Raw genomic sequence first — 115,343 nt, forward strand, 5'->3', positions numbered from 1 at the left:
TATGAAACGGTTAGAGCAGCCGTAGCTGCCGCGAAAGGCGAACAAGTAGAGCCTGTAATCGACAGCGGATTCGTATGGTACGACAAAACGAATATCGACAACGAAGACGTCAAAGCCGTTCTCTATGAATAAACGAATATAACTAGCGAAATGCCGAAACAGCCAGCCGCAGCTCGGAGAGCGAGGGCTGGCTGTTTTGTTGTTTTTTTGGCAAGGCAAGGTAGGTATTTCCATTTGGATGTCGAACTTACATCTATGAACCCATCCTTGAGGAGGAATAATGACGATGGAAAACCAACCGATCTATAAGGATAACAATTTCACCATAACAAGGGAACTGTTCGTAAGCGGGAATACTCGGTTTGCCATCCAGCATTTATGTTCGATTAAGTTGACCAAGACGAAGAGGCAGATTCCCTATACGTTATTGGTCATTGAAATCCTCCTTATTGCAACCGGATTCATATGGGACTTCCGATTCCATTCCATCGTCACTTTAATAGGTTTTCTTGGGCTGATCGCTAACGTGTTGCTGTATATTTTCGTGAAACCGGTCCATAAGCTGGCGCTGTCGTTTTCCTCCGGAGAACGAGAGATTATCGGCGTGACGGATTATGCTTATCTTGAAGGGCTTGCCACTGCTTTCAGCCGTTCCATCGTGGAGACGAAGCAGCGGAATTTGATGATTAGTTAGGCATGTTTATTTGCTTCAAGCTCCTAGGACGGAGTTGATACATTCACATAGGCCAAAAAAGTGCCTTCATTGCGTCGAAGCGGCCGAGCTTGCCGAACGAAGGCCCAAAATAGTAAAAGCGAGAAATAGAATTAGGGGTTGGACAATAAGGTCTATTCTAGACTTTATTGTCCAACCCCTATATTTTACTTACTTCGATTCGCCGTTCAAGTAATTGAAGAAAGGTCCATCGACCCAGAAATCATAGTTGATTACCTTTACGGAAGGATCAAGCTTCTCGAACCCGGCGGCAACGGCCGCGGATTGCTCTTTGAGCGAGAAGGATTGAGCGTAATAGTGGCCTTTTTCGATTTTGTTGTTGGAAATTTTCTTATAGTTTTTGAGCTCCGTTATAGAGAAATACAGCGGTTGCCACCAAGAGCCGTAGATGAGGCCGGGCTGGTTCTCTTCGTTCTTCTTGGCGTATTTAAGCACGATCTGATCGAACCGGGCTTTGTCCGCCGCCGATGCGAATTCGAATGCCAGGTCGTATTCTTTGGCGTATTCGATATAGTTTCCGTTCTCGATCTGCACGACTTCGAACAAGTCGGATACGCCGGGATCCCCCCATTCCTTCAAATAAATGAAGGCGGACGTTTTGGGCTCGAATTGGATTTTGGCCCGAATCCCCTCGCTGCGAAGCAAACCGACAAGCTGGAGAGCATGCTTGAAGTCGGAGTGTCCGTATACGAGCGACAACGAATCTACGAAGTTAGCATCGAAACGGCTATCTTTCAGATTGTAACCCGTTACGAGATTTTGCTTCAGTGCTTCGTCCACGATATTCCTCAGCTCGGGAGCTTTGATAATGTCCGAAGTCCGATAAGCGTCGTATAATTTGGCGTAAATATCGGAGTCGGACGAATACCCGATATAATGCTTGTATTGACCATTAGCTTCAAGAACCTTACCGAGCAGGACGGTAGAGAGCGACGCGGAAGCTGCCGCGTTATTCCTAATGTCCCCGAAGTAATCGGAAGGGAGCAGTCCGGTATCGACCGCTGCTGCCAACGCCCGAGCTTCCTTGGAAGAGTAAACGTCGGATTTCCAGTTTAATTTCAGTTTGGCCAGCGATTTCTTCGTTTTGTCGGCAGGATATGTAGAGGCAAGTTCTTCAAGATCGGCCGCTGCCAAGGCGATCTGCACGGCTTCGATTGCTTTCAGGCGATCGTTTGGTTTGCTAGCAGCCGTCGCTTCGATTGCCGATGGAGCGAGAATCTTATTTACCGCCGCGGCGTATTGTCCTTTCGTAACCTTCTGTCCGATTACGATTTTGTATTTTTCTTTTAGGAAAACGCCGTATTCTTGAGCTAGAGAAGAGGAGGCGCTTAGGACGTTCGATGAAACGCTGGATGCTGCCGATGACCAGGACGGCGCCGCTGCGGCCGATGCCGATAATAGGATTGCGGATGCTAGAAACAGCTTGGAACCTAATCTGAGTTGTTTTTTCATCATCAAAAACCTCCAATTATAATAGGGTTACTCGGAAATGTTAGAGTTGATCATAACACCGGTTTTGGAATGCTGTCAATCCATTGACAACGCGAATCCGATTGTTATATCGTAAAACCAATCGGATAACTCAGATATCTACCGTACAACCGGAGATCATCGGCCTATGCGCTGATTTTCTCTGGTTTTTGTATTCGTCGGAGACGCCGTTTCATGTCCGGGAGGGCGGCAGATCTCGTGTATGTACAAGGGAGGGATAAAGGCTAGTTCATCACCGGCACGCTACTAATCTAAATTTGGAGGATGAAAGCATGAATCAGAGAACGCTTATCTTAACGCTGGGAGCATTGGCGGTAGCGATTAACGTCATTGCCGGCACGGTTATCGGGAATTTGAATATCCCGTTTTTATTTTTGGACGTCATCGGCACGATTTTCATCGCTGCGTTATACGGCCCATATTGGGGGGCTCTTGTCGGATTGTTGACGAATCTCGTACTCGGGGTTACTTCAAGCTATACGTCCATCCCGTTCGCGATCGTTAATATTCTCGTCGGTCTTATCGTAGGATTCGCTACCCTAAAGTTCGGATATACGATCAAGACGGCTCTTGTATCGGGTGTTCTGCTAGGAGTGATCTGCCCGGCGGTCGGTACGGTTATCGCGGTGGCGGTGTTCGGCGGCTTAACGGGCGGAGCGACGGATATTTTCGTGTTATGGCTCAAAAACGCCGGCTCCAGCGTATTCGCCTCCGCGTTCCTGCCGCGGCTATGGGGGAATCTAGCGGACAAAATCTTATCGGCCGTGCTGATCTACTATGTGTTGAAGGGGATTCCGCAATCGTTGCTGAAGCGCCCGGCCGTTCGCCAATCGGGGCAATCCAATGCGGCGTAGTAAACGAATTATCGTCGTTTCCCATTGCGTGCTGAACCAGAACGCCGTTGTCTCCGATGAGGCAAGAAGCCCCGGCGTCATGAAGGCGGCGGTGGATTGGGCGAACGAGCAGGAATTCGGCATATTCCAGTTGCCTTGTCCCGAATTTACTTTTCTAGGTCCCGATAGACCTCCAATGACCGTCGAGCAATACGATACGCCGGAGTTTAACGAGCATAATCGGAAAATTCTGCTGCCGTACCTAGAACAACTGAAGGTGTATCAGGACCACGGTTATGAAATCGTAGGAGGGATCGGGATATCGGATAGTCCGTCCTGCGATCCGGGCAAGGGCATCTTCATGCGCGACTTTCTGTCGTTCGCGGAGCAATCGGGCGTAAAGATCGATTACTTCTGGCAAATCCCGAATACGGCGGAGGGAACGTTCGACCCCGCCGACCCTAAGAGCGTGTTTGGAGCAGTACCGCAAGTCAGATAGAAAGCCGCTACTCTACGAAGAAGGTGCCGCTAACATGATAACGATCGAAAATGTTTCTTTTGCTTATCCAAGCATGGATATTGAGCCTCGTTACGCTTTGCGAAACGTTAATTTGGATATTCAAGAGAACGAGTTTATTGCTTTCCTCGGACCGAACGGTTCGGGGAAATCTTCTTTATCGAAGCTATTAAACGGAATCGAACAGCCCACCGAAGGCGCGATCGGCGTTGACGGGCTTTCGGTCGCCGAAGGGTCGTCGATTAGAGCCGTGCGCAAGAAGGTTCAGATCGTGTTTCAAAATCCGGAAAACCAGCAGGTCGGCGTCACGGTCGGAGAAGATATCGCTTTCGGATTGTCCAATATGGGTTGGGCGAGGGAAACCATGTCTTCCAGAATAAGCTGGGCGCTTAAGACGGTAGGTCTGGACGTAGACGAAGATCGCTTAGTGACTCAGCTGTCGGGAGGGGAGAAGCAGAAGCTGGCGCTTGCCGCCGTGCTCGCCATAGATCCGGAATATCTGATCTTGGACGAGGCCACCTCCATGCTGGATCCGACCGGAAGAAGGCAGTTTCTTTGCTCGCTAGCCGAAGCGCGCCGGACGAAGTCGTTCGCCGTTATTTACGTGACCCATCATATGGAAGAGGTGATGGACGCCGATCGTTGGGTATTGTTCTCCGGAGGCTCCATTCGAGCGGTGGGGCGACCGGACGAGCTGTGGAGGCAGCAAGATTTATTGCGGGATTGCGGACTAGAACTGCCCTATCGGCATCGTCTTACGTTGGAGCTGGAACGACGCGGGATCCCCGCGAACGCAATCGATAGTTTGCTGAATGGAGGGACCCGCGATGCGGATTGAATTAAACGGCATAAGGTTTAACCACGGCAAGCCAAAGCGCCGGGGAAAAACAAACCTTCTTCCCAACGTGCTGGAAAACGTCGGTTTCGCGATCGAACCCGGAGAGAAGGTAGCTATATGCGGGAAGTCGGGCAGCGGAAAGTCTACGCTTCTGCAATTGATGAAAGGCTTCATCCGCTCGACCGGAGGAACGTTAAAGCTGGACGGATACGATCCCCATCTGGATCGCAGACCGGAATTGTTCGACCGCATCGGCTACGTCTTCCAATACCCGGAGCACCAATTGTTCGCTCCTACGGTAGCCGAAGACGTCGGATTCGGGCTGCGGAATTCCAACCTGACTCCCGAAGAACGGGAGAATAAGATTAGGCGAGCGCTGGATGCCGTCGGGTTGCAGGAGAATCAATATGCGACCCGAAGTCCGCTCGAGTTAAGCGGCGGAGAGAAAAGGAGGGCCGCCATCGCGGGCGTTCTCGTGCTTGAACCGGAAGTAATCGTGCTCGACGAACCGACGGCGGGTTTGGATCTGCCTTCCCGCACGGCATTATTCGATCTGCTTCGAGAATTAAACGAGAGTAGGGGCACTACGGTCATTTGGGTTAGCCATCAATTGGATGAAATCCTTGAGCACGCTCCGCGTATGCTTGCGTTGCATCACGGCGTCATCGTGGCGGACGGAGCCCCGGCGGATCGGATCGCTGACCCGTCCGTTAGGTCGTTATTCGATTGGGAAGAACCGACCGCGCTTGCGATCGCCAGATGGTTTAAGGAGAGTCGCGGCATCGTTATCGCCGAACCTTGGAACGAGAAGAACGTCGCGGACGCTTATCAATTCATCATAGAGAGGGATTCCGAATGGCTTCAGGCAGCTACTTAATATTCGAGAAGAGAAATTCATGGATCGAAAGCTGGGATCCCCGGATTAAAATCGTCGCATTAGCCGTGTTTTCCTTAAGTATAATCATTCACCATTCGCCCGCGCTGAAGACGGTTCAATTGTTGGTCCTCGTCGCGTTGTGGGGGATCGCGAAGCTAAGATGGAGCACTTTCCTGTGGACTTTGCTTTCTTTAAGCTTGTTCTTCGCGTCAACGATGGTATTTCGGGCGGCGTTGAGCACGAAGCCGGAAGATACCTTAGTTCACTGGGGAGGGATGACGTTCTCGCGGGAGGGGATCGTATCGGGAATTCTGATGTGCGAGCAAATCTTCGGCATCGTCATCCTTTTGTCCTTGCTGGTGAGAACGACTTCCCCGGTCGTGCTGGCGGAAGGAATGGAGAAGCTTTGTTCTCCGCTTAAGAAATGGAAAGTTCCCGTTCACGATGCGGTGATGATGTTCTCGATCGCGCTAAGGTTCGTGCCTTTGCTGCTCGAAGAATTCGATACGGTACGGAAAGCTCAGATCGCGCGCGGCGGCGGATTTCACCGAAAAGGCGTCATGTCCCGGTTTAAAGGCGTATTGCCGATGCTTATTCCGCTATTCGTGCTCTCGATCCATCGGGCCAAAGATTTGGCGATCGCGATGGAATCCCGCGGATACCAAGGAGAAGAAGGACGTACCCCGATACGCGAGTATCGGATACGTCCTTCGGATGTATTGGTATTGACGATTAGCATCCTATTCTTGGTTAGCGTAGCTCTTGTCTAGCGTCAGCGATAATCTCGAACGATCTCAATCGAGCTTGGTGGTCAAAAATTTGCGATGCGATGATGAGCTCGTCCGCGCCAGTCTCGCGGACGACGGATTGCAATCTGTCTATCAATTGAGCTTTGTCCCCGACGACCGCATATCCGAATTGTCTCTGAAGAGCCGCTTCCTCTTGGGGAGACCATAGACCGTCCATGCTGTCTACGGGAGGCGGCAATTGTCCGAAACGTCCGCGAATCATGTTCAGGAAGGCTTGCTGCTGCGAAGTGGCAAGCCTTTTGGCTGCTTGCTCGGTATCCGCGGCGGTAACGTTAAGCCCGACCATGACATAGGGCTTAGCCAATGCGGCCGACGGACGGAAGTTGCCGCGGTAGATTTCCAATGCAGGAATTAAATAATCCGGCGCGAAATGGCTGGCGAACGCGAACGGAAGACCGAGCTGGCCGGCCAATTGAGCGCTGAAGCCGCTTGATCCGAGGAGCCAGATCGGGACATTCAAGCCTTCGCCGGGGATGGCGCGGACGATGTTGCCGGCGGTTCCTATCGACGGATCGAAGTAAGCGCGAAGCTCGCTAAGAAGCGCCGGGAAGTCTTCCCCTCCGGCTCCCAAGCCTCTGCGTAAAACGCGCGAAGCGGCTTGGTCGGAGCCGGGAGCTCTTCCAAGGCCTAGATCAATCCGATTAGGATACAGCGATTCAAGGGTACCGAATTGTTCCGCGATAACTAGCGGCGCGTGATTCGGGAGCATGATGCCGCCCGAACCGACGCGAATCGTCGACGTGCCGGCGGCGACATGCCCGATGACGACGGAAGTAGCCGAGCTGGCGATGCCGGGCATGCTGTGGTGCTCCGCGAGCCAGAAACGGCGATACCCCCATTGCTCCGCGTGCTGGGCGAGGTCAAGCGTGTTACGGAAAGACACGGCAGCCGTGCTCCCTTGAACGATAGAAGCCAGATCAAGAACGGAAAAAGCGACAGGTTGTGTTGTCAAAGCGGTTTGCCTCCTTAATGGGCAGGAGTTACTCGTCGTTCATGTTCTCGATTAATTGCTGAAGGCACCGGTTGAAGGAGGTTAGTTCTTCTAGCCGCAGACGATCCATAGAGGTCTGGCCGCTAAGCGATCCGCAGCTTTCCAGGTGCACCAAAGCTTGTTTTCCCTTATCGGTTAATCGCACGAGAGTGATTCGGCGGTCTTCCTGCGCTTCGTATGTCGTAACGTAGTCGTTTTGCTTCAGGCGCTCGATCATTCCGGTCATGTTTTGCTTCGTCACATGCGTATTCGTCCCTAATTGTTTCAAGGAAAGGTCTCCTTCGGAAAGGGACGACAGAATAAACCACTGATGGACGCTTGTGAGTCCGACCTGGGATACGAGCTTGCGACCGATGCGTTCAAGCAGGTTGGAGCATCGGAAAATATTCATAACAATGCTTCCGTGTAACGGATCGTCTTTGTCCAATGCGGTTGCTCCAAAAGTCAATTTGTTGACTATATCCTAAACAATTGATCGTGCGATGTCAAATCGATTGAAATCGGCTTCGTACCGACGATGCGTTATCCGCCGTGCGCCCGTTTGAACTGTTCCGGACTCATCCCTTCGGATTTCTTGAATACGTAACTGAAGTAACTCGGCGTATCGAATCCGACCCGCGCGGCGATTTCCTGCATTTTCAAGCCGGGCTCGCGGAACATCCATTCCTTGCTCTTATTGATTCTCTCGCGATTGACGTATTCCATGGGACGCATTCTTAGAGTGATCTTGAACAGGTGACAGAGATGCTGGGCGCTCACCCCGATGCATTGGGCCATCTCGTCGATCGCGATCGGGCGATGGCAATTGGCTTCGATGTATTGGGTCACCGGATGTAGCTTCATATAGTTATGGGCGGTTGAAGGCGAGTTCGTCCATACGTTTTTCATAAGATCCAGGAGAAAAGCGTATAAAAGCTTCGAACACTCCATTCCCATGAAAGGATGACCGGAGAGCGACATCGCGTATATCGTTTTCATGTGCGAAATCAAACTATCCGGAGAGGTAATCGTAAATACGCCCGAGCGCTCGATGCCGGCTTGCCGAAGCAGGGAGGGGATGAGGCTGCCGTTAAAAGAAATCCATTGAACATCCCAAGGCTCTGCCAAAGGCCGGTAATAGTGGGCTTCGTTCGCGAATAGGAAAAAGCCTTGACCCGGTTTAACGATATACCGTTGATCGCCGACGATCAGCTCGCCCGTGCCGGAGTGCGCTTGCAGCCATTGGTAATCGGGGAAGCCATCCGGTCTTCTCGTCCGTTCTTGATCCTCCCAATGCCCTACGCTCGTGAGATAAATCGGCAGCTCGGAGTCGCTTTCCGTCACAATGGGAAAAGAAGGAATAGTCATTTCGGTAATCACCTTCATATTTTGATATTTATGCGAAAATCTTTAGATTTTATTAGGATGATCGTGATCTTATAATACGAATATAGTTACATTATGATAGGGAGTGGGCGATTTGTCCAAGACAAAATGGAATTACTCCGCGCCGGCTAACGGTTACCCGGAGTGGAACAACAATCCAGAGATTTACGAGCTTAACCGCATGGAGGCCCATGCGACTCTCCTAACGCATGACTCGCTCGAAGAAGCGCTAAAGGGCGATCGTAAATTGTCCCGGCATTATATGTCCCTGAACGGGCTATGGAAATTCTCGTTCGCGGAAAATCCGGAAAAAAGGATTAAAAACTTCTACGAGCAAGGGTTCGATCATAGCCAATGGTCCGAGATCAAGGTTCCCGCCCATTGGCAATTGCAAGGCTACGATTATCCTCAGTATACGAACGTCCGATATCCATGGATCGACTCGGAACCGCTGAAGCCGCCGTTCGCGCCAACGAAATATAACCCCGTAGGTTCATATATTACAACGTTCGAAGTGCCGCAAGGCTGGCGGAACAGACCGGTATTCATCAGCTTCCAAGGCGTCGAATCGGCGTTCTATGTCTGGTTAAACGGCGAATTGGTCGGCTACAGCGAAGACACGTTTACGCCCGCCGAGTTCGACTTGACTCCGTATTTGGCCGAGGGCGAGAACAAGCTGGCGGTAGAAGTTTACCGCTGGTGCGATGCGAGCTGGCTCGAGGACCAGGATTTCTGGCGGATGAGCGGGATTTTCCGCGACGTGTATTTGTTTACGGCCCCGGAGACGCACATCTACGATTTTTTCGCGAATACCGATTTGGACGAACAATTCCGCGACGCGTTGCTAAGGATAGACGCCAAGATCCACAACTATTTCGGAAGAGACGTCGGCATCATGACCGTCCAAGCGGAGTTGTATGATCATCGGAACCGTCAGGTGCTGCAACAGCCTTTAAGGATCGAAGCGGCGGTCGGCGTGCAAGAAGCGATAGCCGTCCAAGGCTCCATCGCGGTAACGGATCCTTTGAAGTGGAGCGCGGAGCATCCGAATCTGTACACGCTAGTGCTTCGTCTTGCGAACGAGCAGGATCAGGCAGTTCAATTCGTCAGCTGCAAGGTCGGCTTCCGCGCATTCGAGATCAAAGAAGGACTCATGCGGATCAACGGACAGCGCATTGAATTCAAGGGCGTTAACCGGCACGAGTTCTCGAGCGTGACGGGCCGCGCTTTGGGCGAAGAGGACATGATCAGCGACATTAAGCTGATGAAATCTTACAACATAAATGCCGTTCGGACATCGCACTACCCGAATAACCCGAGATGGTACGAGTTGTGCGACGAATACGGCTTGTACGTGATCGACGAAACGAACCTGGAAACTCACGGTTCATGGGAGTATGGGCAACAGGAAGAACTAGACACCGTGCCGGGAAGCAAGCCGGAATGGCGCAACAACGTCATCGATCGGTGCAACTCCATGCTGCAGCGCGATAAGAACCATCCCTCTATCGTGATCTGGTCGCTTGGCAATGAAGCTTGGGGCGGCGATAATTTCGAGGATATGCATGACTATTTGCGCGCCAACGATCCATCCCGAGTCGTTCACTACGAAGGGGTGTTCCATTGCCGGAGGTCGGAGGCGGCTTCCGATATCGAGAGCCAGATGTACACGAAACCTCGGGATGTCGAGGAATACGCGCTTCGAAAGCCGGCTCCCTCCAAGCCGTTTATCCTTTGCGAATATAGCCATGCCATGGGGAATTCCTGCGGCGGATTGTCCGAATACACGGATCTATTCGAGAAATATCCGATCCTGCAAGGGGGGTTCATCTGGGATTGGATAGATCAGGCGATCTCCGTGACGGACGCGGAAGGGAATTCGCATTTGGCTTACGGAGGCGATTTCGGGGAGTCTCCTCATGACGGCAATTTCTGCGGCAACGGCCTTATTTTCGCGGATCGCACCGTAACGCCTAAGCTATACGAAGTGAAGAAGTGCTACCAGAACGTTAAGTTTACGGCGGAAAATTTGGCAGGAGGCCGCTTCGTTATCACCAACCGCAATTTGTTTACGGACTTGAACGCTTATGAGTTGGCTTGGTATGTGGAGGCAAACGGCATACTCGTGAACGAGGGGGATTTGATCGTTCAAGCGGCTCCTGGACAATCGGTCGTTGTAGATCTCCTGCACGCTTATCCGCGGGAAGCGGGCAACGGGGATGAATTCGTTCTTACCCTTAGCATGCGGTTGAAACAAGCGACGGCATGGGCGGAAGCCGGCCATGAGCTCGCGTTCGAGCAATTCGTACTGCCGATTCCTGTTCAGGGTGCCGCAGGAGAGCAACCGAACTATGCTGTCGTGCAGACGGTAAAGGAAAATAGACTGTGGATCGCTAGCGGGGATGGTTTCTCGGTTAGTTTCGATACTGCGGCCGGGAATCTTGTTTCTTATCGAATAAAAGGCACGGAGCTGCTTACGGAAGGGCTGTCGCCGAACTTCTGGCGCGCTTATACGGATAACGACAGAGGCAACGGGCATCACGAACGTTGCGCGATCTGGAGGGATGCGGGTGCGGACCGTAAGCTGTTGAAGTTCACGGCTGCAGCCGCACCGGCCGGGGCGGAAGTCGTCGTGGAATATGCGCTTCCGACGAACCCCGTCTCTTCGTGCGCGATTACGTATTCGATTCGCGGGAATGGCGAAATCGGAGTACGGCTTGAGCTGAATCCGGGCAAAGGGCTTCCGGAAATTCCGGAAATCGGAATGATGTTCGAGATGGATTCCTCGTTCGATACGGTCGCTTGGTACGGCAAAGGGCCGCACGAGAATTACTGGGATCGCAGCGCCGGAGCGCGGTTGGGTTTATTCTCGGGCAAGGTGAATGAACAAGCGGTTCCCTATCTGAGGCCGCAAGAGACGGGCAATAAGACGGAAGTGCGTTACGCCACGCTGACGAATGCTAACGGCGTGGGTATCAGGCTCGAAGGCGCGCCGGTATTCGAGCTTAACGCTCTCCCATATACGCCTCGCGAGTTGGAGCAATACGATCATCAACATTTGCTGCCGCCTCTGGACAAGACGGTCGTTCGCGTTAACTATAAGCAAATGGGAGTCGGCGGCGATGATAGCTGGGGCGCCCGCACGCATGCAGAGTATACGTTGTTCGCTAATCGGACTTATAGTTATGCTTTTGTGATGATGGGCATTGTCGGTTAAACTGATTAGAAGCGATGACCTGATACGACGTCAGGAGTAGGAGGATGACATGGGGATACATTTTAACGCGGAACATCGAGTGTTCCATTTGCAAGGACCGAATACGAGCTACGTTATCCAATTAAATAAGAACGGAGTCCCTATGCATGCGTATTGGGGGCGTAAAGTATCGGATGCGCCATGGGAAGGAATGCTCGACTTTCAAGAGCGCGCATCCTTCTCGCCAAATCCGTTTCCGGAGGATAGAACCGTGTCGTTCGACACGCTCCCTCAGGAATATCCGGCTTACGGAACGAGCGATTTTCGCCATCCGGCTTACCAGATTCAACTGGAGGACGGATCTACGATCACGGAGCTAGCCTACGTAGAGCACCGGATCGTGAACGGGAAGCCTAAGCTGAAGGGGTTGCCGTCTACGTACGCGGAAAAGGAAGAAGAAGCTCAAACGCTGGAGTTGGTGCTTCAGGACGAGAAAACCGGACTGCGCGTCTTGCTTGCCTACTCCGTGTTCGCGGAACATGATGCGATCGTAAGATCGGTCAAGCTATCGAACAAAGGAGAGTCTGCGCTGCGCTTGCTGCGGGTATTGAGCGGAAGCGTGGATTTCCGTCATGATAGGTTTCATTTCCTGCAATTGTCTGGTGCCTGGGCTCGAGAGAGAGACGTGTACAGGCGGCAAGTCGTTCCCGGTATCCAGTCCGTCGAGAGCCGCAGGGGTTCCAGCAGTCACCAACAAAATCCGTTCGTGGCGCTCGTTTCTCCGAACGCGAACGAAAACCATGGAGAGGCTTACGGGTTTAGCCTCGTCTATAGCGGGAGCTTCGTCGCCCAAGCGGAGGTCGATCAATTTAGGACGACGCGCGTGTCGGTCGGGATCAATCCGTTCGATTTCGAATGGCTGCTAGAAGCGGGCGAAGAGTTTCAAACTCCCGAGCTCGTCATGGTGTATTCGTGCGAAGGGCTAGGCGAAATGTCGAGAACGTATCACCGGCTATACCGCAGCCGTTTGTGCCGCGGCGCTCACCGGGATCGGACAAGACCGGTGCTCGTGAACAACTGGGAAGCGACGTACTTCCAATTCAACGCCGACAAGATCGAGAATATTGCCAAAGTCGGGCAGGAGCTGGGGATCGAGCTGTTCGTGCTCGATGACGGCTGGTTCGGTCATCGGGACAACGACGATTCCTCGCTTGGCGATTGGAAGGTCGATTATCGCAAGCTGCCGGGCGGCCTAGCGGATTTAGCGTCGCGCGTGAACCGTCTGGACATGCAATTCGGACTCTGGTTCGAGCCGGAAATGGTCTCCCCCGATAGCGACTTGTACCGCACGCATCCCGACTGGTGCCTACACGTGGAAGGCCGCCGAAGGACGGAAGCGCGGCAGCAATTGATTCTGGATCTGTCGCGCGATGACGTGTGCGACTACTTGATCGAGTCGGTAAGCTCCGTTCTGCGTTCCGCGCCCATTACGTACGTGAAATGGGATATGAACCGCAACATGACGGAAATCGGCTCCGCTTTATTGCCGCCGCAACGCCAGCGCGAAACCGCTCACCGTTACATGCTGGGGCTCTATCGCGTGTTGGAAACCATTACTTCCGAGTTTCCGGACGTCTTGTTCGAGAGCTGCTCCGGCGGAGGGGGCCGATTCGATCCGGGGATGCTGTACTACATGCCGCAAACGTGGACAAGCGACAACACGGATGCCGTAAGCCGTTTGAGGATTCAATACGGAACGAGCATGGTTTACCCGGTCAGCGCGATGGGCGCGCACGTGTCCGCGGTACCGAACCATCAGGTGAACCGGATGACTTCGCTCAAGACGCGCGGAGACGTCGCCATGTCGGGAAATTTCGGCTACGAGCTGGATTTGACCCAGATGTCCGACGAAGAGAAAGCGATTGTCAAAGATCAAGTAAGGCAATATAAGGACATTCGCCACTTGGTGCAGTTCGGCGACTTCTATCGGCTGAGAAGCCCGTTCGAAGGAAACGATACCTCGTGGATGATGGTTGCCGCGGATCGATCCGAAGCGTTCGCGGTGTATATCCGCGTCTTAGCCGAACCAAATGCGCCTCTGGATTGGCTGAAGTTCAAAGGATTGGATGCTTCCGCCCGGTACCGAGCAGACGGGAGCGACGCCATCTATGGCGGCGATCAGCTCATGTACGCCGGATTGCCGATCCCACGCCTTCACGGCGACTATCAGAGCCATGTGTGGCATTTCGTTCGAATTTAACGATAGTAAGATAAACCTCGATCTTCCGATCGAGGTTTTTTCTTACGGAAGCGTCCGTCTCGTTGTTCGACAAATCCAAACTAATGTATGCTTATATACTTATCCGCCGAATGACCTTGCATATTTCTCCCATTATATGAAAAGACTATCCTCTTGGAGGTGGTTACAATGGATCAACAAAGCGGCAAACAGCAGATCGTGGCGGTGCGCAAAAACGGCGACGGGGATATCGTGGAGCTTCAGCTATCGTCGGGGCAAGTGGTCGGATATAAAGAAGCGCAACAAATGGCCAAGAATGACCAACTTGAGAACGTGAACGTGTTTAAAGGACGCGACGGGGACGAGCACCTTCGTTCCGATCCGGACGGCCGAACGGATAACAACTTGGATAACTTGCCGACGTTCTGATTGGGGAGGAACCGCACATGGTGCGGTTCCTTCTTGCTTTAGGATGCGGATTTGCAAAAATGAACGGGAAAATGCGCGAGGCCCGCTCTATAGTCGCGAGATGCGACAATGAGCGGTGGCGGGGCGAGGGTCCGGGCATTATCGTCGCATAATGCGACAATGAGCGGGGCGGGGCGAGGAACCGGCTATCGTTGCATAATGCGACAATGAGCGGTGGCGGGGCGAGGAATCCGGCATTATCGTCGCATAATGCGACAATGAGCGGTAGCGGGGCGAGGAAACCGGCATTTTCGTCGCATAATGCGACAATGAGGGGAGCGACGGTAGCGCCGAACCTAACCTCTGCTCCTTCTGTCAACTCGTATGTACAACATGAATAATATAATCGAATTTTCAATACAACTACGAACCGGAACAATAAATAAATGGTTGTCATAAGCCATTTCGCGCTGTAGAATAATATTGTAATCATGTACGTACAAGTTTATATTAATTATTCGATACTTAGGAGGATTCCCTAATGTTGCAGTTGAAGCCTTATGTTTTCTGGTTTGTTACGGGCAGTCAGCATCTGTACGGTCCGGAGACGTTGGAAGAAGTCGCTTCCCACTCCGAGGAGATCGCGAGCAGCCTGACCGGCGACGCTAGCATTCCGTTCCCGATTGTATTCAAGCCGGTAGTCAAAACTCCCGAAGAAATTCGCCAAATCTGCATCGCCGCCAACTCCGACGATAGCTGCGCGGGAATCATCACTTGGATGCATACGTTCTCTCCGGCTAAGATGTGGATCGCGGGATTGTCCGAGCTTCGCAAGCCGCTTCTTCATCTTCATACGCAATACAATCGCGATATCCCTTGGGATTCGATCGATATGGATTTCATGAACACGAACCAAGCCGCTCACGGCGACCGGGAGTACGGCTTTATCGGGGCGCGCATGGGGATCGCCCGCAAAGTGGTCGTAGGCCACTGGCAGGATCCGCAAGTTCGCGCTCGCATCAGCGGTTGGGAACGCACGGCGGTGGCGTACGCGGAGAGCCGTCAATTAAAAGTCGCTAGATTCGGCGACAATATGCGCCAAGTTGCCGTAACCGAAGGCGATAAAGTAGAAGCGCAAATTAAATTCGGTTGGGCGGTGAACGGATACGGCGTGGGGGATTTGGTAGAGCGCGTCAACGCTGTATCCGAGTCTGCCGTTAACGAGCTGCTGGCCGAGTACGCGGACAAATACGTTATCGTAGAGGAAGGCCGTACGGCAGGCCCGATCCGCGACGCGATCGCTTATCAAGCGCGTCTTGAGATCGCCCTTAAATCTTTCTTGGAAGAAGGCGGATTTACGGCGTTTACGACAACGTTCGAGGATTTGCACGGCTTGGAGCAATTGCCTGGGTTGGCGGTTCAACGCCTGATGGAGCAAGGCTACGGATTCGCGGGCGAAGGAGATTGGAAAACCGCGGCGCTTACGCGGTTAGTCAAGATCATCGCCGGCGGAGTGGATACTTCCTTCATGGAAGACTACACTTACCATTTCGAGCCCGGCAACGAGCTCGTGCTGGGAGCCCATATGCTTGAGGTGTGCCCGACGCTCGCGGCATCGAAACCGCGTATCGAAGTGCATCCTCTCGGAATCGGAGGCAAAGCGGATCCTGCCCGTATCGTATTCGACGGCAAAGGCGGCTCCGCGATTAACGTGTCGGTTGTCGACATGGGTAACCGTTTCCGCATGATCGTGAACGAAGTGGAAGGCGTACAGGTCGACAAAGCGATGCCGAAACTTCCGGTCGCGCGCGTGTTGTGGAAGCCTCAGCCGTCGTTGCAGCTCGGAGCGGAGGCTTGGATCTTGGCCGGAGGAGCTCACCATACCGTGTATTCCTTCGCCGTTACGACGGAGCAAATGCTCGATTTCGCGGAAATCGCCGGAATCGAATGCGTCGTGATCGACAAGAACACGACCCCGGTTCAATTCCGCAACGAATTGCGCTGGAGCCAAGTTGCTTGGAAATAGGATGATTTCGCGAAATATCGCATACCGTTAACCGAACGCCCCGTGTATTCAACGCGGGGTGTTTTTATATTTTCGTTAAGTTCATGAAGTCGTAAAAATGAAATAAAAATGATAAGCAGGAGAATGGAGCATGGAATACGAATTATTGGATTGACATACAAATAATTCATTGTGGATGCGGGTCCACAAACTTTCTTACGACTTTTTTGAAAATGGGGTGAATCTTTTCATGAAATTCGCTATAATGAATGTAAGTTTTATGTAAATTGTGAGGTAAGTTTACAAATAGTTAACATTCCGTAGACAAAAAGCAACATCGACAGCATTAAGGCCCTATTCGTCGGGAGGTGATTTCGCATGCAGGCTTCGCCGGCTTTGGTTTCATCCGACGACCTGTACTTGTTCAATACCGGGCAGCTTTTTCGCGCCTATCGTACATTCGGGGCACATCCAATGGAATATAATGAACGGCAAGGCGTTCGTTTTGTTCTGTGGGCACCTAATGCTCGCCAAGTTGCCGTCGTTGGAGATTTTAACGGCTGGAACAGCTTCGAAGGAAATGTCAATTTAACGCAGGTTGGAACAACGGGCGTATGGGTTGGATTCGGCCCGGGCATCGTGGAAGGCGCCCGTTACAAGTACGAGATCGTAAACGCGGGAGGGGAACGGCAGCTGAAGTCCGATCCTTTCGGTTTTCAATGCGAATTGCGACCGAATACCGCATCCGTCGTCGCTTCTCTTCAACATCACGTTTGGCAGGACCAGGCATGGATCGAACACCGAAAAAAGCATCCGCCCTACCAACAACCGATGCTGATCTACGAGGTTCATCTCGCTTCGTGGCGAATGGACGCTCCCGAACAATTTCGCGACTATGAGCAACTGTCAAATGAGCTTGTCGATTACGTCAGCGCAATGGGGTATACCCATATTGAAGTATTGCCGCTAACCGAGCATCCTCTCGATCGTTCATGGGGCTATCAGGCTACGGGGTATTTTGCGGCAACTAGCCGGTATGGCCCATCCGAAGGATTAAAAAAACTCGTCGATTGCTGCCACCGGCGCGGAATCGGGGTGTTGCTGGATTGGGTCTGCGGACACTTCTGCAAGGATGACCACGGACTGCGGTTGTTCGACGGAACGCCTACCTACGAGCATTCGGATTACCGTCGCGCAGAGAAGCCGCTATGGGGAACGTTGGCGTTCGATTTCGGCAAGCCGCAGGTACAGAGCTTCTTGCTCTCCAACGCCTTGTTCTGGTTGGACGTCTACCATATCGACGGCTTGCGGGTAGATGCCGTCGCAAGCATGATCGAGCTTAATTTCGATAAACCGGAGTCGATGAGGACGGTGAACCGTTACGGCGGAACCGAAGACATCGAAGCGCTCCAATTTTTGCGCAAGCTGAACGAAACCGTCTTTCACTATTATCCCGAGAGTCTCATGATGGCAGAAGATTCTTCCTCTTATCCTGCAGTAACATCGCCCACTTATCTCGGGGGACTCGGATTCAACTACAAATGGAATATGGGCTGGATGAACGACATGCTCCGCTATATGGAGACGGATCCTTCCCACCGCTCAACCAAACACTCTCTCATCACGTTTTCCCTTCACTACGCCTTTTCCGAAAATTACGTATTGCCTTTATCGCACGACGAAGTCGTCCACGGCAAACGCTCCATGCTAAACAAGATGCCCGGCAATTATCATGAAAAATTCGCTAATCTTCGTTTGTTCTACGGCTATTGGATGACCCATCCCGGCAAAAAGCTGCTCTTCATGGGCGGGGAGTTCGGACAATTCGACGAATGGAAGGATTACTCCGGATTGGACTGGAGCTTGCTTCAGTACCCGATGCACGACAGCATGCATAAGTACGTCGGGGAATTAAACCAAATATACGTGGATAATCCGGCGCTTTGGGAGAGCGACCATCAACAGAGCGGCTTCGAATGGATCGACGTCAATAACGCCGCGCAATGCATACTCTCTTTTCAACGAAACGATAAACAGTTCGAATCTCCCATTGTTACGGTTTGCAATTTTTCCAGGGATGCGTACCCGGTATATCGGATCGGAGTCTCGCAGCCCGGCAAGTATCGATTACTGATAAATAGCGATAGATCGGAATATGGGGGCATAGGAACCGAACTGCCTTCCCAAGTGCTCGCGCAAAACATTCCCCGGCATGGCAAGCCTTACAGCATTGAAGTAGCGTTGCCCGCTTTATCCGTCCAGCTTTGGAAGTCAGAGACAGCTTGATCAGTCGCAAAGATCGTTTAGCTTGACGACATTGAAGCCGTTTTTACTCGGAGAGGAGTGAAGTTCATGCGCAAGAATGAATGCATTGCCATGCTGCTGGCCGGCGGAGAAGGACGCCGTTTGGGGGTATTGACTAAAGATTTAGCGAAACCCGCCGTTCATTTCGGAGGAAAATACCGCATTATCGACTTCACGTTGAGCAACTGCGTGCATTCCGGTATCGAGACCGTCGGAGTGCTCACGCAATACCAACCGCTTGAGCTGACCCAGCATCTGGGCATCGGAACGCCATGGGGATTGGACCGCCGGGAAGGCGGGATGCACGTGCTTCCCCCTTACGTCCGCCAGAAGGGCGGCACATGGTATAAAGGCACGGCGAACGCGATCTATCAGAACTTAGGTTTCATTGAACGTTACGATCCGGAATACGTGCTTATTATTTCCGGCGATCACATTTATAAAATGAACTACGACCTTCTCCTGGATGCGCATAAGAAAAACAACGCGGACGCGACGATCGCCGTCATTAGCGTTCCATGGGCGGAAGCGAGCCGATTCGGCATTCTGAGCGTGGATGAAGACGGCAGAGTCGTCGAATTCGCGGAAAAACCGAAGAAGCCGACCAGCAATCTCGCATCCATGGGCGTTTATATGTTCACGTGGTCGGTGTTGAAGGAGGCGCTCGTTCGGGACGAGGCGGACCGTCTCTCTTCCAACGACTTCGGGAAAGACATTATTCCTACTCTGCTTCAAGACGAAGCTCGGCTCTATTCCTATCAATTCGACGGCTACTGGAAAGACGTCGGAACGATCGATAGTTTGTGGGAAGCGAATATGGACCTGCTCGAGGAGAAGCCGTCGTTGCGTTTGAACGATCGTTCTTGGCGCATATTCTCGGCAAGTCCGAACCAACCTGCCCAATATGTCGCTCCTACGGCCAAAGTTCAAGGTTCGCTCGTCAATGAAGGCTGCGTCGTCGAAGGCCAAGTGAACAGATCGGTGCTCTTCCATGGCGCCCGCGTCGGGGAGGGCAGCGTCGTCGAGGATTCCATCTTGATGCCTGGAGCGATCGTCGGCAGCAATGCGCGCGTCATTCGCGCGATCGTCGGCGAGGGCGCGATCGTCGGCGACGGTTGCCAAGTCGGCAGCGTGGACGCCGAGGATATTGCCGTGGTCGGAAGCGGAGAAACGATCCGCCCGCTAGCGGAACTTAAGGAGGCGGAGCCGGTATGAAGTTATCCTTAATGGGCGTTATCAATTTAATTCACGAAGCGGACGAAATGGAAGCCTTGACGGCCAATCGCTGCCTGGCGACGGTGCCGTTCGGCGGACGTTATCGTCTGATCGATTTTACCTTATCCTCAATGGTGAACTCCGGCATACCGAAGGTCGCGGTATTCGCGCACAGGAAATTCCGCTCGTTGATGGACCATTTGGGCTCGGGAAGCAACTGGGACTTGCACCGCAAGCAAAGCGGGTTGTTCGTGCTTCCGCCTTCTATGGAGGACCAGACCGACTTCGGCCGGGGCGATCTTTACCATTTCTACCGGAACCGCGATTATTTCGCCCGCAGTCCGCTGGAGTACGTCGTCATTTCCCGCAGCCATATGGTATGCAACGTCGACTTCGTTAAGGTGTTGGCGCACCACAAGGAGACGGGAGCAGACATTACCGTCGTGTGCAAGCAAAGTCCGGATGGCGTGCCGGGCTTGGCGCGCAAAGCGAAGGTGAACTCCGCCGGGCGGATTGTCGAAATGCAGGACCATTTCGGAAGACTGGACAGCGACATCGTGTCTATGGAAATGTACGTACTCAGCAAGGAGTTGTTGCTGGATCTCGTAGAAACGTCTTTGGCCCAAGGCCGCGATCATTTCGTCCGTCATTCGATCTTGTCGCGCTTGAACCAATTGCAGGTTAACGCTTATATGTATGATGGGGTGCTGGGGGTCGTGAACAACGTTGCCGCGTATTATCAGCACAGCATGGAACTGCTGCGGCCGGAGGTTTGGAAAGAGCTGTTTTTCAAGCCGGGCTCTATTTATACAAAAGTCAAGGATGAGCCGCCGACGCATTACCGCAACGGCGCCGACGTAACGCATTCGCTTATCGCCAACGGCTGCGATATCGAAGGGACGGTCTACAACAGCATATTGTTCCGCGGGGTAAAAGTAGCCAAGGGCGCGGTCGTTCGCAACAGCATCGTGATGCAGAACGGCGTAGTCGGCGAGAACGGATCGCTGGAAAATTGCATCTTGGACAAAGAAGTCGAAATCAGAGCGTTGCAGCAATTAAAAGGAACGACCGAAATGCCGTTTATCGCTTTGAAGCGGAAAGTCATATAAATAGGAGTTGACCGCATGCGGGTTATGTTTGCGGCATCCGAAGCGATGCCGCTCGTGAAGACCGGGGGGCTGGCCGACGTCGTAGGGGCGCTTCCGAAGGCGCTGGCTAAGCAAGGAGTGGAAGTCACCGTCGTTCTGCCTAAATACGGAGAAATTCCCAAGGCGATATCCGATGCCGTAGTTACGCTAACCGTGATGGAGGTTCAGCTAGGTTGGCGCAGACAGTATTGCGGGATTCAGGAAGTCATGGTGGACGGGGTTCGGTTTCTTCTGATCGACAACGAGTTTTATTTCAAAAGGGGTTATTTGTACGGATACGGAGACGAAGCGGAGAGGTTCGCCTTCTTCAGCTTCGCGGTGCTGGAAATGCTGGGCAAGCTCGATGATTTGCCGGATATCCTGCATTGCCACGATTGGCAAACCGGACTGATCCCGTTTTTACTCCGCACCAGGTATGCGTATCATCCGGGATATCGAGACATTCGGACGGTATTCACCATTCATAATTTGCAATATCAAGGCGTCTTCTCGCGGGAGCTGCTGCAGGATCTGCTGGCGACGGGAGACGACTCCTTCACGGGAGACAGCCTGGAGTTCTATGGCGCGGCGAGCTGCATGAAAGCGGGTCTCCGTTTTGCGGACAAGCTGTCTACCGTAAGCAATACGTATTCCTACGAGATTCAGACGGAGGAGTACGGCGAGAAGTTGGACGGCGTCATCCGGCAGCGTTCGCACGACCTATGGGGAATCTTGAACGGGATCGATACCGAAGTCTACGATCCGATGAACGATCCCCATTTGGCCGTCCCCTATCGGAATTCCGTCGCCAAGAAGCGCCAGAACAAATCAGCGTTGCAAGAGGAGCTGGGATTGCCGGTAGACGCCTCCGTTCCGATGTTCGGCGTCGTCTCGCGATTAACGAGCCAGAAGGGCTTCGATCTGATCGGGGCGGCATTGCCGGAGCTGATGAAGGAAAACATACAATTGGTCGTACTCGGCTCCGGGGACCATGAGATCGAAGAGATGCTGCGCGGCGCGCTGCTGAGCCATCCCGACAAAATCGCGCTGTGGTTCGGCTTTAACGAAGGCTTGGCCCGGAGAATTTACGCGGCGTCCGATATGTACTTGATGCCTTCCCGGTTCGAGCCATGCGGCTTAAGCCAATTGATCGCCTTGAGGTATCGTACCGTTCCGATCGTAAGGGAAACGGGTGGCTTGCGAGACACAGTGGAATCGTATAACGAATATACCGGAACAGGGACCGGATTTACCTTCGGGCCTGCCACCGTGCACGATTTGCTGTTTACGGTTCGTCGAGCTTTGTCTTTCTACGGCAATGAAGAGCATTGGAACCGGATCGTGGCTAACGGCGCCAAGAAGGATTATGGATGGGAATCCTCGGCACGTTTATATTACAAACTATATCGCGAACTCGTCAGCTAAGAAGGAGAGGGATTGGCATGGCACGTCATCTTGTCATTGGAAATGGGAAAATGCTAGTCAATTTGGACAGCAGCTGTTTTATTCGCGACGTTTATTTTCCGTACGTAGGCCAGTTAAATCATGTGGGCGGTCATGCGTGCCGCTTCGGGATATGGTGCAACGGGACATTCGCATGGCTGGATGATCCGGAATGGACGATCGATCTCGGGTATATCGAGGACTCTCTGGTCACGAACGTCACCGCCCGCCATGAACGATTAGGGCTGGAGCTACAACTAAACGACGGCATCCATCAGCGGGAATGCATTTACTTGAAACGCGTTGTGGTTCGGAATTTAGGCGATACCGATAAGGATGTCCGGGTGTTTTTCCACAATGACCTGATGATCGACGGCAACGAGGTCGGGGATACGGCGGCCTTCTATCCGGGCAATCGGACGTTGTTTCATTACAAGCGCTCCTCTTATTTCATGTTCAACGGCAGATCCGAGCAAGGCGGCATTTACCAATTCTCGACCGGCGTCAAACGGTTCCAATCCGCCGAAGGAACTTGGAGGGACGCGGAGGACGGCGAGCTGATGGGAAATGCCATCTCGCAAGGCTCCGTAGACAGTACGATCAGCTTCCGCACGATCGTCCCGCCGGGGAATGAGAAGACGATTTACTACTGGATGTCCGTGGGTACCGATATGGAAGAAGTAAAACGGCTTGACCAGTATGTGCAGGAAAGCCATCCGGAGAAGCTGTTAAGCCGTATCGTGATTTATTGGAATCATTGGCTGGCGAAGGTCGGGGAGCGCTTCGGCGATCTGCCTGCGCATGTCAGCAGACAGTTCAAGCACAGCTTGCTTATCGTAAGAACTCAGATCGACGAAAGAGGAGCCATATTAGCCGCGAACGATACCGATATTTTGCAATATAACAGGGATCATTACAGTTACATGTGGCCAAGGGACGGAGCGTTGATCGCGGACGCGATGTCGCTGGCCGGCTATCATGGAACGATCGCGCCGTTTTTCCATTTTTGCGGACGCCACCTGTCCCCGGAAGGGTATTTGCATCATAAGTACAATCCGGACGGAACGGTAGGCTCGAGCTGGCATCCTTATGTCGTGCAAGGGGTTCCGCGCTTGCCGATCCAAGAGGACGAGACGGCGCTCGTGCTTTACGCGCTCTGGAAAGATTACGCGAGGCACGGGGAGATCGAGCTGTCTCAAGCGTTGCACGGCACGTTGATCCGGAAAGCTTCGGCGTTCTTGTGCGAATACATGGAGCCCGATCTGGGTCTGCCGAAGCCGAGCTACGATCTGTGGGAGGAACGCTACGGAATCTGGACGTACACGGTGGCGTCCGTATACGGCGGTCTGATGGCTGCCGCTTATTTCGCCGATTTGTTCGGAGATTACGATCGCAGCGACCAATATCGCGTCGTGGCCGAGCGGATGAAGCAGGGCATCGTAACTCATTTGTGGGATGAAGAAGCCGGAAGATACGCGCGGGGCCTTGTCTACCAGGACGGCCGGTGGGTGAAGGACATGACGGTGGAGAGCAGTCTGTTCGGATTGTTCGAGTTCGAGGTATTCCCCGCGGAAGACGAGAGGGTAACCCGCACGATGCATGCGATTTCGGAGAAGCTTCGCATCCAGACGGATGTAGGGGGGATCGCGAGATACACGAACGATTATTACTTCCGGCAATCCGACGACATCGACAAAATACCGGGCAATCCATGGATTATTTGTACGTTGTGGGTGGCGAACTTCCAGATCGAAACGGCTAAATCGCCGGACGACTTGGCGGAGCCGCGCAGGACGCTGGAGAAGGTAACGACGTTCGCTCTCCCGGGAGGCAATCTTCCCGAACAAGTCCATCCGGAATCGGGAACGCCGATCTCGGTCGCGCCTTTGACTTGGTCGCATGCCACTTACGTATCCACGGTATGCAAATACGTGCGCAAGCTGGAGCAATTGAAGTCGTCTTCTTGAACGGGGTGAAAAGGTTGGTGCAGGGAATTATTCCTGCGCCAGCCTTTTTTTCGCGAATGGGCAGCATTTCACCTACATGGGCATCTACACAATCATATAGTTATTAACCTACATATTTTTAAAAACAGGGTATTTGACTTATGAATAGGGGATGTTTAATTTGTACGGACAATTTCAAAAGCATGAGCATAGTAACTATACTCATTCCAGAAGCATTGCTTTGCTAGATAGGAAGCAAGGAGATGTAAACGGGGACGGAATAATGGATAACGTGTATTTGTACGGAAATAAACCTGATGGAATCTTTGCGGATAACATCACGCTTATTATTCAAGATGGACGCTCTAATCAAAGTACGACGGTAAATCTTCAAAACAATGCGGGATATCATGCTAGGCTATTCCTTGGGGATTTTTCCAAGGATAACGTAATGGACATTTTAGTCAGCATAGATACTGGAGGAAGCGGCGGATATGGCATCTTTTATATCTATTCCTTCAAGAATAACATTCTGCATGAAATGTTTGATGTTGAAAAATATAATAACGAGCATAAATTCAATGTGAATTATGAAGATTTTTACAAAGTGAGTGTAGGGAGTCCTCAACTTGACGTGCTATTTACGATAGACATTAGTTATAAAGGTTATGACTATTTATCACAGTATTACTACGAAAATGGTAAACTTAAACGGCCGATCAAAGGTGAGGTTCTTGCCGTTGGCGCATTGTATCCCATCGTTACAAACGAAAAAAGCATGGGTTATGATTTACTTGCTTTTCAACGTATTATTGGTACCTCTAACTCCGACACATTAGGGTATGTCGAAAACCTTATGACATGGAATGGCGCTCAATTTATATCCTCAAGATTGTCGGTAGCCATACTGGGTACGAGGTTAATCATGACTCAACGTCAGTCTAATGTTCTTCAGAGCGGTTGATGTGCTCACGAATATCTCTCACGCCTTCCGAACGGAGGGAGAGTAAAATACGTCACAATGCAGATGCTGAATTTTGTCCCAATTGCCGGGATTGGTCGTGTCCGGAGAGCGGTGCTCCAGAATGGCCTGATATAGAGCGGTTTTTTGTTCCAAATGGGCAACGTGCTGTTTGGCTTCTTCGAGCTTAACGAGCGACGCTTCTTTATGCTCCATCATGAGTTTGCAGCGCTGCGGAATGGTCGAATCCCCTTCGAGACAGAGATCGACGTACATTTTAATGGCTTCGATCGGCATCCCGGATTGCTTGAGGCATTTGACGCCATGCAGCCAGTTGATCGATTCTTCGTCGAACAACCGAATGTTGTTTGGATTGCGCTGTACGCTTGGAACTAGGCCTTTATCCGTGTAAAAGCGCACGGCGTGCTCGGTGAGTCCCGTTATCTGGGCGGCTTCTTTGACCGTATGCATGTGAAATCCTCCTAGGAAAATAAATTTTTGAAGACGGCTTGACTTCGTGTAACACGAAGGTTCTAAGCTTATTGTAATGCAAATCAGCCGTAAGCGGAATTCCCGCTGCAGTGCCCGATTCCCGGGATACGCGCCGTTTGCTGTTATACATTCGAACACTGGGAGGAGTTACAATGCAAACCGTAACATTGAACAACGGAGTGAAAATGCCGATCATCGGCTTCGGCGTCTACCAGATTCCCGATGCTGAAGAATGCGAAAACGCGGTATATGAAGCGCTGATGACCGGTTACCGCCTGATCGATACAGCCGCCGGTTATCTGAACGAGGAAGCGGTCGGACGCGCGATCAAGCGCAGCGGCGTACCGCGTGAGGAGCTGTTCATCACGACCAAGCTCTGGGTTCAGGATGCCGGCTACGAGAGTGCCAAGCTGGCGTTTGCCAAATCGTTGAATAAGCTACGGCTCGACTATCTCGATCTGTACCTTATTCACCAGCCGTTCGGCGATTACTATGGCGCTTGGCGTGCGATGGAAGACCTGTACCGCGAAGGCAAGATCAAGGCGATCGGCGTCAGCAACTTCTTGCCCGACCGTCTGATGGACCTCATCGTGCATAACGAAATCGTTCCCGCCGTCAACCAGATCGAAACGCACCCGTTCTACCAGCAGACTGAGAGCGCCGCTTTTATGAAAGAGCAGGGAGTTCAACACCAGTCGTGGGCGCCGTTCGCTGAAGGGCTTAACAACATGTTCGGCAACGAAGTGCTGACCTCGATCGCGGAAAAACACAACAAGTCCGTCGCCCAGGTCGTGTTGCGCTGGCTTGTTCAGCGTGAAGTCGTTGTCATTCCGAAATCGGTGAGAAAAGAGCGGATTGTCGAAAACTTCGACGTTTTCGATTTTGAGTTGAGCGCGGACGATATCGAACAAATTTCCGCCCTCGATACGCGGGAAAGTCTTTTCTTATCCTACCACGATCCGAAATTCGCCAAGATGCTGGGCACCTTGAGAGTCGAACTGTAAACCTTGATCGAACCGTAATTCACTGAACGGCTCAGATCTGTTAGAATGGATTAGTAACAATGAACGCGTGTTCATAACAAACTGCATAAAAAGGGAGCGTTACGGCTAATGAAATATCGTCCACTCGGGAAAACGGGAATGAACGTCAGCGAAATTAGTTTTGGAACATGGGCGATCGGAGGATCGTGGGGCCAGACGGACGAGAAAGAATCGTTGCGCGCGCTGGACAAAGCGATGGACGAGGGCGTCAACTTCTTCGATACCGCCGATGTATACGGCGACGGGAAAAGCGAACGGTTGTTGTCGCAGGCGACGAAAGGGAAGGAAGACCGGATTTATATCGCCACGAAGTTCTGCCGGGCCGGCGACATCCATGACCCCGCGACATACTCGGAAGAGCGGATTCGCGAATGGTGCGAAGGAAGCTTGAAGCGACTAAACCGGGAGGCGATCGATCTGTATCAGATTCATTGTCCGCCGCTGGCGATCCTGCAGGAAGGATCCGTATTCGAGGCGCTGGACAAGCTGCAATCCGAAGGAAAAATCAGGGCGTACGGCGTCAGCGTGGAAAGCGTCGAGGAAGGTTTGTTTTGCCTGAATCAACCCGGGGTACAAGCGCTGCAAATTATCTTCAATCTGCTTCGTCAGAAACCTCTCGCGCAGTTGCTGCCTAAAGCGCAGGAGCGCGAAGTCGGCCTGCTTGTCCGGTTGCCTCTCGCCAGCGGCTTGCTGACGGGCAAATTCTCGGCGGAGACGAAATTCGAAGACCAAGATCACCGAAACTTCAATCGGGACGGACAGCATTTCAACGTGGGCGAGACTTTCGGGGGACTGCCTTTCGCCAAAGGCGTGGAGCTGTCGCGCGAATTAGCTTGGATTGCGGAAGGACGCGAAAATATGACTCGCGCGGCGTTGCGTTGGATTCTGGATCAACCGGAAATCTCTTGCGTCATTCCGGGCTTCAAGAACGTTCGTCAAGTTGAAGACAATCTTGCCGCGCAGGCCGTTCCGTCTTTCGCGAAGACGGAGCTAGAACGATTGAGCGCTTTCTACACGGAACGCGTCTATGAACATATTCGCGGTTCCTACTAAATCGAAGCAGCCAGTAGCTTGCCGGGTTCGCGAATTGTCCAAAGGGGTAAGCTTATCTTGACTACAAGTTTCTCGGTATTGCATCTTTGTCAGGAATGATACAAAATGTATATATTGAGGGCGATATTGTCGAGGGAGGCGGTCAACTAATGGAAAGGCCTGACGTGCCGATATTCGCGAAGCCGATCTTCGATCCGTTATTCTTCGTATTGATCGGGACGTCGGTATTATGCGGTTTGCTCATCTACGTGCGCGAGATTCAAGAAGTCGATTATTTCCAGTATCGCTTCTTGCTTTGGAATCTTTTTCTTGCTTGGCTTCCGTTGCTGGTCTCGATGTCGGCATTGCTGCTAGCTAGAATCGCCAAAGGAAGGGATTTAGCAGTATGCCTTGCGTTATTAGGGACGGCTTGGCTGCTTCTATATCCTAATGCGCCTTATTTGACGACCGATTTCATACATCTCGTATCCAACCCGAATTATTTCGCGCATCAAGATAAAGGATTAAGCTTCTGGTACGATCTTGTTTTGTTCTTCCTATTCTCTTGGTGCGGCCTGTTGCTAGGTTATCTCTCCATGCGGCATTTTCATTCCATCGTCAGTTACTACGTTAACGCATGGTTTGGCTGGATTTTCGTGTTGGTCGTCGCTTTTCTGGGAGGCTTCGGCGTTTATCTGGGTCGCGTGATTCGCTTGAATAGCTGGGACGTGCTGTTTAATCCGTTCCGGTTGATCGGCGGGATCGTGGAGGGAATTAACAGAAACGCGGCGATATTCACGATTTTGTTCGGTACTCTTATTCTTATCGTGTACGTCACGCTCTTCCTGCTGGGAAGCCACCATCTCAAACGTTCTGCGGTTATGAAATAGGCGCTTAAGTTTGTTATAAGGGAGTCGAACCGTGAAGCCTCCGATATTTCTCGGGAGTCATGCCTTCTTTCTGGCGGAAGGTGGCGACGAAGTGGCTGGCATCGCGGAACCCGACCGCCTCGCCGATCTGGCGAACCGTCCATTCCGGACGGGCGGGCAGCCATTCCTTCGCTTTGCGAAGCCTTAGCTGAATTAAATAAGCGTAAGCGGTTTGACCGAACAATTCGCGGAACCTCTCGTTGAGTTGTCGTACTCCGATGTTCAGCCGCTCGGCCATTTTTGCCAACCCCAGGTCGGGGTTGGCATATTCTATTTCCAGCCAATCGAGCAATTGCTGAATCCGCTCCAATCTGCGCGACAAGGAGGGGAGATGGTTTTTTCTTCCGTTTGTTTTGAGCAAGGTTAGGAAACGATACAATTCGGCGGAGCTTTTCCATCCCGACGCATCCGTGCCGGATTCGGCCAGCAGAAGAATGCGTTCCAGTTGCGGCGTAATCTCGTTATCGTCCCGATCCCACTGGATCTTGTCGGATAGGGATCCGTGCAGTTCGATCGCGAGGCTGGACGCCATCGTACCCGTAAAGGTGACATAGTAAGTTTTCCAAATCGCGCTCCGGGCGAAATAGAAATGCTGGACATGGGGATGGAGAAGAACTCCCGAGCGCTCGGGAAGCTTGAAGACGGTTCCTTGAACGTTGATCTCTCCTTCTCCTTCGATCGTCTGGAGCCAATGGAAGCAAGGATATCCTTCCGGCCTATGAATATATTCTTGTTCGGGGTTCACGCCGATCGTTTCCATCTGCAAGGGCAACGACTCGGGCGGAGTGGGAAAGACGGTTCTGCGTAACATGGTTGAACCTCCATATTGTTATATGTGATTTCGCTTTTATTATATAGGATAGCGGATTGATTAAACATATAATAAGAGAAGGAACGACATTTTACCACATTGCGAACATGAGGTGTCCGAATGATCAATGCTCAGAAACCGAAAATCTGGTATGGCGGAGATTACAACCCCGATCAATGGGAAAAGCCGGTCTGGGATGAAGATTTAAGAATGTTTAAGCTGGCGGGAATCGATGTGGCTACGTTAAACGTATTCGCGTGGGCTAACAATCAACCCGATGAAGATACTTATGAGTTCGGCTGGCTCGACGAAATGATGGACAAGCTTCACGCGGACGGCGTGGGCGTATGCTTGGCGACGAGCACGGCGGCTCACCCTGCTTGGATGGCGAAAAAATACCCGGACGTCTTGCGCGTCGATTTCGAAGGCCGCAAACGGAAGTTCGGCGGACGCCATAACTCTTGCCCGAACAGCCCGACGTATCGGAAGTATTCGGTTCGGATGGCGGAGAAGCTCGCGGAACGTTACAAGGATCATCCCGCGCTTCTTATCTGGCATATTTCCAACGAATACGGCGGTTATTGCTACTGCGATAATTGCGCGGAAGCATTCCGCGCATGGCTGCAAAAGCGTTACGGTTCGATCGCGGCGGTGAACAAAGCTTGGAACGCCAGTTTCTGGGGCCATACGTTCTACGATTGGGACGAGATCGTGCCTCCGAACGTGCTGAGCGAAGAGTGGAGAAGCTGGAACGGACGCACGGCGACGAATTTTCAAGGAATCTCGCTCGATTACTGCCGGTTCCAATCGGACAGCCTGTTAGAAGCGTACAAGCTGGAATACGACGCGGTTAAGAAGTTCACGCCGAACATTCCGGTTACGACGAATCTGATGGGCGCGTTCAAGGAGTTAGACTACCATAAATGGGCCAAGCATATGGACGTCGTCTCGTGGGACAACTACCCGTCGTTGGACACGCCTTACAGCTATACGGCGATGATGCACGATCTCATGCGCGGTCTTAAAGAAGGTCAGCCGTTCATGCTGATGGAGCAGACGCCAAGCCAGCAAAACTGGCAGCCGTACAACTCCTTGAAACGCCCGGGAGTCATGAGGCTGTGGAGCTATCAAGCGGTTGCCCGCGGCGCGGATACGGTCATGTTCTTCCAATTGCGCCGTTCTATCGGAGCTTGCGAGAAATATCACGGGGCTGTCATCGAGCATGTCGGCAACGAGAATACGCGGGTATTCCGGGAATGCGCGGAACTTGGTTCGGAACTGTTCAAGCTAGGAGATTCGCTTCTCGATTCGCGTGTCCAAGCGAAAGTCGCGATCTTATTCGATTGGGACAACTGGTGGGCGGTGGAGCTGTCCAGCGGTCCGACCATCGCGTTGAAATACGTGGAAGAGCTGCATAAATACTATGACGCGCTCTACCAAGCGAACATTGCCGTAGACGTGATCGGCGTGGATGCGGATTTTAGCGGGTACGACCTCGTTATTGCTCCCGTAATGTACATGGTCAAGTCAGGCGTTGCCAAAAAACTGGAAGAGTACGTTCAAGCTGGAGGCTCGTTCATTACGACTTATTTCAGCGGAATCGTCAACGAGAACGATATCGTTACGCTTGGCGGATACCCAGGCGAGCTGCGGAAATTGCTCGGCATCTGGTCGGAGGAAATCGATGCTTTGCTTCCTTCCCAGAGCAATCGGATGATCGTGACCGCTTCGTCCGAAGGGTTGAAGGAGTCTTACGGCTGCGGGATGCTGTGCGATCTGATTCATCCCGAAGGCTCTTCCGTAGTGGCCGAGTACGGAGAAGACTTCTACAAAGGAATGCCGGCGTTGACGGTGAATAAATTCGGTGCGGGGGAAGCTTGGTACGTGGCGACGAGTCCCGAAGCGGCATTCCTTCAAGATTGGCTGCCTAAGCTCTGCGCCGAGCGCGGAATCGAACCGTTAGTGGCTTCCTCTCCCGTAGGCATTGAAACATCGTTGCGCGAGAAGGACGGAGCGAAGTACCTGTTCGTGTTGAATCATAACGCCGAAGCTTCCCGAGTTTCTCTGGGTCTTCAGGCCGGGACCGATTTATTGACCGATAAACGTCTGACGGGCGATGTCGAGCTCGCAGGCCGGGACTTGTGGATCATTAAATTAGACGCATAAGGGATAAGAATACAGGGCGACTCCTCGCGCAAGCCGATTTCGGCCGCGGAGGAGTCGTTTTGTTGTTCGCTGAATTAAGACTTATGGAACCATGATAAAAGCTGCGCCGTATGAGATAATAGGCATAGAGAGGAGTGAGTGAGGATGAGTTTCTTTAAGAAGATTACGGACACGGTTAGCAAAGGAGTAACAACGGCAACCGAGAAAGCGCAACAAACCGTCGAGATCACGAGATTAAACTCGCAAATATCCGGCAAACGCAAGGAAATCGAAAAATTGTTCGCTCTCATCGGCGAATCCGTATACGATGGATATCAAGCCCACGACTTGTCTTTGGCGCAATCGAAGGTGGTTACGAGATGCGAGGAAATCACCGCTATTCGATTAGAGATCGACGCCTTGAACGATCGGATCAAATCGATTCGCAACGAGAAGGATTGCGTGTGCGGCAAACGGTTGCCGGAAGATACCCGGTTCTGTCCATCCTGCGGCAATCGGTTCCCGGATCCGATACCGGTCGAGTTGGAGAAAACTCCGGTACAGGTAGACCCCGTCGTTCCCGAAGATTCGAACGACGTCTCCGAGACGGCGCAGGAAGATGAGCCTGTCAAGGCTCATGTCGACCAGCGCCAGATTTGCAATAGCTGCGGTACGCCTTTATACGCGGATAGTCATTATTGTCCGGCTTGCGGGCAACCGACCCGATGAGCGAATAAATCGACAGCCCCGATCGTCCCGTTCGAAGCAACGGACAACCGGGGCTGTTTTTATTATCGTATGGACAACGATTATTCCTTGACCGCTCCGGCGGTAATTCCCGAGAAAACGTATCGTTGAAGGAATAAATAGAGCAGCAACGTCGGGATCAGTACGATTAGAATGGCCGCGGATAGCTGCTCGAAACTGGAAGCCCGTTGCCCGACGAACGACATCAGCGACGTCGATAACGTATGCAGTTCTTTGGAAGGCATGTACAAATAGGGAATGTACATGTCGTTCATGATATCGACCGCTTTGATGATGCCGAGAGTCGCGGATGCCGGCAGCAATAAAGGGAAGAGAATTCGAGTAAAGATACTGACATAGGACGCCCCGTCGATCATCGCGCTCTCGTCCAGCTGCGACGAGATTTTCTCGATGAATTGCAAGAAAATGAAGATTTGCAACAAGTCGGTTCCGGCGTAGATGAGCAGCGGCGCGCCTAACGAATCATATAATCCGAAGCTTTTGATAATCTGAAACCGAGCTACTTCCGTCGTGTAGAACGGAACGACCATGGCAACGATGAACATGCCCATGATGACCTTCTTGAAGCGGAAATCGAAGCGGTTCAGAACGTAGGCCGTCATCGCCCCGAGAATCGTGTTCAGGAACACGCTGACCAAGACCAGAATACCCGTATTTTTGAATCCGATCAGCATATTCCCTTTTTCGAAAGCCGTCTTCAGATTGTCGAAGCTCCAGGTTTTGGGTAAGGCGAGCGGAGACGAGCTCATGAGATCCCCCGGCGACTTGAAGGCTGTCAAAACGTTGATCAGGATCGGAAAAAGCACGATGACGGAGATGAACGCGAACAAGAGATACATTAACGGGAGGGAACGGGTTTGTGCGTTAAGTTTCATGTTAATCCCCTTTCCCTTTGAACAATTTGCTTTGGAAGTAACTGAACAAAATGATCATCAGCATAAGGATAATCGCCAACGACGAGGCAAGACCGTAATTATTGTACTTAAATGCCGTTTGAATGGTATATACCGTAAAGGTCGTACTTGCAAGCCCCGGTCCTCCTTGAGTCATAAGGAACGGAATATCGAACACTTGCAGGGCGCCCCGGACGTTCAAGAACAGGACGATTTCCATCACTCGGGAGATGCCCGGGAGGGTGATATGCACGAACTTTTTCACGGGGCCGGCACCGTCGATCGTCGCGGCTTCGTACAGATCGTTCGGGATCGATTGCAGCCCGGCGAGAAACAAGATGACGTGCAATCCGCTGAATCTCCACAAGGAGACGACGATCAGCGAGTAGTTGACGACGCCTTTGTCGCTTAACCAGTTTTGAATCCAGCTTTCCAATCCGATTGCTTCAAGTAAAGCGTTAATCGGGCCGTTGATCGGGTTGTAGAGGAAGCTGAACAAGTAGGCGACGGCTACGCCGTTTAAGATATAAGGCATAAAAACGATGGATCTGAAAAAGTTGCTTGCCCGCATCTTGTTATTCAGGAATACGGCCACCATGACTTCCAGCGGGATGAAAACCGCGTGAATGCCGAAATAAAGGAAGTTGTTAGTGAGCGCTTTCCATACGTCCGGATTTTTGAAGGCGTCAATGTAATTGTCAATGCCAACGTAGTTAAAGCTCTTGCTGATTCCGTTCCAATCCGTCAAGCTGAATTGCAGCAAACGAAGCGATGGATAGAGCAGGAAGAGGAGAAGCAGGGTAACCGGCACGAACAGAAACGAGACGACGACCAGCTTCTTTTGCAACGAATAACTCATTCCACATCCCCTTAATCATTTGGAGAAAGCCTCGGAAGAGGCTTTCTCCAGTCGTAATGGTTTCTATTTTGTCTATGGAGGCTAGCGGTCGAGCTTCATTACTTGGAGGCTTTGGCTTTCGCCCATTTATCGTTCAGGTCAGGCAGGATGTCGTCTACTTTCTTCCCGGCCATCATATCCTGGCCGATCGCCTTCACGTCCAATTGAATGGCGTTCGTAATTCTTGTGTATTCCGCATCTCCAGGAATATAGCTGAACGATTCGTTCTTGTTGCTCGCGAAGAACGCGTTCAGGAAAGGAACGTTGGACTCCACGCCTTCGAACGTAGATACGAGCTTCTGAGCGTCGATGTAAGTTTGATAGACGTCAGGCGAGAAGAACCAGGTTAGGAACGCTTTGGCTTCGTCTTGATGATCCGAGCCGTTCGTAATGCCGTAGAAGTGGTCGGTAAACATCATGAGCTTAAGCGGTTCGTTTTCCGATTCGCGATAAGGCATCGGGAAAGCGGCGAGGTCGTCGATATTGCCGACCTTGGATTCGTAAGTAGGAGCGAACCACGATCCGGCGGCAACGACGGCAGCTTGCTTGGAAGAGAACAGATCGGTTGCTTGATCCCAACTAATGCCCAGCGGATCGGGCCCCATGACGTTGCTGGAGTACAGTTGTTCGATTTGCTTATACGCTTTGTGGAACGGTTTGCCTTCGGAGAAAGGCTGATCGTCCTTCGCCATGTCGCTAAGATAGCTTTCGGAACCGGATACGATCTGCGGAAGAAATTCGTTGAACGGATAATCCGGCCATGCATCCTTGCCGCCCATGGCGTAAGGGATGTATTTGCTGTTGTCTTTGATTTTAGTCAGAACGTCGACGAATTGCGGCCAAGTCGTCGGAACTTGCAGGTTCAACTCCTGGAAAATGCTCGGGTGGTAATAGACGAGCTCGGGAAACGCCATCATCGGAACCGCGTATACTTTGCCGTCTATCGCGAATTTATCCGCGTATTTATTTTTGGCCAGATACGCTTCTCCGTCCAGCGGGAGCAATTGTTCTTGAAAATCGTGCAGCCAGTTCGGCTTGAGTCCCATGATGTCGGGAAGTTCGTTGCCCGTCGCGCGAACCTTCATGGCTTGCAGATAGTCTCCGTCGGATTTGAAGGTTTCCAGCTCGACTTTTACGTTCGAAGCTACCGCAGTGTATTCTTTGACTTTTTCATCGAGATAAGTAAGGAAATCGTTGTTGACATCCCAAATCGCCATTTTTAACGTTACTTTTTCTTTATTGGCGGACGAGGATGCGGACTGCGATGCCGCGGGCGATGGAGAAGACGAGGACGATGCCCCTTGTTCGTTGCTGCCGCCGCATGCCGTAATGACGGTGAACGACGCGAGCATGGCCGTCAGCAACAGGGTGACTTTTGACTTTCTTTTCATTTTGTAAACCCTCCCAGTGGTTGGTTGTAATCGCTTTCGAAACTGATTGTATCGGGAATGAGGGCGCTTTCATATGAACATCCTTGTTCTTTTTTTCTCTCTTTTTATCCTCGGCGCGGGAGAGAGATTACTTGGATAATTTCTCTTCCCGATATTCAAGCGGCGTTTTTCCGGTTACTTTTTTGAAAATTTTGCTGAAATGGCCTTGGTTCGGATAACCGACTTTCTCGGCGATTTCGTAGATTTTCATTCCGCTGCTCATGAACAGGATAGCCTGTTCTACTCTTGTGCGCGTTACGTATTCGACGAACGTTTCCCCGGTTTCCTTGGCGAAAATTTTGCTTAAATAACTTTCGCTGATTCCGACGGCTTCGCTAGCGCTCAACAAAGAAATCGGTTCCTGATAGTGCCGGTCGATCCACTTTTTCACCTTATCGACTAACGGCGGAGAGTTTTCCAGGATCCTTTTTTTGGGATCGACGTTATCGAAGACGGATTGAATGAGCGAGCGGAACGAGATATTCAACTGACTCGCCTGCTCGTAATGCGCTAATCGCTCGACGGGAGATTCTTGTTCGCCGATGCTGACCCAGTTAAGTCCTTTGGAATAGAGCAACGAACTGATTTCCCAGAGCAGCGCCTGGTATACGTGCAACGTTTGCTCGACGGGAACTCCGCATGCGTTGGCGAGAACGGCCATGCCCTCATCCAGCAGCTTCCGCCACTCCGGATTGCCGGTTTCTAAATGACGCAACAGCTGGGGGGCGTTCCAGACGGGATTCGGAAGGGTACTCGGATACACGGTAATATCCTCTTCGAAATAAGCTCGCCCGGAACCGAGATAGAATCTGGCTTCCGCCCATTGCTTGGCTAGCTTATGCTGTTCTCCCCAAGACGAATAATGTCCGCAAATTCGCGATATGCCTAGGGTCGTCTCCAGATTCATATAGTCGCGTATATGGTGAATGATCTTGTTTGCCATCTCGGAAACGATCTCTCGGGCTTGAAGTTCTCCGATCTGTCCCGGAATGCGGAATAATAGCGCATATTCCCGTTTGCCGATTTGGGAGATGACGGAATCCACGCGATAGACGTCCGCGACTTGGCGAATAGAATGGGCGATCAGGCGGCTGCGGTGCTTGTCCAAATCCTTGTCCCCTTGATGGGATTGCCGGTCGATTAGCAAGCAACTTACGATATGCCGGGAACCTGCCGAGGATAATAGCCATTCGGAACCTGCGTCTTCTTCCTCCGTCAGGGTTTGTTCCGACAAAATCAGCGAACGAAACGTTTCTTCCCTGATCTGCTCTACGCGCGCAAGGCTTTCTAGCTGTTTCTGCTCTTGGAGGTCGTTCGCTTCGCCTATTTTGCGAACCGTCTTCTGAATGACTTCCCCGACATGCTCCGCGTTCAGATCCTCTTTGATGATGTAGTCGTGCGCGCCGTATACGAAGGCTTGGCGGACGTAATCGTACTGGGAATAAGCGCTTAGAACGATAACGGCCGTTTTCCTGCCTTCTTCCGTCTCTCTTAGCTGCTTCAGAAACTCGATGCCGGAAAGGATGGGCATCTGAATGTCGGCGATGACCAAGTCGATGCGATGCGGAGCGATCATTCTTAACGCGTCCTTACCGTTCGAAGCTTCTCCGGCGATCTCGCATCCGTATTCGTCCCAACGTATGAGTTCCCTTAACGCGAGCCTATAGATCGGCTCGTCGTCCACGATTAATACTCTAAGCATCTTTGTCATCTCCTCGAAGATTAGGCCATACGACCGTGACGGTCGTTCCCTGATTCGGCTCGCTCTCTATGGTGATGCCGTATAGAGGGCCGTAGTTCAATCTCAACCGGTCATGGACGTTCTTCAAACCGATGCCGTTAAAGCTTTCTTGAACGTTCGTTTCCGTAGAATCCAGCAACTTACGCAATACCTCGGGGCTCATTCCTCTCCCGTTGTCGCGAATAACGATTTGGCAATCGTGTCGACGGGTTTCGCCGGACACGAGGATTAACCCTCTCGTCTCCCTCTCGTGAAGACCGTGGATAATGGCATTCTCGACGATCGGCTGCAACAACAGCTTCAAAATTCGGTTCGAGCTCGTCTCGGGATCGATCTCATAGCGGATGTCGAACTGGTCTCCGTACCTGATCTTCATGATCTGCACGTAATAGTCGAGCAGCTTGATTTCTTCCTCGACGGTCGTATACATGCCGCCGCGATTGAAGGCGGAAGAGAGAAGCTTGGTCAACGCTTCGGTCATTTTCTGGATATTGACCGCATTCGAGATGCTGGCCATCAGCTTAATCGTATTTAAGGTGTTCAACAGGAAATGCGGGTTGATCTGCGATTGAAGGGAGGCGATCTCCGCTAGCCTTTTCTGGGTTTCCTTGTCCTCGATTTCTTGGATCGACGATTTCAGTCGGGACACCATCTCATTGAATGTCACTCCGAGCACGTAGGTTTCGATAGGGCCGGATTCCTTGATCTTAGCCTTGAGGTTGCCAGCTTTAACGGCAGCCATCTGATTCACGAGCGAACCGATCGGTTTAACGATGCTGCGTACGAGCAGATAGGAGACGAGCAGGAATACGATCAGGCCGGCGGCGGACAGCGCCAATATCCGCTTATACATCGTGTTGATTTGCTCTACCATGTTGCTATACGAATAGACTTGAATGTACTTGAACCCTTGCTCGGAGGAGCGATAGACGATGAACGATTGTCTGCCGTCGATATTCTCTACGTAATTGCCGCTTGTTCCCGCGATCGCTTGCCGGAAGTGGGGGTTCGAGCTTAGGCCGTCTTTCATCGCGGCTTCGTTAGTCGAAGCGACGACAGAGCCGGATGCATTCAGGACGAAGCCGTCTCCGGCATCGGAAACTTCGGTTTTGAGGAGTTCCGTGATTTCGGCCGCGTTAAAAACGAAATAAATCATTTCCACTTTGAAGAAAGTCATACTGTAGTTCGGGGCAACCGCGACGCTTATGTAGTTATCGTTATCGTTGAACATGCCCGAATTCGTCTCGGCTCCCATGATATGCACTTTATTTTTGTCATGAAGAATCTCTTGATACCAAGGTTGAGCGCGCATTCCTGCTTCGTCAATGGATAAGTTTTGTTTGTAGCTCGCAGCCCCGTTGTCGTTAAAAGTGAACACTACGGATAGAACGTCGGGAGTGTAGTGGAAGTAACTATGCAAATTGGATTCGAGCTTTCTGCTTAATTCGAGCTGATCTTGCCTCGATTCCGAAAAATGGGCGGAGGAAGCGGCGATAATCATTCCGCGATCGTTGGCGATCGTCGCGATCGTGTTTTTCATCAGCCGCAGCTTGGCGTCTACCGTATACGAGATTTGTTCCAGCGTCTGCATGGCTCGCGACGTCGCGTTATCCAGCAGAATCGTATTGAAGGATCTAACGGAATAAGCGGCGATCAAGCTTATGGGGAGAGAAATCATAATGACGAAAGAAACGATTAGAATAGTCGAAATATTCCATCTCTTCCGATGAGTGGGCGAAGACGTTGGCAGCAACGGGATCTCCTCTTTCCGCTTGGCGAAATGTATTAATTGTTTACAATAGCACTCTCCTAACGGTTTCGACAAGTAATGAGGAGACTTCCCGAAAGTTGTCTCGGCGGGGATGAAACTCGTTTAGAAGCTATTGAAACATGTCATCGGAAGTAATGTATTTCAAGCGGAACCGATTCGAAATAGTAAAAAACAATACAATTTACTCCATATTACTAGTGGAATACTATAAAGACTTTCAACTAATTATGTAATATTATATTACATAAGAGTGCTAATAAATGAAATGCAATCATTTGCGTCATATAAATTGACTGTTGGGCATAGAAGAAGGAGGCTGTCTTATGGCCATGATTCCGCGTAAAGAAATGCTCCCAGGAAGCTATTCGGAATACTCCGTACTTACGGTAGAGGAATTGCTCGCCTTTCCTTTGTTGAAGGATGCGCGGTTGCTCGCGGGCATTCAAGGCATACGCAGAGCCATCACCCGGGTAAACGTTGTAGAGATTCCTGACATGATCTCCATGGTGAATCCGGGAGAGCTTCTTATTCTGTCCGGTTATTCTTTCCAGGAAGAGCCGGATCGGCTGAAACAGCTCGTGCCGGATTCCGTCATAAGGGGCGTCGCCGCCCTTGGAATCCATAAGAAACATTCCAATGACCGAGTCCCGCCCGAGATTATCGCGGATGCCGAGAAGGCCGGGCTGCCTCTGATCGAAATACAGGGAGAAACCTCATTATCGGCGATGGTTAAGATGGTTATGGAACGAGTGTTGGCGCAGGAAACCTCGCAACTCGCCGACTTGCAGATTCGCATACAAAACATGACGAGATTGCTTCTGGAAGGGAACGGGCTTTACGCGTTCTTGGATGCGATGGAGGATATGCTGGACAATCCGGTAGCGGTCGTGAGGGAGAACGAAAAGCCTTGGTTGTCCAAAAGTTTGAGAAGCACGGAATCGACGGAAGTATGGCCGCTTCTTCAGTCGCTCACATTTCGGCAGGTCGGCAGGGGCGCGAGCAACGGGTTTATGCATCTGCAGAACGCTTACCGGACGTACGTCCACCAGATTCCGACAAGAAAGATGAAGCAAGCTTGTTTGGTGTTAGTGGAGCGTAATCGGGACATACAGCCGATCGACGCGCTCAGCGTGGATCGGCTCTCCTCGCTAGTGGGACTTGAACTCGCTAACGTGGAAGCGGTTCGCGAGGTGGAGGGAAAGTATCTTGACCAATTTCTGCAGGATTGGCTTTCCGGCAAAATCGTCTCTCAGGCGGACTGGAAGCTAAGAGCAGACGTATGCGGCTGCCCGATACCGGAAGGCACGCCGATGTGCGCGATTCTGGTCGGCTGGAGGACTCCGGAACCTCCCGAGAAGCTTAGAGAGGTGGCGAGAAGGCTTCGATCCGAGCGGTTGCGTTCCGTGGACGGCTTGCTGGCCGCTCCGATCGGCGACGACCTGGCTTTGGTGCTGCCGATCGTGCCGAACGTGCCCGCGGGCGCGGAAAGGGATGAAATAAGCTCGCAACTGATCCGACGGCTGCTGATGGAGCTTCGAATTTTGCTCGGCGATCGCGAGCTGATGTTATTCGCCGGAAGGGTCACCGAGAGATCGGATGGACTTCAAGGCAGCTGGGCTCAAGCTAAGCGGGCTCGCCAAGTCGCCGAGGTGTGCAGGCTGACCGGGGAAGTCGTGGCATACGACGGGCTGGGCGTCTACTCTTTGCTCTATCTCATCCCTTCGGGAGAGGAAAGGGAGCAGTTTATTAGCCGCTTCGCCTTGCCTTTGCAGCAGGCGGACCGCAAGGGCGGCGGCAGGCTTATGGAAACCTTAGAGATGTTCTTCCAATGCAACGGTAACATTAAGCTGACATCGGAGAAGCTGTACGCGCATTATAATACGATCGTTTACCGTCTGGAGAAAGTCCAGTCGATTCTGGGCGTCTCCTTGGACGATCCCGAAGACCGCCTGCAGCTGCATCTTGCGCTGAAGCTCGGGCAGATTACTCCGGCGACTTCCGGATAGATGGACGTAAAAACACCTTGCCGTCGGGCAAGGTGTTTTTATGTGGAATGATTAGTCGATCAATAACCAGCCCTTAGGATGATGACCAAGAGGATAAAGAGAACTAACGCGAAAGCGGCAGCGCTCATGCCCCCTCCGTAAGAAGGACCGCACCCACAACCAGTAGCTGCGCCTGCAACCGGATAACCCATTGTTGAAAACCTCCCGTGTTCTCGTGTTGTGTGTGATGGCGAATCACAATGTCAGCATATGGCGGGGGGCGACCGGAATCCTGTACGTTTGTACCGGGAGGGCGGATATTCCCTGTTTTTCAGCGAATGCCCCGATCATTGAAATGGCGAATGTGTTTAATTCGGGCAACGGCTTGCAAAGGACCGGTATTGCCTACGCGCAATATAGAAGAGGCCGATACGCCGAGCGTTCTGACCGAGCCGACTTCAAGGCATGGAAGAGGAGATCGGCTTTGAAATCGAACATTCGCGCAGGGCAGCAACGTGAGCTTGGGAAGCGAGAAAATTCGGTACGAGGCAAAGCGGTATTCGTCCTCTACGTTGTTAGGCACGGCGCGCTGAATGGCCAAAGCTTTGGATGTGAGATCATTCTTCCGGCCGTCTCCCAATTGCACCGTGCTTGAAGAGCTGACCGTATTGACGAAGAGGCAAGCTAAAGTCGTGCATCTGTACTGGATACTCATTAAAGCTCCTCTTCCGGCGGGGCAGGGAGAGGGGCTAAAGGCCCGACGATGACGGATTCCGGAGGCGTATCGAAGTAGGAATACAACGTTAGCGATTCGGTATCGCCTAGCAGAAGGGCGGAAGAACTGGATACGCCGACCAGGCGAATCGAACCTACGCAGACGGGACCGTTGGTGACGTTAAGGTTATAAGGCGGCGGGGCTGTCATGATGACGCCGATTCTCCTTTCTGCGGTTCCGTTTTGATCTGTTTGCTCAAGTACGCCGAGAACGCGGCTTGAATATCCCGGCGGGTTTTTTCCTTGACCGATTCGTTCCAGCGCTTCCGTTCGTCATCCGTTCCTTTGTCCGGATAGGCTATCGTAGTCGCATAGAATCGTACGCGATCGTTCAGCTGCTTCTTCACGTCTTCGACTATTTTTCTCCGATGATCATCCTCCAGCCTAATTCCGAATTGCTTTTCCAGATCTTGGAGAACCCACGAAGCGTCGTTATTCATATAGTCGGACATTTCGTTTTGCAGGGCGCCAATCGGCAATTGATCGCCTTCGGATTTCTCCTGCTTTACGTTCCAGCAAGAGGGATCGGGGGCTTCGAATGATTCAATCCCTTGGATGCCTTGAGGGGATAAGCCGACGTTCAGCGTACCCTCCAGGCGATTCACTTTTAACTGGTCGAAGTGATATTCGATGTGCAGCGGGGGCTTGTTTTTCAGATCGTCTAATTGCTTTTGCATACTCGCCAACTGGTCGACCACCTGCTGAAGTTTCAACTCGGATTGGTGGAGTCGTTGAAGGAGCTCCGTCCAATTCGAACCGACGGGTGCTTGGAGCGGCTGCGGATATCCGTTTTGGGGATATACGACGTTCCAATGGCGAGGCTGCTGCATCGGCATCTGCATCTGCATCGGAATCCCCTCTTTCATGTTGGATTGGGGAGCGGCACTAAGGATAAGGCGCTGCTCGCCTCGCCCAGCTCATCCAGCTCCGGAGCCGGTCCCGTGAAGCCTCCGGTATTATATAGCTGGGATAATGCCTGGATGCTGCCGGCGCTTCCGATCTGCAGCACGGAGGAGTTGGTCACGCCGTCTATTCTAAGCTGGCCTATCGTTATCGTTTGATGTATGTTCCAATTCATCAGATAACCCCCGAGTTTCCTCCTATCGTATTGTCGGAGGAGTCCTGAACGTCAGGATCGTTGGTATTCGTTGCGTTTACGGCGTTGTTGCTTCGCGATAGATCCCCCGTGAGGAAGGAACCGGAGCCTGCATAGGTTTTGGATGTGCTAGTCGGGGAAATTTGGAGCGTATCCCCGAACTGTACGACGCTGCCGCTGCCGACGCTAAGAATTTTGACGTTGCCAACAATGCAAGGCATGGGCATAACGACTCCTTCGTTCTAGGCTCATAGAACAGTGTATGAAGGCAGACGCCCAGAGGTTCGTCGGTACGATCTAGCAATCGTTATGCGCACAGGAGGAATGGCTCATACATATGTTAAAAAATAAAATCTGGGCGGTGGTGTCGATAGGTGCTTCCTCGTTCGCCTCGCCGTTTGGCCGTTGGAGGGATTGAATCGTGAGTTCTTTTTTCGATAGTGGACCGCTTCCGGACTGGAAGGACATTCAGCGCTGGCTGGGCAAGGACATCCCTTGGAAGCTGGCGGCCGATTGGGACCGAGGAGGACATTCCGATTGGTTGAATCAATATGTCAAAGACATTTTGCAAAACTCGAAGAACGCGGCGCGTACCCAAAGCAAGAGCACATTCCCGATGGAGACGAAGCAAAACGCCAAAACCGTCAGCGTAACCATCCGGTTGACTCCCGAAGTCGATCTTAAGCAACTGCAGCTCTTCGCGACCCCCGACCGGCTTAGGATAGTCGGGCTTCCGGGCGATAAGAAACGGGTAGCGCGTTTCCCTTGCCTAGTGTACGCACGTTCGGGTAAGGCCGTCTTGGACAAAGATCGGGCGTTAGTCATTCGATTTAAGAGAAGGCCCCCGGAAAAGTCGGAATACGAATTGTTTATCCAATCGTAAATCGGTATAATGCTAGTGGAAGGAAAGAGACGGCTTGTTTTATTGTAAACGGGGGTATTGAGAATGGGTGAGGTCGACGTAACGGAGGTATCTCCCGAGTTGTTCATTACGGGAATTATCTTCATCATGCTGATCGGTTCTTTTTTGAGCTTAGGCGTACTGCGCTTCTTTCAGTTAAGGAAAAAACAAGGCGGCATGTTCATGGGGCTGTCCGCGCTTTCGTTCGTGTTGCTGATTGTCGTCACGAATGTGTGGTTCTAACGAATACTTGCCGCTAGAAAACAAGGGCTATCCGCCACGGTCGACTTGGACCGGGGGATAGCTCTTTTTTGTTTATCGATCTTGCTTGTATGCCAAGATTATGTATGTTACAACGAGAGTAGATTGAAAACGTTTTACATTCCCATATCAAGGGGGAGGACCGCTTTGTCGACGAGGAGCAAGAGGTTCCGCGTTACGGTTATCTCAATCGGTATTTTACTAGTCATTGCCGCTATTCTTCTATTATGGAGTAACGAATCCGGAGAGAATGCCGATAACGCGTCGGCAGGAGTGCCTACGGCGACGAATACGCCGTCGCCATCGGTTGTTTCGGAACAACCTGCAATCGATACCGCTTATCTTGATGCCTCTCTCCCGACGGAAGAGAGAGTGGAATCGCTGCTGCGGCAAATGACGTTGCCGGAGAAAATCGCGCAAATGGTGCAAGCGGAACGCAGAACGATCACTCCGGAGGAAATGGCGGATTACGGCGTCGGTTCCATCCTTAGCGCCGGCGGTTCGGCGCCTTCTCCTAACGAACCCGCCGCTTGGGCCGAGATGATCGACGCGTATCAGCGAGCGGCGCTTCAAACCCGGTTAAGCATTCCGATGCTGTACGCGATCGATGCCGTACATGGCAATAACAACGCGTACGGAGCGACCTTGTTCCCTCATAACATCGGATTGGGCGCGACTCGCGACGCCGATCTGGTCGGAAGGATCGGAGCGGCTACGGCTCTCGAGTTAAGAGCGACGGGAATTCCGTGGAATTTCGCGCCCTGCTTATGCGTGCCTCGGGATGAACGATGGGGTCGCACTTACGAAGGTTACGGAGAAACGCCGGAGCTCGTTGCCGAACTAGGAATGTCTTATGTCGAGGGTATGCAAGGGGAAATGGGAGAAGGCGATTGGTTAGGGGATCAAAGGGCGATCGCGACGTTAAAGCACTGGATAGGCGACGGCGCGACTCAAGGGGGAATCGACAGAGGCGACGCTGTGTTGACGGAAGCTCAATTGCAGAAGCTCATCGCGCCTTACGCCGCTGGAATCGAAGCGGGAGCGCGGTCCGTCATGGTTTCGTTCAGCAGCATAAACGGAGAGAAGATGCACGGCCATCGCGGCATGGTCAACGATGTGCTGAAGGAGAGGCTTGGTTTTACGGGGATCGTCGTTTCCGACTATAACGGGATCGAAGAGATGGAGCCAGATTTCGCCAAGGCGGTTAGAAGGGGAGTGCTTGCGGGAATCGACGTGTTCATGCAACCGGATAATTGGAAAGGGTTCGTGACGACTCTTCGGAAGCTGGTCGAGGACGGGGAAGTGCCCGAAGAGCGGATTAACGATGCGGTGCGGAGGATCTTAAGGGTGAAGTTCGAAGCCCGGCTGTTCGAAACCCCGATGAGCGACCGTTCGCTGGGCAAGATGCTCGGATCCCCGCAGCATCGAGCCTTGGCGCGGGAAGCCGTCGCCAAATCCCTCGTGCTCTTGAAGAACGACAATCGCTTGCTGCCGCTGGATAAGAAGCTGAAAAAAATCGCGGTCGTCGGTTCCATGGCAGACGATATCGGCGGGCAAAGCGGCGGATGGAGCATTCAATGGCAGGGTCAGCTTGGAGACATTACGCCGGGGACGACGATACTGGAAGCGATCGAACAGGCGGTTTCTCCGGCAACGGTTGTCGTTCACGATCCTAAGGGGACGAATATCGCCGGCGCGGATTCTATCGTCGCGGTATTAGGCGAGCCGCCATATGCCGAAGGAGCCGGGGATAATCAAGAGCTGCGGTTGAGCAAGGAAGACGCAGAACTCCTTGATCGGATAAGCAAAGCGGAAGCCCCGGTAACCGTCGTGCTGTTGTCCGGCCGCCCCCTTATCCTGACCGACGAAATGGACAAAATGGATGCGCTGGTTGCCGCATGGCTTCCGGGAACGGAAGGCGGTGGCGTAAGCGACGCTCTGTTCGGAGATGTTCCGTTCACGGGCAAGCTCCCGATCTCTTGGCCTCGTTGGATAGAACAAATCCCGATTCAAGCGAATGAGGATACGGCGACGTCAAACAAACCGCTATTCGACTATGGCTACGGTCTAACGACAACCGTACGGTAAGAACGGCCCCGATCGTAATGGGAATCCGCGATCGGGGCCGCTGATTAGGCAGAGCGAGGGGTTAGCGTTTCCGAATCAAGCCAGTAGTGCGAAGGCCGTGTCGGCTTCCTTCAAAATCGCCGCAATAAACGTCTTTGACCGATACCGTCGTTACGTGGTGGTAAACCGGAACGCAATGGTGGCGTCTAACGACTTCGACCTGGTGGATCACGTCGACCTTCTGAGGATGATAGTAATCCTCATATACGGTTTGAGGAGGATCGTAAATCGCTTTACCTTTGCATTTGGGGCAATCCGACATTCTGATCAAGCTCCTTCCTCGGGATATCGTACAGTATACGGGCAATTTATCCCGGCGAACTGTTCTAAAGCCTACAGGGCTCGCCCACATCGCCGAGCGTTTGACGGAAACTCTCATTTCCTGCATAGTAAAAAGATAAGGACAATACGGGAGGGTTTGTTTTGGCAACGACTGAGGATATCATGCAGCGAATGTCCCGGAAAGGTTTGCGCATTACGGAACAGCGCAAGACGATGGTTAAATTGTTCGACGGCGCTTCCGGGTATTTGACGCCCAAAGAAGTCTATGAGCATATGCAAAGAGTTTATCCGGGCTTAAGCTTCGATACGGTATATCGCAATCTGCGTCTGCTGCTGGACATGAGCGTCGTGGAACAAATCGTGTTCGAGGACGGCGTTAAGTTCAAGTTGAGTTGCGAAGAGGAGCACCATCACCATCATATGATTTGCCTGCAATGCGAGAAAACGTTGCCTATTCGCTTCTGTCCGATGTCGGAAACCGACGTTCCGGGTGATTTCGAGGTCGTTAAGCACAAATTCGAAGTTTTCGGCTATTGCGGCGAATGCAAAGAGGCTTCGACGAACGCGGCATCGGCGAAGGAAACGTAATGAAGATCGTTCGTCGCACGCTCCAGGCGCCGATCCGGTTTTACCGGACGTTCATTTCTCCTTTAACTCCGCCTTCCTGCCGTTTTCTGCCGACATGCTCGGCTTACGCGCTGGAAGCGATCGAAGTTCACGGGCCGGCGAAAGGCTCTTACTTGGCGGTGAAGAGAATAAGCAAATGCCACCCGTTTCACCGGGGAGGTTACGACCCCGTTCCTCCTCCGAAAACGAAGAAATGACGCGAAACTAAGCTCTTACTTGACAGAGGCGAAGAAAGTCGGTACTATTTTGGCGAATAGCCATATCAACCTTTCCTTGGAAGGGATAAGTACGAAGCTGCGCGCCTATCGCAGAGAGCCGGGAGAAGCTGAGAACCGGTATAGGGCGTCTTTGGAAAATGGTCCTGGAGGAATCGTCTTCGAGCAGCGCCGATGCCTTCACAAGCATCCCGCTCGTAAGGGGATGACGCGAGTCCGGCGTTACGGATCGTTCTTAATGAGCCTCCGCGCGTTTCGCTGAGCGGGGGGAAATTGGGTGGTACCGCGTGAGTTACAACTCTCGTCCCATACGGACGGGAGTTTTTTGTCTTTAAACGATCTAAGGAGCTGGAAAAGATGACGGAAGCGAACAAATCTTTCTACATTACGACGCCGATTTATTATCCGAGCGACAAGCTGCATATCGGCCATGCCTACACGACGGTGGCGGGAGACGCTATGGCGCGCTACAAGAGGCTGCGCGGATACAGCGTACGTTATTTGACGGGGACGGACGAGCACGGCCAGAAGATCGAGCGCAAAGCGCAAGAAGCGGGCAAGACGCCGCAACAATTCGTGGACGACATCGTAGTAGGCATTAAAGAACTATGGCGCAAGCTGGAAATTACGAACGACGATTTCATTCGCACGACGGAGCCTAGGCATACCAAGGTCGTGCAGGGAATCTTCTCCAAGCTGCTTGAGCAAGGGGATATCTATAAAGGCGAGTATGAGGGCTGGTACAGCATCTCCGACGAAACCTATTACACGGAAACGCAGCTCACGGACGTCGTTCGGAACGAGAAGGGCGAGGTCATAGGCGGTAAGAGCCCGGATAGCGGGCATCCGGTCGAGCTGGTCAAGGAAGAGTCTTATTTCTTCCGGATGAGCAAATACGCGGATAGATTGCTTGCTTATTACGAGAAGCATCCCGACTTCATCCAACCGGAATCGCGCAAGACGGAAATGATCAACAATTTCATCAAGCCCGGTCTAGAAGATCTGGCGGTGTCCCGTACGACGTTTAATTGGGGGATTCCGGTCCCGGGCGACCCTAAGCATGTTATCTATGTATGGATAGACGCGCTATCCAACTACATCACGGCGCTTGGCTACGGTACCGACTCCGACGAGCTGTTCCGCCAGTATTGGCCGGCAAGCGTCCATCTGATGAGCAAGGAAATCGTCCGTTTCCATACGATCTATTGGCCGATCATGATGATGGCCCTCGATCTGCCTTTGCCGGAAAAAGTATTCGCTCATGGATGGCTGTTGATGAAGGACGGCAAAATGTCGAAATCCAAAGGCAACGTCGTCGATCCGGTTAAGCTGATCGAGCATTTCGGCTTGGATGCCGTTCGTTATTATTTGTTGCGGGAAGTGCCGTTCGGAGCGGACGGGGCTTTCACGCCGGAAGGTTTCGTAGAACGGATTAACTACGACCTCGCGAACGATTTGGGCAACTTGCTGAACCGAACGATCGCGATGATCGACAAATATTTCGACGGCGTCCTTCCCGTGTTCGAGTTAGGGTTTACGGAGTTCGATACGGATTTGGAGCAGTTCGCGCTAGCGACGGTAGAGAAAGTGGAAACGGCGCTAGAGAGCATGGAGTTCTCCGTCGCGCTCGGCGCAATCTGGGCGTTCGTCGGCCGCACGAACAAGTACATCGACGAGACGAAGCCTTGGGCGCTTGCCAAAGAGGAAACGAACAAGCCGGCATTGGCATCCGTTATGGGGCATTTGGCGGAAAGCTTGAGGATCGTGTCAATTCTCATTCAACCGTTCTTGACCCAAACGCCCGGTCGGATTTGGACGCAGCTCGGCATAGAAGAAGGTTCTCTGACGGCTTGGGATAGTCTGGCGGAATTCAGCAATCTCATTGCCGGGACGAAGACGAGCAAAGGAGATCCGATCTTCCCGCGCCTGGAATTGGCCGACGAAGTCGCATGGATCTCCGGAACGATGTCGGGCGGGTCTTCCGCGGCGGCTTCGGCTGACGCGAACGCTGCTGGCGCAGTCGAGGCGGCGAAGAAGGAAGAAGCTCCCGAGCTTGCGCCGGAAATCAACATCGACGATTTCATGAAGGTGGAGCTTCGCGTCGCGCAAGTCGTTGCCTGCGAGCCGATTCCGAAAGCCGATAAGCTGCTTAAGCTGCAGCTCGATCTAGGCTTCGAAGTGCGGCAAGTCGTCTCCGGCATTGCCAAGTTCTACAAACCGGAGGAATTGGTCGGACGCAAAGTCATTTGCGTAACGAACTTGAAGCCGGTCAAGCTGCGCGGGGAGCTGTCGCAAGGGATGGTGCTTGCGGCGTCGCAAGGAGATCAGCTCACGCTGGCGACCGTGCCGGACGGAATGCCTAACGGCGCAATCGTGAAATAGTTTGCGCAATGAGAAGGATCATGCAAGGATACGGGGATTACGTCAACTCTCGGTCCAATGTCGGGGGAAGCTAAGCCGCTGCGAGCGGCTAGCTCAGCTTGCTACCGTGCTTGAACCTTCTGCGCAATAGGTTGATATACTTAAGTTTTTATATAAGAGCTATCTTAGGAGTAGTCAATCCGGACTGCCTAAGATAGCTTTTTATTTTGATCGCTTCTACTACCATGTTGACATAGCGGGGGCAGGGGTCTATAATCGGTTTTGTTAATAAAAATGTTTACGATTAAGGAGATTCATAATGAAAAAACGAACGCAAGTGAAGAAACCATTAAAGCTGCTCTCGATAGCATTCATGATAATTGCCATCGCAATCGTCTCCGCATGCGGCAAGAGCGGAAACGATAGAGAAAACGTAGAAGGCAAAGTAAATGTCGTGACCAGTTTCTACCCTCTGTACTTTTTCGCCAAAGAAATCGGCGGGGATAGAGCGCATGTCGTGAACTTGATTGCCGCGGGAGTAGAGCCCCATGATTGGACGCCGAAAAGCCGCGATCTGACCTCCGTCTCGAATGCGCAACTGTTTTTGTACAACGGCGCCGGATTAGAAGGTTGGGTAGACGACTTCTTGAAAGGATTGGGCTCCGACAGCAAGGTCATGACAGTGGAAGCGAGCAAAGGCATTCCGCTCATCGAAGGAAACCCCGAGCACGAAGAGGGGCATGAAGAGGAAGCGCATGAGGAAGAAGAAGCTCATGGAGAAGAAGGCCACGAGCACTCGGATCTCAATGTCGATCCTCACACGTGGGTCAGCCCTCGTTCCGCGTTTACGATGGCTGCCAACATCCGCGACGCTTACGTGAAAGCAGATCCGGAGCATCAAGCGGAATACGAAGCTAACTACGCGGAGTTGGAAAAACGCCTTAAACAGCTTGACGATAAATATACTCAAACGTTGTCCGGGTTCGAGCGCAGAGACATCGTCGTGTCCCACCAGGCGTTCGGCTACTTATGCCGCGATTACAACTTGAACCAGATCGCGATTATGGGCCTGTCCCCGGAAGCGGAGCCTAAAGCGCAGGATTTGCTTAAAATCGCGAAATACGTAAAAGAGAACAATATCCGTTACATTTTCTTCGAAGAACTGGTGTCGGAACAACTCGCGAAGACTCTGGCCGGCGAAGCGGACGTGGATACTCTCGTGCTTAATCCGCTGGAAGGACTGACTCCGGAACAAGAGAAAGCCGGGGACGATTATTTCACGCTTAGCGAACGCAACTTGCAAAACTTGCAGAAGGCTCTTCAGTGATCTAACATAGAAGGAATGAGTCTTAACGCAGGCAGCATAACGATAAGGAGGACCCTCCATGAACACGACTGCGAGCAACCAACAGGCAGGATGCCATCAAGAGATCATCCGGCTGGACGGAGTGTCTTTCTCCTTCGATTCCCAAGTTGTGCTCTCCGATGTTTCTTTTAGGGTAATGGAACGGGATTTCGTCGGGCTTATCGGCTCCAATGGCGCGGGGAAAACAACGCTGCTGCGGATGATCGTGGGGCTGACCCAGCCTCAGAAGGGCTCCATTTCCCTGTTCGGCACCCCCTCGAACCAGTTCAAGGAATGGGACAAGATCGGGTACGTCCCGCAAAGAAACCATTTCAACCCGCTATTTCCCGCCACGGTCAGGGAAGTGGTCTTGTCCGGCTTGTACGGCCGCAAGAAACTATTTCGCAGGATATCCAAAGAAGACGCAAGCCGTTGCGAGGACGCGCTTGGAGCATTGCAAATCCAGAATCTCGGCGACAAGAGGATCGGCGCGCTGTCGGGAGGACAGCAGCAACGCGTGTTCTTGGCTCGCGCGCTGATCAATAATCCGAAGCTGCTCATCCTGGACGAGCCGTTATCCGGAATCGATATCGAGACGCAACAAAGCTTCTTCCATATGATCAAGCACATGCACCAAAGGCATAACATTACGTTTCTTATGGTGTCTCACGATATGGACATGGTACGCTCTTATTTGGGGCAGGAGCCCAAAGAAAAATGCGGCAAGCTTTCGTTCTACGTCCGTCATTCCCACGATCTAGAAAATTGCGAAGGCACGGATTTGCTGCACTCCCTGCGGAAAGAAGGTTAATCGAGCTTGGATATTTTGACGGCTGAATTTTTTCAAAGGGCTCTAGTCGGAGGCGCTTTGATTGCGGTAACGGCTCCGTTGATGGGGCTGTTTCTCGTGTTAAGAAGATTGGCGATGATCGGCGATACGCTGGCTCACGTCAGCATAGCCGGAGTCGCGCTTGGATTTTTGATCGAAGTGTACCCGGTTGCGGTCGGGCTGCTATTCGCGATATTGGCGTCCTTCGCCATCGAACTGCTGCGCCGGACGTACCGAACTTATGCCGAATTATCGATCGCGATCATTATGTCCGGCGGAATCGCCCTCGCCTCGTTGTTATTCACGATGGGCAAGGGCTTTAACGTAAACGTAACCTCTTATTTGTTCGGCAGCATCTATACTTTGGATAGCACGGATTTGATAGTCATCGCCGTTGTAACGGTCATTGTCCTAACGATGGTTCTTATACATAAGAAAGAGCTATTCTTGCTGACCTTCGACGAAGATGCGGCGGCCGTTAGCGGACTGCCCGTGAAATACTTTAATATTATGTTGAGCATTCTGACGGCTTTGGTCATCAGCGCCTCGATCAAGATCGTCGGGGCACTGCTCGTCTCCGCTTTGCTCGTCATTCCGGCCGCATGCGGCCTTGCGCTGTCGCGAAGCTTCAAACAAGCGGTCATTCTGGTCGTGATCATCGGCGAAGTGGCGGTGCTGGCGGGCTTGTGGATCGCGGGGGTTGCGAATCTGGCTCCCGGCGGCACGATTGTTCTTCTGCTGATCGGCATTTTGGCGATATCGGTCGCGACGACGAGGATCATGCGGACATAGGATTAGGGGAGGTTATTCGTAATGGCAGACGTTAACGTAGGAATCGCGTTCGCGGCAGGGTTCGCCTCATTCATATCACCCTGCTGCTTGCCTTTATATCCGGCATATTTGTCTTATATAACGGGAGTATCCGTTAATCAGATTAAGACCGATACAAGCCGCACGATGCGGTTTAAGACGATGAGCCATACTTTTTTCTTCATTCTCGGTTTTTCCGCCGTTTTTTTCGCGCTTGCTTACGGAACTAACGTATTTACCGATTTCTTCAAGGATTATCAAGATACGATACGCAAAATATCGGCGATCTTCATCGTACTGATGGGATTGTTCTTAATGGGGATCTTTCAACCGCAGCTGCTGATGAAAGAACGCAAGTTGAACATGAAATGGAAACCCGCGGGTTACTTGGGCTCGTTCGTATTCGGAATCGGGTTCTCGGCGGGGTGGTCTCCGTGCGTGGGTCCGATTCTTGGCTCCATCTTATTGCTTGCCGCCAGCAATCCCGGCACTTGGGCCGGGTTGACGACGGCCTATTCTCTCGGGTTCGCGGTTCCGTTCTTCGTTCTGGCTTTCTTCTTAGGCTCGACGAGATGGATACTGAAGTATTCCAACATGCTGATGAAAATAGGCGGAGCGATCATGATCTTAATGGGCGTGTTGCTCTTCACCGACAAAATGACTTCGATTACGATCTATTTGCAAGGAATTACGCCGAAATGGCTTGGCTAACCGTTAAGTGAAGTATTCCAATTTCGCTTCCGGAAAATGCTCGAAGATGCGCTCCGTGATAAATTCGCGGAGCGCTTCCGCTTGTTCGTCGGGATAGACGTATTTGTGTTGGCCCCAGCGTCCCCATTTCTTTTTCCTTTTCTCTTCGTCCATCTCCAGTTTCGTCTTCGGATATCTTTTCTCGATGATGGTTTTGGCCGTCTTCGTAAACCGATGTTGAATCAGTTCGAAGGTCAAGTCGCGGGTCGCGTCGGCGGGAAGCGTCTGCGCGAGCTTCTCCAGAAGCTCGGCGTACCCTTGACGCCAGCCGTCGTACCAGATGATGGGGGCGATAATGAAACCTAACGGATACCCTGCCCGGCCGATTTTGCCGGCTGCCTCGATTCTCTCGTGGAAGCGGGATGTCGCGGGCTCGAAATGGCGAATGACGTAATCGGCGTTAACGCTGAAACGAATGCGGGTATTGCCGTTGTGCTTAAGCGGAAGGAGCGAATCGACGTGATGGAACTTCGTTACGAAGCGAAGGCGGCCGAGCGGTTGATCGGCCATGAAAGTAATCGCGTCGGCCAGAGATCCCGTGAGATGCTCGAGTCCGATCGGATCAGAGGTGCAAGCCGCTTCGAACCTCGTAATCTCGGGCGCGCGTTCTTCGATATATTGCTTAGCGGCTTTAAGAATGTCGTCCATGTTGACGTATACCCTAATGTACGGTTTGGCGCCGAGCGTCGTCTGCAGGTAACAATAATGGCAATGGCCCATGCAGCCGGTCGCGAGCGGCATGGCGTATTCCGCGGAAGGCTTCGAGGTGTCGAATTTTAACGTTTTACGGATTCCTACGACGAGCGTTCTTTTGGATATTTTGTACTGCTCAAGCTCCGTTTCGCCGGGCAGGTTCGTAATCCGGTTATGCGAGGTCGTCATTTGGTACGGCAAGCCTCGTTCCTTGACCCAAGCAAGAATTCGTTGTCCTTTTGGATAATCCAGGGACGCAGGTTCGAAGTATACCAGCTCCGGTACGAATAACGCGGTTTCTTTGGCCGCATTCCGCGGCGTTTCCGTTGTGATCGTGTTCATCATATCATTCCTCCCCCGGACGTATTAGCAGCCGTCGTCCGCTGTGGTATGGCTATTATGCGATAACGGGACGTCTCCGATTCTTTTCGACAGATCGGACTTGCCCAGCGGCCTTGGCATACTGTATGATATTGAAGGAAAGGGGGACTTGCGTTGCCTACCCCAAGCATGGAAGATTATTTGGAACGGATCTATAGGCTGATAGACGAGAAGGGCTATGCACGCGTCTCCGACATTGCCGAGGGGCTGGAAGTTCATCCATCGTCGGTTACGAAGATGATCCAGAAGCTGGATAAGGACAGTTATCTCATATATGAAAAGTACAGAGGACTTGTCTTAACGAACAAAGGTAAAAAGATGGGCAAAAGGCTCGTCGATCGGCATCTTCTGCTTGAAAACTTCCTGCAAATCATCGGCGTTCAGGAAGACAAGATTTATGCGGACGTTGAAGGAATCGAGCATCACCTGAGCTGGGATTCCATTACCTGCATCGAAACGCTGGTTGAATATTTCAATCGCGATCCTTCGCGCGGCGAAGAGCTTAGCAAACTGCGCGCCGAGCTGGATAACGATTGATCTTCTTTAACGTTCTAACGTTCTAACGAGCTTAAAAGCTGTTTTCCCGCGGGTCAACCGGGAGAGCAGCTTTTTTTATATGTGTTATAGAGATTGACCTTCGCATATGGATGTTAGCGAGAGCGATACTGTGCTTTGGCCGGACGGGAGGGGGACATCCGATGGAGACGACGCTCGTGAATGCCGTGTTCGAAGGCGGGGGCGTAAAAGGAATTTCGCTCACCGGCGCGGTGCACGCGGCGGAAAAATGCGGCGTGGTCTTTAATCGGGTCGCGGGTACTTCGTCAGGCAGCATTATCGCTGCCCTTATCGCGGCAGGTTACAAAGCCGAAGAGATGAGGCGCGTGATCGAGACGACGCCTTTCAGGTCGTTATTGAAACGGAATCCGCTATTTAACTTGAAGTATATCGGACCGGCCGTTCGACTCTATTTGCGCAAAGGATTGTATTCTGGCGAAGCGTTGGAGCATTGGATCGAGGAATTGCTCGGAGCGAAAGGGATCCGAATGTTCGGGGATTTGCCCGAAGGCAAACTGCGAATAATAGCATCGGATATTACGAACGGAAGATTGCTGGTCCTGCCTCAGGATATTTCTAATTATGGAATCGCTCCGAAGAAGTTTTCGGTCGCCAAGGCGATTCGGATGAGCACGAGCATCCCTTATTTTTTCGATCCGGTCATTTTGCGGCAGCTTCGAAGGAGCGCAAGATGAACGCGGTGAAAACCAAATTTTTTTACGTCGTGGACGGCGGGTTGCGTAAGCAATTTCCCGTTATGGCTGTTCGAGGATGACGTATCGGCGGGCGCGCGGGTTCCCGTAATCGGATTTCAGATGGTCGGGCGTTCGGAAGCGCATCCGCATCCTATCGTCGGACCGGTCACGATGTTTCAAGCGATGTTCGAAACGATGCTCAGCTCTCATGACGAGCGATACATCGAGAAGCACAACCTAATTCGTACGATCAAGATTCCCGCGCTCGGGGTCGGTACGACTCAGTTCAACCTGACTCCGCAATTGAGCTCGGATTTATATCAATCCGGGTATGCGGCCGGAGAAAAGTTTTTTCAGAGCTGGGATCGCAAGTCGGGTACTTTAAGGGTGTCGATAAGATAAATAAAACCGCTTCCGCGGCATTGGTCGTAACCTCAGCCGCGGAAGCGGTTTTATTAGTGATAACGAGGCGGCTCGTCATCTTTGTTTTTGCGTCCCTCGATTACGGTGAACGGGGACGTTCGGCGTCGATCCGATTTGACGCCGGCGCGTCGTGCTTCCGGCCGCGACCCGCGTACCGGCGAACGACCGCGGGTCGGTACGTTCTTCCAGCGCGAAGGCGGGAATTTATACAGCAGGAAGACGATGGCGACTAGCAACACGGGAATGAGCCACGATTCGATGGAGCCTTGCGACAGCCGAGCCGCCAATCCGATGGCCATAAACACGAGCACGACGGCAAACCAAGGTTGGATTCGGTTTCTCATGCGTTTCCTCCTCCTAATGTCGCCAGATTACGCTTGCTTGGATAGGGATACTGCAGGTTTGATCTGTTGATCCAATTCTCTCATCCGATTGAAGGAAGCAATGGACACGGCTACTTGATCGTCGTTCGGTTCCTTGGTCGTAAGAAGCTGCAGCCACAATCCGGGTGCTCCCAGCCATTTCAGTACCGGGATATCGCGCAGCGCGTTCGTCCATCTCAATACTTCGTACGAGACGCCCAGCACGACCGGAAGCAGGATAATCCGTTGAACGATTCTTTCGCCCATCGTGTCCCAAGTGAAGAAGGAATAGATAATAACGCCAACGATGACCGTGAAAATAATAAAACTGCTGCCGCATCTGTAGTGGAGCCTGCTGAATTTCTGTACCGCGGATACGGTCAATTCGGAACCGGCTTCGTAAGCGCTGATGACTTTATGTTCGGCTCCGTGGTATTGGAACAGCCGTTTGATCAACGGAGTTTGGGAGATGAACCAGAGATAGAAGAGCAGGAACACGATTTTGATAGCGCCTTCTAACAGGTTGTGCAATATCATATTCTCGAACGCTTGTCCAAAGATCAAACTTTCTACGAATGCCGGCACTAATGTGAAAATTAGTTTACCAACTACGAAGGAAAGTATACCCACGACTGCGACGCCTAAAATCATGGTGAGGTTCCATCGTTCTTTTTCTTTCGGTTTGTCCGCGTCTTCGGATCCGGTTTCGTCTTCGGCATAGGCTTCGGCGGAGTACGTCAAATGCTGCGAGCCTTTGGCCGCGGATTCGACGATTCCGACGATTCCCCGGATGAACGGGATTTTCTTGATTGCCGACAGAATAGGAGTCGGTTTCTTAGGTACTTCAAGGAATGTAATCTGCTGGTCCTTGCGGCGAACCGCAGTAACATGAACATTTTTGCCCGCGAACATGACTCCTTCTATTACAGCCTGTCCGCCATAAATCGAAGGGGATTGATCAGACATGGTTGGCCACCTGCTTTACGGAAACTCTGGGTGATAGCTTAGAACGCCCAAGTACATCTATTTTACTAGATCGAAGGGGAGAATGCCACAGGTAAAGGAAGTTCCTGCTCGCGCGGCGGATTAGACAGCCGCGGCCGGGTGATACTAAATCGCGGTTTATCCAAAAGAGGTTAAGGATGGTCGACATGACGAACGCAACTGAGAAAACGAATCGAGAGTCGAACGGGAAATCTTCGCCGCCGCCTACGCGTCCGCTTATGTTCAGCTTGAAAACCGGTTTTTCGCCGGCTTGATCTGGGGATTGGTGCGTTGGCTGGCGACGGGATTGAATTTTACGAAAGTGAGCCAAGCTTATCTGCTCGATCCATTCTTTCCGAGAAAGCTGCTAGTCGGTTTCTACTGGCAAGCGGCGGGACTCGGAATGTTCATTTTGATGTCCATGTTGGCAGCGTTGGTGTATTTCGCCATACTGGGTCGTCTAAGAGGACCTTGGCCTGGCATTTGGTTCGGCGCCGTGTGGTGGATGCTCGCGTACGCATGGGCGGGACCGTTGGTCGGCGCCGTTCCTCCACTGAACGCGATCGGCTGGAATAGCATCGTCACGGACTTTTGCCTGTTCCTTATGTGGGGCGTGTTCATCGGCTACAGCATTGCGTTCGAGCTTCATAACGAAGCGGCTAGAGAGCCGGCCGCCCAGGCCGCGAAAGGCTCGCCGCAGCCGTCTTCCTAGACCGAAGGAAGCGTGGTTTGCCGCCGCGCGGCGGCATTCAGCCTTTTTTGGTTATCCGCGTATGGTACAATGTCTGATGAACTTTATTCGGCGACGGATTATCGGCGCTGCCGAATCGTCAAGCGGCTGTACGCGGGAGGAGTTTTTGAACATGCTGAGTATTTTGGTGCTTAACGGACCGAATCTGAATATGCTGGGGGTTCGCGAGCCGGGGGTATACGGAGTTTTAACGCTTGCGGAAATCGAGACGCGGCTGATCGAGCTTGGCAAGACGCTCGATGCGCAATTGCATTTTTTCCAATCCAACCATGAGGGCTCGCTGCTGGACGAAATCCATGCGGCATACGGCAAGCATGACGGAATACTTATTAACCCGGGAGCTTTGACGCATACGAGTTATGCGCTGCGGGACGGGATAGCGGCAGTCGGGCTTCCTGCCGTCGAGGTACATCTTTCTAATATTCATAAGCGGGAAGCTTTCCGGCATACATCGGTTACGGCGGCGGTCACGCTCGGGCAGATCGCCGGATTCGGTCCGGTAAGCTATGAACTGGGACTGCAAGCTCTGTGTCGCCACATTCGAGATTAACATCATGAGACAATTAACCGAGACGGGATCTCCGTCCGACGAGAAAGCGAGGAATAACCGATGCCCAATGATCGCGTTGTCCGATTGCGCGAATCGATCGCGAAGTCCGAAGGGGATGCGCTTCTTGTCACTCATCCCGTCAATCGGCGATATTTAACCGGATTTACCGGCTCTTCCGGCGTTGTGCTCATCACGGCGGACCATGCCGCGCTCGTGACGGACTTCCGGTATAAGGAGCAAGCTCCGCGGGAAGCGAAAAGCTTTCAGGTCGTCGAACACGGACCGAGCCTATACGAGACGGTTGCGGTTCTGCTGAAGCAATGGAACGTTGGACGGCTGCTGATCGAGGAACAGGATGTCACTTATGCTGCCTATAGAAACATAGAGAAAGCGTTAAACCCTGTCCAGCTCGTTATGTCCGAGGGGATCGTCGAGAAACTGAGAATGATTAAGGACGACGGCGAGCTGGAGATCATGCAACAAGCCGCTGAATTGGCGGACCGGGCTTTCGAGCACATTCTGAGCTTCATTAAACCCGGAGTGTCCGAGAAGTCCATTGCTTTGGAGCTCGAAGTGTTCATGCGTTCCCAAGGAGCGACTAGCTCGTCTTTCGATACGATCGTGGCCTCCGGGGAACGGTCGGCGTTGCCTCACGGCGTCGCCAGCGACCGGATCATCGGACGCGACGAATTCGTTAAGCTTGATTACGGCGCGTATTATAACGGATACTGCTCGGATATTACGCGTACCGTCGTCGTGGGCAAACCGAGCGACAAGCACCGCGAAATTTATGATATCGTCAAGGAAGCGCAGCAATATGCGCTGGATCATCTTGTCCCCGGAATGACGGGAAGAGAAGGCGACGCCTTGACGAGAGATATCATCACAAGGTATGGTTATGGTGAATATTTCGGTCATGGCACGGGACACGGACTCGGGATGGAAATTCATGAGTCGCCTCGTCTGTCGCTGACGGGCGATTTCGTTCTGGCTCCGGGAATGACAGTTACGGTGGAGCCCGGAATTTACCTCCCCGGCTTCGGAGGAGTAAGAATCGAGGACGATATCGTCGTTACCGAGAACGGGATCCGTATCTTGACGAAGTCGCCCAAACAACTAATCGTATTGGACTAATCATGGAGCAATGTCTCTACAGGAGGAGTAATTAAGTGATTTCCGTAAACGAATTTAAGACAGGCTTGACGATCGAAGTGGAAGGCGGGCTCTATTCGGTGCTCGATTTCCAACATGTTAAACCGGGCAAAGGCGCGGCGTTCGTGCGCTCCAAGCTCAAAAACCTGCGCAACGGCAACGTCGTCGAGAAAACGTTCCGCGCAGGCGAGAACGTTGTTCGCGCTCACGTCGAGAACCGCGCGGTTCAGTACTTGTATAATTCGGGTAACGAATATACGTTCATGGATAACGAAACGTATGACCAGTTCGAGTTAACGAAGGCGCAATTGGAGTGGGAAGTGAACTTCCTGACCGAGAACATGACCGTTAACATTTCCAGCTACCAAGGCGACATGATCGGAATCACGCTTCCGAACAGCGTCGATCTTAAAGTCGTGGAAGCCGAGCCGGGCATCAAAGGCAGCACGGCCACGGGAGCTACTAAATCGGCTAAGCTGGAGACCGGCTTCTCCGTGCAAGTGCCGCTGTTCATCAATGAAGGCGACGTGCTGACGATCGATACGCGCGAAGGAAAATACGTTTCCCGCGCATAAGAAGCTCGAATAGTTCCCTGATTTCGCAAAATATTGCGAAATCGGGGATTTTTATTATTTTTGGGCCAATGTACTTGTGCTATAATATAATGCTGTATACGCCTAGAAAGATTGACTTAGGGAGTGACTACGGGTGTCATTGATCGTTATGAAATTCGGCGGAAGTTCCGTCGGCACGACTGAGCGCATGAGTCGCGTGGCGCAGCGTATTATCGACAAGAAGCTGCAAGGAGACCGCGTTGTCGTCGTCGTGTCGGCGATGGGAGATACAACGGATGATCTGATCGACAAAGCCAACGAGATCAACGATAATCCGCCAGCTCGCGAAATGGATATGCTGCTCACGACGGGGGAGCAAATTTCCGTCGCGTTATTGTCGATGGCTATTCATAAGCTGGGGCATGCAGCCAAGTCCTACACGGGATGGCAAGCGGGAATCGTGACCGAGGACGTCCATGCGAAAGCAAAAATCAACGATATTTCCCCGGATCGGATATTCGCTTCGCTGAATGAAGGCAATATCGTCATAGTAGCCGGATTCCAAGGGATGACGGCAAGCGGAGAAATCACGACGTTAGGGCGCGGAGGCTCCGATACGACGGCGGTTGCGTTAGCGGCGGCTATTAAAGCGGACGTGTGCGAAATTTATACCGACGTAGACGGCATTTACTCCACCGACCCGCGGGTCGTGAAATGCGCAAGAAAGCTAAACGAAATTTCCTATGACGAAATGCTTGAGCTTGCCCACTTGGGGGCTGCCGTACTTCATCCGCGCGCGGTTGAGTACGCTAAGCACTACAATGTGAACTTGGTCGTACGTTCAAGCTTTACGAATAATGAAGGCACGTTGGTGCGGGAGGACGCGGAAATGGAACAAGGCATCGTCGTAAGAGGAATTGCTTCGGATAAAAATGTAGCCCGTATCAGCGTGCTGGGCGTTGAAGATTTGCCAGGCGTATTAGCGAAAATGTTCGGCGCTTTGGCCACTAACGGCATCGACGTGGATATTATCGTGCAAAGCGGAGTCCAAGACGGCAAAGCGGATTTCTCGTTCACGGTGTCCCTTGCCGATCGCGGGCGCGCGTTGGAAGTGCTATCGAGCATTAAGAACGAGGTTCCTTACCGCGAAGCGACATACGAGGAAGGTTTAGTGAAAGTGTCGATCGTAGGCGCGGGAATGGTGTCGAACCCCGGAGTCGCGGCAAAAATGTTCGAAGCGATCTCCAGCGTAGGAGTAAGCATCAAAATGGTCAGCACGTCGGAGATCAAAGTATCCTGCGTTATCGCGGCGGAGCCCGTACAAGATGTCGTACGCGCGCTTCACACCGCATATGGCTTGGATACGGCGGACACCGCGTTCGTCGGCGGTCCGCAAGATCGCCGCTAACATTCCCGATTGACCCAATAACCTGTCTTAGAAGTCGTACGCGGCCTCTAGAGACAGGTTTTTTGTTGTAGCCCGATACGATTATTTCCCGACTATCATTTGTATGATGCTGATGATGATAGCGGTCAGGCCCGCCGCCATAAGGGGACCGACCGGAATGCCCCGGAGAAAAATAACGCCGGCGATGGAACCGACCACGATGCCTACGATAAGTTGCGGATCCATTTTCAGCGTCTCCAAGCCTTTGCTGTTCAAATAGGCGCCGATAGCTCCGCCGGCAAGCGCGACCCAGCCTGTCCAACCCGTAAAAGCGACGAGAATATCCTTGGGCTGTACCCTGCCCGACGCGAAAGGGACCAGAACGGCCAAAGTAAGAAACAGCAAACCAAGCTCGATTCCTCTTCGTTCGATGGAAGGCAGGTAGCGTTCCAGATGGGTTAGCTTGACGATCAGAAGGATGCATGCCGCGGTCGTGATGATCGACGATCTCCCAATCAAGCCTATAACGATCAACGCGACCAATACCAACTCTCCGTACATAAAGGCTACACGCTCCCGAATGGATGGTTGGTACACGATATGGAACAAGCCTTGCGTTTAGAACGCAAGGCTGATCCTGAATTGGCTATTTCAAATCATATAATCGCAATTAGGAACTTGCTGCAGCCCGAAAGTATCGGAACGAAGCCCCCGGCGCAACGTTTCTAACGTGAGGACATCTTGACAGGGAATATTTCCTAAGTGAACGTCCGCTCCGAGCGATTGGATCAACGCCACTTGCTGCTCTTTGAGCGGCGCTTCCCACAGCACGCGATTCAAATTCGGAACGACTTTCAAGATTTGCGACAGATCCCCGTCCCGGCAATCCCCCCGTTCGTCGAATAACCCTACGCCCTTCCCGGATTCCCTCGCTTCAACTGTAACGAGTTCCGCTCCGCAAGCCCAATCCCGTTCCGCGGTCGCGGCGAAATCGTTCGCGTCGATCCGGGAACCGAATTGTTTTTTGCCATATTCCGTGAATACCGTCAGGCCTAAGCTCTTAGCATCCCGTATTAACTCATTGCGCTGGGATCGGCTAATCTCGATCGTGCCGTCCGAAACCTCTACGCCGGTGAAGCCTAACGCGAGTATTTGGCGGAAAAAGCCCGGCACCACATCCAATCTTACCGCGGCTTCCAGCAGCGTTCCGCCCGGAGTAACGATAATTCCTTGTTTGACCGCTAGCTCGATTTTGCCTCGAATGACGGGGATCGGGTACAAGGGCGAGGTGCCGAAGCCGAATTTGACGATGTCGATAAATTGTCCGGAAGTAGCAAGCAGATCGGAGAAGGCGTTCATTCCCATGCCTTTGTCTATGACCATCGTTAGGCCCTTCGTACGCGGTTTGGCTTGCCTAAGTCCGCTTGGGTCGGATAACGCCTCGGGCCAAGTGGATGTCGGGGTTGTAATTTGCATGTTCAACTCTCCTCGTTAGTTTACAAGGTGGATTTTTACTAAGCCAATATATGCAATCGCCTATTGTTAGGTGTTTTTCCCGCTGCGATGTTCCCCAAAGTTCCCGGACCTAAGAGACAAGTTGTTCGGAGGATGAGCATAGAGTTAATAACGAGGTTTATTAAGGGGGAGGAAAATATGGACAAAGCCGCATTCAGCATGGCCATGCTCCGCATATTATCCGGAAGCATAGAATTAACCGCAGCCATCGTGATGCTCCGCTTAAACGACGTTCAGAAAGCGTTAGCCGTCAATTCCATGCTGGCTCTGGTCGGCCCGTTAGTGCTGATTTCGACGACGGCGATCGGGCTCGTCGGCTTGGCGGACAAGCTGTCGCCTTCCAAGTTCATATGGATTCTTGCAGGCGTCAGCTGTCTATTAATAGGGATCCTAAGGAAGTGAGTATCGCTAGATAAGGTTGCCCAAGCAGGCATAATCCGGCTGTCCAAGCATACATATGAAACAGCAATGATCAACTAGCGGAAAGGGGGAGCCTAGTTGCCGCAGCCATTGATCGAGCTATTCCCGACTTCTCTGCGCCTAGTGTTGGAACGAATGCCGACGATTGCTAGGGATACTTTGGAAGAGATCCGCATACGCGAGAATCGTCCGTTAGAAATCAGCTATGGCAGCCGTTATGCGTTCGTGCGCGAGGACGGTACGTTGACCGACCGTCACCGGGAGGCATACTTGCCGGGTAAGGAGCTGTGCCGGGCGCTTCTGGAAAGAATAACCAACCATTCGATCTATGCGGCGGAAGAAGAGCTTCGCCGAGGATTCATCACGGTGGCCGGGGGACATCGAATCGGACTTGCCGGACGAACGGTTTTGGACAAAGGTCTCGTTTCTCACCTGCGGGATATCGCAGGTTTTAACGTGCGCATCGCGCGGGCGCGTACCGGTTTCGGGACCGGAATCGTTCCCGAATTGCTAGATTTCACGGCCAGGACGATTAAACACACTTTGATCGTTTCTCCTCCTCAACAAGGGAAAACAACGCTTATTAGAGATTTGGTTCGTTGCATAAGCTCCGGGGAATGGAACCATCCGGCAGCCCGCGATTGGGGAAGCCGGAAGGTCGGCGTCGTCGACGAGCGATCGGAGATCGCGGCCAGCGAAAGAGGAATACCGTCCTTCGATCTGGGACCGCGTTGCGACGTATTGGACGCTTGTCCGAAAGCGGAAGGAATCGCGATGATGTTAAGATCGCTTTCGCCGGAAATCATCGCCGTAGACGAGATCGGACGCCCCGAGGACGCGGAAGCCATTAACGAAGCCATTCACGCGGGCGTGCGAGTGTTGGCGACGGCGCATGCCCAAGATATCGAGGACGTATTCTCCAGGCCGGTGTTAGCCAAACTTGCCGGGGACGGGGTGTTCGGCGCTTACGTATTTCTATCCCGAACCGGCGACAAGGTGAAGCATTACGTTATGTCCGCCGAAGAAGCCGTTCAATTGTCTTCGCGCCGATTCGGCCGTACGATCGGGGCGACCCCGAGGGATGCCCCGACCGAACCTTCGCCGGCGAAAGGGAACGCGATAGCGGCGTCTACGATGCGAGTAGCGGTCAAAGCGCGGCCGTTGCCGGTAATCCGATCGCCGGCCCTTCGCGAGGGGATGGGGACAGATCATGCTTAAATTCGCCGGAATCGTGCTTGTATTGTTCGCGGGGACGATGATCGGCTTTTTGCAGGCCGCTCGTTTCGCCGCCCGTCCGCGGCAAATTCGCGAGCTGCTTCACGCGCTGCAGCGGCTGGAAACGGAAATCAGCTACGGTCAAACCCATCTGCCGGAAGCGTTGAGCCGCATTTCCAGAATGGTTCCTCATCCCCTTTCTTCGTTGTTTGCCAGCATCGCGGAATCGCTTTTGGCGGATTCGGCGGAAACCGGCGAAACCGTCAGGGAGTGTTGGGAAAAGGCGATTAACGCATATTGGCCGACGACGGCGATGAAGAAGGCGGAGAAGGAAGCGTTGCTGAGATTAGGCTCCACGTTAGGAGGCAGCGGGCGGGAAGACCAGCTTAAGCACATCCGGCTCGCCGCGATCCAATTGCAAGCGGAAGAATCGTCGGCGCGCGACGAACAGTTCCGCTACGAGAAGCTTAGCAGAAGCTTGGGGATGCTCGGAGCCGCGCTGGTCGTGATTCTGATGATTTAGTTTGTTTAGGAGGCCATAGCGATGAACATCGACATCAGCACCATATTCCAAATCGCCGGCATCGGCATCATCGTGGCGATGATTCATACGGTGTTGAAGCAGATGGGCAAAGAAGATATGGCACATTGGGTGACTCTGATCGGCTTCGTGGTCGTTCTGTTCATGGTCGTTCGGATGCTTAACGATCTATTCCAGGAAATCAAAACGATATTCCTGTTCCAGTAGGTGAAGCGGGTGGACATACTCCAGATTGTCGGTATCGGGTTTCTGGCGACCGTGCTCATCCTCGTCATCCGCGAACAAAAGCCGATGTTCGCCTACCTGCTCTCCGCTTTCGTCGGCGTCGCTATTTTCTTGGCGTTCGTCGGGAAAATCGACGACGTGATCTCCGTGCTGGAGGAGCTCGCGGACCGCTCGGGCATTCCGACCATCTATCTCAAGACGATGCTGAAAATCATCGGAATAGCTTACATAGCGGAGTTCGGAGCGCAAATCGTAAGAGATGCGGGGCTCGAAAGCATCGCGACGAAAATCGAATTCGCCGGCAAAATGCTCATCTTGGTCATGGCGGTGCCCATCATCAGCGTCATCGTCGAAACGGTGCTGAATTTGTTGCCGGCTTGACGGATGCGAGGACGGGAGGGTGAACATGCTTCGGCAGACGGGAATAGAGAAACGGCTTATGATTCTGCTGTTCGTGCTCATGTCTTTTGTTCTCATGGGAGAGTCCAGCGTATTCGCGGAACCGGGCGCGTCCGCAACGTCGGCGGCGGAACCGGGGCTTAACGAAGCGGGAAATTTGTCCGGCGACTTGGCCAAGCAGCAGAGCGGGGACGTCGAGCTCGGGGAGATCCAGAAGTACTGGAACGATCTGAAAGGGGAGTACGGTGGTTATTTCCCGGAAGGAAAGCTGCCGGAGTTGCGTCAGCTCATGTTCCCGCAAGGCAAAGAGTGGAGCGCCAGCCAAGCCATGACGGGACTCGCGAAATTTTTCCTGCACGAGGTGCTCTACAGCGGCAAGCTGCTGGTGACGATCGTGCTGCTTACGGTATTTACGATGTTGCTGGAGACGATGCAAAACGCGTTCGAGAGAAACGCGGTAAGCAAAGTCGCCTACGGAATCGCCTATTTGGTTCTCGTCATCTTGGCGGTAAACAGCTTTCGTACCGCAACCTCGTATGCCGGGGAAGCAATCGAGAAGATGGTGCAGTTCATGCTGGCGATGGTGCCTTTGCTATTGACCCTTCTTGCGGGTACGGGAGGGATCACCTCGGTAGCCGTGCTCCACCCGCTCATCGTTTTTATGATCCATACGGTGGGCACGTTCGTTCATTTGGTCGTGTTTCCGCTCTTGTTCTTCTCGGCAGTCCTGCATTTGGTTAGCGCGATTACCGAGAGGTACAAAGCGACACAACTGGCCAATCTGTTGCGCAACGTCGGGATCGGGGTGCTGGGCATCCTGCTTACCGTTTTTCTCGGAGTGCTGTCGGTGCAAGGGGCGACCGGCGCGGTTACGGACGGAGTCGCGCTTAGAACCGCCAAATTCGTCACCGGAAATTTCGTTCCCGTCGTCGGGAAAATGTTCTCGGACGCAACCGATACGGTCATGTCGGCCAGCTTGCTCGTCAAGAACGCCGTCGGTTTGACCGGAGTCATCGTCTTGCTGTTCCTGTGCGCTTTTCCCGCTTTGAAAATATTGACGCTTGCCTTGATCTACAATCTTGCGGGGGCGGTTATGCAGCCCCTGGGAGATACTCCGATCGTGCATTGCTTGCAAACGATCGGCAAGACGCTGATCTACGTGTTCGCGGCTCTCGCTTCTGTCGGATTGATGTTCTTCCTGGCCGTAACGATTATTTTGACGGCGGGCAACGCCGCACTCATGATTCGCTAGGCAAGGGAGGTGGGCGACAGATGGGATTAATGGAGGGGCTGTCCGACTGGCTTCGCCAAATTATCGCCGTCATCTTGCTCGCCGCGCTTATCGATCTGCTTCTGCCCAATCGCACTATGCAGAGATACGTCAGGCTAGTCGCCGGATTATTCATTCTCTTGACGTTGGCGACCCCGATCATGAATTGGATCAAAGGCGATTTTACGAGCGAGCTTGCCGCGGGACTTCAGTCCGTTGAACAAAACCCGCAAGGAGCCGGCGACCAACTCGCCATGATCGAAGAAGCGGGAGCGAGGCTGCGCGACAAGCACCAGATGCAGGCTGCAGAGCTCGTATCGTCCAGGCTTGAGGCCTCCATACGGAACGAGGTAGAGCAATCCGAGCAACGCGAAGTACGAAGCGTAGACGTCCAATTGGAGCATGGGAAGGACGGCGCGCTGAACGTAGCCAAGGTGGTTGTGCTGCTAGAACCCGAAGAGGCCGTTCCCTCCCGGACTTCCCTATCCTCGCCCGTCCGGGAGGTAGATCCGATTGCGGCCGTTGACGTTCAGGTCGACGTAAAGGTTTGGTCGGACGAGTCGCAAGCTTCAGAAGCAACGGAAGGGGAGGCGGATCGTGCTGCGATGGCAAAGGAACAAGAACAAACGGAGGAACAGGTTGATCGCGATACCCGCTTGCGAATCTCGGCTATGATCGCGAGCCGCTTCGGGGTGGCGGTTCGCCTCGTCGAAGTTAAGCTGCCTTCGGCTGTCGCGGAAAGCGGCAACGGATCGTAGTCGTTCGTTTGCCAGAAACTAGTCCATTCACATGGGAGGTGCGAAATGGCAAAGTGGCTACAGCAACTGGAATCGTTCATCGGCGGCGGCTCGGGCGGACCGCGCAGAGTCAAGGCGTTCCGGTGGCTCGTGTTGATCGGATTGATCGGCGCAGCCCTGCTCCTCGCGGCTTCCATGTTGAATGTCAAACCGCTGGATCCCGCTAAGGATCCGGATCTGTCTCCGCCGCGCGACGAGGATATTCCTCAGCAAGAAGCGTTCATGGGAAGCGTAGAGAAGAAAGGGACTTCCTTCGCGGACATTGAATCCGAATACGAGGGCAGGCTGAAGGAACTGCTGGAACGGATCGTCGGGGTCGGGACGGTGGACGTCTTGGTAACGGTCGATTCGACGGAAGAAACGGTCGTCCAGCTCAACGAGAAAATGGTATCGACGATCACGGACGAGACGGATCGCAACGGGGCCAAGCGGCATATTACGGATATCTCGAAGGACGGCCAAGTCGTGTTGTACGAGGTGTCGGGCAGTCAATCTCCAATCGTCGTGAAGAAGCTTAAAGCCCGTATTCGCGGGGTTCTAATCGTGGCGAAGGGAGCGGAGAACGCTACCGTTCATAAACTTATCGCCGAAGCGGTTTCCCGCGGAATCGACGTGCCGATTCATCGAATATCCGTCGTGCCGCGCAAATCATAGCGGCAAATCAAATGATACGAAATTGGGAGGAATGGAAAAATGAACAACAAACGCCAAACGATATGGTTGGTCTCGATGCTTAGCTTGATGGTGATTTTGTCCGCTTACTATTTGTTCACAGAGGATGCCCCGACGAATTCGACCGGTACGGAAGCTACCCAATTGCTAGATGAAACGGGCAAAGCGGCCGCCTCGTCCAATCCGGAGGGGGTTACGGTAACGGAGGAGGAGCCTTTAACGGACGAACTTGCAGGGGTGAATTCGGACGGAACAAGCGGCGGGATCGCTTCGGGGGAAGGTTCCAAAGGAACCGCGCCCGACGACGAAACCGTGCTTAAAGGAATCAACAACGCGACCGGCCACGAGCTGATCGACAAGATCGCGTTGGAAGAACAGATCAAGATTAGCAAATTGTCGGAAGAATTGTACGCGAAAATAGCGAGCAACTCCAAGGTCAGCCAAGAAGAGGCGACAAGCGCGGCGGAAGAATTGGATCGGCTGGAAGACAAGGATTTGCGAATTACGAGCCTGCAGGAAAAATTGCTTCAGGAATACGATAACGCGGTCGTTTCCGAAGTGGATACCAATTTCAAGGTCATCGTATTGAGCGACAAGCTGGAGAAGAAGCAAGCGATCGGAATCATCGATTTGGCTACCAAAGAGCTTAACGTGACGCCGGATCGCGTAACGGTGCAATACGTGAAATAATGATTTCCGATACCGAGACGCGCGACGAACCGAAGCGGGGAGACGGTCCCGAAAGTAGATTGCAACTCTACTTTCCGGATGTCTCCCCGTTTGTGCGTTTCCCTGCCTGCTTTAAGCGGAAGATGGCATAACTCTTTCCATTTCGGTCGATTATGGTATAATAGTTCCGTTATGGGATCGAACATGCTTTCTTTAGACGGGGAATCCCGAATCAAGGAGTGACCGAGATGTTTAAGCTGAGCGAAATTAAAGAATTGATCAAATTAGTAGACCAAACTACCGTACATGAATTGGAAATTGAGAACGAAGGTATGCGGTTATCGATTCGCAAACCGGGTCGCACGGAAGTCGTTAACGTGCAAACGCCCCAACTTTCTCATACATACCTGCCGCCAGTACAGACAGCCGTGCAAGCGCCTGCGGTTGCCGCCGCTCCCGTTCCTGAAGCGAAAGCTTCGCCGCGGATCAATCCAATCTTCACCGTATCGTATCTCCGATGGTCGGAACCTTCTATCGTTCTCCGTCTCCGGATGCATCCGCTTTCGTGAACATCGGAGACAAAGTATCCGACAAAACGGTCGTATGTATTTTGGAAGCGATGAAGTTGATGAACCCTTTGGAAGCCGAAGTGAAGGGCGAGATCGTAGATATTCTCGTGGAGAACGGACAGCTCGTCGAATTCGGCCAACCGCTATTCCTAGTGAAGCCGGAATAATCCCGAGGAGGATGTCATTTTGAAATTTAATAAGATTTTGGTCGCTAATCGCGGCGAAATCGCGGTTAGAATTATCCGCGCCTGCCGGGAACTGGGAATATCCACCGTAGCGGTATATTCCGAAGCCGACCGGGAATCGTTGCACGTACGATTAGCAGACGAAGCCTATTGCATCGGACCGACAGCGTCCAAAGACAGTTATTTGAACTTGACGAACATTATGAGCGTTGCTACGTTAACGGATTGCGACGCCATTCATCCGGGATACGGATTCCTTTCTGAAAACGCCGATTTCGCGGATATCTGCGAAACTTGCAATATTACGTTTATCGGTCCGTCGTCGGTCGCGATCAGCCGCATGGGAGACAAGTCGGTTGCCAAGCAAACGATGAAGGACGCGGACGTGCCCGTCATACCCGGATCCGACGGCTTGCTCGAGGATCTCGACGACGCGATACGCGTTGCCCGCGAAATCGGATATCCGGTCATTATTAAAGCGACTGCCGGCGGCGGCGGACGCGGAATTCGGATCGCGGAGAACGAAGAAATGCTCGTTCGCGAGATTACGACCGCGCAACAGGAAGCGGAAAAAGCTTTCGGCAATGCCGGCGTATATCTCGAGAAATATTTGACGGGCATGAAGCACGTGGAAATTCAGATTATCGCCGATAAGCACGGCAACGTCGTGCATCTAGGCGAACGCGATTGCTCCGTGCAACGTCGCCGCCAGAAGCTGGTCGAAGAAGCCCCGTGCTCGATCATGACGCCGGAACTGCGCAATCGGATGGGGCAGGCTTCCGTACGGGCCGCCAAAGCCGTCAATTATTCCGGAGCGGGCACGATCGAATACTTGTTAGGTTCCGATGGGAATTTTTACTTCATGGAGATGAACACCCGTATTCAGGTAGAGCATCCCGTGACGGAAATGATTACCGGGATCGACCTGATCAAAGAAATGATCGCCGTTGCCGAGGGCGCGCCGCTTTCCTTCAAGCAGGAAGACGTGAAGTTCGACGGATGGGCGATCGAATGCCGCATTAACGCGGAAGATTCGGAACGCAATTTCATGCCTTCCGCCGGTCGAATCGGCTTCTACTTGCCGCCGGGCGGTCCGGGAGTACGGGTTGACAGCGCTGCTTATCCGCAGTACGTGATTTCTCCCCATTACGACTCCATGATCGCGAAGTTGATCGTTTGGGCGCCGACGCGCGACGAAGCGATCGCAAGAACTCGCCGCGCGTTAAGTGAATTCATGGTAGAGGGCGTGAAGACGACGATTCCGTTCCACATGAAGCTGATGAACCATCCGATCTTCAACAAGGGCACTTTCGATATTAAGTTTTTGGAAGAGCATGATATTAACGGCGAGAACGAAGCTTCGCCTGAGAACGGTTCTTCGAACTAATTTCAGGCCAAGCGTTTGTCATAATAATCCGGGAATGCTATATTTATAAGTAGTGAAGGCGAATGCTCGGACTTACTTAGATCTGCTCCGGGTATGTGGAGGTGGAACTACGCATGGAAACGATAGCTCCGGATTACGAACGGACGGACATGGGCACCATTGAGATCGCGCCGGAAGTCATTGAAGTGATTGCCGGTCTAGCGACTGTGGAAGTCGATGGCGTTGCGGGCATGAGCGGTGGACTTTCCTCTGGAATCGCTGAACTGTTGGGACGCAAAAATTTGTCCAAAGGCGTTAAAGTGGAAGTCGGGCAACGCGAAGCCGCTGTTGACGTATCGATCATTGTCCAATATGGACGCCGGATTCCGGAAATTTCAACCGAAATTCAACGTAACGTCAAACGCTCGATCGAGACAATGACCGGATTGAATGTTGTTGAAGTCAACGTACATATACACGACGTTCACTTCAAAGCGGGCGACAAGCCTGAAGAAGATGAATCGCATGTACGTGTCCGATAATGATGTGACCGCAACCTGATTTCCGCGGGAACGGCATAACCTCCGGTCTGCGGATGACGGCCCTCTGACGAGAAGTTCCTTCAGGGAACTCTCGCAGAGGCCTTTTTCGCAATCCCGGAGGACATTTTCTTGTCGGTAACAGTTCATTGCTTAGCTTCGTGATCAAAAGATGACTTTTTGAACTACCTCTATGAGGAAACAGGAGGGCTCTAACGTTGGCTAAAGTGTTGGACAGGCTGCTTCTATTTTTGTACAGCGTCGTCATCGGGATCGCATCCATTGTGGCAATCGTGGCTGCCAGCGGCGGGTTTTCAGAGGAATGGCTGAAGGAAGTCGTATCCGATTTTACCGGCGACGTGCGTGCAGTTCAGGGCTCGGTCATCGGGGCCGGTATTATTCTATTGCTCCTAAGCATTAGATTTTTCGTCGTTTCCGTTCGCCGGGACGGCAATTCCGCACCGTCTATCAATCAACGGACAGAGCACGGCGATATCCGGATTTCCGTGGAGACGGTCGAGAACCTCGCTCTCAAGGCGGCATCCAGGACACGCGGAGTGAAGGACCTGCGCGCTCGCGTAAGGGTGTCCGAAGCCGGGCTTGGAATTTTGATTAAGGCATTCGTAGAAGGAGAAGGCTCTATTCCTACGATGTCGGAAGAGATGCAGCGCACGGTGTCGCAGCAGATCGAAGAAGCTACGGGCATCCCGGTCGCGGAAGTGTCCGTATTCATCGCGAACGTCACGCAAGCGCCTACTACCTTTAAAAGCCGTGTAGAATAGGAGGGGACGACCGCCAATGTGGAAAGACTGGTGGGAAACCTTCGGGGGGAGAATCGCCGGCGTTGCGGCAGGCCTTCTGTTCGGCATTATTTATTTGATTAGCGGATTTTGGGACATGCTTTTTTGCGCTTTGCTCATTGGCATCGGATATTGGATTGGAAAGCACAAGGATGAACGACGCGGACCTGTATTGCCGTTGGATAAGCTGACGGAATGGGTGAACGATCGTTGGCCTTGGTCACGATAATCCCTGTGATGTTCTTGCCCAGGCAGGAACGGTGGAGCTTTCGCAAGCTCCGCAGTTTCCGATGGAAGAGAGGCTCATGGGTTTTTTTGTTTTTTATAGTTAGCAGCCTCTAATCGCAACATAATAAATCGGGATTAGGATTTAACGATTACGATCGTTCGGGAGGAAACATGAAGCGCAGACTCGCAAGGGAAATCGTGGTACAAAGCTTGTACCAAATAGAGATGAACGGCGTGACCGGCGATGAGGCCGTCAATATCGTCATGGAAGAAGCTCGTCAAGACAACGAGATCGGAACCGATGTAGCAGAACTGAAGAGCATCGATGCGTTTACGCGCGAATTGGTGCAAGGCGTCAAGGACAAGCAAGAGATTATCGACCAGAGCCTCGTCGTTTATTTAACGGGCTGGCAAGTGGAACGCTTATCCCGAGTGGATAGGCAAATTTTGCGTTTGGCCGTATACGAGCTGATGTTCCGCAAGGAAGTGCCCGCTAAAGTCGTCATTAACGAAGCCATAGAATTGGCTAAACATTTCGGCTTGGAAGAGAACGGGAAGTTCGTAAACGGGGTACTCGGACGGATGTTGAGAGAAAGAGAAGAAAACCAAACGCAGGAGGAAGACAAACAGTGAGCGCTCAAATCATCTACGGTAAACAAATTTCGGATACGATTCGCGAAGAGCTGCTTCAAGAAGTCGAGCAACTGAAGCAGCAAGGAATTACGCCGGGCTTGGTTGTCATTCTAGTCGGGGAAGATCCCGCGTCTCAGGTGTACGTGAGAAACAAAGCGAAAGCATGCGAACAGCTGGGCTACCACTCGGAAGTCATCAGGGTGCCCGCCGAGACGACTCAGGAAGAGTTGCTTGCTCTGATCCAGAAGTATAACGAGCAGCGCAATATTCACGGTATTCTTGTTCAGCTTCCCCTGCCGAAGCACATCGAGGAAAAAGCGATCATCGATGCGATCTCCGTCGAGAAGGACGTAGACGGGTTCCATCCTGAAAGCGTCGGCAATCTGATGATCGGGGACGATGCGCTGTTGCCTTGCACTCCATCGGGCGTAATCGAGTTGCTTAAGAGAACGGGCAACTCTCCGGCGGGCAAGCATGCGGTAGTCATCGGCCGAAGCAACATCGTCGGCAAACCGGTAGCCATGCTGTTGCTGCGCGAGAACGCAACGGTCACGATCTGCCACTCGCGTACTCCGAACATTGCGGAGATCGCGCGCCAAGCGGATATTCTCGTCGTTGGAGTCGGCGTGCCGAAGCTCGTGAAGAAGGACTGGGTTAAGCCGGGAGCCGTCGTGATCGACGTCGGCGTTAACCGTTTGCCGGATGGCAAGCTGTGCGGAGACGTGGACTACGACGATGTATTCGACGTAGCCGGCTGGATCACTCCGGTGCCGGGCGGCGTAGGACCGATGACCATCACGATGTTGATGGCGAACACGTTGAAGTCCGCGAAGAAAGCAAGAGGCTAGGAAGGAGCCAAAGCGATGGAACCGGCTCGCGCTTTAAGCATCCGCGATATCAATCGCCTCATTAAGATGAAGCTAGAAGGCGACTCCGGACTCCAAGACATCTGGCTGAGAGGCGAAATTTCCAACTTTACGTTTCACTCCAGCGGCCATATGTATTTTACTCTTAAGGACGAGGGCGCAAGGCTTAAGTGCATTATGTTCGCTTCCCATAACGCGAGGCTTCCGTTCGCTCCGAAGGACGGGATGAAGGTACTTGCGCGCGGAGGCATTTCCGTATACGAGAGAGACGGCCAATATCAATTTTACGCGACGGCCATGCAGCCGGACGGTATTGGAAGCCTTTATCTGGCGTTCGAGCAGTTGAAGAAAAAGCTCGAAGCGGAAGGGCTGTTCCAAGACCGCCTCAAGCGCGCATTGCCGCGTTATCCCCGTACGGTGGGCGTTATTACTTCGCCGACGGGAGCCGCGGTGAGGGATATCCTGATCACGCTTGAGCGCCGGAATCCCGGCGTGCATGTGTTGTTGTATCCCGTTGCCGTACAAGGCACCAGTGCCGCGCCGTCCATAGTGAAAGCCATTAAGGCGATGAACGCGCTCGGCGAGGCGGATGTGCTTATCGTGGGTAGAGGCGGCGGCTCCTTGGAGGAATTGTGGGCATTCAACGAGGAAGCGGTCGCCAGAGCCATTAGAGCATCGGGAATTCCCGTTATCTCCGCGGTTGGACATGAAACGGACTTTACGATATCCGATTTCGCGGCGGATCTAAGAGCTGCTACGCCTACGGCTGCTGCCGAGCTTGCGGTTGTGCATTGCGGCGAGCTTAAACAAGGACTCGTTCATCTTGAGCAAAGAATGGCTAAATCGTTAATCGGTTTGCTTGGCAAAGCCCGCGAGAGATGGCAGCATGCGGCGAGATCTCCTTATTTCACGCAGCCGAGACGAAGCCTGCTCGTGCAAGCGGAGCGGCTCGACCGATTAAGAGACCGCATGCAATATCGGATTCGTACCGAGCAAGCGAAAGCCCAAGAACGATGGACACGTTTGAACGGAAGATTATCCTCGGTTAATCCGAATCAACAAGCGGCGTTCGCGCGCAAGCGGATGACGGCGGCGTCGCGAGGACTCGAACTAGCCATGAACGGGATTTTGCGTCATCGCCAAAACCAGTTCGGCTCGCTTGTTCGGCATTTGGACGCGCTTAGTCCGTTGAAGGTCATGTCTCGCGGCTATAGCTTGGTATACGACGAGCAAGAGAAATCATTGGTCCGTACGATCAATGAAGTGCAACCTGGGGACCTGATCCGCGTTAAATTATTGGACGGAAAGCTGGATTGCCAAGTATGGGGGATTCACGGGGAGGAGAAATCAAATGGCTAAAAACGGCGCAGCCGGAAATACGGCAAAAGAAATTGAAGCTCCAGCTCTTACGTTCGAGCAGGCGATGGAGAATTTGGAAACGATCGTAGCCAAGCTCGAGAGCGGAGACGTGCCGCTCGAAACCGCCATTGAGCTCTTCCAAGAAGGGATGTCCCTTTCCAAATTGTGCGGTCAGAAGCTAGAACAAGTAGAGCGTCGCATCGAAATGCTGGTGGAAGGCGACGCGGGGCTGCAGCGTAAACCTTTCGCTGGGACGAAAGAAGAAGCATAAGCTTCGGGAGACAAGGGGTATAAACGTGACGACTTCGGTGGGAATACATACCTATTTAGAACAAAAGCGAGAAATCGTGGAGAAAGCGCTAACGACGGTTTTTCCGGCGGAATGGGCCGTGCCGGGCAAGCTGCGCGAAGCGATGGACTATTCTCTGCTCGCAGGAGGTAAACGATTGCGCCCGATTCTCGTGCTGGCAGCCGCGCAAGCGGTCTCCGGCAGCGATGAAGGGGAAGCGCGGGCATTACCTTTCGCTTGCGCGGTGGAAATGATCCATACCTATTCTCTTATTCATGACGATCTGCCGGCGATGGACAATGACGATTATCGCCGAGGCAGGCTGACGAATCATAAAGTTTTCGGGGACGCGATGGCTATTTTGGCCGGCGACGGGTTATTAACCCATGCTTTCCATGTCGTTACGCAGGCGGCTAAGTTGGGAGTTCCGTCTGAACGCGTGTTGGCAGTCGCAGAGGAACTGGCTAATTACTCGGGCATTTCGGGTATGGTCGGCGGCCAAGTGGACGACATGCTCGGAGAACAAGGAGTCACGTCGTTACGGCAGCTGGAAAACATACATTTGCACAAAACGAGCGATTTGATTGCATTCTCGCTAAGAGCGGGCGGTCATGCGTCGTCGGCCGACGATACGCAATTAGCGGCATTCGGCTTGTTCGGGCGCAACGTCGGACTTGCGTTCCAGATCCAAGACGACATTCTTGACTTGACGGGAACCGAAGCGAAGCTTGGCAAACCGGTAAAGAGCGACGAGCGCCAGGAGAAGGTGACTTATCCGTTCTTGATGGGCTTGGACGAGAGCCGCAAGCGGGTCGTGGAACTGACGATGGAAGCAAACGAAACGTTGCTGCAAGCCGGGCTGGCCAAACCGGATAAACTGATCGCCATCGCGGATTATTTGCTCAACAGGGACCATTGATCGACGTAGTCCCCGGTAGCTTGCCGAGTTCTTTAATCGCTCAGCGGCTATTGGGGCTTTTTTTTTGCCGCCATCCCTTCGTTGCATGGCGAACTGCGCAGAAATTTGGGCATTGTTCGGGGATATGGTATAATAGCGCTAATATCCATTTGGGGAAAGCGGGGAACAAACTTGCTGCTCGAGCATATCGACAGTCCGACCGACTTAAAGAAATTATCGCTACCCGAACTTCCTCAGTTGGCTGAAGAAATTCGGCATTTTCTTATACAGAAGTTATCCGCGACAGGGGGGCACCTCGCGCCGAATTTAGGCGTGGTGGAACTTACGCTGGCGTTGCATTATTTGTATAACAGCCCGGAAGACAAATTTATTTTCGACGTTGGACATCAAGCTTACGTTCATAAAATTTTGACGGGCCGTCAGAATCGATTCGACACGTTGCGGCAGAAGGACGGATTATGCGGCTTCGTCAAACGCAACGAAAGCGAGCATGACGTATGGGAAGCCGGCCATAGCAGCACTTCATTGTCTGCAGCAATGGGCATGGCTTTAGCTCGCGATTACAAAGGCGGGTCCAACAAGGTCGTTGCGATTATCGGCGACGGGGCTCTGACGGGCGGGATGGCGCTCGAAGCGCTGAACCATATCGGCCATGAGAAGCGCAAGCTGATGGTCGTGCTTAACGATAACGAAATGTCCATCGCTCCTAACGTGGGAGCCATTCATAATTATTTAGGCAAGGTTAGATCCGAGAAAATCTACCGCAAAGCAAAAGACGAGCTCGAATGGTTGCTGCGCAAAGTGCCGGCGATCGGAGGCAAGCTTGCCCGCACGGCCGAGCATGTCAAAGATAGCTTGAGATACTTGATCGCTCCCGACGGGATGTTGTTCGAGGAATTCGGGCTTAAATATTTCGGACCGGTCGACGGACATGACATCAACAAGCTGTTGGAAGCCTTCAACCAAGCCGATAACGTTGACGGGCCCGTGCTTGTTCACGTATTGACGGTGAAGGGCAAAGGGTACTCTCCGGCAGAGCAGGATTCGCACAAATGGCACGGCGTTTCGGGGGCGTACAAGATCGAATCCGGCCAAGTCGTGAAGCCGGTCGGTCCTCCGATGTACACGGAAGTGTTCGGGAACGCCTTGATCGAGCTTGCTGATCGGGATAAGCGGATTATCGCGGTTACGCCTGCGATGCCCGGCGGATCAGGGTTGCTTAAATTCGCCGAGAAATATCCGCACCGAATGATCGATGTCGGAATCGCCGAACAGCATGCCGCTACGATGTCCGCGGCGCTAGCCATGGAAGGAATGAAACCCGTATTCGCGGTGTATTCGACTTTCTTGCAACGGGCTTACGATCAAGTCGTACACGATATTTGCAGGCAAAACCTTAACGTCATCTTCGCTATCGACCGGGCCGGCTTCGTCGGCGCGGACGGAGAGACGCACCAAGGAGTATACGATATTGCTTTTCTAAGACACGTTCCTAACATGGTGCTCATGATGCCTAAAGACGAGAACGAGCTTAGAAATATGATGAAGACGGCAGTGGAATACGACGCGGGACCGATAGCGGTTCGTTATCCGCGGATTGCCGGAACCGGAGTAGCCTTCGACGACGAGATGAGCACGATCGAGATCGGGACATGGGAAACGGTGCGCGAAGGCGACTATGCGGCGGTATTGGCGATCGGACCGATGGTACAAGTGGCGGAAGAAGCTTCCGAGTTGCTTAAGCGCGACGGAATTAACATTCGCGTGATCAATGCGCGGTTCGTTAAACCGCTGGATGAGAAGATGCTATTAGCCTTGGCGAAAGAGCGAATTCCTCTAATGGTAGTCGAAGAAGGATCTGTTCAGGGCGGGTTAGGCAGCGCTATCCTTGAATTCTACGCCTTGCAAGGAATCCAGCCGGCTTCAATCCAGCTCGCGGGCGTACCGGATCTGTTCATCGAGCATGCTTCGATTAAAGAGCAACGCGTCGAAACCGGTTTGACGGCCGAAGATATTGCTAAGCAATTGGCATCCCTCGCAGTACGCAAAAGGCAAAGGGCGACGTAATGGACAAATCGACAGCCACTAAAGAACGGTTAGATGTTTTATTGCTCGAACTAGGCTATTACGAGAGCCGGGAAAAAGCAAAAGCGGCCATCATGGCAGGATTGGTCTTCATTGGAACGGAACGAGTGGATAAGGCGGGGACGAAGGTGCCGCGCGACGCCGCGATATCCGTTAAAGGCGCGCTTCACCCTTACGTCAGTAGAGGCGGACTGAAGCTGGAAAAGGCGATCAAGCATTTCGGATTGCAATTGCGGGATGCCGTTATGATCGATATCGGCGCTTCTACGGGAGGGTTCACCGATTGCGCTCTGCAGAATGGCGCATCGCGAGTGTACGCGGTAGACGTCGGATACAATCAATTAGATTACTCGTTGCGTCAAGATAACCGGGTTCAGGTTCTGGAGCGAACGAACTTCCGGCATATGACGTTAGAGCAATTGGACGGTCCGAAGCCTAGTTTCGCTTCTATCGATGTTTCGTTCATTTCTCTTAAGCTTATTTTACCGGTGCTTGCCGAATTGCTTGAACGTGGCGGAACGACCGTAGCGCTCATTAAACCTCAGTTCGAAGCGGGCAGGGAGCAAGTCAGCAAAGCCGCCGGGATCATTCGTGATCCGTCCGTTCATGCAAGCGTTCTTAAGGAAGTGCTGACGGCTGCTCATGAATTCGGATTCGAGCTTAAAGGACTTACGTTCTCGCCGATTACGGGAGGCGAGGGCAATATTGAATTTCTTGCCTACTTCCGGTTAGCTAACTTGGAGGAGCCGATTGCCGAGCTTGCGGATGACGAGTTGACCAACATGATTAAGATGACTGTCGAAGAAGCGAATTCCACTTTCAAGCGCAGTCCCGCAACTTCAAAATAATGATTGCCCGGTTGACCCGGAGCTGCCGAAGAACGGCCGGAGCGCTAGAACCGGATCGTCGGCATGCTTCGGGTTTTGTCACGATTCGGCATGTTATCCGTTTGGGCTTGCGAAAGAGGATAATCCGGGTTCGATCTCGAAAGAAAAGAGTGCATGAGAACATCATGTCCAGACAGCGCGAGTTCCAATAGGGTACTTCGTATCCATTGGAACAAACCTCATACAGCCTATATTCATCCGTAAGACGGAATGATCGGGAGGTTTGCGTTTGGATAAGTTTGGAGATTGGCTCATTATGCTGGTCGCGGCCGGCATTATGATAGGGTGGGCATTCAGGCGGTTCGACCGCTGGCTTCACGAGCCTCCGGGTTCAAGGTTGCGAAAGCTTGCTCGGGATGGAGGCGTCGAGCTGGATGATAACGTTCAACTTCTGAGAGAGCATGAATACGAAGTTTTGTCCGGCAAGCATCGAATTCCCCTCGGTGTCGCATTGGACGATGGCCCTGTTATGCCGACGCGCCTTTATTTCGATTATTTGGCGACTAAGGACGACAAGTATTACTTGGTAAAAGTAGAGCGGGCAAGGCTGCCGTTCGATTGGACGGCAAGCGGGTTGCGCGAGCGGTTGCTCGTATACGCCTTATTATTCCCGGATTGCGATGGAATCGTAGTCGTACTTGCGCAAGCGCAGGAAAAACAATTAAAAACGGTAAGATTCAAAGTGGAGGCTGGCGAGGAATGAAAGGACCACGGCAACGTAAAATTCGCGAGTTAATCGGTTCGCGCGAGATCGAGACGCAAGAGGAGCTCGTCGAAGTGCTTAGCTTGGAAGGAATGCAAGTAACGCAAGCAACGGTGTCGCGAGATATTAAAGAGATGCAATTGATCAAAGTGCCGCTGGAAGACGGTAGATATAAATATTCCATGCCGCAGGATCAACGTTTCAATCCGGCTCATAAGCTGAAACGCGCTTTGCTTGACCACTTCGTAAGCGCGGATTCCGCGGAAAATCTGGCGGTATTGAAATGTTTGCCCGGCACGGCGGGGACGATCGCGGCGTTGATCGACGGAATGGACTGGCCTGAAATCATAGGTACGATCGGCGGAGACGACACGACGCTCCTCATTTGCAAAACCAAAGCTCATGGAGAAGAAGTGTTGGAGCGCATTAATGAGATGATGCAATAAAGAAGAATCCTTCTTAAACATAAGTTATGATCACTGATCAATGATCAAGGAGGCCATTCATGCTTCGGGAATTATCCATCCACAATTTGGCGGTTATTGAGAACGTATCCGTTACCTTTCACCCGGGGTTTCATGTGTTGACCGGAGAGACCGGGGCTGGCAAGTCGATCGTCATCGATGCTTTGACGTTAACCGCCGGAGGCAGAGGCTCCGCGGAGATGATCCGTCATGGCTGCGACAGGGCAGTCATCGAGGCGGTGTTCGATCTGCCGCAGCAGCATCCGGCTTGGGAAGCGTTGGAGCGTATGGGTGTTGAAGCCGACACGGATGAAACGCTGCTGATTCGGCGGGAGCTGTTGACTCATGGCAAATCGTCCGCGCGGATTAACGGCCAGAGCGTCACGCTAACGATGTTGAAAGAAGTAGGGGAGCATCTCGTCAACATTCATGGGCAGCATGAGCATCAGTCGCTGTTAAGAACCGATAAGCATTTGGAATGGCTTGATCTGTTCGCGGGCGAAGAGATTCAGCGCGTGAAATCAGAATATCGTCGTTTATTTCATGATTATCAAACGATCAACAAAGAACGACGGGAGCTGGAGGACAAATCCCGGCAAGGGATGCAAATGCTCGACTTGTACCGTTATCAGCTGGATGAAATCGCGGCTGCGCGGTTAAAAGCGGGAGAAGACGAATCGCTCGCCGACGAAAGGCGTAAACTAGCCCATGCGGAGAAATTGACCGAATCCGTAACCGAAGCTTATGACTTATTATACGGTACGAAAGGGCTGGCTGCTCTCTCGAGGGCGTTAACTAAGCTGCAGGACATCGTCAAAGTCGATCCGACCGTCTTGCAGCCGTTGGTGGAGCAATTGCAATCGGCTTATTACGGCGTCGAAGATAGCGCGTTTCAATTACGCGATTATAAAGAAGGAATCGAATTTAATCCGGCGCGCCTTGCCCAAATCGAACAGCGGCTGGACGTTCTCCATGGCTTGAAGCGCAAATACGGGGAAACGGTTGAAGATATCTTGAATTATCAGGCTCGTATCCAAGCGGAAACCGATCAACTGGATAATCGCGATGAGCTTCTTAAAGACCTTGAGGCGCGTGAGGAGGCTTTGATGTCAGAGCTTCAATCGAGAGCCGCGGTCTTAACGGAGATCAGAAAATCGGCTTCTCGCGAGTTATCTCGCCAAATCGAGCAAGAACTGGCGCATCTTCAGATGAATCGTTCGGTATTCGAAGTTAAGCTTGGGATATCGGCATTAACGAGCTCCGGCGCGGATACCGCGGAATTCGTGTTGTCCACCAATCCCGGCGAACCGCCGAAGCCGCTTGCCAAGATAGCCTCGGGAGGCGAGATGTCGCGCGTAATGCTTGCTCTTAAAGCTATTTTCGCCCAGATCGACGAAATTCCGGTGCTTGTCTTCGACGAGGTCGATACGGGGGTCAGCGGGAGAGCCGCTCAGGCCATCGCCGAGAAGCTGTCTTTGCTGTCCAGGCACTGCCAGGTGTTCGCGATTACGCACTTGCCGCAGGTCGCTTGCATGGCGGATCATCAATACGAAATCCGCAAGCAGGTGACGTCGCAAGACCGAACTCAGACGTCCGTAACCGAACTAACGGACACGCAAAGAGTCGAAGAGTTGGCGCGAATGTTGGGCGGTGTGGAAGTAACGGAAAAAACCCGCCATCACGCACAAGAAATGCTTAGTTTGGCCAACCAGCAGAAAAACGCGTAAGGACGCGAAAAAACTAACGAAAAGGAAGCTTTTTGGGAACATAAAAGAGGCAAGGCACGGTTACCTTATAGGTACGTTATCGGCGGCATAAAAAAACGCCGGTTCAGACTGTAAGGGAGCGTGAGAACTTGTACCAGAAGCACTCCAGGAAACGTCGCATCGGACTTGTTGTCGTTCTTATGCTATGTATCACCGTTTGCTCCGCGCCTTTTCAGCATTTCGTGAAGTTTCCCAATGAATTAAGGATGTTTCAAGGACAAGCGGTTTCGTTGCATTATGCGATGCCCGTGCATGCTCAAGGCAGCTTAAATACGCAGGTAGCGGAAATAAACGGCAGCAATAACTCCTCCGTACGCGTCGATCTCAGTCAGCCTTTATCTATTCAACCCAAGCATAGCGGCGTTACGGATCTGAAGCTTAAGCTGTTCGGCAGGATTCCTTTTAAGACGGTCCGTCTTCAAGTCGTCCCCGATCTAAGGGTTATCCCCGGCGGGCAAACGATCGGAGTGAAAGTAAAATCGGCGGGAATTATGGTCGTGGGCCATCATTTGGTGAAAACGAAGGAAAACACGAAAGTGTCTCCCGGCGAAGAAGCCAAATTGCGTTTGGGAGATCTGATCTTGGAAATCAACGGCGAAACGTGCAACGATATTTCTAAAATCGCGCCCTACGCCGAAAGCGCTGGCCGTAATGGCGCTCCGTTGAAGCTATTGGTCCAAAGAGGCAAAGAAAGATTCCGTACGTCGTTAAATCCGGCATTCGACGAAGAAGACAAAGCATGGCGTCTAGGCTTATATATTCGCGACTCCGCGGCAGGCGTCGGTACATTGACTTTCTACGCTCCTGATCAAGGCGTATACGGCGCATTAGGCCATGTCATTACCGATATGGATACGCAAACCCCTATCGTTGTAGGAAGCGGAGAGATCTTGCAGTCTAACGTAAATTCGATTTCCAAGAGCCAGAACGGCGAACCCGGCGAGAAGAGAGCGAGTTTTCTTAAAGGAGGTCGCGTGCTAGGCAGCGTGGAGCGCAATACTCCGTTCGGCATTTTCGGCCGGATGAGAGAAGTGCCGGAGCATGCTTACAACCCGGAGCCGATGCCCGTCGCTTTCGCGGAGGAAGTTAAGGAAGGACCCGCGCAAATCCTGACGGTCGTGGAGAAGCAGAAGGTCGAACGGTTTAACATAGAGATCGTTCACGTGTCCAAACAATCCTCCCCGGCGACGAAAGGGATGGTTATCAAAATTACCGATCCCAAACTCATCGAGCGTACCGGAGGAATCGTTCAGGGAATGAGCGGCAGCCCGATTATTCAGAACGGTAAATTGGTCGGCGCGGTCACGCATGTGTTCGTAAACGATCCTACGTCCGGATATGGATGCTTTATCGAGTGGATGCTGCAGGATGCGGGTATTATGCTTAACCCGGAGCAAGCGACTTCTAAGGCGGTTTAACGCCTTAGATTTTGCCTATTTGGGAAAAGACGAACATTTGTCGAAAATGTACGAAACCTATCAATCTTTGACCTATTGTGACGCAAATTAAATATTATATTCGATTTTAATGAATAAATAAAGAAATATTTTTTAAATCGAGAAGGAATACAGAATGGCGATGTCGAAAACGGATAAACAGAGAAACGGTGAGCGTTTTTCGTCAATTAATTCTCGCATAAGAGAAAGGGAGGACCAGACATTGCCACGTATTGAAGTGTTCCTAGCAGACGACAACCGAGAATTTACGAATTTATTATCAGAGTACATCCAAGAGCAGGATGATATGACGGTCATCGGAGTGGCGTACAACGGAGAAGAGGTCATCCGTCAACTGGAAGAAACACGTAGGGTACCGGATGTCATGATCCTCGATATTATTATGCCGCATTTGGACGGACTTGGCGTCCTGGAGAAATTGCGGGATTTGAATTTATCGCCTATGCCCAAAATCATTATGCTCACGGCTTTCGGTCAAGAGAACATTACTCAGCGTGCGGTACAACTTGGCGCTTCTTACTACATACTTAAACCGTTCGATATGGATGTTTTGGCTAACCGGATTCGCCAATTGGCAGGAAACTCCGTCGCAAGTTCGGTTACGTCATCATCCGTGCAGAGCAGCAACAACCGTTCGAACATCGTACAAATCGGCAAGCCGAAAAATTTGGACGCCAATATCACGAGCATTATCCATGAGATCGGCGTACCGGCGCATATTAAAGGGTATCAATACCTGCGCGAAGCGATTACGATGGTGTACAATAACATCGAAATTCTCGGCGCGATTACGAAAACTTTATATCCCGCTATCGCAGAGAAATTCAAAACGACGCCTTCCCGCGTAGAACGAGCTATCCGCCATGCGATCGAAGTCGCTTGGACGCGCGGCAACATCGACAGCATCAGCCACCTGTTCGGCTATACGATTAACATCGCGAAGTCGAAACCGACGAATAGCGAATTTATCGCGATGGTCGCGGATAAGCTTCGGATCGAGCATAAGGTGAGCTGAGGAGGCTTGGCGTAAGGGATTTCGGGTTTTAGGGCGATTGCAATTATGCCCATAAATATCCGAAAAGGTGTATGTAAACCCTATTCATATTTTTGAAGAAGAGCTACTTAAAACCGCTGTTTATTGGGTTCCAAAATCCAATAAACAGCGGTTTTTTTGACCGATATTGAATTTCAACTAGACAATTTTATATTGTATTGCTCATCGAAGAACTTATCCCGTAAGACTTTGGCAAGCTATGATCAAACCTTGAAGTTATTTACCGTTTATCTATGGGAATCCTCACTCGCCTGAAGTCGAACCAATCTTTTTATTCCAACTGATCTGATGAATTTCAATATCTGTTGCCTTATATCTTGCCCATACATCACCACCAAATGACCAGCCCTTTGGCATCTCTCTTTGATATCCATTTTCATTCAATAAATCGTCTTCTTCCTTTGTTACAATGCAACCAATTAAATTATCATTGAGAAATTTATAAACTTCTTGTCTTGACATCAATTCTCCGAATAAGAGCCTTTTTACTATATAATTACGAGGAACTACATGATCGTGTCTAAGTATTTTTGACTTAACACCCTGAGGTTTATCAATATGCTCTAGAGCTTGCTTAGACCAAAACTTACATCCAGTATATTTTCCTTCTGCCTCAGTCCAAAGCCAAGTGACTTCAAATACAACAGCATGTTTTGCCCCAATTGATAATGATTCAGATTGAAGAATATGAAAAACATCATCAGCTAATTGTTCGTTGGTTCGATAATACGGATTTTTTTTGCCACGCGGTGCCATGTATCAATACTCCCCTAATAAGTCCGAAATTTTAATCGCTATTAATTCGGATGTATACCAACCTTTAATAGTTTTCTTTATTTTTAGCGATAGTATCTAACCTAAAAGAAACCTCTTCTCTGTTTTTTCATCAAACAGTCGTAACTTTTCGATTTCATCAAGTGTGGTGGGGAAAGAGCTTAATGTAGTATCGCGAGTTTTAAGCAGGTTGGCGAAAAAGTAATATAAGATGATCTTAAGCAAACCTTATTGGGGAGTGTAAACCATAATTTAGGAGGACGCTATATGAACAGGAAATATATTTTTTTAATAGTAGCTGTGTTACTCGTAGTAACCGCTTTTATTGTACTTACTTATAATGCTAGTAAAGAAGAAAAATACACTGCTGAGTCGGAAAATTGGAAGGTTAGTCTTACTCTAGCTAAAGAAAATGAAAAATTTGTATCGCTAATATGTGAATACATGGGTGAAATAAATGAAACGATCAATCACTTTGAGTATAAGTTAAAAGGAGCGAGCGATTACTTTGCCGGGACAGAAAGAGGCAACTGGGATTCAAAATATATATACAAACATAGTGCATTAAGCAATAGAGCCCTTGTACCAAATGAAAGTAATCAGTTTGAAATTACGATTACTTTTGGTGGTCATACGGAAACATTGAGCTTAACTAAGTGATAGCTTGACTAAGAGCCGGCGTTTCTTTTTTGTTGTTAGAGCGTTGGTTAGATAAATTCTGCGTACCTTCGGTTATTTTTCATGATTAGGAAGTTTTCTAGCAATAACTTGCAGATAGCGAATGACCTCGCCAATGCCTAGAATCAAGATGGTCGCTGCTATTCCAAATAGCAAACCGAACTTTCCCATTTCTTCTTGCCAGCTGAACCCCAAAATTCCTACAAGTATGCCTCCAACAGTGAAGAAGTTAGCCGTTGTTTTGTCTTTGCTTTTAGCTTGCAGATCTTGCTCCTGTTTGTTCTGGCTCATTTTTATCCTCCACTGTTTTTGGATATAGATATAAAGCAGATAGATTCGACGTATTCGTATTTTTTTCCTGCACAAAAGCGAATGTCTATGAACTTCTTGTATTGCCAACTTTTAGACGTTTGTGGTATCTTTGTTGTGCCTTTTGCACTAATTTTAGGGGGAAGAAAGTTGAATCGAAAGAGATTGGGATGGATCGCGGCTATTTTACTTACTTTATTGCTTGTTGGTTGCGGCAGCGACGCCGACTCGACGGAAACGTCGAGTACGAATGAAGGCAAGACGGTTGAAGGAAGCCAAAATCAAGAAAGCAGACTACAAGACGAAGTCACAGTAGGAACGATTAGAATCGGGGATTCGGATGAGAAAATGCTTAGCGAGTTGGGCATTCCTATAAGTTCCGCCAAACTATCCGATTACTCGGAAGAGTTCACTAACGGCGACGATCGGACAATGTATGGCTACCAAGAAGGTACGCTTTATACCGTGGAAGGCGTGGTTTATCAGATCGATTTGTCCAAACAAAACGCCGAAACGAAAAGCGGGTTAGCGAAGTGGGACGATAGAGCGAAGGCTTTGGCGTTGTATAGTAAATACGAGAAAGCGGTAGCCAATCTTCATCAGCTTCAGATTTTGGAGGACGGGTATTTCTTCATCGTTGAATTCGAGGGCGGAGATGCGTCCGAGTTCAGCCTTATCGATGCCAAATATAGAATCAAGCCGAAGCTCGACGCTTTTGGCGAAGCGGAGAAATATAGAGGTACGGCGCTTCATGTCAATGGATTCGGCTCTTGCGGCGATCTCAACGTGTTCAGATACGTTAAGGAGTTGATTGATCCTTCTACCGGGCTGTGGGACGGGAACGAGGGATCATGTTACCCTCATAATAAAGAGCAAAACGAATCTAATCCGGGCACTTATGATTCCGCTGAACAAGAGGATACCGCGGAAAGAAGCGACGGTAGTCAGCCAACCGATAGTGCGACAGAAGCAAGCTTGATCGATGGATTCAAGGGTAAATGGTGCGATTCAGATCAAATGCTGTGTTTTGAAGTTGCGATCAACGATAACGAAACGGGCGGATCCCTCGACTATTATCAGGAACAAGAGCCCTATGAAGAGAAATTTAGAATTCCTTATATGGATGAATACGAGATGGTTATCGAACTTGAAGCCGGGGCAAGCCAAGTCCGACTAAGCTTAAGTGACGATAAACAATCCATGGCGTACGAATCAGATTTCAATACAGCAACTATGATTAGGCAGGACTAGCGCCTACGTGGCGCTTTTCTTATAGTTTTCAATAAATAACGAAATGCCCGGAACGAAATACACGTTCTGGGCTTTTTTTCGCTTTTACGCAGTATTCAGTCAAAACCGCCGCTAAATCCTATCGTAAAGAAAACGACAAATAGAAACGTGATGACGCCGCCCGTCCATACGCCGGCAATCGCCATTCCTCTCCACTTGGAGGAATTGATCGAGATTAACCCGAACACGAGCGACAGAATGGATAAGAGGATCGAAAAGGTGATGGACATTCCAATTGCCGGATTAACGGAATCACTCTCGTATGAGCTAAGTATAATAAGGATCAGGACGAAGAGGAAATCAACGCAAGCTAGAATCATTGAAGATAAAGCAAAAGTTGAACGATCTTTCCTTTGCTTGGATACCGTAATAGCAGGCTTTGCTTGGAAATATACGGGTTCCAATTGGTTAGTCGAAGGCTCCAACTATGATCAACCTTTCCCTTTGAAGTATGAGACAATAGTACCAAATCCTTCAATTGATGGACAGACTTATCCGCAAAATCCATGGAAAAATATACTTTGCAACATTGGAAGCTTGCGCTCGTCTTAATAGACATCTATGGGAGCAATGCCCGAAGGAGAGACTCCATGTGTCCAATAAGTTACGTTATATGATAGCAACGGCGTCGATTGTAGCGGGGTTCGCGATTGCGGCGACGCAGCTTTATGGTTCGGGCAAGGGGCTTACTCTGCTTAAACCGTTCATTCAACCCTTGGCGTCGGTTACGGACGATATTCAACCTGCCGACGGTTTCGACGTACGGGCGAATTTTACGATCGTAGACGACGTGTTAAAGAAGCATTTTTCCGGTGAAACGAAGTTTAACGATTATGGCACGTACTATATCGATAATGAACGGAACAAGTACGTATTTATTCTGGATAAGAACGATGCTGTCACGGAAAGAGTCGAGAAGGAATTGAAGTCGATATTCGGCGATCATGTTTCGTTCACCAAGGCAAAATCCTTTACAAGAATCTAAATCGATGACCGCAACAACGCCGGTGGCGGGCTTGTTTGGCAAATGGTAGAATGTTGGTTATTAATAGAATGAATTCGAGAATAACATGAAAAGGCCAAAAGAAGACGAGGAAGGAAGTTACCATGAAGAAGCTATTGCTGATTTTGCAGATCGCGGCACTGCTAGCCATTGCGTTAACCGTTCAAGTAAGCGCAGCCAGCGCGGCTGCTAAACCGAAGGACATTTTCGCGAAAAAGTACCCGAACGAAATTATTAAACAATTGACAACGGTGGATCTTAACCTGGATAAAAAGTCGGAGCATCTCATTCTTAGCGAATCGGGCAACTTCTACTTAATCAACTCGAAAGGCGTCGTCGTTCTTGTCAACACGGGTATCGTTAGCGACGAAGGATTTGACAAAGCGCGGCTTCGGGTATACTCCGTGAACAAGGGCGAGAAACATGTCGCGGTTTCCTTCGAGTTCGGGCCGTCCAACACCCAACTGTACGCGTACAGATTGAAGAATAACGGACTGAACAAAGTGCTGGAACTCATGGGCGATGAGGGCATCGAGATAGACGGCAAAGGTAAAATCCATATGTATTGGAAGAAATATAAAGACGAAGGCGGATGGGATCCGGCGGAAGCGGTCTATACATGGAACAACAAGACGCTCAAATATAAAGGAACAGGGATTTTGCCGTAACATAACGACTAACTTAAATCGAACGATCCACAAAGAAGCTTGCCTCAAGCCGAAAAACGGCGAACGGGCAAGCTTCTTTGTTTATTGAGTCAGCGGCTTTCATTGTATTCTGCGTCCGTTCGGATAGTAAGGATGGTGTCTCCCGCCCCCTGCGCCTTATATGCTGCCTTCGCATAGCCGGGTAGAAAACGGTTTCATGAAGTTAGAAGTTTGTTCTGGATTTACGAACCGCAGGCAACATAGCGGAAACGCCAATCCATCCCTCCCCATAGTGCGGCGCCATTAAAATAGAGTTGTTAGAAAGCGCTTTCCGGAGAGTTGTCCATAACTCGGGAAAAATGCAACAGGGGGGGTAACATGAAACCGGCCATTCAAAAAAGAACAAACTACATGTCTATCAAAAGCGGCAAAATACCCGAACGTTATCGGCTGTTCCTCTACGCTACGCCACTGCTCTTGTTAATTTTCTTGTTCAGCTATTTGCCATTGTACGGATGGATTTATGCCTTCTTTAACGTACGTCCCGGTTTTTCTCTGTTCCAATCGGAATTCGTCGGCTTGAAATGGTTCAAATCTTTGGTCTCGAATCCGACGCAGACGGCGGAAGTCGTTCGGGTCATGAAGAACACGATGGCTATGAGCGTTCTAGGCATCGTGACCTCTATTTTCCCGGTTATATTCGCCATCTTCCTTACCGAAATTCGGTCGAGCAGATTCAAGAAATGGGTTCAAGTGCTTACGACGCTGCCGAACTTCATCAGTTGGGTGCTCGTGTTCGCCATCGCGTTCATGTTGCTCTCAGTCGATAGCGGAATCATCAACAAACTGATGATCGAGCTTGGTTTCCAGGATAAGGGCGTCAATTATTTGGCATCCGACCAGCATATCTGGCTGAAAATGACGCTTTGGTCGCTGTGGAAAGGGCTCGGCTGGAGCGCCATTCTGTACATAGCGGCGATTACTTCGATCGATCAAGAGCTTTACGACGCGGCGAAGGTGGACGGGGCCGGTAGATTCCGTCTCATGTGGCACATTACGGTGCCTGGCGTTATGCCTACCTATTTCGTGCTTCTGTTGCTATCGATCGCGAACTTCATCAATAACGGGTTGGAACAATATTACGTTTTCCAGAACCCGATCAACAAGAATTCAATCGAGGTATTGGACCTGTATGTCTATAACATCGGTTTGCTCGGAGCGAATTTCTCGTTCGCCACGGCAATCAGCATGCTGAAATCTTTAGTCAGCATCGCGCTGTTATTCTTCGCTAACCGCTTGTCCAAGATCGTACGCGGCGAATCGATCATCTAACCGGAAAGGAAGGAGGTATCCCGACATGATTGAAAAACGCAGCAACGGAGACCGGGTGTTTACGGTGATCAACTATACGTTCTTCGCGATATTTACGCTTCTGTGCGTGTTTCCTTTCTATTATTTGTTCATTCAGACGATCAGCAGCAACGACCTGAGCGCGCGGGGACTCGTCACCTGGTATCCGAAGGATATCCATATCACGAACTATACGAAGGTGCTTGAGATAAAGGGACTTGGCCACGCCGCATTGGTATCTATAGGAAGAACGGCGATCGGAACGGTTCTTACCGTGCTCGGTTCCGCATTCCTCGGTTTTCTGTTCACGAAGCGGAAAATGTGGGGGAGACGCTTCTGGTACCGGTTCGTCGTCATTACGCTGTATTTTAACGCGGGCATCATTCCGTGGTACATCATCATGATGAACCTCCAGATGACGAACAATTATCTCGCTTATATTTTGCCTTCGATCATATCGCCGTTCTACGTCATCCTGATCAAGACGTTCATCGAATCGTTGCCGGAAGCGCTGCAGGAAAGCGCGGAGCTGGACGGAGCGGGAATCATGACGCTGTTTACCCGGATCGTCTTCCCGCTCATTACGCCGATCGCCGCAACGACCGCAATCTTCTCGGCAGTCGCGCAATGGAATTCCTTTATCGATACCGTATTTTTAATGACCGATACGAAATTCCATACTTTGCAATACGTACTGCTGAAGTATTTGAACGAGTCGAATTCGCTTGCTGCCATTATCCGTTCGCAAGGGACCGCAAACGTGGATCTGACGAACCTGCAAACGCCGAATTCGATCCGTACGACCGTGTCCATGATCGTCGTCATTCCTATTTTGTTAGTGTATCCGTTCTTCCAGCGTTATTTCGTGAAAGGCATCTTGATAGGCTCCGTGAAAGGGTAAACATTCCCGTCCTTCTAAGGAGGTGGTGCGGAACGGTTCGGTTTAAGGCAACCGGAACCAGCAATCGCAAGATCAAGTCGTCTAATAAAAAGGGAGGCACACCCGCGTGGCATCGATTAGAAAAACGATATTCGTAATCCTTTCAGTTATTTTGGCGATTTCTCTGGCAGCTTGTTCTTCAAACAACAATAAGCCGGAAGCATCGTCTTCTGCGCCGGCTTCCGCTAACGGGGAAGCTAGTCCATCCGATTCCGCGTCCAAAGAACCGGAACGGGAAGAAATTACTATCGACGCGTTCTCCTTGACTTCCAACTTCACGGGCGAGCAACCGGGCTGGTTCGCGAAACTGGTCAAGGATAAGTTCAACATTAACCTAAACATCATTTCTCCTCAGCTAGAAGGCTCCGACGCGAAGTTCAGCGCGCAGATGGCTTCCGGCAACCTCGGCGACTTGGTCATATTCGGCGGCGCAGACCAGAAGTGGCTGGACGCGATCAATGCCGGCATGCTGCTGGACTGGACGAAGGACGGCATGCTTGAGAAATACGGCCAAAACATGCTGAAGTACGCGCCGAAAGCGTTGGAGAAAAACAAAGTCAACTTCGGCGGCGGCACGAGCATCTACGGAATCGGCTTCGATGTCGGTCCGGACGAGGAAGGCCCGTCCGAAGCGAAGGATTTGAACGGGCATCCGAATATGCGTTGGGATCTGTACGACAAGCTCGGACGTCCGGAAATCAACAAGATGGAAGATTATTTGCCGGTTCTGAAGAAAATGCAAGAACTGGAGCCTAAGAGCGAATCCGGCCGTCCGACCTACGCGTTCTCGATGTGGGGGGACTGGGACGGCAACATGATGGTGCACACGAAAGCATGGGCAACGCTCATGGGCTACGAGGAAGGCGACGGTTTCAATCCGGGAGGCTTCTCGCTCATCTCGGCGGACAAGGACGAGGTGCAAGGCATTCTGGATGAGAACGGCATCTACATGCGGACGCTGAAGATGTATTTCGACGCGAACCAAATGGGACTCGTCGATCCGGATTCATTAACGCAGAAATTCGACGACGCGCAAAACAAAATGAAAGACGGCCAGGTGCTGTTCTCGATCTTCTCTTGGCAGGACGACGTGTACAAAACGCCGGAGCGCCTGGAGCAAGGGAAAGGTTTCCACCTCGTTCCGTTTAAGGAAGAGCGCAACTTCTCCGTCGGCTTCAATCCGTATGGCGGCGATCGTTTCTGGGCGATCGGCTCGAAGACGAAACACCCGGAACGCGTCATGGAATTCATCGACTGGATGTATTCTCCGGCAGGTTACATGGCTTCCAACTACGGTCCGGAAGGTATGTTATACGATCTGAAGGACGGCAAACCGGTATTGAACGAGCTCGGCGTACAAGCGTTGCCGGCAAACGAAACTCCGATTCCGGAAGAGTTCGGCGGCGGTAACTTTAAGGACGGCCGCAACCAATTGTTGAATTCGTTCAAGTTTACGGCGGTTAACCCGGATAACGGCGAGCCATATAACTATGAACTCTGGTCTTCCGAGCTTGCGAAACCGACGAACAAAGTCGACGAAAGCTGGAACAAGGCGATGAACGCGACTTCTCCGCGCGATTACTTGGAGAAGAACGGCATGCTGGCCGTCCAGAAGCCGATCTTCACCGGAACGGCACCAGAAGTGATCCCGGAAGATCTCGAACAGAAGAGAGGCCAGATCGCTCCGGTCATCAAGGAATATTCTTGGAAGCTGATCTTCGCCAAGAATCAAGCGGAATTCGACAAGCTGAAGAAAGAAATGATCGACAAAGCGAAAGGTCTCGGTTACGACGAGGTTCTCGCATTCCACATCGAGCAAAACAAAAAAGTGTTCGAATACCGCAAAAATAGCTAACCATCCGCTGCGAAAGGGTATGGAAGACGCCGCTTAAGGGCGGGTCTTCCAACCTTTTTTCACATTTTTGTTACTTGATGCTTCGCGAACTGGTAACATTGTAGGGAAAGTAAACGATTGGAAGGGGGCATCCGATTTGTCCGCGCTGCGATTTCTCCGCCGAATGCCTCACCCGTTCAAATCGGGAACGCTAAGGCGTACATTGGTTATCTATTTGCTGATCGCGTGCTTGTTTCCTCCCATTCTCTTTTCCGGATATACGTATTCGTCTCTACACTCGATTCTCACGCATAAGATCAGGGCGGGCATAGACGCAAGCCTGAAGCAGGAAGCGATGGGACTCGAGAACGTGCTGAGCAACTTGGATTTCGTCTCGAAGCAATTCGCGCTCGACGGGCAAACCGCCGAAAAGGTGAAGGCTTATTTGAACACGCGAAAAGTGACGGAAAAAGCGGAAATGATGAAAGATATCGAAGAAAGCCTTAACGTGATCAATTTCACGAATCCGAATCTCGGATTGACGGTTTACTATAATCCGAATGAGAGCAATCCCATCCTGTTTACGAATTTGGCCGTCAGTTCATCGTTCGGAATCGCTGAACTGCCGAATTTCGTCCATTACAACGGCGCTTCCTACTTCGGTCCGCACCGTACCCAATACAAGAATAGCGACAATACCGTATTCTCTTCGTTGCGCGAAGTCCGGACGGACGGAGAGCAATCCGTTTATATTTATCTGGAATCCAACAGCAATCTGTTTCGGGAGATTATGAACAGCAAGTGGTATGGGATGCAAGTGTCCCATTATTTAATCAATGAGGTCGGCGAAGCGTTTTACTCCGACGAGGGCGTATCCCCTCTCGATACGGCTTCGTTGCGTTGGGAAATGGCCTCATCCGGCGACCAGCTCCATGAAGGGCATTATTTGTTCGGCTACGAGAGCTCGCAAGGCTGGAAGCTTGTCACGGCGGTAGATAAGGACGCTTTCAACCATGAGATTAACGTCTGGATGTGGCGGATGGGCGCATTGTTCATCATTTCGTTCGCATTCGCGATATTCCTGGCGATGATGATCTGGCGTAAAGTGTACGGCTCCTTGCGCAAGGTAAATCGGGAGATCGTCAGGATGACGGGCGATCGGGAAGCGCCGGTCGTTCTAACCCGCGTGGAGGAATTCGATCAACTGCTGCGCAACTTCCAGGTTATGAAAACAACGGTAAACGAGCTGATCAGCGAAATCTCCAACAACGAACGGATGAAAGGTCAGCTTGAGATGGAGAAGCTTCTCAGCCAGATTAATCCTCATTTCTTGCACAATACGCTGAATACGGTGCAATGGCTGGCCCGCTCCAACGGGCAAGACGATATCGACAGACTGCTTACGCTGCTGGTTCAAGTATTGCATTATAACATGGGCAAGCAAAGCTTGATCGTTACGGTACGGGAAGAGATCGAAGCTCTGAAAAATTACATCGAGCTGCAAGGCTTCCGGTACGACGGGGAACTCGATTTCCATATCGATATCGACGATTCGACCCTTAATCTTCCGATTCCGCGTTTTTTGCTGCAGCCGCTCGTGGAGAACGCGATCTACCACGGGAAGAACGAGGAGCGCGGGGAAATCCGCATCTCGATCAAGTTGACCGCCCGCGGCAAGATTCGTCTGGAAGTAAGGGACAACGGTCCGGGCATCGATCCGGACACGGTACAAAGGCTGATCGGCGGCTCCGGCGACAGGCCGATCCTCGGGATGGGCATCGGTTTGAAATACGTTCGCAGCTTGCTAAGACGTTATTATGGCGACGAGGATTTGCTTATGATCGACAGCCAACCGGGGGAAGGCACAGTCCTCTCCGTCGAAATCCCGAACGACATCAAGGAGGAACGTTATGATCAACGCCTTAGTGGTTGACGACGAGAAGCTCGTTCGCAAAGGCTTTATCGCGATGGCGAATTGGCAGGCGTACAATATCCATTTCATCGGGGAAGCCAAGGACGGTAATTCCGCGCTAAGCATGCTGGGCAAGCATGAGGTGGATTTGCTTTTCGTCGATATCAGCATGCCCGGGATGTCCGGCTTCGAGCTCATGGAGCAAGTGAGAATCCGTTATCCTCAAATCAAATCCGTCGTGCTGACCTGCCACCACGAATTCGATTATGTACAGGAAGCGTTAAGATTAGGCGCAATCGATTATATCGTCAAAACGTTGCTTAACCGCAACAACGTCGACGAAACGATATCCAGAATCTTGAAAAGACTAACTTGGGAAACAAGAGATTCGGCCGTCCCGTCAGCACCCGCCGCCGCGCGCTCGTTTCCCGGCGCGGCGGCGTTCTGCGCGTTCGGCTGTAAAGGGCAGCAGCCGCCGCTGCTGGACCTTCTTCCGACTAGTATCAGGCCGAGCGCGCTCGGTGATTCGTTATGGTTGCACGTAATGGGCAATGCCGAGACGGCGGATTGGATGAAAGAGCTGCCCGCAGAAATAATGGAGCATTGGCAGCCCGTCCATATCTCCGGTTCGTCCAATATCTCGATGTCGGAAGCCAAGACGGCGATCTCCCAGCGTTTGCGGGAGTATTTGTTTTACTGGCCGAAAGGGGAAGCTCCGTCCGTCGTGTCGCTCGAGGATGTATGGGCGGAGAACAGACCGGAGGCCTCCAAAGACGAAGCCGAAGCTCTGTGCCGCGAGCTGGAGAACATGCGGTGGTCGCTATTCGGCAAGGATTGGAAGCGTTTGATGGATAGAATCGAAGAGGGGTGGCCGGCTCCGGATTGCCTGCTGGCATCGGCGGTGCAAATCGCCGAGGATTGGCGGCATTATTTCGAATGGGATGCGGACAGCACCGAACGTTGGATGCCGGCGCGAAAGCCTCGATCCTGGAAGCAGGCAAAAAGCTGGCTATCCGATATGGCAGCCGACATCCAGCGAAGGATGGTCGAGATGGCGTTATCGCGCGAAGTCGCTCTCTGTCTGCTCCAAGCGATGGTCTATATGAAACGCAACGCATGCACGGATTTGAACCAGAACGCCGTAGCCTATCATGTCGGCATGAGCCGGAGCTATTTCAGCCAATGCTATAAGAGGTTTACGGGCATGTCGTTCGGAGAAGCGCTCAGGAAGATGAGAATCGAGCACGCGAAGGAATTGCTAGCGTTGTCGGACTTGTCGGTCTACGAAATCGCGAGCCGGATCGGCTTCGAAGACGACAAGCATTTCAGCAGGGTGTTTCGGGAACGGGTCGGACTGTATCCTACCGAGTTCCGAACGAATAGCGCCGCGAGGGGGTAACCGGTCATGAAGAGAGAGAGAGTAACGGTCTGGCGAAGGCAGCTGGCATCGCTCGGCGCTTGCTCGTTGCTCGTTGCCATCGCGGCGGGCTGCACCGGTTCGTCCGCTTCGAAGGAGCCGAATTCCGTCGAAGGCGACGCGTTCTCGCCGTTCGAATCGCCCGTCACGATGGGGATCGCGTATTCCTATTCGGACATTTCGCTCCCGGAGGGCGAATTTACGGACGATCATTTTTTGACCCGTTACTTGGAGAAGAAAACCGGCATCAATATTAAATACGAATGGGAAGCCAGCGGGGAAGAGCAGTATAACAGCAAGCTCGATCTGGCGATTCGGAGCAACGACTTGCCGGACGTGTTCATCGCGAACCGGGAACAGTTCCGGGTGCTCGTTCAGCGGGATATGATCGTGGATTTGAAGCCTTATTACGAGCAGTATACTTCGGATCTGGTTAAGTCCATCTACGATGCGACGGAAGGAAAGGCGCTGAAGGAGGCCTCCGTCGAGGGCAAGCTATTCGGAATGCCGAACGTAGCCATCGAAGCCGATTCTCCCACTTACGTATGGGTCAGGCAGGATTGGCTGGATAAGCTGAAGCTTCCCGCTCCGCGTTCGCTGGACGATCTTGAGCGGATTTCCAAAGCTTTTATCGAAGAAGATCCCGACGGCAACGGAAAACCGGACACGATCGGCATTCCCGTCAATAATACGCTTATCTATGGAGAGAAGACGGGCGTTCACGGCCTGAATTCGGTATTCTCGGCCTACCACGCTTTTCCGAAATCATGGATTCGGGACGAACAAGGCCACATCGTATACGGTTCGATCCGCCCCGAGGCGAAGGCGGCGCTGGAGCGTATCGCGAAATGGTATCGAGAAGGGGTTATCGATAACGAGTTCGTGCTGCGCAAGGATATCGTCGATATCGTAGAACTGAACAGGATCGGCATCGTATTCGCGCCATGGTGGGCGACTTACTGGCCTTTGTCTAGCGCAGTGGCTAAGGATACGAAAGCGGAATGGAGAGTATTCGCGGCACCCGTGGACAGCAACGGCGTGTTTATGACGAACAGCTCGCCGACAACGGACCGATACTTGGTCGTTCGCAAAGGCTATGCCCATCCGGAAGCGGCGCTGAAAATGCTGAACGTGCTAACCCGGCTCGAGCGCAACCAGGAACCGAACAAGGCCGAGGCGCAGAAGCTACGGGCGACCGCGGTGCAGTTGGGCGTGCAGCTTCGCAACTATTATCCGTTCGATTTGCTGCTCGATTACCCGGATGCCATCGAGAAGCGTTACGATCTGCTCATCCAAGCTAAGAACGGCGACATTGATTCGGAAACGCTGGACCCCGAGACAAGATCGATTTACGAGGATATGTTGTTGGAGAACAAAGCGCCGCTGAAAAATATGGAAGCTTGGAGCACCTCCCAAGCGTATTTGCTCGGAGGGGCTGTCAGCAAACAGCACAAAGTCGTGAAGACGAGCCTGTTCTATGGCGTAACCCCGACGATGGAGAAGAAATGGACAGCGCTTCAGAAATTGGAGCACGAAACCTACTTGAAGATCATCACGGGTGAGCTGCCGATCGAGGCGTTCGACGCGTTCGTCAGCAATTGGCGAAATCAAGGCGGAAGCTTAATTACGTCGGAAGTCGCCGGTCTTGTAGACGGTAACGAATAGATAGAAATGATGAGAGCTTGCTTACGTCTTCCGGGGCGTTAAGCAGGCTTTTTTCGTTTTTTAAAAGCAAGGGAGCGAAAACGGTACGATGAGGTACGAAATTCGTTCGATTTTTCCCGACGAACGTCTGCCAGCGAAGAGCTTCTTTCGCTCTCTTGTTGTCGGATTGGCGGATTACAATGAAAGCGCAAACAAGATTTCAAAGACAGGCAGGGGACGCAGACGATGAACAACACATCTTCCGACACTTTCTATGCGAAGGGTTACGGCGCCGGAACGAAGAAACGGGGATTGCCCAATAAGTACAAGCTGTTCCTGATGGCGTTTCCGTTTCTGGTCATGACCTTTATTTTCTTCTATTTGCCCATAACCGGTTGGATATACGCCTTTTACGATTTTACGCCCGGCATTCCGTTATCCGATACGCCTTATGTCGGGTTGAAATGGTTCAAGTCGATCGCCCAAAACCCGACGCAGGTCGACGAGGTGTTGCGCGTCATGAAGAATACGGTAGCGATGAGCACGCTCGGCATCGTAACCTCCGTTTTTCCCGTCGCATTCGCGATTCTCTTATCGGAAATCCGTACGCCATGGTTCCGCAAGCTCGTACAAACGCTCACGACGATTCCGAATTTTATTAGCTGGATTCTCGTATTCGCGCTTGCCTTCGCTTTGTTTTCCGTAGATAACGGGATCGTGAATACGGTACTCGTCAAGCTTGGCGTCATCGACACGGGCATTAATTTCCTGGCAACGAACTCGAACATTTGGTTAACGATGATCGCATGGTACTGGTGGAAGTCTCTCGGCTGGGGAGCGATCCTGTATTTGGCCGCCATTGCCGGTATCGATCAAGAGCTGTACGAAGCCGCCGACGTGGACGGGGCGAGCCGATTCCGGAAAATATGGCACATTACGGTGCCAGGCATTATCCCCACGTTCTTCGTCCTTCTGATCCTGTCGATCGGCAACTTCATCAACAACGGCGTCGAGCAATATTTCGCCTTTCAGAATCCGATGAACAAGGACACGATCGAGGTGCTCGACCTGTACGTGTACAATATCGCGTTCGCCAACAATTTCCCGTTCGCTACCGCAGTCAGCATGCTCAAATCGATAGTAAGCGTCGTGCTGCTGTTCATAGCTAACAGCATGTCTAAGATTGTACGCGGGGAATCGATCATATAGCGGAGGGATTTATATGCGAAGCAAAAAAATGAAAAAAAGCGATATCGCTTTTCAGACGGTTAACTATCTCTTCTTCGGTTTATTTACGATAGCTTGCATTTTCCCTTTTTATTACTTGTTCATCAACACGATCAGCTCCAACGATCTGAGTTCTGCCGGTTATGTTACGTTTTACCCCAGGGAAGTGCATTTCAACAATTACTTGAACGTCTTGAAGATCGACGGTCTGGCGGAAGCGGCGTTTGTCTCCATTTATCGAACGGTAGTAGGCACTTTGCTAACGGTAGCGGCATCCGCTTTTCTCGGATATTTGTTCACGAAGCAGGACATGTGGCTCCGCAAAATCTGGTACAGAATGATCATCATCACGATGTACTTCAGCGCCGGGCTCATTCCCTGGTACATTACGATGCACAATCTCGGCTTGACGAACAACTATTTGGCTTACATTCTGCCTACGGTTATTACCCCCTTTAATATCATTCTGGTCAAAACGTTCGTAGAGGCGCTTCCTCCGTCTTTGGAGGAATCGGCTGCGCTCGACGGGGCAGGTTATACGAGAATTTTCGCGAGTATCGTCGTTCCGTTGATTACGCCCATACTGGCCACGATTACGATATTCTCCGCGGTGACTCAGTGGAATTCGTTCATCGATACCGCGTTTCTGATGACGGATACGAAATATTACACGCTGCAGTTCTTGCTCTGGCGATACTTGAACGAATCGACCTCCTTGGCCGCGCTTATTCGGAACTCCCAGGATATGGCCGCCAGCATGCAGCATATGCAGACGCCGGGCTCCGTGAGGATGACGGTGACGATGATCGTCGTGTTGCCGATTCTCATTATTTATCCGTTCTTCCAGCGCTTCTTCGTAAAGGGCATTCTGATCGGCGCGGTCAAAGGCTAGGGAAAACGTAGCCTTCGCTAGCCGTAACAGCGGTTTTATACGCGGAATATCGGGTTTACACCCTTACCGGGGGTTGAACTAATATCAGGTTCTAAATAAAGGGAGGCACTTCCGAAATGAAACTAAAAAGAACGCTGATTCTCATGCTGTCGGTCGCGATCGTTGTCGTCATGGCCGCGTGCAGCAAAGGTAACGACAATCCGAAGGCTTCGGAATCTTCGAGCCAGGCTCCCGCTTCGAGCTCGTCCCAGGCCGAACCGTCGGCATCCGATAGTCCGTCGGACTCGGGCCTTGATCATTCGGAGACGCTAAAGCTGTCGGTTTTCTCGACGACGGCGAACTACGCCGGTCCGCAGATCGGATGGTTCGCGAAAGCGATCAAAGACAAATTCAACATCGAACTGGACATCGTTGCTTCCAACCTTACTGGAGGAGATACGAAAATCGCGGCGATGATGGCATCCGGCGATCTCGGCGATATCATCGTTTGGGGCGACGACAAAAACAATTACCCGAACGCGATCAAAGGCGGCTTGCTGCTAGATATGGCGAAGGACGGGCTTCTCGATACGTACGGTAAAGATATCGTAGGTAAATATCCTAAAGCGATCGAGAAGGCAAAAATCGCTTTCGGCGGCGGGAATGCCGTATACGGTATCGGCAACAACGTAGCCAGCAACCCGAGCGGTCCTTCCGAAGGGAAAGACATGACATGGGGACCCGACTTGCGTTGGGACTTGTACCAGCAAGCAGGAGCGCCGGAAATCAACACACCGTCGGATTATCTTCCCGTTCTGAAGAAGATGCAGGAGCTTGAACCCAAAAACGCCCAAGGCAAGAAGACTTACGCGTTCTCGCTATGGTCGGACTGGGACGGCAACTATAAAATGACGCTCGCCAAGCAGTTCGCGAATATGTACGGCTATGACGAAATCGTAGATACGGCGCTTTACACGAAAGCGGACGAGGAGAAGTACTATGACTTCCTGTCCGAAGAAAGCTGGTACATGAAATCCCTTAAACTCTACTTCGATGCCAATCAGATGGGCTTGCTCGATCCGGATTCCATGACTCAGAAGTTCGACGATGTCGTCGCCAAGTACAAAGACGGCCGCTTGCTCTTCTCCTGGTTCCCGTGGTTAGGCGCAGCGAATTATAACACAGAGGAAAATAAAGCGGCAGGCAAAGGCTTCGCGACTGTCCCGTTCAAGGAAGAGGTCATGTATTCCACCGGATTTAACGTATACGGCGGCAACGGAATCATTTCCATCGGCGCCAAAGCGAAAGATCCTAAACGCATCATGGAATTCATCAACTGGATGTATACGCCGGAAGGCGCGATGTTGTCCGCGGGCAGCGGTACGGCCGTACCGAACGGTCCTAAAGGATTGACGTGGGATATCGGCACGGACGGCAAACCGTTCGTAACGGATTTCGGAGTTCAAGCGTACTCGGATCAGCAAAACACTAAAATTCCTGAAGAATTCGGCGGCGGCGATTTCTACTACGGCGCTAACCAAATGAACTTCTCCTTCGTCGTGCCTGCCGAGGTGAACCCGGAAACGAACGAACCGTACGACCATAACTTGTGGGAAACGTGGCTCAAACGGAATCCTAGCAAGCTGGAAAGCAGCTGGCGCGAGAAGTACGGGGTGCTGACGCCTAAGGAATATTTCGTCAAGAACAACAAAATCGCGGTCGCGCCGCAAGGCTTCACGGGCAGGGAACCGCTCGTCATGGACAAAACGCTGGAACAGAAAAACAAATTGATCGGTACCGTAATTCAGCAATTCTCTTGGAAAATGGTATTCGCGAAAAACGAAGAACAATTCAACAGCCTCAAGCAGGAGATGCTCGACAAGGTAAACGGCTTAGGCTATAAAGAAGTGATAGATTTCTCCGTCAAGAAGGCAGAAGAATTGTACGAAGCGCGCAAAAGCGTGAAATAAGACGGTTGAATCAAAGACATCAAGCGTTCTGGCAGAGGGAGCTGACCCTCTGCCAGATTGCCTTTGCCTTTGCTTGCCGCCATTCATTCCAGTACGCGTATGGTATAATATCTGAAAACAATTCGGTACTAAATCATGACAGCATACGAGAGAAAGAGGATGGCCGGGATGCTCGGACAGCTTGGTTGGCGCAAGCATTTTGCCGCTCGTTCATTAAGAAAAAGGTTGGTCGTCTTTTTGATGATCGGCTGTTTGTTGCCTCTAGTATTGGTAGGCATCCTCACCTATTCTTCCATTTATTCCATACTTACGGGCAAAATTCAAAGCGGCATTAGCGCCAGTCTGCAACAAGAGGCCGCAAGCCTCGAAAATACGATCAACAACCTGGATTTCGCTTCGAAGCAATTCGCGCTAGACGGCGAGATCGTCGATGAGCTCGCCGATTATTTGCAAGAGAAGCAAATCTATCGCAAATCGCAAATTATGGCCTCCATATACGAGAAGATCAATCTCGTTACCTTTACTAACCCTTACTTGGGTTTAACCGCGTACGTCGCTCCGGGCGAAGAAGAACAAATTCTGTTCACGAATCTCAACATGGCGAAACAATTCGATACGGACCAACTGCCTATGTTCATGAAATATAGCGGCGCCGAGTATTTCGGGCCTCATAGAACGTTATATCGGGATAGCACCAATATCGTTTTTTCCGTGCAGAGGATCGTCAAGTCGACGAGCGAGCAGCCGGTATACGTCTATTTGGAGACGAACTATAACCGGTTCCGCCAACTATTAAACCAGAAATCGTACGGTATGGACGTGATTCATCTTCTGGTCAACGAACAAGGACAACTCACTTACATGGAGAACCGCGACGTTCCGAGCGGAATCGAGAAACTGGATTGGGGCAACGGATCGTCCAATCATAAAGAATATAAGGGATATCACCTGTTTCGTTATGATAGCCCTCAAGGATGGCAGCTGATCGCGGCGGTCAAGAAGTCGAGTTTCAATAGCGAGATTTATTCATGGCTCTTGAAAATGATCGTTTTGGCGGTATCTACGTTTCTATTCGCCGGTTTGCTTGCTTATTTCATATGGAGGCAGGTGTACAGGCCCCTCCGCAAAGTAAACGTGGAAATCGTGCGCATGGCGGAAAATCGCACGACGCCGGTCTCGTTCACGAACGTGGAGGAGTTCGATCTGGTTCTTAACAATTTTCAGATGATGAAAACCCAAGTGAACGATCTGATCGATGCCGTCGCGCATAACGAGAAGCAGAAAGGGCAATTCGAGATCGAGAAGCTGCTTAGCCAGATCAACCCTCATTTTCTTCACAATACGTTGAATACCGTCCAATGGCTGGCTCGTCTGAACGGCCAGAAGGAAATCGATAAATTAGTCACTCTGCTCGTGAAGGTATTGCATTACAATCTGGGAAAACAAAGCTTGATCGTCACGATAGGCGAAGAAATCGAAGCGCTTAACCACTATATGGAGCTTCAGAGAATTCGGTATGATTACGAGTTCGAGTTCAACGTCGACGTTGACGAAGACACGATATCCGTTGCCGTTCCGAGGTTCCTGCTGCAGCCGATCGTGGAAAACGCCATTTACCACGGAGTAAGCGAAAGAAAAGGACGCGTCGCCATTCAGATTCATTCGGTCTCCGAGGATCGCGTATCCCTGAGCGTGGAAGATAACGGCGCCGGAATGGAACCCGAGACGATCGAGAAGCTGCTGAACGATGATGAAGAATCCAAGCGAAGAGGGCTGGGCATCGGACTTTCCTATGTTAATCGGATGCTGAGAAGGTTTTACGGAGATAACGTTCAGTTTACGATCCAGAGCGAACCGGGGTCCGGCACGAGAGTATCCATCACCATTCCTAAGAAAAGAAAGGAGGAGTTCGATGATTAGGGCGGTTGTCGTCGACGATGAGAAGCTGGTCCGCAAGGGCTTCATTTCCCTGATCGATTGGGCTCGCTTCGGAATCGTGATGGTGGGGGAGGCAGCCGATGGCCGTTCGGCATTGGAACTGCTGGAGCGGACCGAGGTGGACTTGCTCTTCACGGACATTACGATGCCGGTGATGTCGGGCTTCGATCTGATCAAGCAAGTGAGGCAAAAATTCCCGAAGGTCAAATCGGTCGTTCTTACGTGCCACCATGAATTCGATTTCGTGCAAGAAGCGCTCCGCCTCGGCGCGATCGATTATATCGTCAAAACCTTGTTGGAGATGGACAACGCGGACGACGTGGTTATGCGTATCGTCGAACGGTTCGAGTGGGAAGAAGGGAATCGGGCAGCCCTCATGACGGACGTTAATCCGAAGCGATTGTCCGCTCACTCCGCGATCTTGTTCCTGCCGTTATCGCCCGAGCTGGATAACAGCCAATTATTCCAAATGGGCATCGTACGCAGGAATCCTTTGGAGCGGCTGGATCGGATGTGGATGGCTCAGCTCGTTCATCCGCCTACGCTGGAGGAATTGAACCGCGACTTAGGAAGAGAGCTTCTCTCAAGATGGCAAATCGCTATCGTCTCGGGGCTCGATAATCGGCTTATCGAAGAAGTCAGAAGAACGTTGGAAGACAGGTTGCCGCAAACGCTGTTCTACAAGGCTGCCAAGGGGGAGCTGACTCGATTGCGTTACGACGAGCTTGCCTGCGCGGAGCCAAGCGGCCTTAAGCCGGCTGAGGCGTGGATCGATGAGGGGCTGGAGATGAAATGGACGCTCTCTGCGACAAGCTGGGACTCCTTCATAGGCAGGGTACTCAAGCAAATGCCCCTTGCGGAGGAAATATTGCGCTTCGGAGAATCTCTCTGCCGAGATTGGAGCGGGTTGTTAGTAAAGCCGTCCGATGCGACAACGTTGCAAACGGACATGAAAGGCAACTTGAATTGGTCCGATTGGCAAAGTTGGCTGAAGAGGTACTCGGATCTCATCCAGCTGCGAATGATCGAATTGTCGTTGTCCAAGGAAGTGATGCTGTGCCTGATTCGGGCCATCCGCTTCATGAAGGAGCACGCGGGAGAGAAGATTAACCAAGCGGACGTAGCGGGTTACGTCAGCATGAGCCGAGGCTACTTTAGCCAATGCTTCGCCAAATTGGCCGGGGAAACTTTCGGCGAGGTGTTAAGGAACATGCGAATCGACAAAGCGAAAGCAATGCTAGTGGAATCTACCTCCCCGATCTATGAAGTCGCGTCCATGGCAGGATTCGAGGACGATAAATATTTCAGCAAGCTGTTCCGCGAGCGAGTAGGGAAGCTGCCGACGGAATACCGGCTCGACGGCGGGAAAGAGGTCTATCCATGAATGCGAAGACAGGAAAGCACTTGCTAGCGATAGCGGTATTTGCGACGGTTATCGGCCTGCTTGGTTCATGCACGAATGGCAACGGGGAGCTATCCGCGGACGGGAACGAACGGAGAGAAGGCGCGAAATTCGCCATTATTCCGTCGATCGAGGAAGATCCCGCCTACGGTAAATACGCGGAGCCCGTTACCGTTCACATCGGCTTCAAGATTCCGGACGAGAAGAACGTTCTGGGCGAAACGAACGATAACAACCCGGTATCTCGGTACTTCGAGAGCGTCACGAATATTAAAGTGGTGCATTCCTGGGAGTCGAAGAGAGACGATGCGTTTCTGCAGAAGGCGAATATGGCTATCGACAGCAGGGATATCCCGGATGCGATGGTCGTCGATCGGAATCAATTGAGGAAGCTGATCGAAAACGACATGGTTGCCGATCTTACGGAGGTATACGACCAATATGGCTCAAACTTGGTGAAGGCCATGTACGATTCGACCAAGGGGATCGCTCTGCAAGAGGCATCCTTCAATGGAAAACTATACGGCTTGCCCAATGTCGCAATAGAGGCCGATGCTCCTTCCTTGCTGTGGGTTCGGCAGGATTGGATGGAAAAGCTGAAGCTGATGCCTCCGAAAACGCTGGACGATATTGAGCGGATTGCGTTAGCCTTCGTCGAGCGCGACCCCGACGGGGATGGCAAACGGGATACGATCGGTCTTCCCGGAGACAAGAAGGTCGTTCACGGGCAACTCAAAGCGGGCTTAAACGATTTCGATACGTTGTTCAGCGCCTTCCACGCCTATCCGAAAAACTGGGTAAAGGACGGCGAAGGAAAGGTCGTGTACGGTTCGATTACCCCGGAAAACAAGGAAGCATTGGCAAAGATCGCGGATTGGTACAAAAGAGGAGTTATCGATAACGAGTTCGTCTTGTACAGGGAAGCGCAGCAACCGATCGTCGACAATAAGGCGGGGATGTTCTTCGGGCCATGGTGGGCGCCTTATTGGCCGCTCGCCGAAGCGGTTTCCAACGATACGAAAGCGGAATGGCGCGCCTATGCGGCACCGGTTGATTCGGAAGGGAAATTCATTACGCATATGTCGCCGACGACAGACCGATATTTGGTCGTACGCAAAGGTTATGAGCACCCGGAAGCCGTCGTGAAGCTGCTTAACGTCTTCACCCGTTTGGAAAGAAGGCAAGATCCGAATGCGGCGGAAGTTCGCAAACTGGATGAGTTCTCCGCGCAGACCGGCGTTCAACTTCGCAGTTATTATCCGTTCGATCTGCTGCTCGATTACGCGGACGCGATAACTCAGCGGTACGTCAATGTCCAGAAGGCGCTGCGAGGGGAGATCGATCCGAAATCCCTGGATCCCGATACGAAGCTGGTGTACGAGCAATCGGTAGCGGAAAAAGAAAATCCGCGGAAAAACATGGACGGCTGGAAATCGGCCACTGCGCACGAATATGGCGGAGGCTTGCTGTACACGACGGACATGGTTCAGGTGCGAGGGATATTCTATGGCACGACCGTGACGATGGAGTCGAAGTGGGCGGAACTGCAAAAGCTGGAAAACGAAACTTTCCTGAAAATTATCGTAGGGGATCTGCCGGTAAGTTACTTTGATGAATTCGTTAAGCAATGGAAAAATTCGGGAGGCGATCGAATAACGGCGGAAGTTGCGCAGATCGTGAACGGCAATTCATGAATTCAACCTATGGAAAGGGGGTGAGCATAATGGGCTGGTGAAAACGCGTCCGTAGCGACAACAAGAATCGACTCGCTGCAGAGCTTTTCTCCTTACGTGTTTGTATGCGGATACAATCATTCTTTGAAACCTGAATAGGAGGAGTTATGATGTCCGGAAGGTTGATTCGTACGGCTTATGCATGCATTTTATCCTTTTCTTTGGTGGGCAGTTCTCTCATCGGATTGCCATCGAAGGCCGCGGCGGCGGGGACCGAGGCTTATCATTGGGCCAACGTTGCCACGGGTGCCGGGGGCGGTTTCGTACCGGGTATTATTTATAACGAGACCCAGCCCAACCTGATTTACGCTCGAACCGATATCGGGGGGGCTTACCGTTGGAATCAGGCGACGGGCAGTTGGGTGTCCATCTCGGATTCGGTAGGTTGGGTGGATTGGAATAAGAACGGCGTGGACGCGCTGGCAACCGATCCGGTTGACCCTAACAAAGTGTATATGGCAACCGGAACGTATACGAATCATTGGGACACGAACGGCCAGATCATGCGCTCCAGCGACCAAGGAGCGACCTGGCAATCGACACCGCTGCCGTTCAAGGTAGGAGGAAATATGCCCGGTCGGTCAATGGGAGAACGTCTCGTCATCGATCCGAACAAGAACAGCATTCTTTTCTTCGGCGCGCGCAATGGGAACGGGTTATGGAAAAGCATCGATTCCGGGGTCACTTGGAATAAGGTGACCAGCTTCACGAACACCGGAACTTATATACAAGATCCTACGAACGATTACGCGAACGGAATCGTCGGCTTGGCTTGGATCACGTTCGATAAATCGACGGGGACGGCGGGCAATGCGACGCAGACGATCTATGTCGGCGTAGCGGATTTAGGCAACAGTGTCTTTCGCAGTACGGACGGCGGAGCGACTTGGTCGGCCGTTCCCGGTCAACCGACGGGATTTTTGCCGCATCATGGAGTGCTATCCTCTACCGGAAAACTCTATATTTCTTATAGCGACGGGGTCGGACCATATGATGGGGCCAAAGGGGATGTATGGAAGCTGGATACGGCTACGGGGGTCTGGACGAAAATCAGTCCGTATCCCAGCACCAGCGCCGATAATTACTTCGGTTACGGAGGATTGGCCGTGGACGCCCAGCACCCGGATACGGTCATGGTCGCCACTCTGAATTCTTGGTGGCCGGACGCGAACATCTACCGCAGCACCGACGGAGGGGCAACCTGGTCGGGGATATGGGAATGGAACGGCTATCCGAATCGGAACTTGAAATACGCTCAGGATATTAGCGCGGCGCCATGGCTCAACTCGGGAGGCGTAGACAATCCCCCGGTTCCTGCACTGAAGCTGGGCTGGATGATCGGGGACTTGGAGATAGATCCGTTTAACTCCAACCGGATGATGTACGGAACGGGAGCGACGATCTACGGAACGAATAATCTTACGGACTGGGGAACGAGCAGCAAGGTGAACATTTCCGTCATGGCCAAAGGGGTCGAAGAGATGGCGGTGCTTGGTTTGATCAGTCCGCCGTCCGGTGCGCACTTGCTTAGCGCGGTAGGCGACGTTACGGGGTTCCGGCATAATGACCTCACGCAGCCGCCGGCTACGGCTTTCACCAGTCCGACTTATGCGACGACTTACGGAATCGATTTCGCGCAATCGAATCCGAGCCAAATCGTGCGGGTCGGCATGGCGGATTATACGGCCGACCCATCGGCGAAGTCGGTCGGCATTTCCAACGACGGAGGATCTACGTGGTATAAAGCGAATGCCGAGCCGCCGGCCACCAAAGGAGGCGGAACGGTGGCTGTCGCGGCAAATGGCAGTTCCTACGTATGGAGCACATCCGATGTAGGCGTGTATTATTCCAAGACCAACGGCAATTCCTGGACGGCAAGCACGGGGGTTCCTGCCAAAGCGGTCGTCGCGTCGGACCGCGTGAACCCGAACAAGTTTTATGCCGTTTTCGAAGGGAAGTTCTACTTGAGCACGGACGGAGGCGTATCTTTCGCCCAGACGACCGCAACCGGATTGCCCACGAATGTCGTTCCGGCTTTGTTGCCGAACGAGGCTTCGATCAGCTTTAAGGCGGTACCGGGTATCGAAGGCGATATTTGGTTCGCGGGAGGCAACAGCTCGGAGGGCAAGTACGGCTTATGGCATTCCACCGATTCCGGCGCAAGCTTCACGAAGCTGGCCAACGTGCAGGAAGCCGATCTGATCGGATACGGCATGGCGGCTCCCGGCCAAACCTATGTGGCATTGTACACCGTTGCTAAGATCGATGGCGTGCGAGGCGTTTTTCGTTCGGATGACGCAGGTGCCGCTTGGGTGAGAATTAACGATGACCAGCATCAATACGCACGGATCAATATGGCGATTACCGGCGATCCACGAATCTACGGACGAGTGTACTTAGGTTCGAACGGCAGGGGGATTTTGTACGGGGATCCCGTGAGCGTAACCAACAACTCTTCCATTACGCCGACTAGCGCTACCTTCGATAAGAAGACGGCTAATCAAGCGGACGTCACGGTAACGCTGACGCTTAACGGGAATTCGCTGAGCTCGATCAAGAACGGGGCTGCGACTCTCGCGGCGGGAACGGATTATACGGTATCGGGCAACGCGGTTACCGTCAAAAAAGCTTATTTGGCTGCCCAGCCAGTAGGGACGGCAAGCTTGCAGTTCGACTTCAGCGCAGGCATCGATCCAGTGCTGCAGGTTAATGTCGTAGATACGACTAGCGTAGCTAACTCCGCCATAACGCCGACAAGCGCAACCTTCGATAAGAAAACGGCTAACCAAGCGGACGTTCCCGTAACGCTGACGCTTAACGGGAATACGCTGAGCGCGGTCAAGAACGGGGCTGCGACTCTCGCGCCGGGAACGGACTATACGGTGTCGGGCAACGCGGTTACCGTCAAGAAAGCTTATTTGGCTGCCCAGCCGATAGGGACGACAAGCTTGCAGTTCGACTTCAGCGCCGGCATCGATCCGGTCTTGGCGATAGGTATCGTAGATACGACGACAGTCACTCCGGGTACGGTTAAAGTGCAAATGTACAACGGTTCGTTGAATTCTTCGCTTAATACGATTAATCCGAGATTCAAGCTTGTAAATACAGGGACTTCCGCGGTGGCTCTATCTAACGTGAAGATAAGATACTACTACACGATCGATGGGGAAAAAGCGCAGAGCTTCTTCTGCGACTGGTCTCAGGTAGGCAGCGGTAACGTTACCGGTACTTTCGTCAAGCTGGCGACCGCCAAGACGGGAGCGGATTATTACGTGGAGATAGGTTTCGCCAGCGGCGCGGGAAGTCTTGCCGCAGGTCAGAGCATAGACATCCAAACTCGGTTCGCTAAAAACGATTGGACAAACTATACTCAGACAGGCGACTACTCCTTCGATGCTACGGATACGAATTACGTAGACTGGAGCAAAACGCCGGCTTACGTCTCGGGAACCTTGCAATGGGGCATTGAGCCTTAATCGATTAAGGCCCGGGAAAAACGCAAAGAGCTTGCCGATCCCCGCGAGGGAGTATCGGCAAGCTCTTTCGTTTCGCAAATTTAATTACAGAGCGATAGTGATTGAAGTAGCGCCAGCGTTTGGAGAGATGCTTGTTCCTTGCTCGTGAGCGCTCGCTTGACCGTTATCGACGTTCGAAACGGCAGCCACTCCGCGAAGCAAGACGCTCCAATCGGATGCTTGACCATCCGCCGCGATCGTAATCGTATTGCCGTTGCGCTCGCCGTTACGGTAAATTGCGTTTCGCCTTTGATCGTCGGTACGGAAGCCGAAGCCGATGCCCCGTCCTGCAACGCGAACAGTTGGAACGTGACTCCGTCCGCGTATTCGTAATCCGGACGGTTCTCTTCGTTCCCAACCGGAATCAAACTGTTCTCCCGCGCATACAGAGGCAGGCTGAAGTAGTCGTAGCTATCCTTCCGCCATACTCCTCCTTGAACCTGCTCCCCGCTCAAGAAATGCGTCCAAGTTCCTTGCGGAAGATAATAAGTCGCTTCGCCTTCGGGATTGAAGATCGGCGCGACAAGCAGGGAGTCTCCCAACATGTATTGGCGATCCAGGTAGTCGCTCGAAGGATCGTTGCCGAACTCAAGCACCATCGCTCTCATCAGCGGAATGCCGATGTTCGAGGATTCAACCGATTTGCCGAATAGATAAGGCATTAAGCGCATTTTGAGTTTCGTGAAGAAGCGAAGCACGTCGACTGCTTCTTCGTCGTAGAGCCAAGGCACGCGATAAGACGTGCTGCCGTGCAAACGGCTATGGCTGGACAGCAAGCCGAATTGCACCCAACGCTTGTAGATGTCGGGAGGAGAGCTTTGCTCGAAGCCCCCGATATCATGGCTCCAGTAACCGAACCCGGACAAGCCGAGCGATAATCCGCCGCGCAGGCTTTCCGCCATCGATTCGTAAGTCGCTTCGCAATCGCCGCCCCAATGGACGGGGAACTGTTGGCCGCCGGCCGTCGCGGATCTGGCGAATAAAGCCGCTTCGCCTTTGCCGCGCTTCTCTTCGAGCAGTTCGAAGACGACTTTATTGTATAGCTGCGTGTAATAGTTGTGCATTTGTTGCGGGTCGGAGCCATCATAATAGACGACGTCGGTCGGGATCCGCTCGCCGAAATCGGTTTTGAAGCTGTCCACGCCCATATCGAGGAGAGCTCCTAGCTTGTCCTTGAACCATTGGCACGCTGCCGGATTCGTGAAGTCCACGATGCCCATGCCGTATTGCCACATATCCCATTGCCAGACGCTGCCGTCGGGACGTTTCAGCAAATACCCTTTTTCCATGCCTTCGTCGAAGAGAGCGGAACGCTGCGCGATATAAGGGTTGATCCAAACGCAAATTTTCAGGCCTTTGTCCTTCAAACGTTTCAACATGCCGACAGGATCCGGGAATACGCGCTCATCCCATTCGAAATTGCACCATTCGTATTCTTTCATCCAGAAGCAGTCGAAATGGAAAACGGCGAGCGGCAAATCGCGTTCGGCCATGCCTTCCACGAAGCTTGTAACCGTAGCTTCATCGTAGTTGGTCGTAAAGGACGTCGTTAACCACAATCCGTACGACCAAGCCGGAGGCAGCGCCGGTTTTCCGGTAAGCGACGTATAGTTTTGCAGGACGTTCTTGAGGGAATCACCGCCGATCAGGTAATACTCTAGACATTCGCCTTGGACGCTGAACTGGGTTTTGGACACGATTTCGGAACCGACCTCGAAAGAGACCAGCTCGGGATGGTTGACGAATACGCCATAACCGCGGTTCGTGATATAGAAAGGAACGTTTTTATAAGCTTGCTCGGAAGCGGTACCTCCGTCTTCGTTCCAGATATCGACGACTTGCCCGTTTTTCACGAACGGAGTGAATCTTTCGCCCAAGCCGTAGACGGTTTCTCCGACGCTCAAGCTCAATTGCTCGCGGAAATGGTGGTTGCCGTTCTCGGCTTTGACATAAGCGGTAGAACGCGTTCCGCTGCCCGTTAGCTTTTTGCCTTTATGCGTATACGTAATTTTAACCGGATTTTTTTTCGTGATCGTTACCGTCGTGTCTCCGCTCGTCAGGCTGACGAACTCGTCGTTGTTGTCGATCGCGACCGGAACGTTGCCCTTGGGAAGCAAGTCGAAGGAAGAAGGGCCTTTGCGTACCGTTCCTTTGTGATGATAGAATTTCACGCGAATGATGTCGGGCAACGGCGAGGAGAACTCCATCGTCATCAATGGCTCGTTAAGCGTGTTTGCTCTATCCGCAAGGTGGCGATGCGTAGCGTATACGGTGATGGAATCCGCGCGGGTCGTTACGTCATGTATTTCGTATGGGCTTAACAGCTGATAGCCTTTACGCGTCATCCAATAACCGTCTGTAAATTTCAATGGAATCATCCCTTCTCTATGATCAACTTGATTCTTAATCTAATTAACATTATATTGATCTTGATGATTGTTATCTTGCATTATAATGCTCATTAATAACAATATTATGATAAATTGGAGAATGAATATGGATCGGCGACACCTGCGCGAGAATCGGCGGCACGGGACACCGCAATTTCCCCTTGCGACTTATTTGCAACAGCAAGAGACGAATGAAACGATATTGGACAACCACTGGCATGACGAAGCCGAATTTCTGTGGATGCTGAGCGGACATGCGGTATTTCAGATTGGTCTGTCGACTTTTGAACTGAAGGCCGGGGAAGGAATCTTTATCCCTTGCGGCGAGGTACATGGGGGATATGCTCTTTCTTCCTCGTCTTGTACTTTTATCGCCGTCGTCTTTCACATGGATTGGCTGACGGAAGCGAAGGACGGAATCGCTACCCGGTTTCTTCAACCTCTGCAGAGAGGGGATGCCGTCATTCCGTACGTTTATAATGAAGGGACGGTTTGGGGAAAACTCG

General features: G+C 51.9%; 108 protein-coding genes and 3 pseudogenes (2 of these 111 only partly in view). 84 read left to right on the forward strand and 27 right to left on the reverse strand.

Annotation, left to right across the window (positions count from 1 at the left end; translation table 11 throughout):
• Positions 1-132, forward strand: partial view of an ABC transporter substrate-binding protein gene (locus tag FPL14_RS25845; RefSeq protein WP_182300418.1) — the 3' end only. The gene continues 882 nt to the left of window position 1, outside the view; the window shows 132 of its 1,014 coding nt (coding positions 883-1,014); its start codon lies off the left edge, out of view; the stop codon is at positions 130-132.
• 154 nt (positions 133-286) lie between these two features.
• Positions 287-694: a DUF6232 family protein gene (locus FPL14_RS25850; protein WP_182300419.1), complete on the forward strand. Its 408-nt coding sequence runs from the start codon at positions 287-289 to the stop codon at positions 692-694.
• 189 nt (positions 695-883) lie between these two features.
• On the opposite strand, the gene FPL14_RS25855 is transcribed toward FPL14_RS25850, so the two are convergent.
• On the reverse strand, positions 884-2,188 hold the full coding sequence (locus FPL14_RS25855; RefSeq protein WP_229263679.1) for a hypothetical protein: 1,305 nt from the start codon (positions 2,186-2,188) through the stop codon (positions 884-886).
• A gap of 308 nt (positions 2,189-2,496) precedes the next feature.
• Between FPL14_RS25855 and FPL14_RS25860 the strand changes: the two genes are divergently transcribed.
• From FPL14_RS25860 to FPL14_RS25880, 5 genes are read left to right on the forward strand one after another with little or no spacing between them, the layout of a single operon-like run.
• Positions 2,497-3,078, forward strand: coding sequence for a CD3073 family putative ECF transporter S component (locus FPL14_RS25860; protein WP_182300421.1), 582 nt, complete (start codon positions 2,497-2,499; stop codon positions 3,076-3,078).
• Positions 3,068-3,556, forward strand: a complete 489-nt coding sequence (locus tag FPL14_RS25865; protein WP_182300422.1) for a CD3072 family TudS-related putative desulfidase — start codon at positions 3,068-3,070, stop codon at positions 3,554-3,556. Before FPL14_RS25860 ends, FPL14_RS25865 begins: the two co-directional genes overlap by 11 nt.
• 34 nt (positions 3,557-3,590) lie before the next feature.
• On the forward strand, positions 3,591-4,412 hold the full coding sequence (locus tag FPL14_RS25870) for an ATP-binding cassette domain-containing protein (RefSeq protein WP_182300423.1): 822 nt from the start codon (positions 3,591-3,593) through the stop codon (positions 4,410-4,412).
• Entirely contained in the window at positions 4,402-5,289 is an 888-nt protein-coding gene (locus FPL14_RS25875) for an energy-coupling factor ABC transporter ATP-binding protein (RefSeq protein ID WP_182300424.1), read from the forward strand. Before FPL14_RS25870 ends, FPL14_RS25875 begins: the two co-directional genes overlap by 11 nt.
• A complete protein-coding gene (locus tag FPL14_RS25880; protein WP_182300425.1) occupies positions 5,268-6,059 on the forward strand; it encodes an energy-coupling factor transporter transmembrane component T family protein in 792 nt (263 codons plus the stop codon). Before FPL14_RS25875 ends, FPL14_RS25880 begins: the two co-directional genes overlap by 22 nt.
• Here FPL14_RS25880 and FPL14_RS25885 read toward each other — a convergent pair.
• From FPL14_RS25885 to FPL14_RS25895, 3 genes are all read right to left on the reverse strand, one after another.
• Positions 6,040-7,050 (reverse strand): LLM class flavin-dependent oxidoreductase, encoded by a 1,011-nt coding sequence (locus FPL14_RS25885; protein WP_182300426.1) that lies wholly within the window; start codon positions 7,048-7,050, stop codon positions 6,040-6,042. The two genes, FPL14_RS25880 and FPL14_RS25885, sit on opposite strands and share 20 nt — an antisense overlap.
• A gap of 28 nt (positions 7,051-7,078) precedes the next feature.
• On the reverse strand, positions 7,079-7,480 hold the full coding sequence (locus FPL14_RS25890; RefSeq protein ID WP_182300427.1) for a MarR family winged helix-turn-helix transcriptional regulator: 402 nt from the start codon (positions 7,478-7,480) through the stop codon (positions 7,079-7,081).
• A gap of 131 nt (positions 7,481-7,611) precedes the next feature.
• Positions 7,612-8,436, reverse strand: coding sequence for an AraC family transcriptional regulator (locus FPL14_RS25895; RefSeq protein WP_182300428.1), 825 nt, complete (start codon positions 8,434-8,436; stop codon positions 7,612-7,614).
• Positions 8,437-8,548: 112 nt separating this feature from the next.
• Between FPL14_RS25895 and FPL14_RS25900 the strand changes: the two genes are divergently transcribed.
• From FPL14_RS25900 to FPL14_RS25945, 10 genes are all read left to right on the forward strand, one after another.
• Positions 8,549-11,671 (forward strand): beta-galactosidase, LacZ type, encoded by a 3,123-nt coding sequence (locus FPL14_RS25900; RefSeq protein WP_229263680.1) that lies wholly within the window; start codon positions 8,549-8,551, stop codon positions 11,669-11,671.
• Positions 11,672-11,720: 49 nt separating this feature from the next.
• Positions 11,721-13,910, forward strand: a complete 2,190-nt coding sequence (locus FPL14_RS25905; RefSeq protein ID WP_182300429.1) for an alpha-galactosidase — start codon at positions 11,721-11,723, stop codon at positions 13,908-13,910.
• Between the two features lie 168 nt (positions 13,911-14,078).
• Positions 14,079-14,318 (forward strand): DUF3892 domain-containing protein, encoded by a 240-nt coding sequence (locus FPL14_RS25910; protein WP_182300430.1) that lies wholly within the window; start codon positions 14,079-14,081, stop codon positions 14,316-14,318.
• 520 nt (positions 14,319-14,838) lie between these two features.
• Complete coding sequence (gene araA / locus FPL14_RS25915; RefSeq protein ID WP_182300431.1) at positions 14,839-16,323, forward strand: L-arabinose isomerase; 1,485 nt, start codon at positions 14,839-14,841, stop codon at positions 16,321-16,323.
• Between the two features lie 357 nt (positions 16,324-16,680).
• Positions 16,681-18,588: a 1,4-alpha-glucan branching protein GlgB gene (glgB, locus tag FPL14_RS25920; RefSeq protein WP_182300432.1), complete on the forward strand. Its 1,908-nt coding sequence runs from the start codon at positions 16,681-16,683 to the stop codon at positions 18,586-18,588.
• Between the two features lie 66 nt (positions 18,589-18,654).
• The gene (locus FPL14_RS25925; protein WP_182300433.1) at positions 18,655-19,821 is read left to right on the forward strand and encodes a glucose-1-phosphate adenylyltransferase; all 1,167 of its coding nucleotides are present in this window, start codon (positions 18,655-18,657) and stop codon (positions 19,819-19,821) included.
• Entirely contained in the window at positions 19,818-20,930 is a 1,113-nt protein-coding gene (glgD, locus tag FPL14_RS25930) for a glucose-1-phosphate adenylyltransferase subunit GlgD (RefSeq protein WP_182300434.1), read from the forward strand. Before FPL14_RS25925 ends, glgD begins: the two co-directional genes overlap by 4 nt.
• 15 nt (positions 20,931-20,945) lie before the next feature.
• Positions 20,946-22,373, forward strand: a complete 1,428-nt coding sequence (glgA, locus tag FPL14_RS25935; protein WP_182300435.1) for a glycogen synthase GlgA — start codon at positions 20,946-20,948, stop codon at positions 22,371-22,373.
• A gap of 17 nt (positions 22,374-22,390) precedes the next feature.
• Complete coding sequence (locus FPL14_RS25940) at positions 22,391-24,358, forward strand: glycoside hydrolase family 15 protein (protein ID WP_182300436.1); 1,968 nt, start codon at positions 22,391-22,393, stop codon at positions 24,356-24,358.
• Between the two features lie 151 nt (positions 24,359-24,509).
• Complete coding sequence (locus tag FPL14_RS25945; RefSeq protein WP_182300437.1) at positions 24,510-25,301, forward strand: FG-GAP repeat domain-containing protein; 792 nt, start codon at positions 24,510-24,512, stop codon at positions 25,299-25,301.
• Positions 25,302-25,319: 18 nt separating this feature from the next.
• On the opposite strand, the gene FPL14_RS25950 is transcribed toward FPL14_RS25945, so the two are convergent.
• Positions 25,320-25,769, reverse strand: coding sequence for a MerR family transcriptional regulator (locus FPL14_RS25950; RefSeq protein ID WP_182300438.1), 450 nt, complete (start codon positions 25,767-25,769; stop codon positions 25,320-25,322).
• Between the two features lie 173 nt (positions 25,770-25,942).
• Between FPL14_RS25950 and FPL14_RS25955 the strand changes: the two genes are divergently transcribed.
• From FPL14_RS25955 to FPL14_RS25965, 3 genes are all read left to right on the forward strand, one after another.
• Positions 25,943-26,794 (forward strand): aldo/keto reductase, encoded by an 852-nt coding sequence (locus FPL14_RS25955; RefSeq protein WP_182300439.1) that lies wholly within the window; start codon positions 25,943-25,945, stop codon positions 26,792-26,794.
• 108 nt (positions 26,795-26,902) lie between these two features.
• The gene (locus FPL14_RS25960; protein WP_182300440.1) at positions 26,903-27,886 is read left to right on the forward strand and encodes an aldo/keto reductase; all 984 of its coding nucleotides are present in this window, start codon (positions 26,903-26,905) and stop codon (positions 27,884-27,886) included.
• Between the two features lie 149 nt (positions 27,887-28,035).
• The gene (locus FPL14_RS25965; protein ID WP_182300441.1) at positions 28,036-28,755 is read left to right on the forward strand and encodes a DUF1361 domain-containing protein; all 720 of its coding nucleotides are present in this window, start codon (positions 28,036-28,038) and stop codon (positions 28,753-28,755) included.
• Between the two features lie 13 nt (positions 28,756-28,768).
• Here FPL14_RS25965 and FPL14_RS25970 read toward each other — a convergent pair whose 3' ends face one another.
• A complete protein-coding gene (locus FPL14_RS25970; RefSeq protein ID WP_182300442.1) occupies positions 28,769-29,605 on the reverse strand; it encodes an AraC family transcriptional regulator in 837 nt (278 codons plus the stop codon).
• Between the two features lie 120 nt (positions 29,606-29,725).
• Here FPL14_RS25970 and FPL14_RS25975 point away from each other — a divergent pair, with 120 nt between their 5' ends.
• Positions 29,726-31,771, forward strand: coding sequence for a beta-galactosidase (locus FPL14_RS25975; RefSeq protein WP_182300443.1), 2,046 nt, complete (start codon positions 29,726-29,728; stop codon positions 31,769-31,771).
• Between the two features lie 144 nt (positions 31,772-31,915).
• Positions 31,916-32,479 carry a double zinc ribbon domain-containing protein gene (locus FPL14_RS25980; protein ID WP_182300444.1) on the forward strand — a complete coding sequence of 188 codons (564 nt, stop codon included), beginning with the start codon at positions 31,916-31,918 and terminating at the stop codon, positions 32,477-32,479.
• Positions 32,480-32,559: 80 nt separating this feature from the next.
• Here the strand turns inward: FPL14_RS25980 and FPL14_RS25985 are convergent, their stop codons facing one another.
• The 5 genes from FPL14_RS25985 to FPL14_RS26005 form a co-directional block, all read right to left on the reverse strand.
• A complete protein-coding gene (locus FPL14_RS25985) occupies positions 32,560-33,393 on the reverse strand; it encodes a carbohydrate ABC transporter permease (RefSeq protein ID WP_182300445.1) in 834 nt (277 codons plus the stop codon).
• A gap of 1 nt (position 33,394) precedes the next feature.
• Positions 33,395-34,270 (reverse strand): carbohydrate ABC transporter permease, encoded by an 876-nt coding sequence (locus FPL14_RS25990; RefSeq protein WP_182300446.1) that lies wholly within the window; start codon positions 34,268-34,270, stop codon positions 33,395-33,397.
• A gap of 98 nt (positions 34,271-34,368) precedes the next feature.
• Positions 34,369-35,700, reverse strand: coding sequence for an ABC transporter substrate-binding protein (locus tag FPL14_RS25995; RefSeq protein WP_182300447.1), 1,332 nt, complete (start codon positions 35,698-35,700; stop codon positions 34,369-34,371).
• Positions 35,701-35,827: 127 nt separating this feature from the next.
• The gene (locus tag FPL14_RS26000) at positions 35,828-37,441 is read right to left on the reverse strand and encodes a response regulator transcription factor (RefSeq protein WP_182300448.1); all 1,614 of its coding nucleotides are present in this window, start codon (positions 37,439-37,441) and stop codon (positions 35,828-35,830) included.
• Positions 37,434-39,233, reverse strand: coding sequence for a cache domain-containing sensor histidine kinase (locus FPL14_RS26005; protein ID WP_182300449.1), 1,800 nt, complete (start codon positions 39,231-39,233; stop codon positions 37,434-37,436). Before FPL14_RS26005 ends, FPL14_RS26000 begins: the two co-directional genes overlap by 8 nt.
• A 341-nt stretch (positions 39,234-39,574) precedes the next feature.
• Here FPL14_RS26005 and FPL14_RS26010 point away from each other — a divergent pair, with 341 nt between their 5' ends.
• Positions 39,575-41,257 (forward strand): PucR family transcriptional regulator, encoded by a 1,683-nt coding sequence (locus tag FPL14_RS26010; RefSeq protein ID WP_182300450.1) that lies wholly within the window; start codon positions 39,575-39,577, stop codon positions 41,255-41,257.
• Between the two features lie 59 nt (positions 41,258-41,316).
• On the opposite strand, the gene FPL14_RS30160 is transcribed toward FPL14_RS26010, so the two are convergent.
• The 6 genes from FPL14_RS30160 to FPL14_RS26035 all read right to left on the reverse strand — a co-directional run bounded on the left by FPL14_RS30160 (position 41,317) and on the right by FPL14_RS26035 (position 43,327).
• Positions 41,317-41,448 (reverse strand): MYXO-CTERM sorting domain-containing protein, encoded by a 132-nt coding sequence (locus tag FPL14_RS30160; RefSeq protein ID WP_229263682.1) that lies wholly within the window; start codon positions 41,446-41,448, stop codon positions 41,317-41,319.
• Between the two features lie 119 nt (positions 41,449-41,567).
• A complete protein-coding gene (locus tag FPL14_RS26015) occupies positions 41,568-41,951 on the reverse strand; it encodes a spore germination protein GerPE (RefSeq protein WP_182300451.1) in 384 nt (127 codons plus the stop codon).
• Positions 41,951-42,160: a spore gernimation protein GerPD gene (locus FPL14_RS26020; protein WP_182300452.1), complete on the reverse strand. Its 210-nt coding sequence runs from the start codon at positions 42,158-42,160 to the stop codon at positions 41,951-41,953. The genes FPL14_RS26015 and FPL14_RS26020 overlap by 1 nt, the downstream gene beginning before the upstream one ends.
• The gene (gene gerPC, locus FPL14_RS26025; protein WP_182300453.1) at positions 42,157-42,858 is read right to left on the reverse strand and encodes a spore germination protein GerPC; all 702 of its coding nucleotides are present in this window, start codon (positions 42,856-42,858) and stop codon (positions 42,157-42,159) included. Before gerPC ends, FPL14_RS26020 begins: the two co-directional genes overlap by 4 nt.
• A gap of 14 nt (positions 42,859-42,872) precedes the next feature.
• Positions 42,873-43,088, reverse strand: a complete 216-nt coding sequence (locus FPL14_RS26030) for a spore germination protein GerPB (RefSeq protein ID WP_182300454.1) — start codon at positions 43,086-43,088, stop codon at positions 42,873-42,875.
• Complete coding sequence (locus FPL14_RS26035) at positions 43,088-43,327, reverse strand: spore germination protein (RefSeq protein WP_182300455.1); 240 nt, start codon at positions 43,325-43,327, stop codon at positions 43,088-43,090. Before FPL14_RS26035 ends, FPL14_RS26030 begins: the two co-directional genes overlap by 1 nt.
• A gap of 200 nt (positions 43,328-43,527) precedes the next feature.
• Between FPL14_RS26035 and FPL14_RS26040 the strand changes: the two genes are divergently transcribed.
• From FPL14_RS26040 to FPL14_RS26050, 3 genes are all read left to right on the forward strand, one after another.
• The gene (locus FPL14_RS26040) at positions 43,528-43,989 is read left to right on the forward strand and encodes a hypothetical protein (protein WP_182300456.1); all 462 of its coding nucleotides are present in this window, start codon (positions 43,528-43,530) and stop codon (positions 43,987-43,989) included.
• Between the two features lie 63 nt (positions 43,990-44,052).
• Positions 44,053-44,250, forward strand: coding sequence for a hypothetical protein (locus FPL14_RS26045; protein WP_182300457.1), 198 nt, complete (start codon positions 44,053-44,055; stop codon positions 44,248-44,250).
• Positions 44,251-44,415: 165 nt separating this feature from the next.
• Positions 44,416-46,356, forward strand: coding sequence for a glycoside hydrolase family 3 protein (locus tag FPL14_RS26050; RefSeq protein WP_182300458.1), 1,941 nt, complete (start codon positions 44,416-44,418; stop codon positions 46,354-46,356).
• 61 nt (positions 46,357-46,417) lie between these two features.
• Here FPL14_RS26050 and FPL14_RS26055 read toward each other — a convergent pair whose 3' ends face one another.
• Positions 46,418-46,657 (reverse strand): hypothetical protein, encoded by a 240-nt coding sequence (locus tag FPL14_RS26055; protein ID WP_182300459.1) that lies wholly within the window; start codon positions 46,655-46,657, stop codon positions 46,418-46,420.
• A gap of 161 nt (positions 46,658-46,818) precedes the next feature.
• Here FPL14_RS26055 and FPL14_RS26060 point away from each other — a divergent pair, with 161 nt between their 5' ends.
• The 7 genes from FPL14_RS26060 to FPL14_RS26090 all read left to right on the forward strand — a co-directional run bounded on the left by FPL14_RS26060 (position 46,819) and on the right by FPL14_RS26090 (position 53,575).
• Positions 46,819-47,265 carry a Fur family transcriptional regulator gene (locus tag FPL14_RS26060; RefSeq protein ID WP_182300460.1) on the forward strand — a complete coding sequence of 149 codons (447 nt, stop codon included), beginning with the start codon at positions 46,819-46,821 and terminating at the stop codon, positions 47,263-47,265.
• Positions 47,265-47,501, forward strand: a complete 237-nt coding sequence (yidD, locus tag FPL14_RS26065; RefSeq protein WP_182300461.1) for a membrane protein insertion efficiency factor YidD — start codon at positions 47,265-47,267, stop codon at positions 47,499-47,501. Before FPL14_RS26060 ends, yidD begins: the two co-directional genes overlap by 1 nt.
• 375 nt (positions 47,502-47,876) lie before the next feature.
• Positions 47,877-49,901: a methionine--tRNA ligase gene (gene metG / locus FPL14_RS26070; RefSeq protein ID WP_182300462.1), complete on the forward strand. Its 2,025-nt coding sequence runs from the start codon at positions 47,877-47,879 to the stop codon at positions 49,899-49,901.
• Between the two features lie 298 nt (positions 49,902-50,199).
• Positions 50,200-51,207 (forward strand): metal ABC transporter substrate-binding protein, encoded by a 1,008-nt coding sequence (locus FPL14_RS26075; protein ID WP_220471187.1) that lies wholly within the window; start codon positions 50,200-50,202, stop codon positions 51,205-51,207.
• 58 nt (positions 51,208-51,265) lie between these two features.
• Positions 51,266-52,036, forward strand: coding sequence for a metal ABC transporter ATP-binding protein (locus FPL14_RS26080; protein WP_182300463.1), 771 nt, complete (start codon positions 51,266-51,268; stop codon positions 52,034-52,036).
• Positions 52,037-52,042: 6 nt separating this feature from the next.
• The gene (locus FPL14_RS26085; RefSeq protein ID WP_182300464.1) at positions 52,043-52,846 is read left to right on the forward strand and encodes a metal ABC transporter permease; all 804 of its coding nucleotides are present in this window, start codon (positions 52,043-52,045) and stop codon (positions 52,844-52,846) included.
• A 21-nt stretch (positions 52,847-52,867) separates the two neighbouring features.
• Positions 52,868-53,575, forward strand: a complete 708-nt coding sequence (locus FPL14_RS26090) for a cytochrome c biogenesis CcdA family protein (protein WP_182300465.1) — start codon at positions 52,868-52,870, stop codon at positions 53,573-53,575.
• 3 nt (positions 53,576-53,578) lie between these two features.
• Here the strand turns inward: FPL14_RS26090 and splB are convergent, their stop codons facing one another.
• The gene (gene splB, locus FPL14_RS26095) at positions 53,579-54,649 is read right to left on the reverse strand and encodes a spore photoproduct lyase (protein WP_182304168.1); all 1,071 of its coding nucleotides are present in this window, start codon (positions 54,647-54,649) and stop codon (positions 53,579-53,581) included.
• 153 nt (positions 54,650-54,802) lie between these two features.
• Between splB and mntR the strand changes: the two genes are divergently transcribed.
• Both mntR and FPL14_RS26105 read left to right on the forward strand, forming a co-directional pair.
• The gene (mntR, locus tag FPL14_RS26100) at positions 54,803-55,225 is read left to right on the forward strand and encodes a transcriptional regulator MntR (protein WP_182300466.1); all 423 of its coding nucleotides are present in this window, start codon (positions 54,803-54,805) and stop codon (positions 55,223-55,225) included.
• Between the two features lie 161 nt (positions 55,226-55,386).
• Positions 55,387-56,340, forward strand: a pseudogene (locus FPL14_RS26105) (patatin-like phospholipase family protein).
• A 53-nt stretch (positions 56,341-56,393) separates the two neighbouring features.
• Here FPL14_RS26105 and FPL14_RS26110 read toward each other — a convergent pair.
• Both FPL14_RS26110 and FPL14_RS26115 read right to left on the reverse strand, forming a co-directional pair.
• Complete coding sequence (locus FPL14_RS26110) at positions 56,394-56,705, reverse strand: hypothetical protein (protein ID WP_182300467.1); 312 nt, start codon at positions 56,703-56,705, stop codon at positions 56,394-56,396.
• A 27-nt stretch (positions 56,706-56,732) separates the two neighbouring features.
• Entirely contained in the window at positions 56,733-57,689 is a 957-nt protein-coding gene (locus FPL14_RS26115) for a DUF1385 domain-containing protein (RefSeq protein ID WP_182300468.1), read from the reverse strand.
• Between the two features lie 289 nt (positions 57,690-57,978).
• Between FPL14_RS26115 and FPL14_RS26120 the strand changes: the two genes are divergently transcribed.
• The 5 genes from FPL14_RS26120 (at position 57,979) to FPL14_RS26140 (ending at position 62,122) form a co-directional block, all read left to right on the forward strand.
• The gene (locus FPL14_RS26120; protein ID WP_182300469.1) at positions 57,979-58,419 is read left to right on the forward strand and encodes a YqhR family membrane protein; all 441 of its coding nucleotides are present in this window, start codon (positions 57,979-57,981) and stop codon (positions 58,417-58,419) included.
• A 151-nt stretch (positions 58,420-58,570) separates the two neighbouring features.
• A complete protein-coding gene (gene aroQ / locus FPL14_RS26125; protein ID WP_182300470.1) occupies positions 58,571-59,008 on the forward strand; it encodes a type II 3-dehydroquinate dehydratase in 438 nt (145 codons plus the stop codon).
• Positions 59,009-59,068: 60 nt separating this feature from the next.
• Positions 59,069-60,142 (forward strand): M24 family metallopeptidase, encoded by a 1,074-nt coding sequence (locus tag FPL14_RS26130; RefSeq protein WP_182300471.1) that lies wholly within the window; start codon positions 59,069-59,071, stop codon positions 60,140-60,142.
• 35 nt (positions 60,143-60,177) lie between these two features.
• The gene (gene efp / locus FPL14_RS26135; protein WP_182300472.1) at positions 60,178-60,735 is read left to right on the forward strand and encodes an elongation factor P; all 558 of its coding nucleotides are present in this window, start codon (positions 60,178-60,180) and stop codon (positions 60,733-60,735) included.
• 133 nt (positions 60,736-60,868) lie between these two features.
• Positions 60,869-62,122 carry an aspartate kinase gene (locus tag FPL14_RS26140; RefSeq protein ID WP_182300473.1) on the forward strand — a complete coding sequence of 418 codons (1,254 nt, stop codon included), beginning with the start codon at positions 60,869-60,871 and terminating at the stop codon, positions 62,120-62,122.
• Positions 62,123-62,203: 81 nt separating this feature from the next.
• On the opposite strand, the gene FPL14_RS26145 is transcribed toward FPL14_RS26140, so the two are convergent.
• Both FPL14_RS26145 and comA read right to left on the reverse strand, forming a co-directional pair.
• Positions 62,204-62,662 (reverse strand): DUF441 domain-containing protein, encoded by a 459-nt coding sequence (locus FPL14_RS26145; protein WP_182300474.1) that lies wholly within the window; start codon positions 62,660-62,662, stop codon positions 62,204-62,206.
• A gap of 90 nt (positions 62,663-62,752) precedes the next feature.
• Entirely contained in the window at positions 62,753-63,577 is an 825-nt protein-coding gene (gene comA, locus FPL14_RS26150; protein WP_182300475.1) for a phosphosulfolactate synthase, read from the reverse strand.
• 177 nt (positions 63,578-63,754) lie between these two features.
• On the opposite strand from comA, the gene FPL14_RS26155 reads away from it, so the two are divergent.
• From FPL14_RS26155 to spo0A, 26 genes and pseudogenes are all read left to right on the forward strand, one after another.
• A complete protein-coding gene (locus FPL14_RS26155) occupies positions 63,755-64,018 on the forward strand; it encodes a YqhV family protein (protein WP_182300476.1) in 264 nt (87 codons plus the stop codon).
• Between the two features lie 96 nt (positions 64,019-64,114).
• A complete protein-coding gene (gene spoIIIAA / locus FPL14_RS26160; protein ID WP_220471188.1) occupies positions 64,115-65,254 on the forward strand; it encodes a stage III sporulation protein AA in 1,140 nt (379 codons plus the stop codon).
• On the forward strand, positions 65,247-65,774 hold the full coding sequence (gene spoIIIAB / locus FPL14_RS26165; protein ID WP_182300477.1) for a stage III sporulation protein SpoIIIAB: 528 nt from the start codon (positions 65,247-65,249) through the stop codon (positions 65,772-65,774). Before spoIIIAA ends, spoIIIAB begins: the two co-directional genes overlap by 8 nt.
• 21 nt (positions 65,775-65,795) lie before the next feature.
• A complete protein-coding gene (spoIIIAC, locus tag FPL14_RS26170) occupies positions 65,796-65,999 on the forward strand; it encodes a stage III sporulation protein AC (protein ID WP_094050916.1) in 204 nt (67 codons plus the stop codon).
• A gap of 9 nt (positions 66,000-66,008) precedes the next feature.
• Positions 66,009-66,398 (forward strand): stage III sporulation protein AD, encoded by a 390-nt coding sequence (gene spoIIIAD, locus FPL14_RS26175; RefSeq protein ID WP_182300478.1) that lies wholly within the window; start codon positions 66,009-66,011, stop codon positions 66,396-66,398.
• Between the two features lie 25 nt (positions 66,399-66,423).
• Positions 66,424-67,668: a stage III sporulation protein AE gene (gene spoIIIAE, locus FPL14_RS26180; protein WP_229263683.1), complete on the forward strand. Its 1,245-nt coding sequence runs from the start codon at positions 66,424-66,426 to the stop codon at positions 67,666-67,668.
• Between the two features lie 20 nt (positions 67,669-67,688).
• A complete protein-coding gene (spoIIIAF, locus tag FPL14_RS26185) occupies positions 67,689-68,444 on the forward strand; it encodes a stage III sporulation protein AF (RefSeq protein WP_182300479.1) in 756 nt (251 codons plus the stop codon).
• Positions 68,445-68,489: 45 nt separating this feature from the next.
• Entirely contained in the window at positions 68,490-69,137 is a 648-nt protein-coding gene (gene spoIIIAG, locus FPL14_RS26190; protein WP_182300480.1) for a stage III sporulation protein AG, read from the forward strand.
• Between the two features lie 39 nt (positions 69,138-69,176).
• Entirely contained in the window at positions 69,177-69,845 is a 669-nt protein-coding gene (locus FPL14_RS26195; protein WP_182300481.1) for a SpoIIIAH-like family protein, read from the forward strand.
• Positions 69,846-70,072: 227 nt separating this feature from the next.
• Positions 70,073-70,560: pseudogene (accB, locus tag FPL14_RS26200) on the forward strand (acetyl-CoA carboxylase biotin carboxyl carrier protein).
• A 19-nt stretch (positions 70,561-70,579) separates the two neighbouring features.
• A complete protein-coding gene (accC, locus tag FPL14_RS26205) occupies positions 70,580-71,965 on the forward strand; it encodes an acetyl-CoA carboxylase biotin carboxylase subunit (RefSeq protein ID WP_182300482.1) in 1,386 nt (461 codons plus the stop codon).
• 113 nt (positions 71,966-72,078) lie between these two features.
• Positions 72,079-72,486, forward strand: a complete 408-nt coding sequence (locus FPL14_RS26210) for an Asp23/Gls24 family envelope stress response protein (protein WP_182300483.1) — start codon at positions 72,079-72,081, stop codon at positions 72,484-72,486.
• Between the two features lie 215 nt (positions 72,487-72,701).
• On the forward strand, positions 72,702-73,265 hold the full coding sequence (gene amaP / locus FPL14_RS26215) for an alkaline shock response membrane anchor protein AmaP (protein ID WP_182300484.1): 564 nt from the start codon (positions 72,702-72,704) through the stop codon (positions 73,263-73,265).
• A gap of 16 nt (positions 73,266-73,281) precedes the next feature.
• On the forward strand, positions 73,282-73,512 hold the full coding sequence (locus FPL14_RS26220) for a DUF2273 domain-containing protein (RefSeq protein ID WP_182300485.1): 231 nt from the start codon (positions 73,282-73,284) through the stop codon (positions 73,510-73,512).
• A 170-nt stretch (positions 73,513-73,682) separates the two neighbouring features.
• Positions 73,683-74,144, forward strand: a complete 462-nt coding sequence (gene nusB, locus FPL14_RS26225; protein ID WP_182300486.1) for a transcription antitermination factor NusB — start codon at positions 73,683-73,685, stop codon at positions 74,142-74,144.
• Positions 74,141-74,992, forward strand: coding sequence for a bifunctional methylenetetrahydrofolate dehydrogenase/methenyltetrahydrofolate cyclohydrolase FolD (folD, locus tag FPL14_RS26230; RefSeq protein ID WP_182300487.1), 852 nt, complete (start codon positions 74,141-74,143; stop codon positions 74,990-74,992). The genes nusB and folD overlap by 4 nt, the downstream gene beginning before the upstream one ends.
• A 15-nt stretch (positions 74,993-75,007) precedes the next feature.
• A complete protein-coding gene (gene xseA / locus FPL14_RS26235) occupies positions 75,008-76,369 on the forward strand; it encodes an exodeoxyribonuclease VII large subunit (RefSeq protein ID WP_182300488.1) in 1,362 nt (453 codons plus the stop codon).
• The gene (gene xseB, locus FPL14_RS26240) at positions 76,362-76,640 is read left to right on the forward strand and encodes an exodeoxyribonuclease VII small subunit (protein WP_182300489.1); all 279 of its coding nucleotides are present in this window, start codon (positions 76,362-76,364) and stop codon (positions 76,638-76,640) included. The genes xseA and xseB overlap by 8 nt, the downstream gene beginning before the upstream one ends.
• A gap of 25 nt (positions 76,641-76,665) precedes the next feature.
• Positions 76,666-77,577, forward strand: a complete 912-nt coding sequence (locus FPL14_RS26245) for a polyprenyl synthetase family protein (protein ID WP_407644629.1) — start codon at positions 76,666-76,668, stop codon at positions 77,575-77,577.
• Positions 77,578-77,748: 171 nt separating this feature from the next.
• Entirely contained in the window at positions 77,749-79,644 is a 1,896-nt protein-coding gene (gene dxs, locus FPL14_RS26250) for a 1-deoxy-D-xylulose-5-phosphate synthase (protein ID WP_182300490.1), read from the forward strand.
• A complete protein-coding gene (locus tag FPL14_RS26255) occupies positions 79,644-80,510 on the forward strand; it encodes a TlyA family RNA methyltransferase (protein ID WP_182300491.1) in 867 nt (288 codons plus the stop codon). Before dxs ends, FPL14_RS26255 begins: the two co-directional genes overlap by 1 nt.
• Before the next feature lie 268 nt (positions 80,511-80,778).
• Positions 80,779-81,252 carry a hypothetical protein gene (locus FPL14_RS26260; protein ID WP_182300492.1) on the forward strand — a complete coding sequence of 158 codons (474 nt, stop codon included), beginning with the start codon at positions 80,779-80,781 and terminating at the stop codon, positions 81,250-81,252.
• Complete coding sequence (gene ahrC / locus FPL14_RS26265) at positions 81,249-81,698, forward strand: transcriptional regulator AhrC/ArgR (protein WP_182300493.1); 450 nt, start codon at positions 81,249-81,251, stop codon at positions 81,696-81,698. The genes FPL14_RS26260 and ahrC overlap by 4 nt, the downstream gene beginning before the upstream one ends.
• A gap of 59 nt (positions 81,699-81,757) precedes the next feature.
• Positions 81,758-83,443, forward strand: coding sequence for a DNA repair protein RecN (recN, locus tag FPL14_RS26270; RefSeq protein ID WP_182300494.1), 1,686 nt, complete (start codon positions 81,758-81,760; stop codon positions 83,441-83,443).
• A 128-nt stretch (positions 83,444-83,571) separates the two neighbouring features.
• Positions 83,572-84,900 (forward strand): SpoIVB peptidase, encoded by a 1,329-nt coding sequence (gene spoIVB, locus FPL14_RS26275; RefSeq protein WP_182300495.1) that lies wholly within the window; start codon positions 83,572-83,574, stop codon positions 84,898-84,900.
• Between the two features lie 241 nt (positions 84,901-85,141).
• A complete protein-coding gene (gene spo0A, locus FPL14_RS26280; RefSeq protein ID WP_182300496.1) occupies positions 85,142-85,954 on the forward strand; it encodes a sporulation transcription factor Spo0A in 813 nt (270 codons plus the stop codon).
• A gap of 282 nt (positions 85,955-86,236) precedes the next feature.
• On the opposite strand, the gene FPL14_RS26285 is transcribed toward spo0A, so the two are convergent.
• Positions 86,237-86,749, reverse strand: coding sequence for a hypothetical protein (locus FPL14_RS26285; protein WP_182300497.1), 513 nt, complete (start codon positions 86,747-86,749; stop codon positions 86,237-86,239).
• Positions 86,750-87,034: 285 nt separating this feature from the next.
• Between FPL14_RS26285 and FPL14_RS26290 the strand changes: the two genes are divergently transcribed.
• Positions 87,035-87,427, forward strand: a complete 393-nt coding sequence (locus FPL14_RS26290; protein ID WP_182300498.1) for a hypothetical protein — start codon at positions 87,035-87,037, stop codon at positions 87,425-87,427.
• Between the two features lie 72 nt (positions 87,428-87,499).
• Here the strand turns inward: FPL14_RS26290 and FPL14_RS26295 are convergent, their stop codons facing one another.
• Positions 87,500-87,736 carry a hypothetical protein gene (locus tag FPL14_RS26295; RefSeq protein ID WP_182300499.1) on the reverse strand — a complete coding sequence of 79 codons (237 nt, stop codon included), beginning with the start codon at positions 87,734-87,736 and terminating at the stop codon, positions 87,500-87,502.
• A 168-nt stretch (positions 87,737-87,904) separates the two neighbouring features.
• Here FPL14_RS26295 and FPL14_RS26300 point away from each other — a divergent pair, with 168 nt between their 5' ends.
• Positions 87,905-89,005: a hypothetical protein gene (locus tag FPL14_RS26300; RefSeq protein WP_182300500.1), complete on the forward strand. Its 1,101-nt coding sequence runs from the start codon at positions 87,905-87,907 to the stop codon at positions 89,003-89,005.
• A gap of 95 nt (positions 89,006-89,100) precedes the next feature.
• Here the strand turns inward: FPL14_RS26300 and FPL14_RS26305 are convergent, their stop codons facing one another.
• The gene (locus tag FPL14_RS26305; RefSeq protein ID WP_182300501.1) at positions 89,101-89,469 is read right to left on the reverse strand and encodes a hypothetical protein; all 369 of its coding nucleotides are present in this window, start codon (positions 89,467-89,469) and stop codon (positions 89,101-89,103) included.
• 167 nt (positions 89,470-89,636) lie between these two features.
• Between FPL14_RS26305 and FPL14_RS26310 the strand changes: the two genes are divergently transcribed.
• The 15 genes from FPL14_RS26310 (at position 89,637) to FPL14_RS26380 (ending at position 112,408) form a co-directional block, all read left to right on the forward strand.
• A complete protein-coding gene (locus FPL14_RS26310) occupies positions 89,637-90,029 on the forward strand; it encodes a hypothetical protein (RefSeq protein ID WP_182300502.1) in 393 nt (130 codons plus the stop codon).
• Positions 90,030-90,151: 122 nt separating this feature from the next.
• Entirely contained in the window at positions 90,152-90,715 is a 564-nt protein-coding gene (locus FPL14_RS26315) for a hypothetical protein (RefSeq protein WP_182300503.1), read from the forward strand.
• A 357-nt stretch (positions 90,716-91,072) separates the two neighbouring features.
• Complete coding sequence (locus FPL14_RS26320; protein WP_220471189.1) at positions 91,073-92,026, forward strand: ABC transporter permease; 954 nt, start codon at positions 91,073-91,075, stop codon at positions 92,024-92,026.
• A gap of 25 nt (positions 92,027-92,051) precedes the next feature.
• Complete coding sequence (locus FPL14_RS26325; protein WP_182300504.1) at positions 92,052-92,945, forward strand: carbohydrate ABC transporter permease; 894 nt, start codon at positions 92,052-92,054, stop codon at positions 92,943-92,945.
• Positions 92,946-93,051: 106 nt separating this feature from the next.
• Positions 93,052-94,839, forward strand: coding sequence for an extracellular solute-binding protein (locus FPL14_RS26330; RefSeq protein WP_182300505.1), 1,788 nt, complete (start codon positions 93,052-93,054; stop codon positions 94,837-94,839).
• A gap of 136 nt (positions 94,840-94,975) precedes the next feature.
• Positions 94,976-96,751, forward strand: coding sequence for a sensor histidine kinase (locus FPL14_RS26335; RefSeq protein ID WP_182300506.1), 1,776 nt, complete (start codon positions 94,976-94,978; stop codon positions 96,749-96,751).
• Positions 96,729-98,129, forward strand: coding sequence for a response regulator (locus tag FPL14_RS26340; protein ID WP_182300507.1), 1,401 nt, complete (start codon positions 96,729-96,731; stop codon positions 98,127-98,129). The genes FPL14_RS26335 and FPL14_RS26340 overlap by 23 nt, the downstream gene beginning before the upstream one ends.
• Positions 98,130-98,135: 6 nt before the next feature.
• On the forward strand, positions 98,136-99,812 hold the full coding sequence (locus FPL14_RS26345; RefSeq protein ID WP_182300508.1) for an extracellular solute-binding protein: 1,677 nt from the start codon (positions 98,136-98,138) through the stop codon (positions 99,810-99,812).
• Between the two features lie 225 nt (positions 99,813-100,037).
• Positions 100,038-101,000 carry an ABC transporter permease gene (locus FPL14_RS26350; RefSeq protein WP_182300509.1) on the forward strand — a complete coding sequence of 321 codons (963 nt, stop codon included), beginning with the start codon at positions 100,038-100,040 and terminating at the stop codon, positions 100,998-101,000.
• 13 nt (positions 101,001-101,013) lie between these two features.
• Positions 101,014-101,910: a carbohydrate ABC transporter permease gene (locus FPL14_RS26355; RefSeq protein WP_182300510.1), complete on the forward strand. Its 897-nt coding sequence runs from the start codon at positions 101,014-101,016 to the stop codon at positions 101,908-101,910.
• Positions 101,911-102,026: 116 nt separating this feature from the next.
• On the forward strand, positions 102,027-103,859 hold the full coding sequence (locus tag FPL14_RS26360) for a type 2 periplasmic-binding domain-containing protein (RefSeq protein ID WP_182300511.1): 1,833 nt from the start codon (positions 102,027-102,029) through the stop codon (positions 103,857-103,859).
• Positions 103,860-104,018: 159 nt separating this feature from the next.
• Positions 104,019-105,779 (forward strand): histidine kinase, encoded by a 1,761-nt coding sequence (locus FPL14_RS26365; RefSeq protein WP_182300512.1) that lies wholly within the window; start codon positions 104,019-104,021, stop codon positions 105,777-105,779.
• On the forward strand, positions 105,772-107,181 hold the full coding sequence (locus FPL14_RS26370; RefSeq protein WP_182300513.1) for a response regulator transcription factor: 1,410 nt from the start codon (positions 105,772-105,774) through the stop codon (positions 107,179-107,181). The genes FPL14_RS26365 and FPL14_RS26370 overlap by 8 nt, the downstream gene beginning before the upstream one ends.
• Positions 107,178-108,893: an extracellular solute-binding protein gene (locus tag FPL14_RS26375; RefSeq protein ID WP_182300514.1), complete on the forward strand. Its 1,716-nt coding sequence runs from the start codon at positions 107,178-107,180 to the stop codon at positions 108,891-108,893. Before FPL14_RS26370 ends, FPL14_RS26375 begins: the two co-directional genes overlap by 4 nt.
• 149 nt (positions 108,894-109,042) lie before the next feature.
• A complete protein-coding gene (locus FPL14_RS26380) occupies positions 109,043-112,408 on the forward strand; it encodes a X2-like carbohydrate binding domain-containing protein (RefSeq protein ID WP_407644683.1) in 3,366 nt (1,121 codons plus the stop codon).
• An 84-nt stretch (positions 112,409-112,492) separates the two neighbouring features.
• Here FPL14_RS26380 and yicI read toward each other — a convergent pair.
• A pseudogene (yicI, locus tag FPL14_RS26385) lies at positions 112,493-114,816 on the reverse strand (alpha-xylosidase).
• 127 nt (positions 114,817-114,943) lie between these two features.
• Between yicI and FPL14_RS26390 the strand changes: the two are divergent.
• Positions 114,944-115,343 carry the start of an AraC family transcriptional regulator gene (locus FPL14_RS26390; protein ID WP_182300516.1) on the forward strand. The gene runs 482 nt beyond the window's last position, so 400 of the gene's 882 nt are visible here — the first part of the coding sequence; it begins with the start codon at positions 114,944-114,946; its stop codon lies beyond the right edge, outside the window.

Origin of the sequence: Cohnella cholangitidis (genome assembly GCF_014107495.1) — a bacterium.
Lineage (GTDB): Bacteria > Bacillota > Bacilli > Paenibacillales > Paenibacillaceae > Cohnella > Cohnella cholangitidis.

What these genes read in the sequence shown, in the direction of transcription:
- spoIIIAC (WP_094050916.1), top strand. Translation starts at nt 65,796, where the DNA reads ATGAACATCGACATCAGCACCATATTCCAAATCGCCGGCATCGGCATC.
- FPL14_RS26110 (WP_182300467.1), bottom strand. Translation starts at nt 56,705, where the DNA reads ATGAGAAACCGAATCCAACCTTGGTTTGCCGTCGTGCTCGTGTTTATG.
- FPL14_RS30160 (WP_229263682.1), bottom strand. Translation starts at nt 41,448, where the DNA reads ATGGGTTATCCGGTTGCAGGCGCAGCTACTGGTTGTGGGTGCGGTCCT.
- FPL14_RS26350 (WP_182300509.1), top strand. Translation starts at nt 100,038, where the DNA reads ATGAACAACACATCTTCCGACACTTTCTATGCGAAGGGTTACGGCGCC.
- FPL14_RS25955 (WP_182300439.1), top strand. Translation starts at nt 25,943, where the DNA reads ATGCAAACCGTAACATTGAACAACGGAGTGAAAATGCCGATCATCGGC.
- ahrC (WP_182300493.1), top strand. Translation starts at nt 81,249, where the DNA reads ATGAAAGGACCACGGCAACGTAAAATTCGCGAGTTAATCGGTTCGCGC.
- araA (WP_182300431.1), top strand. Translation starts at nt 14,839, where the DNA reads ATGTTGCAGTTGAAGCCTTATGTTTTCTGGTTTGTTACGGGCAGTCAG.
- FPL14_RS26075 (WP_220471187.1), top strand. Translation starts at nt 50,200, where the DNA reads ATGAAAAAACGAACGCAAGTGAAGAAACCATTAAAGCTGCTCTCGATA.
- splB (WP_182304168.1), bottom strand. Translation starts at nt 54,649, where the DNA reads ATGAACACGATCACAACGGAAACGCCGCGGAATGCGGCCAAAGAAACC.
- yidD (WP_182300461.1), top strand. Translation starts at nt 47,265, where the DNA reads ATGAAGATCGTTCGTCGCACGCTCCAGGCGCCGATCCGGTTTTACCGG.
- FPL14_RS25875 (WP_182300424.1), top strand. Translation starts at nt 4,402, where the DNA reads ATGCGGATTGAATTAAACGGCATAAGGTTTAACCACGGCAAGCCAAAG.
- FPL14_RS26090 (WP_182300465.1), top strand. Translation starts at nt 52,868, where the DNA reads ATGGCAGACGTTAACGTAGGAATCGCGTTCGCGGCAGGGTTCGCCTCA.
- FPL14_RS26055 (WP_182300459.1), bottom strand. Translation starts at nt 46,657, where the DNA reads ATGTCGGATTGCCCCAAATGCAAAGGTAAAGCGATTTACGATCCTCCT.
- FPL14_RS25870 (WP_182300423.1), top strand. Translation starts at nt 3,591, where the DNA reads ATGATAACGATCGAAAATGTTTCTTTTGCTTATCCAAGCATGGATATT.
- FPL14_RS26210 (WP_182300483.1), top strand. Translation starts at nt 72,079, where the DNA reads ATGGAAACGATAGCTCCGGATTACGAACGGACGGACATGGGCACCATT.
- FPL14_RS26115 (WP_182300468.1), bottom strand. Translation starts at nt 57,689, where the DNA reads ATGTCTGATCAATCCCCTTCGATTTATGGCGGACAGGCTGTAATAGAA.
- FPL14_RS26145 (WP_182300474.1), bottom strand. Translation starts at nt 62,662, where the DNA reads ATGTACGGAGAGTTGGTATTGGTCGCGTTGATCGTTATAGGCTTGATT.
- FPL14_RS25860 (WP_182300421.1), top strand. Translation starts at nt 2,497, where the DNA reads ATGAATCAGAGAACGCTTATCTTAACGCTGGGAGCATTGGCGGTAGCG.
- glgB (WP_182300432.1), top strand. Translation starts at nt 16,681, where the DNA reads ATGCAGGCTTCGCCGGCTTTGGTTTCATCCGACGACCTGTACTTGTTC.
- FPL14_RS26030 (WP_182300454.1), bottom strand. Translation starts at nt 43,088, where the DNA reads ATGAATTGGAACATACATCAAACGATAACGATAGGCCAGCTTAGAATA.
- FPL14_RS25940 (WP_182300436.1), top strand. Translation starts at nt 22,391, where the DNA reads ATGGCACGTCATCTTGTCATTGGAAATGGGAAAATGCTAGTCAATTTG.
- FPL14_RS26345 (WP_182300508.1), top strand. Translation starts at nt 98,136, where the DNA reads ATGAAGAGAGAGAGAGTAACGGTCTGGCGAAGGCAGCTGGCATCGCTC.
- FPL14_RS26365 (WP_182300512.1), top strand. Translation starts at nt 104,019, where the DNA reads ATGGCCGGGATGCTCGGACAGCTTGGTTGGCGCAAGCATTTTGCCGCT.
- FPL14_RS26360 (WP_182300511.1), top strand. Translation starts at nt 102,027, where the DNA reads ATGAAACTAAAAAGAACGCTGATTCTCATGCTGTCGGTCGCGATCGTT.
- FPL14_RS25990 (WP_182300446.1), bottom strand. Translation starts at nt 34,270, where the DNA reads ATGAGTTATTCGTTGCAAAAGAAGCTGGTCGTCGTCTCGTTTCTGTTC.
- FPL14_RS26320 (WP_220471189.1), top strand. Translation starts at nt 91,073, where the DNA reads ATGAAACCGGCCATTCAAAAAAGAACAAACTACATGTCTATCAAAAGC.
- spoIIIAG (WP_182300480.1), top strand. Translation starts at nt 68,490, where the DNA reads ATGGCAAAGTGGCTACAGCAACTGGAATCGTTCATCGGCGGCGGCTCG.
- FPL14_RS26045 (WP_182300457.1), top strand. Translation starts at nt 44,053, where the DNA reads ATGGGTGAGGTCGACGTAACGGAGGTATCTCCCGAGTTGTTCATTACG.
- xseB (WP_182300489.1), top strand. Translation starts at nt 76,362, where the DNA reads ATGGCTAAAAACGGCGCAGCCGGAAATACGGCAAAAGAAATTGAAGCT.
- comA (WP_182300475.1), bottom strand. Translation starts at nt 63,577, where the DNA reads ATGCAAATTACAACCCCGACATCCACTTGGCCCGAGGCGTTATCCGAC.
- FPL14_RS25905 (WP_182300429.1), top strand. Translation starts at nt 11,721, where the DNA reads ATGGGGATACATTTTAACGCGGAACATCGAGTGTTCCATTTGCAAGGA.
- glgD (WP_182300434.1), top strand. Translation starts at nt 19,818, where the DNA reads ATGAAGTTATCCTTAATGGGCGTTATCAATTTAATTCACGAAGCGGAC.
- FPL14_RS26080 (WP_182300463.1), top strand. Translation starts at nt 51,266, where the DNA reads ATGAACACGACTGCGAGCAACCAACAGGCAGGATGCCATCAAGAGATC.
- FPL14_RS25950 (WP_182300438.1), bottom strand. Translation starts at nt 25,769, where the DNA reads ATGCATACGGTCAAAGAAGCCGCCCAGATAACGGGACTCACCGAGCAC.
- FPL14_RS26035 (WP_182300455.1), bottom strand. Translation starts at nt 43,327, where the DNA reads ATGCCTTGCATTGTTGGCAACGTCAAAATTCTTAGCGTCGGCAGCGGC.
- FPL14_RS26010 (WP_182300450.1), top strand. Translation starts at nt 39,575, where the DNA reads ATGGCCATGATTCCGCGTAAAGAAATGCTCCCAGGAAGCTATTCGGAA.
- FPL14_RS26295 (WP_182300499.1), bottom strand. Translation starts at nt 87,736, where the DNA reads ATGAGCCAGAACAAACAGGAGCAAGATCTGCAAGCTAAAAGCAAAGAC.
- FPL14_RS26340 (WP_182300507.1), top strand. Translation starts at nt 96,729, where the DNA reads ATGATCAACGCCTTAGTGGTTGACGACGAGAAGCTCGTTCGCAAAGGC.
- FPL14_RS26380 (WP_407644683.1), top strand. Translation starts at nt 109,043, where the DNA reads ATGTCCGGAAGGTTGATTCGTACGGCTTATGCATGCATTTTATCCTTT.
- FPL14_RS26130 (WP_182300471.1), top strand. Translation starts at nt 59,069, where the DNA reads ATGCCCAATGATCGCGTTGTCCGATTGCGCGAATCGATCGCGAAGTCC.
- gerPC (WP_182300453.1), bottom strand. Translation starts at nt 42,858, where the DNA reads ATGCAGATGCAGATGCCGATGCAGCAGCCTCGCCATTGGAACGTCGTA.
- FPL14_RS25970 (WP_182300442.1), bottom strand. Translation starts at nt 29,605, where the DNA reads ATGTTACGCAGAACCGTCTTTCCCACTCCGCCCGAGTCGTTGCCCTTG.
- FPL14_RS25965 (WP_182300441.1), top strand. Translation starts at nt 28,036, where the DNA reads ATGGAAAGGCCTGACGTGCCGATATTCGCGAAGCCGATCTTCGATCCG.
- FPL14_RS26285 (WP_182300497.1), bottom strand. Translation starts at nt 86,749, where the DNA reads ATGGCACCGCGTGGCAAAAAAAATCCGTATTATCGAACCAACGAACAA.
- FPL14_RS26325 (WP_182300504.1), top strand. Translation starts at nt 92,052, where the DNA reads ATGATTGAAAAACGCAGCAACGGAGACCGGGTGTTTACGGTGATCAAC.
- FPL14_RS25890 (WP_182300427.1), bottom strand. Translation starts at nt 7,480, where the DNA reads ATGAATATTTTCCGATGCTCCAACCTGCTTGAACGCATCGGTCGCAAG.
- FPL14_RS26220 (WP_182300485.1), top strand. Translation starts at nt 73,282, where the DNA reads ATGTGGAAAGACTGGTGGGAAACCTTCGGGGGGAGAATCGCCGGCGTT.
- xseA (WP_182300488.1), top strand. Translation starts at nt 75,008, where the DNA reads ATGGAACCGGCTCGCGCTTTAAGCATCCGCGATATCAATCGCCTCATT.
- FPL14_RS25855 (WP_229263679.1), bottom strand. Translation starts at nt 2,188, where the DNA reads ATGATGAAAAAACAACTCAGATTAGGTTCCAAGCTGTTTCTAGCATCC.
- FPL14_RS26000 (WP_182300448.1), bottom strand. Translation starts at nt 37,441, where the DNA reads ATGCTTAGAGTATTAATCGTGGACGACGAGCCGATCTATAGGCTCGCG.
- FPL14_RS26255 (WP_182300491.1), top strand. Translation starts at nt 79,644, where the DNA reads ATGGACAAATCGACAGCCACTAAAGAACGGTTAGATGTTTTATTGCTC.
- FPL14_RS25975 (WP_182300443.1), top strand. Translation starts at nt 29,726, where the DNA reads ATGATCAATGCTCAGAAACCGAAAATCTGGTATGGCGGAGATTACAAC.
- FPL14_RS26315 (WP_182300503.1), top strand. Translation starts at nt 90,152, where the DNA reads ATGAAGAAGCTATTGCTGATTTTGCAGATCGCGGCACTGCTAGCCATT.
- spoIIIAE (WP_229263683.1), top strand. Translation starts at nt 66,424, where the DNA reads ATGCTTCGGCAGACGGGAATAGAGAAACGGCTTATGATTCTGCTGTTC.
- FPL14_RS25960 (WP_182300440.1), top strand. Translation starts at nt 26,903, where the DNA reads ATGAAATATCGTCCACTCGGGAAAACGGGAATGAACGTCAGCGAAATT.
- metG (WP_182300462.1), top strand. Translation starts at nt 47,877, where the DNA reads ATGACGGAAGCGAACAAATCTTTCTACATTACGACGCCGATTTATTAT.
- FPL14_RS25980 (WP_182300444.1), top strand. Translation starts at nt 31,916, where the DNA reads ATGAGTTTCTTTAAGAAGATTACGGACACGGTTAGCAAAGGAGTAACA.
- spoIIIAB (WP_182300477.1), top strand. Translation starts at nt 65,247, where the DNA reads ATGCTTAAATTCGCCGGAATCGTGCTTGTATTGTTCGCGGGGACGATG.
- FPL14_RS26155 (WP_182300476.1), top strand. Translation starts at nt 63,755, where the DNA reads ATGGACAAAGCCGCATTCAGCATGGCCATGCTCCGCATATTATCCGGA.
- nusB (WP_182300486.1), top strand. Translation starts at nt 73,683, where the DNA reads ATGAAGCGCAGACTCGCAAGGGAAATCGTGGTACAAAGCTTGTACCAA.
- FPL14_RS25995 (WP_182300447.1), bottom strand. Translation starts at nt 35,700, where the DNA reads ATGAAAAGAAAGTCAAAAGTCACCCTGTTGCTGACGGCCATGCTCGCG.
- glgA (WP_182300435.1), top strand. Translation starts at nt 20,946, where the DNA reads ATGCGGGTTATGTTTGCGGCATCCGAAGCGATGCCGCTCGTGAAGACC.
- FPL14_RS25865 (WP_182300422.1), top strand. Translation starts at nt 3,068, where the DNA reads ATGCGGCGTAGTAAACGAATTATCGTCGTTTCCCATTGCGTGCTGAAC.
- FPL14_RS25895 (WP_182300428.1), bottom strand. Translation starts at nt 8,436, where the DNA reads ATGACTATTCCTTCTTTTCCCATTGTGACGGAAAGCGACTCCGAGCTG.
- FPL14_RS26355 (WP_182300510.1), top strand. Translation starts at nt 101,014, where the DNA reads ATGCGAAGCAAAAAAATGAAAAAAAGCGATATCGCTTTTCAGACGGTT.
- FPL14_RS26290 (WP_182300498.1), top strand. Translation starts at nt 87,035, where the DNA reads ATGAACAGGAAATATATTTTTTTAATAGTAGCTGTGTTACTCGTAGTA.
- FPL14_RS25925 (WP_182300433.1), top strand. Translation starts at nt 18,655, where the DNA reads ATGCGCAAGAATGAATGCATTGCCATGCTGCTGGCCGGCGGAGAAGGA.
- FPL14_RS26375 (WP_182300514.1), top strand. Translation starts at nt 107,178, where the DNA reads ATGAATGCGAAGACAGGAAAGCACTTGCTAGCGATAGCGGTATTTGCG.
- FPL14_RS26015 (WP_182300451.1), bottom strand. Translation starts at nt 41,951, where the DNA reads ATGAGTATCCAGTACAGATGCACGACTTTAGCTTGCCTCTTCGTCAAT.
- spoIIIAF (WP_182300479.1), top strand. Translation starts at nt 67,689, where the DNA reads ATGGGATTAATGGAGGGGCTGTCCGACTGGCTTCGCCAAATTATCGCC.
- recN (WP_182300494.1), top strand. Translation starts at nt 81,758, where the DNA reads ATGCTTCGGGAATTATCCATCCACAATTTGGCGGTTATTGAGAACGTA.
- FPL14_RS26195 (WP_182300481.1), top strand. Translation starts at nt 69,177, where the DNA reads ATGAACAACAAACGCCAAACGATATGGTTGGTCTCGATGCTTAGCTTG.
- FPL14_RS25880 (WP_182300425.1), top strand. Translation starts at nt 5,268, where the DNA reads ATGGCTTCAGGCAGCTACTTAATATTCGAGAAGAGAAATTCATGGATC.
- FPL14_RS26020 (WP_182300452.1), bottom strand. Translation starts at nt 42,160, where the DNA reads ATGACAGCCCCGCCGCCTTATAACCTTAACGTCACCAACGGTCCCGTC.
- FPL14_RS25945 (WP_182300437.1), top strand. Translation starts at nt 24,510, where the DNA reads ATGTTTAATTTGTACGGACAATTTCAAAAGCATGAGCATAGTAACTAT.
- FPL14_RS25850 (WP_182300419.1), top strand. Translation starts at nt 287, where the DNA reads ATGGAAAACCAACCGATCTATAAGGATAACAATTTCACCATAACAAGG.
- aroQ (WP_182300470.1), top strand. Translation starts at nt 58,571, where the DNA reads ATGCTGAGTATTTTGGTGCTTAACGGACCGAATCTGAATATGCTGGGG.
- FPL14_RS25985 (WP_182300445.1), bottom strand. Translation starts at nt 33,393, where the DNA reads ATGAAACTTAACGCACAAACCCGTTCCCTCCCGTTAATGTATCTCTTG.
- FPL14_RS26370 (WP_182300513.1), top strand. Translation starts at nt 105,772, where the DNA reads ATGATTAGGGCGGTTGTCGTCGACGATGAGAAGCTGGTCCGCAAGGGC.
- FPL14_RS25910 (WP_182300430.1), top strand. Translation starts at nt 14,079, where the DNA reads ATGGATCAACAAAGCGGCAAACAGCAGATCGTGGCGGTGCGCAAAAAC.